Raw genomic sequence first — 111847 nt, 5'->3', positions numbered from 1 at the left:
AGCAGGTAGAGCCGGCATTGCGTGCGTTCTGCTACCTGCCGTTTGAACACTCCGAAGACCTGGCGGACCAGCAGCGCTCCCTGGCCCTGAACCAGCAACTGGACGCCCGTACGTACCACTGGGCGCGGGAACACGCCAACATCATCGAGCGCTTCGGGCGCTTTCCCCATCGCAATGACGCGTTGGCCAGGGTCACCACCGAGGCCGAACAGGCCTTTCTGAAGGCGGGTGGCTTCGCGGGTTAGCCCGCCATTCCTGCGAGGAATGCCCCCATAAAAACCCTGCATTGTCTTTATCCGCGCGGATCTCGTAGCGTAAGGATTCATCCCAGGAGAACGCCCATGAACCCCGTCCCACTGCGTCTTTACGTTGATTCGCTGTTCGCCAGCCCCTACGCCATGTCGGTGTTCGTGACCCTGCGGGAAAAAGGCCTGGCCTTCGACCTGGTCACCCTGGACCTGGATGCCGCGCAAAACCAGACGGCGGATTTCGCCCGGTTATCCGTGACTCAGCGTGTACCGACCCTGGTGGAAGGCGACTTTGCACTGTCGGAGTCTTCGGCGATCACCGAATACCTGGAAGCAACCTGCCCCGAGACACCGGTGTACCCGGCTGATCCGAAGCAGCGGGCGAGGGCGCGGCAGGTGCAGGCATGGTTGCGCAGCGATTTGCTGCCGATTCGCCAGGAACGCTCAACGTTGGTGGTGTTCTGCGGGCAGAAAATGCCGCCGCTGTCGCCCGCGGCCGAGGCGGCTGCCAGCCGTTTGATCAACGGCGCGCAGGCGCTGCTGGCAGGTAACCCGGCGTATCTGTTTGGCGAGTGGTCGATTGCCGATGTGGACTTGGCCGTGATGCTCAACCGTCTGGTCCTCAACGGCGACGAGGTACCCGCCGAACTGGTGGAATACGCCCAGCGCCAGTGGCAACGGGCTTCGGTGCAGGAATGGGTAAACCAGCCACGCCCTGCGCTGTAACCGAGCATTGATCATCCGCGTGCGGTGGCGCCCTTGACAGGTGTCACCCGGCGGACGAATACCCTGGCCATATTCATATATATGACCAAATAACAAAGTGAATATGACCCATGAACACGCTGTCCAGTGATGCCCGTCTGCCGCTCTATCAACGCCTGCGCGACCACCTGGTCGAACAGATCGCCAATAATCGCTGGCGCCCCGGCGAAGCCATTCCCACCGAAGCGGTGCTGTCCGCCGAGTACGAGCTGTCCACTGGCACCGTGCGCAAGGCCGTGGATGCGTTGGTCAGCGAAGGCATTCTCGAGCGCCAGCAGGGCCGTGGCACCTTTGTACGCCGCCCGCAATTTCAGTCTTCGTTGTTTCGCTTTTTCCGTTTTCAAGGCCCGTCGGGCGAGCGCCAGGTGCCGCAGAGCCGCATCCTGACGGTTGACTGCGTGCCCGCGCCGTCCGCAGTGAGCCAGGCCCTCGGCCTTGCGCCCGAGGCCCAGGTGATTCGTATCGTGCGCACCCGTTTGCTGGACGTGCAGCCGTTGCTGGCCGAAGAAATCTGGCTGCCGCGCGCGCGCTTCCAGGCGTTGCTCGACATCGATCTGTCCCAGCAGGGGCCGTTGCTCTACCCGATTTATGAAAGCGTTTGCGGGCAAGTGGTGGCTTCGGCCGAAGAGACCCTGACCGCCGAGTCGGTCAACGAGGTGTATGCGCGTTTGCTGCAGGTGCCGGTCAACAGCCCGGTGGTGGTGATCGAGCGCCTGGCGCGCGATTACGCCGGGCAACCGCTGGAATGGCGACGTTCCCGCGGGCATGCCGAGCACTTCCGTTATCGCGTGGATATTCGCTGACCCGCTACCTCGACTTCTCACTGTTTGCCATCACTGGCCCCTGTAGCGGCGCGGTTCGCGCTCGGCTGGAAGTACAGATGTTCGGCCTGGCGATTCCGGCACGGGTTGAACGGGCGTTGCTCATCGACAACCCAAGCCAGTTATTCGGCTTCCATCACCCGTAGCCATTCCTGGCTCACCCGCCGGTCCAGGTCTTCCCAGTCCGCCATGCCCAGCACCCGTGTGGTGTTCAAACCACGCAAGTAACCGCGCAGTTGCTGGGCACTGGCGCAGGCCTGGTCTGGATCCGCCGCCGTATCCTGCAGCACGCTTTCATACTCGGCCAGGTAATCGGCGACCCGCTCGCGAAACTCCGGCAAGACGGCTTCGCGGATGCGGTCGAAGGTTTTCTGGTGGGGCTTCATGGTGGGGTCCCTTATAGGTTTTATAGGTGCACTATTGGTTCAGATAATAGTCACCATCACGCAATGCAAGTTCTGTTTTTGCAGGGAAAGCGCAAAATTGCCCCATCGAGACGCCGTTCAAGGATATGTGCGATGAGGACATTGATTCAGCTCTGCTTAATGGTTTTGCTGCTCGGCAGCGTGGTTGTGAACAACGCGGCGGTCGCCGCGGAGCTGCGTGAAGGCCATTTGCTACCTATCATCGGTAGCGTAGACTCCCTGCAGCGTACGCAGTCGGTAGGGGTGTTGTTAAGTGACAATACCCGTGACAACCTCAGCTATCTTGAACGCTACCACGACATGGCCTTGAATGGCGCCAAGGATGCCCTCGACGAGCGTATCCGCCGGGCGTTCGTCAACAGCTCCGACCCGGAACTGGCCATCGATTGGTTGATGAGTTCATTGCAAGGCACTTTCTTGTCGGTCACCGTCTACGACACGCTGGATGCCCTGGTGCAGGCGCACCCCGATGTGGTGGTGATGCTCGATACCCATAACCAACTGCTGACCCAGCGTAACGATCAAGTGGAAGCGCGTTTTACTGCACGGTTCTATGACGCGAACCTGCAATATATCGCCAAGGCCGAAGGCTCGGTGCACAAACAGGTGCCGTCGGTGTGGGTAAGTGACAAGGCTGCGCCGGAAATCGCCGCGCAGATCGAGCAGCAGCGGGATGTGCAACTCGACGCCTTGAAGCAGTTTGATGCATCGCTCAAGGCACTGGTTCGTGCGAGTTGATGTGAACCTTTATTTTTAGACTCGGGATTTTTTCATGCGCGCTTTTTTCGTCCCGGCCACGGCTCTGTTGCTGGCCGGTTGTGTTTCCGCCCCCAACACCCCAACCCTGACCCTGCAAACGGCCAAAGGCCCTGAAGCCTATGTGCAGTGCGTGCTGGCGAAGCTGGAAAAGCACGGCATCACCTCCACCGTGACGCAGAACTCGCGCCATGCCAAGGTGCTGTTGACCAGCAAGATTGCCGCCGATGATGTGCTGGAAGTCTACAAGGCGGGCGAGGGCGGCAAGGTGTTCCTGTATGAGCGCAAGCCGCTGGCGTCGGCCCTGACCCCGTCGCGGCTGGAATTGGCGGCCAAGGAATGCCAATAAGCGCAGGCGATACACACCCCATGTGGGAACGGCACGTCCACTTCCACATGGGGATTCGCGCAGGGCTTAAGGCTTTGCTTCGTTGCTGAAGTGATTGACCGTTTTGACCAGCCCCTGAGCCGCCAACGCCACCAATTCAGCGCCTTTCTCCACGCTGGCCAGCGCCGGGTCCGAGCCCATGCGCCCATCCGGGAAGCGGGCGCGGAAGTCCAGGGCTTCGCGGATCGGCCCGGTGTTGGCGATCTGCGGCGTGTAGTCGGCCGACTTGATCGACTCCGGATAAGCCCACTGCGTGACGGCAATCTCCGACGGCGTGGCATGGCTGCCATGGCCCACCGGGAATTGACGGTGAGCCAGCTCACTGACGCCTTCCAGGTCCCACCAGTTCACCAGTTTCAGTGCGAACCCGGCCGGGCGGCGGGCGAAACTGGCTTCGGCGTACAGTTCGGAAAATGCCGCTTCAATGGTGGCGATATTGCCGCCGTGGCCGTTGAGGAACAGGATCTTGTCGAAACCATGCCCCGCCAGCGAACGTACCCAATCGCCAATTGCGGCGATAAAGGTGCAAGGGCGCAGGGAAATGGTGCCGGGAAAGCCCAGGTGATGCTGGGCCATGCCGATGTTGAAGGTGGGGCCGATGAGGATGTCGGCGTTCTTCTGCGCCTCATGGGCGATGATTTCCGGGCACATCCAGTCGGTACCCAGCAGGCCGGTGGGGCCGTGCTGCTCATTGGAACCGATGGGGATCACCACCGTGCGGCTGCGCTCCAGGAACTGCCCGATCTCGATCCAGGTGGACTTGTGTAGAAGCATTCGACGCTCTCTTATCTCTCGTGGGACAGGCTAACCGCCACGGATTGTACGACTACTGGCCACCTGTTGGGGTTTGCAATTGAGGTACGTCGAGGACTTCAGCCAGCGCTGGTCGGGGTACCACGAAAACATGAACTGCCCATCCTTGAGCTTATCCACCACCTGGCGCGCCACCTGCGGGCGCACGGCCGGGCAACCCTGGCTGCGGCCGATGCGGCCTTCGCGCTTGCTCCACAAGGGGCTGACGTAGTCGGCGGCGTGAATCACGATGGCGCGGTCGCGGGCCAGGTCATTGAACCCCGGCTCCAGGCCGTCCATGCGCAGCGAATAGCCGTGGGTACCCAGGTAACTTTCCTGGGTGCGGAACAAACCCAGGCTGGACTGGTGGCTGCCTTCAAGGTTGGAGAACTGGGTGGCGAAGTTTTCCCCGGATTTTGCCCCGTGGGCCACCAGGTCACGCAGCACCAGGGTTTTCTTGCGCAGATCGAAGATCCACAGCCGACGGGCGGTCGACGGTTGGGAATAATCAATCACAGCCAGGCGCTCGGAGCGTTCCTCACCATTATTGACCGCACACTGCACCGCGCTCAGGGCGCTTTTGAGTACCGTGGGATTGAGTTCTGGAGCCGAGCGCGCCAGGCTGCTATACAGGGAAGGAGGGCTGCCGTCGGCGCCGAGCGCAACAGGGCTCAGCGCAGCCAGGCTCACGGCAACCCAGCCAAAGCGGCACATAAAAGTCAGCATCTACAGTACATCCCCCCACTGTGGATTGGAGCAAGGTCATTGTTCAAAAAACACGCATGTTACTTGAGCATTTGCTTGCTCGTTGCACCATTGGTCGCCACGGCCGACGCGTTGCCGTTGCAGCCTTTACCGGTCACCACTCCCGCGCCGGTCGACCTGGCGCCGATACAGCAGGCCCTGGCGCAACTGCCCAGCGTCTGTCCCGGCCTGGCGACGCAGCTCGATGCGCCGGCACGTCTGCGTCTGCAAGCGTTCTATCTGCAGCAAGGCGATACACCGCTGTGGTCCGACGAGGCCCGCCGCCAAGCGTTGCAATCGCAGTTGCTGATGCTTGCCGACGACGGCCTGGACCCCACCCACTATAGTCTTCCTGCGCTACACACCGCGGAAAACGTGCTATGCAGCGATATCGACAGCAGCCAGCGCTACTTGCAGGCGCTGCAGGATTTGCATTTCGGGCGCCTGCAGCAATCGCGTTTCGAACCGCTGTGGCATTCCCAGCCGCCCACTCGCGACCCCGACACCGAAGTGCTGGCCCTTGCCGCCGTAGGCCTGCACGACATGGCGCAAGCCTTCGACCAGGCGCGCCCCAGCGCCGATCTTTACCGCAGCCTGCGCAACGTGTATTCCAGTGTGCGCCAGCAGCCGTTGCCGCACTGGGGCCCGGTCGGCAGCGGCCCGCTGTTGCGTCCCGGCATGGAAGACCCGCGCGTGCCGGAACTGGCGCGTCGGCTCTACAGCGGCGGCTATCTGCCCAGCGAACCCAAGGACAACGGCCAGCAATACCGCCCCGAACTGGTCACGGCGGTAAAGGCCTTCCAACTCAGCCACTCCCTGCAAGCCGACGGTGTGGTCGGCGCCGGCACCGTGGCCGAACTCAATATCAGCCCGGCCATGCGCCGCGAACAACTGCGCATCAACCTCGAGCGCTTTCGCTGGCTGGCCCAGGACCTGGAGCCCGAGGGCGTGCTGGTCAACGTCGCCGCCGCGCAACTGAGCGTGTACCAGAGCGGCATCCCCGTGTGGCAAACCCGCTTGCAGGTAGGCCGCGCCGAGCGCCAGACCCCGTTGCTCAAGTCGCGCATTACCCGGCTGACCCTCAACCCTACCTGGACCATCCCGCCGACCATTATGCGCGAGGACAAACTCCCGGCCATCCGCCTCAACCCCGAATACCTGCGCCAGCAAAACCTGCAAGTGCTCGACGCCGAAGGCCACCCGCTGGCGCCCGAGCAGATCGACTGGGCACGCCCCGGCAATATCCTGCTGCGCCAGGAAGCCGGCCCGCGCAACCCGTTGGGCAAGATCGTGATGCGCTTCCCCAACCCCTACTCGGTGTACCTGCACGACACGCCCAGCCAGCCGCTGTTCACCAAAGGCCCGCGCGCGTTCAGCTCCGGTTGCGTGCGAGTCGAGCAACCGTTATTGCTGCGCGACCTGCTGGTGAGCCCGGACGAACGCGTCCGTACCGACGAACTGCTGGCCTCCGGCGTGACCCATGAATTCCGCCTGGCCAGCCCGGTGCCGGTACTGCTGGGCTACTGGACCGTGGAAGTGGATCGCCAGGGCGAGCTGGTGTACGCGCCGGATATTTACGGACGGGACCTGGTGCTGATGAAGGCGATGGGCAGTGTGCTCTAGCCGACATCCCACCTTTTGTGAGCGGGCTTGCCCGAATGCCAGCCAGTTAAGGAGGAACACTCTAACTGTGGCGAGCGGGCTCGCCCCGCGTTGGGCTGCGCAGCAGCCCCAAGACCAGTCACTGCGATTCTCCTGGCGAAAAGAGTTATTCCTGAATCGATCTATGGCGCGTTCACTGTCGCACCCAGGTGTCGCGTGATGGTTTCAACGGCTTGTGCCGATGTCATGTGGGCAGTGTCAACGGTCAATGGCGCACTATCCCAGGCCTCGTATTCATGGCCCAGCACCGAGTGCCATGTCGGCGGCGTCAATCCTGGAACATCGCCCGCGCGGTGTTCGACGCGGCGTCGGTGTTCCTGAACGTCGGAGCACACCACGTGAATGTCGATCAGCACCACACCTGCCGTTGCTGCGCTGGCCGCCCACGCTGCCCGACTTTCCTGCACCGGGTTCACGCAGTCGGCGACGACGGTATGCCCCAATCGCAAGTTGCTCAGCGCCAGCGCGTTCGCTACGCCATAGCCGCTGGCGCCCGGTGACACGCCCGCATCGCGCAGCGCCTGCTCGATCACGTCGATACGCAGGTAAACCGCAGCGGTCTGTCGCGCCAGTTCGCGGGCTATCGTGGTTTTCCCGGTGCCGGGCAGGCCGCTGAAGACAATGAGCATGGTTCGGTCCTTCGATAGGTCAGTGAGGCGGGTTCAGGTTATCCTCGAGCCCTCCACCGGTCGACCCCAGGACAGCCGATGCCCTTGCCGTTCGTAAAAATGCATGCCCATGGCGACGATTTCATCATCGTCGACCGCCGTGGCCAGGACGACCCGATCACTGCGCAGATTGCCCGGCGCCTGGGCAATCGCCACACCGGCATCGGCTTCAATCAACTGGCCGTGGTGCTCGACTGCGAGGACGCCGCCGCGCGAGTCAAATTCTGGAACCCCGACGGTACGCTACTGGCCACCTGTGGCAGTGCCACGCGTGGGGTGGCCGACCGCTTGATGCATGAAACCGGCAGCGATTCGATTGTGCTGCGCACTGACCGAGGCCTGCTGACCTGCGTGCGCGAGGCGGGGCGGCGGGTGTCGGTGAACATGGGCGAGCCCTCGTTGGACTGGGCGAGCGTGCCGCTGGCCGAGGATGTGGCGGACACGCGTACTTTACCCATAGAGGGCAACCCTGCGGCGTGCAGCATGGGCAACCCGCATTGCACTTATTTTGTGGCAGACATCACCACCGTCGACGTGGCGGCCGTGGGCCCTGCGTTGGAAGCTCACCCGCTGTTCCCGGCCAGGACCAATGTGCATTTCGTGCAGGTGCTCGACCGTGGGCGTATCCGCCTGCGCATCTGGGAGCGTGGCGGTGGTGTGCCGTTGGGCTCCGGTTCGTGCTGCTGCGCGGCGGTGGTCAATGGCGTCCGCCGTGGCTTGCTGGATGCCACGGTGCAGGTGCAGTGCGATGGCGGTATGGTCACGGTGCACTGGGACGGGCAGGGCGGAGTAGTGTTGACGGGCAGCGTAGAGCCGATCATGCAGGGCAACGCCTACGTGCTCTGAAACGTCACCGTAAAAGTGGTGCCGGCATTTGCACAGGAGCGCACCGCCACATCGCCGCCGTGCACCCTGGCCAATTCGCGCACGATATACAGGCCGAGCCCGACGCTGCGCACGTCGCTGCCCTGGTCGGTGCCTCGGGTCATCGGTTCGAATAGCACGGCCTGCAATGCTTCGGGAATCACTGAGCCGTGGTTGTGCACGGCCACTTCGCACGCGCCATCCCCCAGGCGTGAGGTAATGGTAATCGGCCGTTGCAGGTCGCCATAGGCCACGCTGTTGGCCACCAGGTTGCCGATGATCTGCTGCACGCGGTCGGCGTCCAGGCAGGCGTCGCCAACACCCTGCGCCTGATGCTCCAGCGTGGCTTTGGGGAAGGCCACGCGCAGTTCGTCCACCGCCCGATGAATCACCTCGTGCAGTGCCAGCGGTGCCGGCTTGATGGTGATGCCCTCACCGACCCGGGCCTGGGTGAAGTCCAGCAGGTCGGCGATCATGCGCTTGGCGCGTTCGGACGATTGGGCGATGTGCCCCAGCAGTTGGCGTTCCTTGGGCGTGCGTTCGGCGCGCGTGAGAAAGTCCGAGGCCATGCGGATCGCGGTAAGTGGGTTCTTCAAGTCGTGGCTGACAATCGCCACCATCTGCTCGGCAAACAGGGCGCGGCGCTGGACGATGGCATAGGCCTCGCTCAGCTCGGCCTGGGCGTGGTGCAGCGCGATTTCGGTGGCGGTTTTTTCCTGCAACAGCGCTTCGGCCAGGTTGCGTGCGTTGAGCAGTTCGCGCTCGTACTTGTCGCGGTCGGTGGTGCCGAACAACGCCAGGTCGTACACCACGGCGTCAGCCTGTTCGCGTTTGTGGCCGTTGAGCAGCACAGTCACCTTGTGCCCGTCGTGGTGCAGCATGTCCAGCTTCACTTCGGTGATGCTGCCGTGCATACGCAGCATCGGCGCCAGATGGGTCTGGTGGAAGATCCGCCCACCCATGGTCAGCAGGTCCTGGAAACGCCGGCCGCACAACTGGGCGACGCTGAACCCCAGCCACTCGCTGAAGCGCGCGTTGGCTTGCAGGATCGTGCCGTCTTCGCTGGTCATTGCCAGGGCGCAGGCGGCATTGTCGAACAGTTCAGCTGGCACGCGCGATGGTCCAGGGGGCGAGGAAGGTGTCCATGGCCGCCGCGCAGGCGTGCGGCGCGCTCATGTGCGGGCAATGACCAATGTTGTCCAGCAGGCAGTAGGTGCTGTTGGGCAATACGCTGTGCAGGTATTCACCCACGACCACGGGGGCGATCAGGTCGTCGCTCGATTGCAGGATCAACACCGGCGTGGTCAAGCCGGCCACGTCCTGGCGGTTGTCCGACGTAAAGGTCACCCGCGCGAATTGCTTGGCGATGTCGGGTTCGGTGCGGCAGAAGCTGTCGGTCAACGCCTCGCTCAGCGCAGGCTGCTCCGGCGCGCCCATGATCACCGGCGCCATGGCGCTGGACCAGCCCAGGTAGTTGCTGTCGAGGGTGTCGAGCAGGTCGTCGATATCCGCACGCTTGAAGCCGCCCACGTAGCCATCGGCATCGATATAGCGCGGCGACGGGCCGATCATCACATGGGCCGCGACACGGCCAGGCTTCAAGCGGTCGGCGAGGGTGCCGATCATTGCGCTGACCGAGTGCCCCACCAGAATCACCGGGCCTTCGGCAAACGCGTCGATGATCTCGTTGAGATCCTGGGCATAGCCGTCCAGCGCGCTGTACTTGGCCTTGTCGAAGGCCGTGAGGTCTGAGCGGCCAGCGCCCACCAGGTCGTACAGCACCATGCGAAAACGGTTTTTGAACTGCGGCGCGAGGTCGTTCCACATGGCCTGGTTGCAGCCGAAACCGTGGGAAAACACCAGGGTTGAGGTCCCATTGCCCATCACGTTGACGTTGTTGCGGTGGCGTAGGTCCATGGGGGTCTCGAAATTATGGCGTATCGCTATGTATTGCGCAGTTTAGAGAGGCAACCGCTTTGGGTCACGCGTTATAGCGCTGATAGGTTACAGTCAGCGCCTTCAGGAAGAAACTTCAGGTAACAAACATGCTGCGATGGTTACGGCAATCCGTCTTGAGTCTGCTGGTGCTGGCATGCGCCAGTCTGTTAAGTGCCGCTCAGGCTGATACGTCACCGATTGGCGTGGCCCTCGATCAGCGGGTGATCGACCTCACAAATACCCTCGATAGCCGCACCACCGATCGTCTTAAAGAGCAGCTCGCCGCCCTCGAGCACCGCAAAGGCGCGCAAGTGGCCGTGTTGCTGGTGCCCTCCATCGGCGGCGCCAGCCTTGAGGATTACACCAACCAACTGTTCCGGGCCTGGAAACTGGGGCGCAAGGATATCGACGACGGCATCCTGCTGCTGGTGGCCAAGGACGACCGTAAGGTGCGCATCGAAGTAGGCTATGGCCTGGAAGGTGTCGTCACCGACCTGTTGGCCCACCGCATCATCGAAGCACACATCACCCCGGCGTTTCGACAGGGCGACTATGCGGGCGGTATCAGCCAAGGCGTGAACGACTTGATCGTGCTGGTGGACGGCGGCGACTTGCCAGCGGTTACGGAACCCGCGATCCCGATGGGGGCCGTCGCCGTGCTGCTGGCGTTTGTGCTGGGTGGCATCGTCGGTGTGCTGATGGCGGCCGGGAAACTGCGCTGGCGCCGGGCGTTGATCGCTACAGTGGCGGTCACGCTGTTGCTGGCAGTGTTGGTCGGTGGTCACGAGTGGCCGATGTACCTGCTGCTGGTGCCGCTGACGGTGCTGATCGGCGGCGCCACCTTCGGCGGTTTGTGGATGGCACGTACGGCGTTCTACTGTGTGATCGGCCTATTGGCTTATGTCATCGGGGTGGTGGTGGCGAACCGCTTTGTCGACGTCAGCTACGTCCATTGGTTGCTATGGCCATTCGGTGGGGCAGTGGTGCTGGGCCTTTACGTGGGGTTGTTCTTTATTATCAGGGAGTCCTGGAAAACCAAGCCGCGCTTTTTCATGGTGCGAGCGCTGGCGGTGCTGGCGATTTATGTCGCGGCGGGTGTGTTGCTGGGGCACGGCTATCAGGGCTGGATCGTGGCGATACCGCTGGCCTCCTTCGTGGCGTTTCTTGTGTTTGTGCAGAGCATCGCCAGTGCGGGGTCGGGTTCAAGTGGCGGCTCGCGTTCCAGTTCCAGCAGTTCCAGCTCCCGTTCCAGCAGCAGCTCGTCGGGCGGCGGTGGTTCCAGTGGCGGCGGCGGGGCGTCGGGGAGTTGGTAATCAATGACTGAGATTATTCTGCGTGACGCCACACCCATGGCAATCGGTTGTTTGGCAAAGCCCTGGGCCTTATAGCTGCTTAGTGAGAAATACGCGGCTGTGGCCCGGCGGCGCACAGGGTATTTCGCCAAACCGCACCCACCCGTTCTTCTCGTAAAACCCCGGCGCCTGGAAGCTGATCGTGTACAGCACGGCACTCAGGCAGCCCCGGCGCCGGGCTTCGTCCTCGAACGCTTTCAGCAACTGGCTGCCCAGGCCTGTGCCGCGTAGGGTGTCGGGCAGGTGAAACAGGTCGAGGAAGGCCATGCCGAAGGCGGTTCTGCCGGTAATGCCGCCCAGGATTTCCTCGGTATGCGGGTCTCTGATCAACGCCGTCAGAGGGCGCCGGTCATGGTAGCCGGTGGCTTGCTCGTTGAAGGCCGCCAGGCCACTGCCGAGCATGCGCTCCGCGTCGGGGTTGGCCTGGTCGCTGATTTCGATAAGCAGTGCTGTCATGTCGAACGCCCTATTGTTGTAGCGCCATCACCATCTCATGCCACGCCATGCCGCCATGGTCCGAGGGCGAAGGCCGTACATAGGTGTAGCCCATGCGCGCGTACAACGGCACATGCCGTTCCTTGCACATCAGGTGAATGGTCTGCTTGCCCAAGGCCCGCATGCGTTGCACAAACTCGGTCATCAGCCGTTTGGAATAGCCCTTGCCCTGATGCGCCGGGTCGACCACCACCGACATGATCACCACATTCGGCGCCTCGGCCGAATGCCCCACCAATTCCTTGAACGCCTCGTCCGACATCACCACTTCATGGGCGCAGCCACAGTTGATAAACCCCACCACCTCACTATCGGCTTCCAGGATCAGGAAACCTTGGGGGTACTGCGCAATGCGTGTGGCGATCTTTTCCAGGGTGGCTGCTTCGTCGCCTTCGTAGGCGGTGGTTTCGATGTCAAAGCAGCGCTCGGCATCGGCGGGGAGGGCGTTGCGCAAGATAAGGGCGGGCATGGCGGGTCCTGAAGCGTTGAGCGAAAGGCCACATGATAGATAAAAACACCCCAGTGTGGCACGGCCTCTTGTGATGAACAGGCGTGCCCGCGTTATCTATTGGGTAGAGGCGACGAGCTTGAAAAATGGCTCGTTCTTCAAGGCCTCGGTGTGGGCGGTCGAACCCTTTCGGTCGCTTCTGTTTTCGTTGCGATAAGACGTATATCGCCACTGCGGGGCTGATACATCGGAGGCCGGTGGGTGATCGCTGCGGCCAATGCCTTCTGCTTGCAATGCGTGCTCAACGGTGTTGACCAATGCCTGCATTTTTCCCATGTGCTCGGGGCTATAGGTGCCATCAGTACGGTCAGGTTTGGCGTAGAGCGTGAACTGGGCACCTAATGAGAGCCGCGTATCTCGTGGATCCATTCGGTCTACATCACTGGTTTTCCAGCTATTGATCGGGCTTTCTGGTGAGTTGACGATCCGGCTGATGATTTCAAAAGCCTTGGGAACATCCTTTTTTTCCACGCTGATATGGAACTTGTCACCCACCGATGGCCCTTCTTCCTTAGACGGCGTGCGCGTGAGTTTGATAAACGGAAATTTTTTATCGTGAAGGGCATAGTTTTTGACACGCCAGCCACCATGGATCTCACCCGACGACTGTTGGGCGACCTCGAAGGTCGGAGCCGCGTAATTGGGGGTAAACCGTGTGTTTGTGTAGGGCGCAATATCTGATTGGCGAATATGTTCCACGCCGCCCGTTTCGTACGTTTTATCACCCGACAGAAGAGCCTTGATCCTGTTCAGTTCGGAGTAGTGTTGTTGGGCGATGTTATTGGACATGGTGATGCTCTCGTCTTGGAATCAGTGGACCGTTGAATCCTCTCTATGTGGCTTGTTGGCTCAATGGGTTCCAAGGGTGACAGTGATGCGCTTGCCACCGGGGCTCGACAGCGCCCACCGTTGATCTTCATGGGCAGGACTGCCTGTAGGTGCAAGCGCGGGCATGGGTTGTTGTGCCTGGAAGGCGAGTTGCACACGGAGTTGGAAGACGGCCGCCAGTTCACGCTGACGGCCGGGATGAGTTACCAGGTGGGCAATGACATGGAAGGGCATCGTTCATCGACGAGTGTCGGGGCGAAGCTATTTATCGTGGATTGAGGCGTGACCTTCGCGGCGAGCGAGTTTGCTGTGGCGAGCGAGCTTATTGTGGCGAGCGGGCTTGCCCCGCGTTGGGCTGCGAAGCAGCCCTGAAACCTGCCGACGAGGTCTGTCTGAAGGAACTTCATGATCTTATTGGGGCTGCTTCGCAGCCCAACGCGGGGCAAGCCCGCTCGCCACGGGCGCAGGCACAACCACGCAAATCCGGTGCATCAATGCATCTTGCTGTGGTCCATGCCATCCAGCCCACGTGCCTTGGCCTTGACCTCAACGGTCTGCTTCTCGCCCTTGGCATTCTGCACCGTCAGGGTCAGCGGCACCTGGTCGCCTTCCTTGATCTGGCCGGTCAGGCCCATCAGCATCACGTGGTAGCCGTTCGGGTCGAGCTTGACGGCCTTGCCGGCGGGCAGGGCGACCGAGTCCACCGGGCCCATGCGCATCACGTCGTCCTTCATGCTCATTTCATGGATCTGCACGTCCTTGGCCACCGGCGAGGCCACGCTGAGCAGCTTGCTGTCGCTGTCGGCGGTGAGGGTCATGAACGCGCCGCTGGACGGCTGGCCCGGCACCGAGGCACGAACCCACGCATCGGTCACTTGTACCTGGGCGCTGGCATGCGCGGCGAGCCCCAGCAGGGCGAGGCCGAAGGTGAAGCGTTTGAGGTGTTGAACGGCAGTCATTAGCAGACCTCCATGACGGTGAGCAGGTCTTCTGCGCACTCTTTAGCGGTAAGGGATGCCTGCAAACCCAGGCGCAGGTTGCCACGGGTGTCGAACACGAAACTGGTGGCGGTGTGGGACAGCGTGTAGGTGTCGCCGGCGGGGATCTTTTCATAAAAGATCCCGAATTCCTTGGCGGCCACGGCGATTTCTTCCGGGGTGCCGTACAGCGCTTCGAAGCTGGGGTCGAAGGCCTTGACGTAGCGGTCGAGAATCTCGGGGGTGTCGCGTTCCGGGTCGAGGGTGATAAAGATCACCTGCATGATTTCGCCGTCGCGGCCCATCAGCTTCTTGGCCTGGGCGGCGCGGGCCAGGGTGGTCGGGCACACGGCCGGGCACTGGGTGAAGCCGAAGAACACCACCGGCATCAGGCCACGATAGGAACTGAGGGTGACGGTTTCACCTTGGGTGTTCTTGAGCTTGAAGGTGCGGCCCATGATCTTGTCGCTCAAGTCCTTGCCGTACTTGAAGTCCAGCTTGGGGCTGTTGTCACAACCGGCCAGCAGGCCCATGCCCAGCAGGCTCATGCCGGTCAGGACCTGGCGGCGGGTGAATAACGTACTCATCAACTGTGCATCCTGTGAATCGCCTGCATTGCTCTGGATCTACACATCAGGCTTTGAAAAGGAGTAAACGAGGAGGGCGCCAAGTCTATCAACCCTGGCTATCCCACGTAATCTGCGACGTTCTGCCACAGGGGCAGGCCGCGCCTCACCTTTTTGCTGCGCGGGCGGTAGAGTCGCCGCCCTGAAATCGAACCACCCGGACCGTTCGCTGAGCGCCTGGCCCCTGTACTGCTGCGTGCTGATGAACCTGTTCGTGTGCGGTTTGGGCCATGGTCAGATGATGGGCCAGCAGCTCAACGGCATCGGTGGCGCGTTCTGTTCGGTGGACGGCAAACAGGCGCCACTTTCCGACAAAGGGTTGGGCGGCGCGGCTTCCAGTAACATCTCGAACTACTTTGCCTGCCCAGTGTGCGCCGCAGGTAAGCGCCGTACTTGCAACGCTTGATCGGCATCAAGGCCGCCCCGCGCACCAGCTCGCACACTGGGCTCCCCACGGCCGGTCCCTCTGCGAGGCCATCATGCTCTACCTCCTGTTGTTATTGGCCCACCTGTTCGCCGCGCTGATCTTTATCGGCACGGTGTTTTTCGAGGTGCTGATCCTCGGGCACCTGCACCGGCACTTGCCGCTTCGGGTGATGGTGTTGGTGGAACAGGGCGTGGGACGGCGTGCCCGGGTGCTGATGCCCTGGGTATTGCTGGTGCTGTTCGGCGCGGGGCTGGGCATGGTCTGGCTGCGTTACCTGCCGGCGCTGGCCGCGCCGTTGGCGTCTTCCTTCGGCACCTTGCTGAGCCTCAAGCTGATCCTCGCGGCCAGCGTGCTCGTGCATTTCCTGCTGACCCTGGCGCGGATGCGCCGAGGCACGGTCAGTGCACGCTATGTGCGCGTCATCCACCTGAGCCTGTTCATGCACATGGTCGCGATTGTGCTGCTGGCCAAAGGCATGTTTTACCTGAGCTGGTAGCGACCTTGACGCATATCAAGGTGCGCAGTCAGGTCGCACCGGACAATGGCCCACCGCCGTCCGTTCTGGAGCCCGTCATGCGCAGCCACATTCATCCCATTTGCTTTCGTCAGGACACGGGCGTGCTGGACCTGGCCTGCCGGGCGGACACGCGACGCTTTCATGCCGGTGTCGGCTCTCTCGACCTGCTGCGCGCCTTGCGCGACAGCCGCCAGCGGCAACGCCCCCTGGCGTTGAACCTGCACTGGCCGGCAAGTGAGGCCGGTGCCGACTACCTGCACAACCTCGCCCAGGAGATCCAGCTGATCGGCTGCCAGCTCGGCCCGCGCCAGCCGGTCGACTGCTTTCATCTGCGTGGCGTCGCGCCGCCGGTTGCGCACATCGGGCCATTGATGACGCACTTGCATGAACGCTTCAATTTTCTCGACCGCGACCGTGGCGACTACCGCATCGATCTCGACCCCTGGCACACCGACTGGGCCACCATGGGCCTGCTGCGCGACCACGGGTTCAACCACGCCAGCATCGGCGTGCCAGGCGTGGGCGGCGATGAGCCGCTGTCCCAGGCGCGCTACCAGGACCCGGCGCCTATCGAGTCGCTGGTCGATGCGGCGCGCACCTTTGGCTTTCGCTCGGTGAACATCGACCTCGGCTATGGCCAGGCCTGGCAGACGCCGGCCAGTTTCGACCTGAAACTGGCCAGCCTGATCGCCCTCGAACCCGACCGCCTGCAACTGTTCGATTACGCCCAGGCGCCTGCGCGCTATCAGGGCCTGCCAGCCCAAGCCTCCTGTGGCCAGGCAGAGAAAAGCGCCATGCGCCGCAGTGCCTTCGAGCGCCTGACGGCGACCGGTTATCACTACATTGGCCTGGGCCAGTTCGCCCGCGCCGACGATGATCTCAAGCAAGCCCAGGAGCGCGGGCACCTGAGCCGTAACTGCGAAGGCTTCACCCTGTACGGTTACTGTGACCACATCGGCTTTGGCCTGGGCGCGATCAGCCAGATCGACACGTTGTGTGCGCAAAACACCATGGACCCGCGCCAGTACCGCGAACAGCTGGCCAGCGGTCAGCTCGCCACCTGCCAAGGCGGGTGGCGCGACGCCGTGGACCCGGTGCGCCAGCACGTGGCCGAACGCCTGGCCTGTGACCTGGAGGTGAATATCCAGGCGGTGGAGCGCCGTTACGGCTTGGCGTTTGCGCGCTATTTCGCCCACCTCTGGCCGGTGCTGGAGGCCTTGCACCGCGAGGGCTTTATCGAGGTGTCGCCGACGTTTATCTGGCTGCTGCCCGCCGGCCTGTCACGGGTGGATGCAATCTGTGCGCTGTTTGAACGGGCCTTGCTCGCCCCACCGGGCAGCGCCAACGACGAGGTCATCGAAGATGACAGCATTTGAATTCGACCGTGCCCTGGTGCACAAATACGACCGTCCGGGGCCGCGCTACACGTCGTACCCCACCGCGCCGCAGTTCAACAGCGTGTTTGCCCTGGACGACTACCACCAGGCGGTGCGCGCCAGTCACCAGGTCGCCGTGCCGAAGGCGTTGTCGGTGTACATCCATATCCCGTTCTGCCAGAGCCTTTGCTACTACTGCGGTTGCCACAAGATCATCACCCGCAAGACCCACAGGGCGGTGGAATACGTGGCCTACCTCAAGCGCGAGATCCAGATGCAGGCGGCGTTGTTCGAGCGCTCCCGCTGCCTGACCCAATTGCATTTGGGCGGCGGCACACCGACCTACCTGGACGACACGCAACTGGCCGAGCTGATGGCGTGCCTGGCGGACAACTTCACCCTCGACAGCAGCGAGGCCCATGAGTTTTCCATCGAGGTGGACCCGCGCACCATCAGTGTCGAGCGGATCAACACCTTGCGGCGGCTGGGCTTCAATCGCCTGAGTTTCGGCGTGCAGGATTTCGATGCGGAGGTGCAGGCGGCGGTCAACCGCCAGCAGAGCGAAGCGCAGATCCTGCAACTGGTGGCGGCCGCGCGTGAGGCACGCTTCAAGTCCGTGAGTGTCGACCTGATCTACGGCCTGCCGCTGCAGACCGTGGCCAGTTTTGACGTGACCTTGAGCAAGCTGATCGCCCTGCGCCCCGACCGGGTGGCGGCCTACAGCTATGCGCACCTGCCGAGCCAGATCCGCGCCCAACGCATGATCCGCCCCGAAGACATGCCGCCGCCGGCGCGCAAGCTGGAGCTGCTGGAACTGACCATTCGCCGCCTGACCGACGCCGGTTACGTCTACATCGGCATGGACCACTTCGCCTTGCCCGAGGATGAACTGGCCTTGGCCCGCGCCAATGGCACTCTGCAGCGTAACTTCCAGGGCTACTCCACCCATGCCGATTGCGACCTGATCGGCCTGGGTGTATCGGCCATCGGCAAGGTTGGCGACAGCTACAGCCAGAGCGTCAAGGAGTTGTCCCAGTACTACGCGCGCCTCGATGCCGGGATGCTGCCGGTGCAGCGCGGTTATCGGCTCAACCCCGATGACGTGCTGCGCCGCGAGGTGATCAATGGCCTGATGTGCGACGGTCGGGTGGATTACGCTCGGGTCGAAGCGGCCCATGGCATTCGTTTCAGCGAGTACTTTGCCGACGCCTTGCTGCAGTTGGATGAGCAGGTAACGGACGGGTTATTGCAGGTTCAGGCCGATGCGCTGCAACTGCTGCCCAAGGGCCAACTGATGGTGCGCAGCGTGGCCATGGCCTTCGATGCCTACCTGGGCGGCGCGCACAAAGGCCAGTTTTCCCGCACGGTTTGACCGCGTTCAGTGTGATGTGCCTTCGGCAAACTCGACCTTGTTGCCCACGTTGTATTTGCCCGACGGTTTGTTCATGGGGATGCGCTTGACCTCCTTGAGCGTCTGGCTGTCGTACACAATCAGCGCGCCCTCCGTGGCCCAGATGCTCAGCAGCAGATACCGGCCATCGCGGGTAAATTCCACATGGGCTGCCGTCTTGCCGGGCATCGGCCGCAGGGTATGGGCGATTTCCAGGGTCTGCTTGTCGATCAGATGAATCGCATCGTTGTCCGGGCCGAAAAACACGTCGCTCCACACATAGCGCGAGTTCACGTGGCTGCGCATGAAAAAGCCCGGCCCGAGGGTGGGGATCTGCTTGATCAGCGTCCAGGTGTCGAGGTCGATCACCGAGATCTGCCCCTTGCTGATATTCGGCGTGGCAAATACCCAGTGGCCGTTGCGTTGCCAGTAAGTGCCGGAGCCCAGGTGCGGCATGCCTGCCAACGGAATATCGGTGACCACCGCGCCTGAATCCAGGTCAATCACCTGGCCGCCACCGGCCTTGCGCGAGGTGGCTACCAGTTGGCGGTAATCCGGGGAGAACGAAAAGTCATCGAGCACGTCCTGGGCCTGGATACGTCGCGGTTCGAAACGGGGCTGGGCGTCGGCGTAGGACAGCTCCCAGACCTCGTTCACGTCCTTGAGCGCCACGATAAAACTGCTGCGCGGCGGCGCGGTGTACACCGCACTGACCCGCGAGCCGGTGGGCAGGGTCTTGACCAGCGACAGGTCGCGGGCATCGAGCACTACCAGGTTGCCCGGCAGGTAATTACCGGCCAGCACCCAGCGCCCGTCCTTGCTCACCGCCAGGTTGCGGGTGTTGAGGCCCACGCGGATTTCGGCGATCAACTTGAGGTTGTGCAGATCGTACTGGCTGATCCAGCCGTCCCGCGAGGCGAAGTACACAAAGCGCCCATCCGGGGAAAATTTCGGCCCGCCGTGTACCGCGAAGTGGGTGGGGAAACGGTCCAGTACGCTGAAGGTGTCACCGTCGAGAATAGTGATGTGATGATCACCGGACTCCACCACCACAAACAGGTTGAGCGGGTCGGCGTGGTGCTGGGGCGTGCTCGGCAGTTGGCTGAGGTCGGCCAGCACGGTGTGGCTGGCGCGAATCGCCGGTTCATCCCAGGTTGCCGGCGAGTCGGGCGGTTGTTGCAGAAATGTCGCCAGGCCGTCGATCTGCGCCGCACTCAGCTGTGGAGCAAAGGCGGCCATCTGGCTGGCGGGGCGCCCTTGTTCGATGACCTTACGCACTTCCTCGGGCTTGATTCGCCCCAGGCTTTCCGGGAGCAGCGCCGGCCCCGTCGCGCCGATGCGATTGAGGCCGTGGCAGCTTGCACAGTAGTGGTTGTAGTCCTCGGCGGGTGTGCCGTGGGCGGCCGTGGCCCACAGCCAGGGCACCAGCAGCAGGCGCTTCATGCCAGCACCGCTTCAGGGGCCGGCGCCAGGCTGGCCGGGAAGTGCAGCGCGACGCCGGCAAACAGGCTGACGACATGGCCGATCACCGTCAGCGTGGGGATGCCAGGTGCGCAGTCCGCCGCCAGGGTCGGCAGTTCGCGCAGGGTGCCGCGCGCCACCTGCTGGTCGGCGCGGGCGCCATTGCTGATCAGCGCGGCCGGGGTGTCTGCCGGCAGTCCCGCCGCCACCAGGTGTTCGGCGATCAGCGCCAGGTTCGACAGGCCCATGTAGAACACCAGGGTCTGGCTCGGCTCGGCCAGGCTGGCCCAGGGCAGTTTCAAGGCGCCGTCGCGTTGCAGGTGGCCGGTGACGAAACGGCAGGAGTTGACCAGGTCGCGGTGAGTCAGCGGGATCCCGGCGTAGGCGCTGCAACCGGAGGCGGCGGTGATCCCCGGCACCACCTGGCACGGAATGCCCCGCGCCAGCAGGTATTCCAGTTCCTCGGCGCCGCGCCCGAAGATAAACGGGTCGCCGCCCTTGAGGCGCACCACCCGTTGGCCGTCGTCGGCCAGTTCGGCCAGCAGCCCGTTGAGCTGATCCTGGGGCAGGCTATGGCAGCCGCTGGCCTTGCCCACGTAATGACGGGCGCAGGTCAGTGGGATCAGGGCCAGCAGTTCGGCGCTGATCAGGCGGTCGAACACCACCGCGTCAGCCTGCATCAGCAGGCTCCAGGCGCGCAGGGTAAGCAGGCGTGGGTCACCGGGCCCGGCGCCCACCAGTGCGACTTCGCCAGGGTGGAAGGGGCTGTGCAGACTGGCCGGCAGGCCAGTTGAAGAGTGGGCGTTTGAAGTGTGCATGCGACGTCCTTGGTTCATCATCAGGGTGGCGGCCCCCGGTTGTGTCACCGGGTGGTCGAGCAAGGGATCAGGCTGGGTGGCTGGCGGGCGATTTCGTCGTCGCTGAGATGGCAACCGGGGTCCGGGCCCCACAGGTCGCCGTCGGCCCAGGCGCGGGTGCGCGTGTTGCCGTTGCAGATCGCCAGCCAGCGGCATTCGCTGCAACGCCCGCCGATGTCGCGCGGGTGTTGGCGCAGGCGCAGCAGCAATGGGTCGGGCTGCTCCAGCCAGAGTTGGCGGAAGGGGGTGTTGCGCACGTTGCCCACCGAGTGCTGCCACCAGTAGGTGTCCGGGTGCACTTCGCCGGTGTTGTCGATATTGGCAATGCCGCTGCCCGACGCATTGCCGCCCCAGCCATGCAGCAGCTGTTCGAGCTGCGGGTAATGCTCGGGCAAGTGACGGTGCACCCATTGCAGCAACAACACGGCATCGGCGTCGTTATTGCCGCTGACAAAATCGCTGTTCACGCCGTGTTCAATATCGCTCCAGGCCTGCTGGAAGATCAGCGCCATGGCATCGCGGCTCATCTGCCGGTGGGCGTCGAGCTGGCGGCTGCGCTTGCCGCGCCCGCTGTAGTTGAGGTGCGACAGATAAAACTTTTGCACGTCGTAGCGGCGCATCAGCGCCAGCAATTGTGGCAACTGCGCATGGTTGGCCTGGGTCAGGGTGGTGCGCAGGCCCACGCGAATCCCGGCTTCTCGGCACAGGCCAATGGCGTGCATCGAGCGCTGGAAACTGCCGTGCAGCTGGCGGAACGCATCGTGGGTCGCTTCCAGGCCGTCGATGCTGATGCCCACGTAGTCGAAGCGCGCGGCGGCGATCTGGCGGATATTCTGTTCATCGATCAGCGTGCCGTTGGTCGACAGCGCCACAAAAAAGCCCTTGTCGCGGGCATAGGCACTCAGCTCGAACAGGTCCTCGCGCAACAGCGGCTCGCCACCGGAGAGGATCAACACCCGCACGCCGGCCGCGTGCAGGTCATCGATCACGCGCAGCGCCGTCGCAGTGTCCAGTTCATCGCGGAACACACTGTCGGCGCTGGTGGCGTAACAGTGTTTGCATGTGAGGTTGCAGCGCCGCAGCAGGTTCCAGATCACCACGGGCGCGCGGTGCTTGCCGGGAACTGAGGCAGGGGGCGGCGGGCATTGCCCGGCCAGGGTGCGCAGGTACTGACTGATCCGCAGCATGGGGCGCTCCTTCTAGTGTGAGGGGGGCAGGCGCAGGCCGGTTTTTTTCAGGATACGACTGCTCACCAGCATCTCGTCGGCGCGGCAGGCCGGCCCCAGCAGCAAGCGCAGGTGGTCGCGGTAGCGGTCGATTTCCTCGCGGCTGCGCCCATGCACCATGGCAAACAGGTTGTAGGGCCAATCGGGGCGACGTGGCCGGCGGTAGCAATGGCTGACACACAGCTGGGCGCCGAGCAACTCGCCCAGGCGCGGCACGTGTATATCGGCCACGTCCCACACGGTCATGCCATTATGCCGATAGCCCAGGCGGTAGTGGTTGGGCACGGCGGCGATGCGTCGGATCGCGCCTTCGGCTTGCAGGCGCTTGAGCAGGTCGAGGGTCGATTCGACGCTGATACCCAACTGCTCGGCGAGCCAGGCCCAGGGATCTTCCACCAACGGCAGGCCACTCTGGGTGAGCGCGACCAGGCGCAAGGCCAGGCGCTGGTCAGACCGGGAAATACAGACCGACATGGTAGGTGTGCTCCTTGGGCAGATTGAGCACCGTCAACCCGGTCAGGGCCTCGATGCGGGACAGGGTGGCGGCCAACTCCGTTTCGCTGGCGCAGGCCAGCACGAACCACATATTCCAGTGGTGTTCGCGACGGTAGTTGTGGGCCACCTGCGGCAACGCATTGAGCTGCTCGGCGAGTGTCTCGAACCGCGCCTCGGGCACTGCGAGCGCCGCCAGGGTGAAGGCGCCACCGAGACGCTCGATGTCGAACATCGGGCCAAAGCGCGTGAGCACGCCGTCTTCGAGCAAGTCGTGCAGGCGGTCGAGCACTTCGCTCACCGGGCTCTGCAGTTCTTCGGCCACCTGCAGCCATGGCTGGCGTACCAGTGGCAAACCGTGTTGCAGGCGGTTGATCAGGCGTCGATCGAACTCATCCATGGGCCCATACCTGCGACGGTGGCGGCGCGAATCGCCCGCCGCATTGCTTGAAGGCGCGGGTACTGAACAGCAGTTGGTGGGGCAGGTCGCTGAGCAAGTGCTGGGCCAGCAGGGCGTGGATCTGCGCCTCGACCACCCCGCGCTCGCGCCCATGAACCATGCAAAACAGGTTGTAGCGCCACTGCGGCAGGCGCCGGGGGCGCTGGTAACACAGGTTTACGCCGGGCGCGCGGCCCAGGCGCGCACCGACTTCATCGACCAGCGCATCCGGCACATCCAGCACCAGCATGGCATTGGCCACATAGCCCAGGGCACGGTGGTTGAGCACCAGGCCCACGCGGCGGAACAGGCCCTGGTCGCGCCATTGCTGCATTTGTTGCAGCACCTGATCGTGATGGGCGCCGATCTGTTCGGCGAGGTCGGCGTAGGGGCGCGCGACGATGGGCAAGCCGCGCTCCAGGCACTGGCGCAGGTCGAGCATCTGCGCGTGGTTCAACGGTGTGATCACGGATGCTCTCCCAGTGAGAAACCCAGATCGATGCGGTAGGCGGTGAGCATCGGCAGGTCCAGCGGGGTGAGGCCGGTGTCTTTCTCCAGCTCATCGAGGATGTGTTGCAAGTGCTGGCGATGGGGCCCGGTGATCACGAACCACAGGTTGTAGCGATGCTCGCGGGCATAGTTGTGATTGACCTCGGGATACTGGCTGACGCGCCGCGCCACCTGTTCCAGGCGCTCCAGTGGCACCGCCAGGGCCGCCAGGGTGCTGGCGCCGGCGCGGCTGTGGTCGAACACCGGGCCGATGCGCGAGAGCGCGCCGGCCAGTTCCAGGCGTTGCAGGCAGCTCATCAACTCGGCTTCATCGCACCCCAGCACCTGGGCCATTTCCCGGTACGGTTCGGCGCACAGCGGCATGCCGTGTTGGTAACGCTCGATCAGTCGACGGCTGAGCAGGTCAAGGTCCATCTCAATACCCCGTTTTTTGCGCGCGGCTGCTGAAGAAAATGCCACTGGGGCTCAAGGCCGGCAGGCTCTTGAGCCGTGTCAGGCGATACGGGTCCCAGACCTGTACCTCGTCGCCGTCGCGCACCGACAGCCACAGCTGTTCGCCACGCCCGGTGAATTCCATATGCAGTACGCCGGGGCCGGGGCGCAGGTCGGCGACGATCTGGTGGGTTTCACTGTCGATCACCTGCACCCGGTCGTTGTCCGGGTAGGCGAAGTTGACCCACAGCTGGCGCCCATCGGGGCGCGCGGTGACGAAAATCGGTTGGCCGGCCACGGCAATGGCGGCGGTCTGCTGCCAGTTGCGCGCGTCCATCACCAGCACCTGATGCCTGCCCACGGCGGGCACGAAGGCCTGGTTGTCGGCCACGGCCCAGCCTTCCAGATGGGGCATTTTGTACACCGGCAGCCTGGCCTGGCCGCGTCCGTAATCCTTCAGCACGCGGGTGATGCCGCGTTCGGGGTGCCACAGGTCGAGCTGGGCCATGCCGTCTTCACCGAACAGACCGGCCAGGTAGTAACGGCCGTCGGCGGTGATCAGGGCGTCATAGGGTTGCTCGCCAATGCCTGTGAAACGGGTGATGGTCGGCGTGGGCCCCTGGCTGAAATCCGCGCTCCAGATCTCGCCGCTGTCGAACAGGCTGAACACGAAGCGCTGGCCAGGCGCGTCCACCAGGCCGACCACCCGCGAGCGCTTGCCATCGGCCAGGAGGGTTGCGGGTATATCCGCGACTTGCCGCAAGGTGTCGGCATCGAACACCTTGACCCCGCCGGGCACATAGTTGGACACGGCGATCAGGCGCCCATCCTGGCTGATCGCGCCGCCGATGCTGTTGCCGCCCTGGACGATGCGTTTTTCAATGCGTTGGCGCAGCAGGTCGACTTTGGTCAGGCCGCCGTCACGGCCAAACACATAAGCGTGGCGCTGGTCGCGGGAAAACACCACCGAGGCGTGGGACAGATCGCCCAGCCCGTCGATGCGCGCCAGTTCGCGCATGCCGGTGGTTTCGATAACCTGCACGCTGCCGCTGGCGCGTTCGATCACCAGGCCCAGGTCGCCGCTGCCGCGCAACGGTGGTTGGCTGCAGGCACCGAGCAACAGGCAGATGGATAACAACGCGGGACGCATCATGGTGCGGGGCTTCCTTGCAAGAGGCGGTCGACCAGCCAGGCGATTTCGCTGGTGCTGAGCAATGGCGCCCAGCCCGGCATCGCGCGGGCAGGGCGGCCATAGGTGACGGTGGCAATCAGGGTGTCGCGGTGTAGCCCGGCCAGGGCCTGGGGTGTCAGCGCCGGGCCCAGGCCGCCGGTGAGGTGCAGGCCATGGCAGGCGCCGCAGTCCTGGGTCAGCAGGCGTTCCAGTCGCCGGGCATCCACCGCCGCGCCGGCGGGGTCGCAAATCAGCAGGAGCAGCGCCATGGCCGCACCGATCATCGAGACTTTCATGGCGCACTCCTTGTGGTTACTTCAACGTCAGGACCCACTCGGCCAATACCTTGGCTTCGTCGTCCGTCACCTGGTTCGGCGGCATCGGAATCGGCCCCCAGGTGCCCTGGTTGCCGTTCTTGATGTGGCTGGCCAGGGTGGTGGCGGCGTCCTTCACGCCGGCATTCTTTGCGGCCACGTCCTTCAAGGCGGGCCCCACCAGCTTGCTGTCGATGGTGTGGCAGCCGACGCAGGGTTTGCTGCTGAACAACCCTGGCCCGTCTTGTGCCTGGGCCGGTTGCAGGATGAGTGCAGCCGCGCAGGCGAGCAGTGCGAGGAGAGTATTTGGCATGGGCGTACCTCGTGTTGATGGGGCTCAATAGATATCGTGTTGGGTGTTGAAGACGTTGAACTTGCCGGTCGGCGTGATCAGGCGCTTGTCCTTGATCACCTGCTTGAGCTTCAAGGTCTTGTCATCGATCACCACCAGCGCCGATTCCTCGGTCTGGCCGTTCCACACCGAGAACCACACCTCGTCACCGGCCTTGTTGTATTCCGGTTGCACCACCCGTAATGCGCCTTGCTGGATCCCGGAGTACTCGGCAATCGGCAGCACGGTGTAGCCCTTGTCGAGCTGGTTGATATCGAACACCGCCACCGACTGGCTGAGCTTGGCGTCGGGGTTGAGGGTGGTGTCGACATAGAGGTGATGGGAGTTGGGGTGGGTCTTGATAAACAGCGAACCGCCGCCCTGGCCCTTGAGGGACTCAACCTGTTTCCACGCGTATTGCTTGTGCTTGATCGGGTCGGTGCCGATCACCGAAATGCCGCCGTCGCCCAAATGGCTGGTGGCCCACACCGGCCCATAGTGCGGGTGGATAAAGTTGGCGCCCCGCCCTGGGTGCGGGGTTTTGCCGACGTCCACCAGCGCGGTGAGCCTGCGCGCCTTGGAGTCGATCACCGCCACCTTGTTGGAGTTGTTCGCTGCCGTCATGAAGTAGCGGTGGGTGCTGTCCCAGCCGCCGTCATGCAGGAACGGCGCGGCGTCGATGGTGGTGATGGTGAGGTTCTTGATGTCCTGGTAATTGACCAGCATCACCTTGCCGGTTTCCTTGATATTGACGATGAATTCGGGCCATTCATGGGAGGCGATGATCGCCGCCACGCGTGGCTCGGGGTGGTACTCCTGCTTGTCCACGGTCATGCCGCGGGTCGACACGATCTGCTTGGGCTCCAGGGTCTCGCCGTCCATGAGGGTGAACTGCGGCGGCCAGTAGGAACCGGCAATCGCGTACTTGTCCTCATAGCCCTTGAACTTGGAGGTCTCTACCGAGCGTGCCTCGATGCCCACCTTGATCTCGGCGACTTTGGTCGGCTCCAGTGGCCACAGGTCGATCATGTCGATCTTGGCATCGCGGCCGATCACCAACAGGTAGCGGCCCGACGCAGAGATGCGCGAGATGTGCACGGCGTAGCCGGTGTCGATGAGCTTGATGATCTGCTTGGTGTCGCCGTCCACCAGAGCGATCTTGCCGTCATCGCGCAACGTGACCGAAAACAGGTTTTGCAGGTTGAGCGTATTGAGCTGCTTTTTCGGCCGGTCTTCAGGCTTGACCAGCACCTTCCAGGTCTTGAGGGTCTCGGCCATGCCCCATTCCGGCGGGGTGGGTGGCGCATGCTGGAGAAAACTGGCCATGGTGGTGATCTGCGCCTTGGTCAGCGCATTGGAGGTGCCCCAGTTCGGCATGCCGGCGGGGGAGCCATAGGTGATCAGCGCTTCCAGATAGGCCTGGCCACGCGCCTGGGTGATGTCCGGTGTCAGCGGTTTGCCGGTGGCGCCCTTGCGCAGCACGCCGTGGCAACCGGCGCAGCGTTCGAAGTAAATCTGCTTGGATGTATCGAAGTCGGCCTGGCTCATGTCCGCGGCACCGGCGGTGGTCACCATGGCCGGCTGTGCGCCGCCATGGGCCAACAGGGGCAGTGCCAGGGCCAGTGCGCAGCTCAGGCCGGCGAGGCTCGGGGTGAAATTCTTTTTAGTGCGAGTCAGCATTCCATTTACTCCTCAGGCGAGACCTTTGCGGTGCCGCGCAACAGGGTGCGGGGCGCAGGTTCTTAGTGCCCGGCCAGACTAGGGTGCGGCGTCGCAATGCTCGCTTGACGGCGATCAAGTTTGCCCTGGGTGGCACTTGCCAGGTTGTCGCAGGCGCCCGTAGCGTGGCCGTCAAACCCGCCTTGGATATGCCCGATGACCGAGCCCTTCTACCAACCCCTCGACAACGAACGGCACTTGTTCGAACACGCCTGGAAGCACCGCATGCCGGTGCTGATCAAGGGCCCCACCGGCTGCGGCAAGACCCGCTTTGTGCAGCACATGGCGCACCGCCTCAACCTGGCGCTGTACACCGTGGCCTGCCACGACGACTTGAGCGCCGCCGACCTGCTTGGCCGCCATCTGATCGGCAGCGACGGCACCTGGTGGCAGGACGGCCCGCTGACCCGCGCCGTGCGCGAAGGCGGCATCTGCTACCTCGACGAAGTGATCGAGGCACGCCAGGACACCGCCGTGGTGCTGCACCCGATTGCCGACGAACGCCGCGAACTGTTCCTGGAACGTACCGGCGAAGTGCTCAAGGCACCGCCGTCATTCATGCTGGTAGTGTCGTACAACCCCGGCTACCAGAACCTGCTCAAGGGCATGAAACCGAGCACGCGCCAGCGCTTTGTGGCGATGCGCTTCGGCTACCCGCCAGCGGCCGACGAGGAGCGCATCGTCGCCCGCGAGGCCAGCGTGGATGTGGCGCTGGCCGCCCAGGTGGTGCGCCTGGGCCAGGCGTTGCGCCGCCTCGATCAGCACGACCTGGAAGAAGTCGCCTCCACGCGCCTGCTGATCTTTACCGCACGCTTGATCGGCGCCGGCATGAGCCCGCGCGACGCCTGCCTGGCGTGCCTGGCCGAGGCGTTGAGCGACGACCCGCAGACCGTCGCGGCGCTGATGGACGTGGTGGATGTGCACTTTGCCTGAGCGGCGCCGCCTGCCCGGCGACCTGGCGATGTGGTTTTTCATCCTCGCCGAACTGTCGGTGTTTGCCCTGCTGATCCTGGCGTTTGCCGTGGCCCAGCGGCTCAACCCCGAGGTGTTCGCTCTGGGGCGTGCGCAACTGGATACCTCCACGGGGTTGGCAATGACCCTCAGCCTGTTGACCGCCGGCACGCTCGCGGCGCTGGCGGTGCAGCGGGTACGCCAAGGCCGGGCACGCCAGGGCGGCGTCTGGTTGTGCGCGGCATGGCTGGTGGCGCTGGTCTACGTGTGGATCAAACTCGCCGAATACGCTCACCTGGCCGCTGCCGGGCTGGGGCTTGAACACAGCACGTTCTTCACCTTGTACTGGATCCTCACCGGCTTTCACTTTCTGCATGTGCTGCTCGGCATGGCGATCCTCGCTTGGCTTGCCTGGCGTTGTTGGCAACGGGCTTACCAGGCGCCGCGTTTGAGCGGGCTGGAGTCCGGGGTGCTGTATTGGCACATGGTGGACCTGGTGTGGGTGGTGCTGTTTCCGTTGGTGTATGTGATGGGGTGAAGTCGATGGCAGGGGTCAAGGGGCTGCTCGTGTGCTGGGGGATGTTGCTGGCGCTGAGTGTCGGCACCGTACTGAGCGGCGCGGCCGGGTTGTGGTGGGCGGTGTTGGCGCTGGCGGTGGCCAAGGCGTGCCTGATTGCCGATGGTTTTATGGAGTTGCGCCACGGGCCACGGATCTGGCGTGTGGCGATGCTGGGATGGGCAATGGCGGTCGTGGGCTTGATTGGCGTGGTGGGGTAGGCACATTGGTCACCTGTTCTTCCCCTGAATTGGATATTTCTCGCGCCGGCGGCGATGACTAACCTGGCGACCAATCCCAACCGTCCTGGAGCCTCACCATGCAAGCCCGCACCGATTTCTACACCGCCTCGCCAGATGCCATGAAAGCCATGCTCGCCCTGGAAGCCGCCGTCGGCAAACTGTCGATCGAGCTGCCCCTGCTGGAACTGATCCGCCTGCGGGTGTCGCAGATCAACGGCTGCGCCTTCTGCCTGGACATGCACACCGCCGATGCGCGCAAGGGCGGGGAGACCGAGCGTCGCCTGTATACCCTGTCGGCCTGGCGCGAAACGCCGTTTTTCACCCCGCGTGAACGCGCGGCACTGGCCTGGGCCGAAAGCCTGACCCTGCTCAGCCAGACCCATGCGTCGGATGCAGACTTCACGGCGCTGGCCGCCGAATTCAGCCCCCAGGAACAGGTCGACTTGAGTGTGGCCATTGCCACCATCAACAGCTGGAATCGCCTGGCGGTGGGTTTTCGCAAGATGCCTAAGTAACGCCTCGCCCCTGTAATAGCCATCGACCTGGGGGGCTGAGACGACCCGTCTCAGCCCCCACGCCGATCCCTGCGCGCCTCGACAGCCAGGGCTTGCACCTGCGATAGACGAGTCTTCTTTCATCATTGCAGGAGATCGTCATGAGTATTGCTGGAAAAGTTGCGCTGGTGACCGGCGCCGGGCAGGGCATTGGCCGCGCCATCGCCCTGCGCCTGGCCCAGGACGGTGTCGATATCGCCCTGGTGGACATCAATGGCGCCAAGCTCGACGCCGTGGCCGCCGAGGTCGTGGCATTGGGACGCAAGGCGGCGGTGTTCATCGCCGACGTGTCCCGGCGCGAACAAGTGGTGGCGGCGGTCGAGCATGCGCACCAGAGCCTGGGGGGCTTCGACATCATCGTCAACAACGCCGGGGTGGCGCAGATCGATTCGCTGCTGGAGGTGAGCCCGGAACAGGTCGAGCGTACCCTGGGCATCAACGTGCAAGGCGTGTTGTGGGGCATCCAGGCCGCCGGCAAGAAGTTCAAGGCACTCAAGCAGAAGGGCAAGATCATCAATGCCTGCTCCATCGCCGGCCATGAAGGGTTTGCACTGCTGGGCGTGTACTCGGCGACCAAGTTCGCCGTGCGCGCCCTGACCCAGGCGGCGGCCAAGGAACTGGCGAGCGACGGGATCACGGTGAATGCCTATTGCCCTGGCGTGGTAGGCACCGACATGTGGGTCGAGATCGACAAGCGCATGGCCGAGATCACCGGCGCTGAAGTGGGGGCAACTTACAAGAAGTACGTGGACGGCATCGCCCTGGGACGCGCGGAAACGCCGGAGGATGTGGCGGGGTTGGTGGCGTTCCTGGCCGGGCCGGATGCGGACTATATGACCGGGCAATCGCCATTGATCGACGGTGGCCTTGTCTACCGCTGAGCCCTGAAGATCTACTCGATCCAATGCGGCAGCTGGCTTGCCCACGGGCCCCGTTCGGCATGGGCACTGACCTGTCACTTTTGTAGGAGCGAGCTTGCTCGCGAAAAACCCGAGAACGCCGCAGGGGGGCAGGCTTCCCGCGTTATCGTTGAGGTTCTTCGCGAGCAAGCTCGCTCCTACAGTGGGGCCTGGGTGCACCCGCTCGGCATGGGCACTGGCCGGTCACTTTTGTAGGAGCGAGCTTGCTCGCGAAAAACCCGAGAACGCCGCGGGGGATCAGGCTTCCCGCGTTATCGTTGAGGTTCTTCGCGAGCAAGAACTAGGCGTCCCTCGCTCCTACAGGGGTACATGGGCGGTCGCCTGCGATGGCGGTGTATCAGTAGACCCCTATGCCACCTGACCCACCGCTATTGCGGGCAAGCCCCAATGCCAGTCAGTTAAGGAGGAACACTGTAACTGTGGCGAGCGGGCTCGCCACAAAGGTCGCGTTTGCTGCGCGACAGCGCTACGTCGAGGAGGAGGTGGTTTTGCCGGGCATGTCGATGCCCAGTTGATTGACACGCCGGTACAGGGTTGCCCTGGAAATCCCCAGCGCCTGCGCCGTCGGCAATGGCTTCCAGCGATGTCGGATCAACGCATCCAACACTGTCTGTCGTTCCGGGCTGACACTGTGTTCGGCCAGGGTTTCGACCTGCTCACCGCGAACCTCCACCGGCAAATCCGTCAGTTGCAGCGTGCCGCCTTCGCATACCGCGCAGGCATACGCCAGCACATGCCGCAATTGCCGCACATTACCCGGCCAGGCGTAGCCCAGCAGCACTTCCAGCGCGGCCTGGCCGATACCTGGCGACACGCCGCCCGCGCGCGTTTCCTGCTCCAGCAGGCGGTTGATCAAGGCCAGCTTGTCGGTGCGCTCGCGCAAGGGCGGCAGGCAGAAGCGCGCGCAGCCGAGGCGAAAATACAGGTCTTCGCGAAAGCGCCCCTCGCTGACCAGCACCGCCAGGTCACGGTGGCTGGCGCAGACCACCTGGATATCCACGGTGCGGGTCTTGGCCCCGCCCAGGGGCGCCACTTCACCCTCGGCCATCACCCGCAGCAAACGTGTTTGCAAGGCCAGTGGCATGTCGCCGATCTCGTCGAGGAACAGCGTGCCGCCGTCGGCCTGCAGCAACAGCCCCGGCATGCCTTTGCTCGACGCGCCGGTAAAGGCCCCGGCCACATAGCCGAACAGCTCGCTTTCAATCAGGGTTTCCGGGATCGCCGCGCAATTGACCGCCACGAACGGGCCGTTGCGCCGCGCGCTGCGGGCATGCAGCTGGCGGGCGAAGACCTCCTTGCCGACGCCGGTTTCCCCTTGCACCAGCACCGGCAGGTTACGGTCCTTGACGCGCACGGCCAGGCGCAGGTGTTCCTCCACGCGCGGGTCGACCTGGGTGTCGGGCAGCGCCCGCGAGGGCTTGCGGCACGGCGTGTTGACACGCGCGTGCAGCACGCCTGGCCCGCCCAGCCAGGGCAGTTGCCGGGCCGATTGAGCGGTGACCGCGCGCAAGGCATCCAGGTCGAACACTTCGCCGATATGCGTCGGCACCTGGCCGAAGCGCAGGCGCAGGGCCTGGCGTGCCTTGCTGTTCAAGGCCTGCAGGCGGCCGTCGTGGTCCCAGGCCAGCAGCAGGTCGGGCTGGCTGTCCACATAGCCGGGTGTGCTGTGGGCCTGGAGCACCCAGTGCTGGCGGGCGCTGTGCATGAAGAAGGCGTTTTCGATGGCCTGCGCGCTCTGCGTCACCATCTGCCGCACCAGGTGCTGGCTGCGCCGGTCGTCCGGGGACTTGAGCGCCGAGGCGTCCATCACCCCCAACAGGTTGCCCTGGGGGTCGAAGATCGGCGCGGCGGAACAGGTCAGGCCGATAAACGCCGCGCGAAAGTGATCGCGCTTGTGCACGGTCACCGCCGCCTTGCTGGTGAGCACCGCCGCCACCCCGCAGGTGCCTTCTTCGGCTTCCGACCAGCAGGTGCCCAGGTACAGGCCGGCCTTGCGGCAATCGGTGCGAATCGCCGTGTCGACGCGGTGGTCGATGGTCTGGCCCTGGGCGTCGGTGAGCAGCACGCAGTAATCGGCGTGGCGCACGCGGTGGTGGAGTTGGCCGACTTCCTCGCTGGCGATGCGCATGAACAGCTCGGCGCGTTCGCGGCACTCCTTGAGCAAGGGCTCGGTGAGAATGCGCGGCCCCTGCAGCGAGCCGGGGTCGAGGTGATGTTGCTCCATGGAGCGCCGCCATGAATCGAAAATCAGCGACGGCACCGGCGCCTGGGGCAGGCGCTCGGCATTGCGGACCACGCGACTGACGCAGTCGACGTGCTCTCTGGAGTTCGCGGCGAACATAAGGCCTCCGGTTCTCGATCTTTGTTGTTATGCCCGCCATTAAGCGCCCGTGGGCGCGGCGGGACAAGCACGGCCTGACCAACCGCGGCGGCTGAGACGCAGCGTCTCATTTGCGCTGAGACGCTGCCTGCGCATTGCAATGCCCGGTCTCATTCCACCCAGACAGGATGGCTGCGGGCAACCGCGCGGCACTGCTCTGGGTCAAGGCTTTGCCAGGTTTTATCGGACCTTGGCACAGGCTGTGCTGAACCGCTTGCAGCTGGCCGCAGCCAGCCTTTTGTGTGTCGAGACAACCTGGAGAACAACAAGATGTCCACCCACCTGTCCACCGATCAATTGCTGCATGCCTACACCGTGATGCGCACCATCCGTGATTTCGAGGAACGCCTGCATGTGGAGTTCGCCACCGGCGAGATCCCCGGTTTCGTGCACCTGTACGCCGGCCAGGAAGCCAGTGCGGCCGGGGTCATGGCCCACCTCAACGATGACGACTGTATCGCCTCCAACCACCGTGGCCACGGCCATTGCATTGCCAAGGGCGTGGACGTGTTCGGCATGATGGCCGAGATCTACGGCAAGAAAACCGGGGTGTGCGGCGGCAAGGGCGGCTCCATGCACATCGCCGACCAGGAGAAGGGCATGCTCGGCGCCAACGGCATTGTCGGGGCCGGTGCGCCATTGGCCGCCGGTGCCGCGCTGGCCGCCAAGCTCAAGGGCAGCCAGGGCGTGGCCGTGGCGTTCTTTGGCGACGGCGGTTCCAACGAGGGTGCGGTGTTCGAGGCGATGAACCTGGCCGCGATCATGAAACTGCCGTGCCTGTTCGTTGCCGAGAACAACGGCTATGCCGAAGCCACCGGTTCCGGCTGGTCGGTGGCGTGCAAGGACATTGCCGAGCGCGCCGTGGGGTTTGGCATGCCGGGGGTGATCGTCGATGGCAATGATTTTTTCGCCGTGCACCAGGCGTTGGATGTGGCGGTGGCGCGTGCGCGCAGGGGCGAAGGGCCGACCTTGGTCGAGGTCAAGTTGAGCCGCTTCTATGGCCACTTCGAAGGCGATGCGCAAACCTATCGCGGCCCGGATGAGGTGAAAAACCTGCGCGAATCCCACGATTGCCTGGCGCTGTTCCGCCAGCGTTGCAGCGCCGAAGGCTGGTTGGACGCCGCGCAGTTCGAACGCATCGACGCCGAGGTGGCGCAACTGATCGAAGACGCCGTGCGCCTGGCCAAGTCCGATCCCAAGCCCCAGCCCGGCGACCTGCTCAGTGATGTCTACGTCGCGTACCGCGCCTAACAACAATCGTCGGAGAGACTTTCATGGCTCGCAAAATCAGTTATCAGCAGGCAATCAACGAAGCCCTGGCCCAGGAAATGCGCCGGGACCAGAGTGTGTTCATCATTGGCCAGGATGTGTCCGGCGGCACCGGCTCCCCCGGCGAGCAGGACGCCTGGGGCGGTGTGCTCGGGGTGACCAAAGGCCTGTACCCGCAATTCCCTGACCGTGTGCTGGATGCGCCGTTGTCCGAAGTCGGCTACGTCGGCATGGCGGTCGGCGCCGCCACCCGTGGCATGCGCCCGGTGTGCGAGTTGATGTTCGTCGACTTTATCGGCTGCTGCCTCGACCAATTGCTCAACCAGGCCGCCAAGTTCCGCTACATGTTCGGCGGCAAGACCACCACGCCGCTGGTGGTGCGCGCCATGTACGGCGCCGGCCTGCGCGCCGCTGCCCAACACTCGCAGATGCTCACCTCGATGTGGACGCACATTCCCGGCCTGAAGGTGGTGTGCCCGGCCACGCCCTATGACGCCAAGGGCATGCTCATCCAGGCGATCCGCGACAACGACCCGGTGATCTTCCTCGAACACAAGATGCTCTACAGCCTCCAAGGCGAGGTACCGGAAGAGCTGTACACCGTGCCTTTCGGCGAAGCCAACTTTGTCCGCGAAGGCCGCGACGTGACCCTGGTGACCTACGGGCGCATGGTGCACATCGCCCTGGAAGCCGCCACCAACCTCGCCCGGCAAGGCATCGACTGCGAAGTGCTGGACCTGCGCACCACCAGCCCGCTGGACGAAGACAGCATCCTCGAAAGCGTGGAGAAAACCGGGCGCCTGGTGGTGATCGACGAGTCCAACCCTCGCTGTTCCATCGCCACCGACATCAGCGCACTGGTGGCCCAGCAGGGCTTTGCCTTCCTGCGCGCGCCGATCGAAATGGTCACCGCGCCGCACACCCCGGTGCCGTTCTCCGACGCCCTGGAAGACCTGTACATCCCCAACGCCGCGAAGATCGAGGCCGCTGTGCTGAAGATCGCCGACAAGAGGAGCGCCGCATGATCCATACCCTGACCATGCCCAAGTGGGGGCTGTCGATGACCGAAGGGCGCATCGACGTCTGGCTCAAGCAACCCGGCGACCGGGTGGAGAAGGGCGAAGAGGTGCTCGATGTCGAAACCGACAAGATCTCCAGCAGTGTCGAGGCGCCGTTCAATGGCGTGCTGCGCCGCGTGTTGGCGTTGAGCGATGAGACCTTGCCGGTGGGCGCGCTGCTGGGGATTGTGGTGGAAGGCGAGGCCACGGAAGCGGAGATCGACGCGGTGATCGACAGCTTTAACGCCGGCTTCGTGTCGAATGCCGCCGAAGCCGAAGCGTGCGGGCCGAGTGCGCAGAAAGTCGAACTGGGCGGGCGCTTGTTGCGCTACCTCGACCAGGGCGAGGGCGGTACGCCGCTGGTGCTGGTGCATGGCTTCGGCGGCGACTTGAACAACTGGCTGTTCAACCAACCGGCGCTGGCCGCCGAGCGTCGAGTGATCGCCCTCGACCTGCCGGGGCATGGCGAGTCGGGCAAGCACCTGCACACGGGCGATGCCGAGGAGTTGAGCCAGGCGGTGCTGGCGTTGCTTGATCACCTCAAGCTCGACCGCGTGCACCTGGCCGGGCACTCGATGGGCGGGCTGGTCAGCCTGACGCTGGCCGGCCAGGCACCGGGGCGGGTTGCCTCATTGATCCTGATCGCCAGCGCCGGGCTTGGCGCGGATATCAATGGCGATTACCTGCAAGGTTTTACCGACGCCGCCAACCGCAACGCGCTCAAGCCGCAGTTGGTGCAACTGTTCAGCGACCCGGCGCTGGTCACGCGGCAGATGCTTGAAGACATGCTCAAGTTCAAACGCCTGGAAGGCGTGGATCTGGCGCTGCGCCAGCTCAATGCGCAACTGTTCGAAGGCGGGCGACAGCGCCTGGATCTGCGCAACGTGGTGGGGCAGCAACCCAGCCTGGTGATCTGGGGCAACGACGATGCAATCATCCCGGCCGGCCATGCCCAAGGGTTGGAGGCGCAGGTGGAGATATTGCCGGGGCAGGGGCATATGGTGCAGTTGGAGGCGGCGGAGCGGGTCAACCAACTGATCTCGGCCTTCCTCAAATCTCAGCCCTGATCGAGATCAACTGTGGGAGCTGGCTTGCCTGCGATGCAGTGTTTCAGGCACACCGAGTGGATGCCATCGCAGGCAAGCCAGGTTGGGGAGGTTGTGGTATCGGTTGCGGGAAATGATGCATTTAAGGGGTTTGCGTGGCAGGCTGGGCAACGTTTTCCTACGACTTTTGGAGATTTACCGTGCCAACAGCATCTGCAGTGATTGAAATCCCGGTATCGGCCGATACGGTCTGGCAACTGGTCGGCGGCTTCAACAGCCTGCCGGACTGGTTGCCGTTGATCGCCAAGAGCGAGCCAGGCGAAGGCGGCCGCGTGCGTCACCTGACAACCGCCGACGGCGGTGTGATCGTCGAGCGTTTGCAGACGTTCGATAACGTGGCGCGCACCTACAGCTACACCATCGAGCAATCGCCGTTTCCGGTGAGTGCGTACCTGGCGACGGTGCAGGTCGAGGCGTTGACGGAGTCGTCGGCGAAGGTGACGTGGTCGGGTGTATTTACCCCGGCGGCGGGGACTACAGACGAGGCTGCAGAAGCCTTGTTTGCTGGCGTCTACAGCGGCGGCCTGGAAGCATTGCGCGCCAATTTCCCGGCCTGAGACGCACTGTAGGAGCGGGCTTGCCCGCGAAAATCGCCAACGATAACGCGTGCAGCCTGGGTAAATGCGGTGTGTTTGGGGTTTTCGCGAGCGAGCTCGCTCCTACAACAACGGCTTGTTTTTCGGGGGCGTTCAGGTGTCGGGCATCAGCTGCTGGCGGCACTCCAGTATCAAGCGTGCGCCACCGCTGGCGCTGCTGCCCACTTCCAGCTTGAACCCATGCAAGTTGATGATCGCCGCCACAATCGACAGGCCCAGGCCAAACCCGCCTGACTGGTCGCTTTCGTCCACCCGGTAAAAACGTTGAAACACCGCCTTGCGTTCGGCTACCGGTATGCCTGGGCCGGAGTCGTGCACTTCGATACGCGTGCTACCGGTATCGTTGGTCGCGCGCAGAATCACTTCGCCGCCCGGTGGGGAGAACTTGATCGAGTTGCTCAGCAGGTTGGCCAAGGCTTCGAACAGCAACGCGCGGTCGCCGGTGATCCACGGCAGGGACTCCGGCGTATCCAGCACCAGCTGCAGCTCGCCTTCCTCGGCCAGGGGCAGGTAGAAGTCATGCAATTCGCGCAGCAGCGGCAGCGGGTCCATCATCAGGAAGCCCGAGCGACGCTGGTGGTCTTCCAATTCCGAAATGCGCAACAACCCGCGAAAGCGCGCCATCAGGGTATCGGTTTCGGCGATGGCATCGTCCAGTTGCAGCGCATGCGTGGACTCGGCTTCGGCTTGCTGCTTGATCCGGTACAACTGCGCGCGCAGGCGGGTCAGCGGGGTGCGCAGGTCGTGGGCGATGTTGTCGCACACGCCCTTGACCTCGTTCATCAGCTTTTCGATACGATCGAGCATGGCATTGACGATGGCCGCGAGCATGTCCAGTTCATCACGCCGATTCGACAGCGGCAGGCGGTGCGTGAGGTCTCCGGCGACAATGGCTTCGGCGCTGGCCTGGATCCCGCGAATCCGTCGCAACGGGCGGCGGCGCAACAAATGCCAGCCGGCGGCGCCGGGGATAATCGTCAAGGACAGCGCCCACAGCAGCGCATGCCAGATGATCCGGGTCACGCCGAACAGCGAGCCGTTGGCGCGCACCAGCACCAGCCAGCGGCCGTCGTCGGTGTGGGTGGCCACGGCGTCGCAGCTGTCCCTGGGCAGTTTGGGGTCGTCGGACTCGACGCAATTGGCCAGGCTGTGAATCTTGCCGTCCAGCGGCAGGTCTGGCGGTATCGCGTGGATCGGCCCGTTCAAGGGATGAAATCGTTCATCGAACAGGCCATAGGCGTCCACGCCCTTCATGTCGAAGGTCATGCTGGTGGTCAGGGCATCCACCAACTCTTCACTGTCGAAACGCTGGAACAGGTGCTGGCGCTGCATGAGCGAATGGCGCGACAGGTCGCTCAGGTAACCGGATACCTCGTAGTACAGCACCCCCATGAGGATGCAGCTCCAGGCCACGAACAGCGAACTGTACAGCGCCAGCAGGCGGCTGCTGGATGAGCGCCAGCCCTTAGAGGGGTTCAGCAATGACATAACCGGAACCTCGCACCGTGCGGATCAGCGGTGTGAGGCCCGGCGGGTCGATCTTCTTGCGCAGGCGACCGATGTGCACATCGATCAGGTTGGTGCCCGGATCAAAGTGGTAACCCCAGACTTCTTCGAAGATCATCATCCGCGACAGGATCTGCCCGGTGTTACGCATCAGAAATTCCAGCAGTTTGTATTCGGTAGGCAACAGGCTCAGCGGTTGGTCGGCGCGGCTGGCTTCGCGGCTGATCAGGTTCAGTTCCAGGTCGGCCACGCGCAGCGCGGTTTCGAATTCCTTGACCGTGCTTTTGCGGCGCAGCAGCACTTCGACGCGGGCAGCCATTTCATCGGAAGCGAAGGGCTTGGTCAGGTAGTCATCGCCACCGGCGCGTAAACCGCGCACGCGCTCGTCGACATCGGAGAGGGCGCTGATCATCAGGATCGGCGTCGACACACCGATGGTGCGCAGGGTGGTGACGATGGCCAGGCCATCGAGTTCCGGCAGCATGCGGTCGAGGGTGATCAGGTCGTAATCACCACTGACGGCACGGACCAGGCCTTCACGGCCGTTGTCCACCCAATCGACATCCAGTCCATGGCTACTCAGCTCGGCGACGATCTCGCGGGCCGTTACGGCGTCATCCTCGATGGTCAAAATGCGGGTCATAGGAGTACCTGGTGAGCGATTCACACTAGAAGTAAAAGCATTTTGCCAAGAAATACCTGAACGCTTCCTAAATAAAACTTCATTTGAAGTTCCGACCTGATTCTTAGGACGGGCACTGGCAATGTGGAAGCGGGGTGTTCGGCGCGAGAATGCATAACGCCCGCCTGACGCCATCATTTATTGCAACTTGCATGGTTCGGGTAAGTTCAATTTAGTTAATTGTTTGAAATTAAAGGATTTTATTTTATTGCCTGGCTGGCACGACGCCTGCACTTTGGAGCGTGACACACCATTTTTCCTGCCAGGAGCACAACAACAATGATCACATCCTCATCCACGCTGCACGCGTCGAGCACGCACTCCGGGGTTTCCTGGGGCGCGATCTTTGCCGGGGCCGCTGCGGCGGCCGCACTGTCGCTGATTCTGGTACTGCTGGGCTTCGGCCTGGGCTTTTCGGCGGTGTCGCCGTGGGCTGACAGTGGTATCAGTGCCAAGGGGCTGGGCATTTCCACGATTGTCTGGCTGGCCTTTACCCAGATCGTCGCCTCCGGGCTGGGCGGTTATATCGCCGGTCGTCTGCGGGTGAAGTGGGCCGGGATGCATGGCGATGAGGTGTACTTTCGCGACACCGCCCACGGGTTCCTGGCCTGGGCCGTGGCCACACTGGTGACGGCGACCCTGGTGGTCGGCTCGGTCAGCAGTGTGGTGGGCGGTGGCGTGCAGGCCGGTGCCAGCGTGGCGTCGGGCGCGGCACAGGCCGCCGGTACTGCGGCGCAAGGCGTGAAGGGCGATGACTTCGGTTATTACGTCGACAGCCTGTTCCGCGATGACCGCCCGGTGGCCGTCAGCGACGACGCTGCACACGGTGTGGTTGCGCGCATTTTCGCTCGCACCCTGAGCAATGACGGCCAGCTCGCCGCGCAAGACCGTGCGTACCTGGCCCAGTTGATCAGCCAGCGCACCAACCTCAGCCAGGCTGACGCCGAGGCGCGGATCGACAAGGTCTACGGCGACGCCCGTAAAGCGGTTGAAGACGCCAAGCTTAAAGCCAGGCAAGCCGCTGATACGGCTGCCAAAGTCGCTGCCTATACCTCGCTGTGGACCTTTGTCGCGCTGCTGATCGGCGCCTTCTTTGCCAGCTTCGCTGCGACCTTTGGTGGCCGTCGCCGCGACGCCGTGGTGTACGTCGAAACCGAAACCTACGTTCGTTAATTCAAGGAGAACAACATGCGCTCATTACTTCTGTGGTTTCTCGGCGTGCCGATCCCAGTGATCATCCTGATCGCCATCTTCATGCACTGACCCCAGGCTTGGCTCGGTCCATTGTAGGAGGGAGGCTTGCCTCCCTCTTATCAAAATAACTTACTGATTTTAAAGGGTTAAAATTTAACCCTGAAATCTTGAGTCTTGCCTGAGCCATTTCAGTCGACCGCATTCCTGTGGCGAGCGGGCTCGCCCCGGAGGGCGTAGGGCCTTCCACATTTGATTTGCGGTGTTTGATAGATAGTCAGTCGTCGAAGCCGACCTGTTCGTGAATCTCATCCACCTTCAATTCCAACCGATACGCCACGGCGATAAACAGCGCCTGGCACAGGCACAAAGTGGCGCTCAACGAGCGGAAGGCGAACGATGAGCCTTCGTTGACCAACAACACTGCGTTCGCCCGCTTGGCCAGGGGCGACAGGTTGCTGTCGGTGATGATCAGGGTCTTGGCCTGGTGGTGCTGGGCGATGCGCAGGCAGTGCTGGGTCTCTTTGCCATAGGGCGTGAAGCTGATGGCGATCACCAGGTCATTGGCGCGCACGCTGCGCATCTGCTCGCGGTAGCTGCCGCCCAGGCCCGAGATCAGGTGGATGCGCTTGTTGGTGTGCTGCAGGTTGTAGACCAGGTAGTCGGCCACCGCAAAGGAACGGCGCACGCCCACCACGTAGATATTGTCGGCGTTGACCACCAGGTCCACGGCCTTGTCGAAGGCCACGTCATCGAGCTCCAGCCCCAGGCGCTCGATACCGGACAAGGTGGCGTTGACGCACTCGCGCGCCAGGTCGCCGCCGCTGGCCTTCTGCGACTTGTTGGCGATCATGCTGCGGATGCGTTGCTGGTAGTTCTGCACCGGCGTGGTCTTGTGGGTATACGCCTCGCGGAACAATGCCTGCATCTCACTGAACCCACTGAACCCGAAACGCTGGGAGAACCGCACGATGGCTGAGGGGTGCACTTCGCATTCGCGGGCAATGTCGCTGATGCGGTCGACCATGATCCGGTCGCTTTGCTGGCTCATGTAGCTGGCGATGCGCTTGAGCTGGCGCGGCAGGCTTTCGTATTCGTCGGTGATCAGCTGCAACAGGCGTTCGGCATTGATCGGAGGGCTGGCGAGGGGGGCTTCCAGGGTGGTCTCGGGATCGGTGCGGGACATGGGCAATCCTTCTGGCGTGTTCGTCTGGTGCGCTGGTGGGTGGCGCAAGTCTACAGGGTAGGCGCAAAAAAATACCCCGACATCACGGCGCCCGTGGCCTGCTGAAACGATGCACGGGGGCTGGCGTAGCATTATGCTGGCTTATTGGAAAAAATATTCCACTAAAAATAATTATGGAATAAATATTGATTGCGGCCTCCGGACGTTCTAGTCTGCTCTGCACCAAAAGCGTTTGCCGTCGCCGCGGCGGCTCAACGCAGGCTGATAAAAATAACAGGAGCCAGCATGGGCCAGACTCGTTTTGCCAGTGGGCGTCAATTGGATCTGATTTGCCTCGGGCGCCTGGGCGTCGACCTTTACGCACAACAAGTGGGTGCGCGGCTTGAGGACGTGTCCAGCTTTGCCAAGTACCTGGGCGGGTCGTCCGCCAATATCGCCTTCGGCACGGCGCGGCTGGGGCTTAAGTCGGCGATGCTCAGCCGCGTGGGCGACGACCATATGGGCCGTTTCCTGGTGGAGTCCCTGGCCCGCGAAGGCTGCGATGTCAGCGGCATCAAAGTCGACCCGGAACGCCTCACCGCCCTGGTGCTGCTGGGCCTCAAGGACCGCGAAACCTTCCCCCTGGTGTTCTACCGCGAAAACTGCGCCGACATGGCCCTGCGCGCCGAAGACATCAGCGAAGCCTTTATCGCTTCCAGCAAAGCCTTGTTGATCACCGGCACGCATTTCTCCACCGACAGTGTGTACAAGGCCAGCCTCCAGGCCCTGGACTATGCGGCCCGGCACAACGTCAAGCGTGTGCTGGATATCGACTATCGCCCGGTGCTGTGGGGCCTGGCGGGCAAGGCTGACGGCGAAACGCGTTTTGTCGCCGATCAGACGGTCAGCGCGCATGTACAGAAGATCCTGCCGCGCTTCGACCTGATCGTCGGCACCGAAGAAGAATTCCTGATTGCCGGCGGCAGCGAAGACCTGCTCACCGCCTTGCGCAGCGTGCGCGAACTGACGCCCGCGACCTTGGTGGTCAAACTCGGGCCGCAGGGCTGCACGGTGATTCACGGCGCAATTCCCTCGCGTCTGGAAGACGGTGCGATCTACCCCGGTGTACGGGTTGAAGTGCTCAACGTGCTGGGGGCCGGCGATGCATTCATGTCGGGCTTCCTCAGCGGTTGGCTCAAGGACGCCAGCGACGAGCGTTGCAGCCAGTTGGCCAACGCCTGCGGTGGCCTGGTGGTGTCGCGGCATGCCTGCGCGCCGGCGATGCCTACTCCCGCCGAGCTGGATTACCTGTTCAACAGCCCGGTGCCGATCACCCGGCCGGACCAGGACGAGACCCTGCAACGCCTGCATCGCGTCACGGTGCCGCGCAAGGCCTGGAAGCAACTGTTCATCTTTGCCTTCGACCACCGCTGGCAATTGGTCGACCTGGCGCAACGCGGCGGCCAGGCCCCGGCGCGCATCAGTGCGATCAAGCAGCTGTTTATCCAGGCCATCGAACGCGTGGAAAAGAAGCTCGCAGAACAGGGCGTCGAGGCCGATGTGGGGCTGTTGGCCGACCAGCGCTTCGGCCAGGAGGCGCTCAACGCCGCCAGCGGTCGCGGCTGGTGGATCGGGCGCCCGGTGGAGGTGCAGAACTCGCGCCCGCTGGCGTTCGAACACGGCCGCTCGGTTGGCAGCAACCTGATTGCCTGGCCCCAGGAGCAGATCATCAAGTGCCTGGTGCAATACCACCCGGATGACGAGCCCCTGCTGCGCCTGGAACAGGAAGCGCAACTCAAGGCGGTGTACGAGGCCTCCCTGGTCAGTGGCCACGAATTGCTGCTGGAAGTCATCCCACCCAAGGATCACCCGTCCACTTACCCCGACGTGCTCTACCGCAGCCTCAAGCGCCTGTACAACCTGGGCATCTACCCGGCGTGGTGGAAGATCGAAGCGCAGTCGGCCCAGGCGTGGAAACAGCTCGACGCGCTGATCCACGAGCGCGACCCGTACTGCCGTGGCGTGGTGCTGCTGGGCCTGAACGCCTCGGCCGAATGCCTGGCCGAGGGCTTCCGGCAAGCACGCCAGAGCAGCACCTGCCGAGGCTTTGCCGTGGGGCGCACGATCTTCCAGGAGCCGAGCAAAGCGTGGATGGCAGAGGAGATCGATGATGAAACCCTGGTCGAGCAGGTGCAGGCCACGTTCGAGCAGCTCATTACCGCCTGGCGCAGTGCTCGACAGTAAATACGCTCAAATGTGGCAAGCCCGCCCCACATAAAGCCGATCTCATGCAACGTTGAAAAACAATAAAAGGTGCAGCCATGCCCGCAATCCGAATTGGCATCAACCCGATCTCCTGGAGCAACGACGACCTGCCGGCCCTGGGCGGTGAAACACCCCTGAGCACCGCCTTGAGCGAAGGCAAGGAGATCGGCTACGAAGGCTTTGAGCTCAACGGCAAATTCCCCAAGGACGCCAAGGGCGTGGGCGATGTGCTGCGCCCCTATGACCTGGCGCTGGTCTCGGGTTGGTATTCCAGCCGCCTGGCGCAGCGTTCGGTGGCCGAAGAGATCGAGGCGATTGCCGGCCATGTCGAACTGTTGAAACACAATGGCGCCAAGGTGCTGGTGTACGGCGAAGTCGCCGATTCGATCCAGGGGGCGCGCATCCGCCTGATCGAACGTCCACGTTTTCACAGCGAACAGGCCTGGCAGGACTATGCCGACAAACTCACGGAGCTGGCGCGCTTCACCTTGTCCCAGGGCGTGCGTCTGGCCTACCACCACCATATGGGCGCCTATGTCGAATCGCCGCAGGACATCGATCAACTGATGGCGCGTACCGGTGCGGAAGTCGGCCTGCTGTTCGATTCGGGCCACTGCTACATGGGGGGCGGCGACCCCCTGGAGGTGCTGCGCAAACACATCGACCGTGTGTGCCACGTGCATTTCAAGGACGTGCGCAAGCCCGTGGTGCAACTGGCGCGCAACCAGATGTGGAGCTTTCCCGACTGCATCGTCAACGGCACCTTCACCGTGCCCGGCGATGGCGATATCGACTTTGCCGCGTTGCTCGATGTGCTGCTGGCGGCGAAATACGCCGGCTGGCTGGTGGTGGAAGCCGAGCAGGACCCGGCCGTGGCGCCCAGCTATGTCTATGCCAAAAAGGGTTACGACACCTTGCGTGCCCTGCTCGCTGAGAGGGTTGGACAATGAGCCTGTTGGTCAAAAGCAGCAAACGCGGGCAGACCATGGTTGCCCTGGAAGAAGGGCGCCTTGAGTACGTCGGTTTCAGTGCCTACCGTCTGAGCCTGGGCGAAACCCTGCCGGTCAATGCCGGCGATAAAGAACTGTGCCTGGTGCTGCTCAGCGGCCGGGTGACGATCGAAGGCGATGGTTTCAACTGGCAAAACCTGGGTGATCGCCAGTCGGTGTTCGAGGATAAATCGCCATTTGCCGCTTACCTGCCGCCCGGCACCACGGCCCAGGTCACCGCCTTGAGCGACGTGCAGATCGCGGTCTGCGCCGCCCCCGGCGCGGGCGGTTATGCGCCACGGCTGATTCGCCCCGAAGACTGCAAACGCAGCGTGCGCGGCAAGGGTGCCAACACCCGTTATGTGTGCGACATCCTGCCCGACAGCGAGCCGGCCCATTCACTGCTGGTGGTGGAAGTGCGCACGCCGTCCGGGCATTCCTCGAGCTACCCGCCGCACAAGCACGACACCGACGACCTGCCGCACCAGAGCTTCCTGGAAGAAACCTACTACCACCAGGTCAACCCGCCCCAGGGCTTCGTGTTCCAGCGGGTGTACACCGACGACCGCAGCATCGACCAGGCCATGGCCGTGGAAAACAGCGACCTGGTGGTGGTGCCCAAGGGGTATCACCCGGTCAGCGTGCCGTACGGCTACGAGTCCTATTACCTGAACGTGATGGCCGGCCCCAAGCGTGCCTGGCATTTCCATAATGACCCGCAGCACAGTTGGCTGCTGGACCTTTAAGGGGCGCGACATGACCACAACCCGACTGACCATGGCCCAGGCGCTGGTGAAGTTTCTGGATAACCAATACATCGAAGTCGACGGCGTGCAGAGCAAGTTCGTCGCCGGGGTGTTCACGATTTTCGGCCACGGCAATGTGCTGGGCCTGGGCCAGGCCCTGGAGCAGGACAGCGGTGACCTGGTGGTGCATCAGGGCCGCAACGAGCAGGGCATGGCGCACGCCGCCATTGGTTTTGCCAAGCAGCACCTGCGTCGCAAAATCTATGCGTGTACCGCATCGGTCGGCCCTGGTGCCGCCAACATGCTCACCGCCGCCGCGACCGCCACGGCCAACCGTATCCCGCTGCTGCTGCTACCCGGTGATGTGTACGCCAGCCGCCAGCCCGACCCGGTGCTGCAACAGATCGAGCAGTTCCACGACCTGAGCATCAGCACCAACGATGCGTTCCGTTCGGTGAGCAAATACTGGGACCGCATCAACCGTCCCGAGCAACTGATGAGCGCCGCCATCCAGGCCATGCGCGTGCTGACCGACCCCGCTGAAACCGGTGCCGTGACCCTGGCCTTGCCCCAGGATGTACAGGCCGAGGCCTGGGACTACCCGGATTATTTTCTGCAAAAGCGCGTACACCGTATCGACCGGCGCCCGGCCACGGCAGCGATGATCGGCGATGCGCTGGCGGCGTTTCGCGGCAAACGCAACCCCCTGATCATCTGCGGGGGCGGGGTGAAATATTCCGGTGCGAATGCCGCGCTGCAAGCCTTTGCCGAGCGCTTCGATATTCCGTTCGCCGAAACCCAGGCGGGCAAGAGCGCGGTGCTGTCCAGCCATCCGTTGAACGTGGGCGGTATTGGTGAAACCGGCTGCCTGGCGGCCAACCTGCTGGCGCCGGAGGCCGACCTGATCATTGGCATCGGCACCCGGTATACCGACTTCACCACCTCGTCGAAATCGCTGTTCAAGCATGCCGAGGTGACGTTTCTCAACCTCAATGTGAGCCCCGCCGACGCCTTGAAGCTGGACGGTGTGCAGGTCCTGGCTGACGCGCAACTGGCCCTTGAAGCGCTGGCCGATGCGCTGGGTGATTACCGCTCCGGCTGGGGCGGGCGGATCGCCGACGCCAAGGCGCAACTGGAGGCGGAAGTGGAGCGCGTGCATCACGTGGCCTACCACGATGCGGACTTCGTGCCCGAAGTCGACGACCACCTGGACCGTGCGGTACTGCGCGAATTCATCGAGCTGACCGGCTCGTGCCTGACCCAGAGCCGCGTGCTCGGTGTGCTTAACCAAACCCTGGCCGACGACGCGATCATCGTCGCCGCCGCCGGCAGCCTGCCCGGGGACCTGCAGCGCACCTGGCGCAGCAAAGGCGTGAACACCTACCACGTCGAATACGGCTACTCGTGCATGGGTTATGAGATCAGCGCCGCCCTCGGCGTGAAGCTGGCCGAGCCGAGCAAGGAGGTCTATGCGCTGGTCGGCGATGGCTCCTACATGATGTTGCATTCCGAGTTGGCCACCTCGATCCAGGAGCGTCGCAAGATCAACGTGGTGCTGCTGGACAACATGGCCTTCGGTTGCATCAACAACCTGCAGATCGGCAATGGCATGGACAGCTTCGGCACCGAGTTCCGCTACCGCAACCCCGAGAGCGGCAAGCTCGACGGCGGCCTGGTGCCGGTGGATTTCGCCATGAGCGCGGCGGCCTATGGTTGCAAGACCTACACGGTGAGCAGCGTGGAACAGTTGGAGGCCGCCCTGGCTGATGCGCGCACGCAAAGTGTCTCGACCCTGATCGATATCAAGGTGCTGCCCAAGACCATGGTCCACGGCTACCTGTCGTGGTGGCGAGTGGGGGTGGCGCAGGTGTCCACCAGCGAACGCACCCAGGCCGCCGCCAAACAACTCAATGAACACCTGGCCCAGGCCCGGCAGTACTGATAACAAGAGGAGTGTTTGTATGTCTTTGAAGCTAGGTGTCATTGGTACCGGCGCCATTGGCCGTGACCATATCCGTCGTTGCAGCCAGGCCCTGCTCAACAGCGAGGTGGTGGCCGTTACCGACATCAACCTGGAGCAGGCCGCCAAGGTGGTTGCGGACTTGAAGCTGGACGCCGAGGTATACCCCGATGGCCATGCGTTGATCCACTCGCCGCAGGTCGAAGCGGTGCTGGTGACCTCGTGGGGGCCGAGCCATGAAGCGTTCGTGCTGGCTGCCATCGCCGCCGGCAAACCGGTGTTCTGTGAAAAACCCTTGGCCGTGACCGCCGAGGGCTGCCGCAGGATCGTCGACGCCGAAGTCGCCCACGGCAAGCGCCTGGTGCAGGTGGGCTTCATGCGCCCGTACGACGAAGGTTATCGCGCCCTCAAGGCGGTGATCGACAGCGGCCAGATCGGCGAGCCCCTGATGCTGCACTGCGCGCACCGCAACCCGAGCGTGGGCGAAAATTATACGACCGACATGGCGATCACCGACACGCTGATCCACGAGCTGGACGTGCTGCGCTGGCTGCTCGACGACGATTACGTGTCGGTGCAGGTGGTGTTCCCGCGCAAGACCGGCAAGGCCCTGGCCCACCTGCGCGACCCGCAGATCGTGCTGCTGGAAACCGTCAAGGGCACGCGCATCGACGTGGAAGTGTTTGTGAACTGCCAGTACGGCTATGACATCCAGTGCGAAGTGGTGGGGGAGACGGGCATCGCCAAATTGCCGGAGCCGACCCAGGTGCAGTTGCGCAGCGGGGCGAAGTTGTCCAACGCGATCCTGATGGATTGGAAGGACCGTTTTATCGGCGCCTACGACGCGGAGTTGCAGGCGTTTATCGACAGCGTGCGCGCCGGGCAGGTGGGTGGGCCTTGCGCGTGGGACGGGTTTGCCGCGGCGGTGGCGGCGGATGCGTGTATCGAGGCGCAGGGCAGTGGGCAGATCGTGAAGGTGAGCTTGCCGGATCGCCCGCATTTCTACGGCTAAGCCACCAGATCTTCTGTAGGAGCGGGCTTGCCCGCGATGGCGGTGGGTCAGCTGGCATAGGGGTCTACTGATCCACCGCCATCGCAGGCAAGCCAGCGCCTACAGGTGATTGAAGTTTGCACTGCAAAGAAGGAGTGAATCATGCGAATCGGACTGGTCGGCTACGGCCATGGAGGGCGCTTCTTTCATGCGCCGCTGATTGCCACATTGCCCGGTGCCACGTTTGTCGGCGTCGTTACACGCTCACCCGAACGCCGTCAGCAACTGGCAACCGACCACCCAGGTCTCCAGGCGTTCGACTCCATCGGCCAGATCGTCGAAGCCGGCGTCGATGCGCTTGTCATTTCCACCCCCCTTAAAGGCCGCCCGGCCCTGGTGCTCGAAGCCATCGAGCACGGTGTGGCGGTGGTCAGCGACAAACCTTTTGCCAGCAATGCCGAACAGGCCCAGGCGCTGATCACGGCCGCCGAACGCCATGAAGTGCTGCTCAGCGTCTACCAGAACCGGCGCTGGGACTCGGATTACCTGACCCTGCGTAAACTCATCGACGCGGGTGCCCTGGGCACCGTCACCCGCTTCGAATCCCGCGTGGAGCGCTACAACCCGCAAGCGCTGGGCAATGCGAGTGGTGGTGGCTGGTTGCGCGACCTGGGCAGCCATCTGGTGGACCAGGCGCTGCAACTGTTCGGCCCGGTGGACCAGGTGTTCGCGCAATTGCACTACACGGTCGAACACCCCGGCGTCGACCACGGTTTTTTCGTCTCCCTGAACCACGCCAGCGGGGTGATCTCCCATTTGTGCGGCAATGCCTTGCAAAACAGCCCGGCCCCGCGCTTTCGCGTGAGCGGCACCTTGGGCTGTTACACCGTCGACGGCCTGGATGGCCAGGAAGATGCACTGATGGCCGGCAAGTCACCGAAAACCGAGGGTGCGCATTGGGGGGCGGAGGAGCACCGGCGCTGGGGCTGGTTCGAGCAAGGCGCGGAGCGCGAGCGGGTGCCATCGGAGAAGGGCTGCTGGACGCAGTTCTATCGCCAGTTTCAAGCGGCCGTGCAAGGCCAGGGGCCGCTGCCGGTGAGTGCCTATGAGGCGCTGGAAACCACCCGTATATTGGACGCCGCGCGCCTGAGTGCCGAGCGCCAGCAGGTGGTTTCGACGAAAATAGAATAAAATTCTAAAACAAGTTGATATGGAAATTATTTTCCAATAAAGTCTTTTCCAGGTTGCAGACAGTACGTTCGGACTCGATCCGCGCGACTTAACAAAAACAAGATCAAAAACAACCAGGTACCGTCAGATGAAAATCTTCAACGCTGTACTGCGAGTTTTACGCCCTGCCCACACGCCACGCGGTCTGCCCCGCGCCCGGCCATTCTACTTCTCCTTCCTGAACGTGCTGTGCGTCGAAAACCAGGGCGCGCTGGTCTGCTGCATTCCAGGCGCACCGGTCGTGCGACTGCCCGCCGAGCGCTGATAAACGCAACGTCCAAAAAACCAACAATAAAGTGGAGACAGACCGTTCATGAAGACCCCGATCCGTTTTACCGCGCTGGCCTTGTCCCTGTTGCTGAGCAGCGGTGCTGCCCTGGCCGCCGATCTGAAAATCGGCGTGAGCATGTCCCAGTTCGATGACACCTACCTGACCAACGTGCGTGAGTACATGGACAAGCAAGCCAAGTCCTATCCCAAGGGCGATGGGGTGCAGCTGCAGTTCGAAGATGCACGCGCCGACGTGGTCAAGCAATTGAGCCAGGTCGAGAATTTCATCAGCCAGAAAGTCGATGCGATCATCGTCAACCCGGTGGACACGGCGTCCACGGCGCGCATCAGCAAGTCGGCGATCGAGGCTGGAATTCCGCTGGTGTACGTCAACCGTCGTCCTGACCAGAAAGACTTGCCCAAGGGCGTGGCCGCCGTGACCTCCGATGATGAAGAAGCCGGTCGTCTGCAAATGCAGTACATCGCCGACAAACTCGGCGGCAAAGGCAAGATCGTGATCCTGCTGGGCGACCTGGCGAACAACTCCACCACCAACCGCACCAAAGGCGTCAAGGAAGTTCTCGCCAAATACCCGGACATCAAGATCGAGCAGGAACAGACCGGTATCTGGCTGCGCGACCGCGGGATGACCCTGGTCAACGACTGGATGACCCAAGGCCGCGAATTCAATGCGGTGCTGGCCAACAACGATGAGATGGCGATTGGCGCGGCGATGGCGCTCAAGTCCGCCGGGATCAAGCCGGGCAGCGTGTTGATTGCCGGTGTCGACGGCACGCCGGACGGTTTGAACGCGATCACCAAGGGAGAAATGACCGTGTCGGTGTTCCAGGACGCCAAGGGCCAAGGGGTCGGCTCGTTGGAGGCGGCACGCAAGATGGCCAGGCACGAGGCGATCGAACAGAACATCATCATCCCGTTCAAGCTGATCACCCCGGACAACGTCAAAGACTTCAAGCAGCCCTGACATAACAACACTAAACCGGCAGGGCGGTCGTGCCCGCCCTGTCGCTGGAGTACCTCCCTATGCTCGCTCAAGCCGTTGTCTCGCAGCCTGCCGGTATCCAGCCGCTGCCGCTGGACGAACCCTACCTGCTGGAAATCGTCAACATCAGCAAAGGCTTTCCCGGCGTCGTGGCCCTGGCCGACGTGCAACTGCGCGTGCGCCCCGGCACGGTGCTGGCGCTGATGGGCGAGAACGGTGCGGGCAAGTCGACCTTGATGAAAATCATCGCCGGCATCTACCAGCCCGACGCCGGCGAAATCCGCCTGCGCGGCAAGCCGATCGTGTTTGAAACACCGCTGGCGGCGCAGCGGGCGGGGATCGCGATGATCCACCAGGAACTCAACCTGATGCCGCACATGAGCATCGCCGAGAACATCTGGATCGGCCGCGAACAGCTCAACAGCCTGCACATGGTCAACCACCGCGAGATGCACCGCTGCACCGCCGAGTTGCTGGCGCGCCTGCGTATCAACCTGGACCCCGAGGAACACGTCGGCAACCTGAGCATCGCCGAGCGGCAGATGGTCGAGATTGCCAAGGCGGTGTCCTACGACTCCGACATCCTGATCATGGATGAACCCACCTCGGCGATCACCGAAAAGGAAGTCGCCCACCTGTTTTCGATCATTGCCGACCTCAAGTCCCAGGGCAAAGGCATCGTCTATATCACGCATAAAATGAATGAAGTGTTCGCCATCGCCGATGAAGTGGCGGTGTTCCGTGACGGGCATTACATCGGTCTGCAACGCGCCGACAGCATGAACAGCGACAGCCTGATTTCGATGATGGTGGGCCGCGAGCTGAGCCAGTTGTTCCCGGTGCGCGAAACGCCTGTTGGCGAGCGGCTGCTGTCGGTGCGCGACCTGCGCCTGGACGGCGTGTTCAAGGGCGTGTCGTTCGACCTGCACGCCGGTGAGATCCTTGGCATCGCCGGGCTGATGGGCTCGGGGCGCACCAATGTGGCGGAAACCCTTTTCGGTATCACCCCAAGCGACGGCGGGCAAATCACCCTCGACGGCAAGCCGCTGCGCATCAGCGACCCGCACATGGCCATCGAGCACGGCTTTGCGCTGCTGACCGAGGACCGCAAGCTCAGTGGCCTGTTCCCGTGCCTGTCGGTGCTGGAGAACATGGAAATGGCCGTGCTGCCGCACTATTCGGGCAACGGCTTTATCCAGCAGAAAGCCCTGCGCGCGCTGTGTGAAGACATGTGCAGGAAGCTACGGGTGAAAACCCCGTCCCTGGAGCAGTGCATCGACACCTTATCCGGCGGCAACCAGCAGAAAGCCTTGCTCGCCCGTTGGCTGATGACCAAGCCACGGCTGTTGATCCTGGATGAGCCCACCCGAGGCATCGACGTGGGCGCCAAGGCCGAGATCTATCGCTTGATCGCCTTCCTCGCCAGCGAAGGCATGGCGGTGATCATGATCTCCTCCGAACTCCCCGAAGTGCTGGGCATGAGCGACCGGGTGATGGTGATGCACGAAGGCGAACTGATGGGCACCCTGGACCGCGCCCAAGCGACCCAGGAGAACGTCATGCAGTTGGCCTCCGGTATGACTGCCGTCCACTGACGAACAGCCGCGCGGGCGCGATTGGCCCGGGCCCTAGAATAAGAAGGTGATTGGCTATGAACGCAATAACAGACAACAAGCCGGCCACGGCACCGGTCAAGCACCGGCGGCGATTGCCCACCGAACTGAGCATCTTCCTGGTGTTGATCGGCATCGGCCTGGTGTTTGAGGTGTTCGGCTGGATCGTGCGCGACCAAAGCTTCCTGATGAACTCCCAGCGCCTGGTGCTGATGATCCTGCAAGTGTCGATCATCGGCCTGCTGGCCATCGGCGTGACCCAGGTGATCATCACCACCGGGATCGATTTGTCGTCCGGCTCTGTGCTTGCGCTTTCGGCGATGATTGCCGCAAGCCTGGCACAAACTTCCGACTTTTCCCGAGCTGTGTTCCCCTCGTTGACGGACTTGCCGGTGTGGATCCCGGTGGCGATGGGGCTGGGGGTGGGGCTGCTGGCGGGGGCGATCAACGGCAGCATCATTGCGGTGACGGGCATCCCGCCGTTTATCGCAACCCTGGGCATGATGGTCTCGGCCCGTGGCCTGGCGCGCTACTACACCGAAGGCCAGCCGGTGAGCATGCTCTCGGATTCGTACACGGCCATCGGCCATGGCGCGATGCCGGTGATCATCTTCCTGGTGGTGGCGGTGATCTTCCATATCGCCCTGCGCTACACCAAGTACGGCAAGTACACCTACGCCATCGGCGGCAATATGCAGGCGGCGCGTACGTCGGGGATCAACGTCAAGCGTCACCTGATCATCGTCTACAGCATTGCCGGCCTCCTGGCAGGCCTGGCCGGCGTGGTGGCCTCGGCACGCGCCGCCACCGGCCAGGCGGGCATGGGCATGTCTTACGAGCTGGATGCGATTGCCGCGGCGGTGATCGGCGGCACCAGCCTGGCGGGCGGGGTAGGGCGCATCACCGGTACGGTGATCGGCGCGCTGATCCTGGGCGTGATGGCCAGCGGGTTTACCTTCGTCGGAGTGGATGCGTACATCCAGGACATCATCAAGGGCCTGATCATTGTGGTGGCGGTGGTCATCGACCAATATCGCAATAAGAAGCAGCGCAAGCGATGAGGCTGAAGAGGCAGCGGCAAGCTGCAAGCTGCAAGCTTTAGAGCTCTCCCCTTGCAGCTTGTAGCTTGTAGCTTGTAGCTTGTAGCTGCTAGCTTCTAGCTTCTAGCTGCGCTACGAACTTTCCTGCTATAAACGCACTCCGATAACCATTCGCCAAGCCCGTCCAGGTGCCTTTGGGGGTTAGCTCGGAAAAAAATGCTTGTCTTTTCAGTTGCTGCGCCCTCAAGTCGGCCTTAGACTGCCGCCCCTCGTAAATTGAGTGCCGGGTGGCGCTTGGAATGGATGGCGCCTTTCCGAGACCTGAAGAGGTCGGCCGGAATGCTCCCTTATTCGCCTTAATGCACGTATTTTTTATAGAGAAATCAATGACAAAGGAAAAGTTGCTGGCCATGCCGGCGGATGACTACATGAATGCCGAACAGCACGCTTTTTTCGAGCAGTTGCTGCAAGACATGAAAGTGGAACACCACGAGCGCATTGAACAGAACCGTATCGCCATTGAAAGCCTGGACACCCCGGCTGACCCGGCCGACGCTGCTTCTGTGGAAGAAGAGCGCACCTGGCTGGTCAACGCCATCGACCGCGACCAGCGTATGCTGCCGCAGCTTGAGCGTGCACTGGAACGCATCAAGGAAGACTCTTTTGGCTGGTGCGATGACAGCGGCGAGCCTATCGGCCTCAAGCGCCTGCTGATCAGCCCTACCACCAAGTACTGCATCGAAGCGCAAGAGCGCCACGAGCAGATCGACAAGCATCAGCGCCAAGCCTGATGCGCTGAAGCTGGGGGATCATTAGCGTGATCCCCCAAAGAATGCCCTCGTTACACCCCGTCTATTGATGCGCTGCGCGCTACCCCACTAAAGGCCCATGGATAATGGCCCGATAGTGGCGTTTAATGCAGTGACAATAATGACAAGCGCAGTGGGGTAACGAAGATGGCTGGAGACGGATCTCTGATGGGTGTGGCAGTGCCAGCGCAACCGCCGGTGCGCGGGTTGCCCGGCTGGTTGACGCCGCTCTTGCAGAGCACTGCCCTGGTGCTGGTGCTGCTGGGCCTGGCCTTGGCCTGCCTGCCGCTGTATCTGTGCCTGGCATTGGCCTTGCTGGTGATCTGGCTGCCCCGCCTGAAAAAAACCAACGCCGGCAACGCGCCGTCCGAGGCCGTCGATGCGATTGGCGACCTGACCCGCGACCTTTCCTATACCACCAGCCATAACGCCCTCTCGGCGGCAGGCGTGGCCTATTCGGTCAAGCAGCTGGCCGCGCGCGTGCAGTCGCAACTGAGCGCGGCCCAGCAGATTGTCAGCAGCGCCGAAGTGATGATTGACACTGAAAAAGTCACCTCCCAGCTCAGCCGCCAGGCCCTGGGCGCGGCCAGCCAGGCCCACCAACGCAGCACCGAAGGCCGCGAAGTGCTGGTTCAGTCGATCACCCGCATGCACCAACTCAGCCAGCGCGCCAACGCCAGCCGCGAGCTGATCGAAGCCTTGAGCCAGCGCAGCGAGGAAATCCAGCGTGTGACCCTGGTGATCCAGTCCATTGCCAGCCAGACCAACCTGCTGGCGCTTAACGCCGCCATCGAGGCGGCGCGGGCCGGTGAGCATGGGCGCGGGTTTGCCGTGGTGGCCGACGAAGTGCGCGGGCTGGCGGGCCGTACTGCCACTGCCACCGATGAAGTCGGGGTGATGGTGGCGGACATCCAGCAACGTACGTCCCAGGTCGTTGAGCAGATTCGCCAATTGTCGACGGATTTGAACGCTGGCGTCGAACAGGTCGAGCAGGCCGGTGAGCAGCTGGAGAGCATCGCCAGCCTGTCGGCGGATGTGGAAGGGCAGGTCAATGAGATCGCCCAGGGCGCCGACACCAACCGCGCCCAGCTCGACAGCCTGTTCCATGCCGTCGAGCAGATGCGCACCGACCTCGACGTGAGCGACCAGCAGACCCGCCAGTTGGCCGACGCCGCCGTGCAGATGGAGGGGCAGGCCGAAACCATCAGTGAACGCCTGGCGCAAGTCGGGCTGGATGACTACCACCAACGCATCTACGACCTGGCGCGCGAAGGCGCACGACGCATTACCGAACAATTCGAGGCGGATGTGCAGCAGAACCGCATCAGCCTGGATGACTTGTTCGACCGCAGCTACACCGCGATTCCCGACACCCGCCCAACCAAGTACCACACGCGGTTTGACGGTTACACCGACCAGGTGCTGCCGGCGATCCAGGAAGCGCTGTTGCCCCGTCATGAAGGCCTGGTGTTTGCGATTGCCTGCACACAACAGGGTTATGTGCCGACGCACAACAAGGCGTTTTCCCAGGCATTGACCGGCGACGCTCAAGTCGACGCAGTACAGAACCGGACCAAACGCAAGTTCGACGACCGCACCGGGATTCGTTGCGGCAGCCATCAGCAACCGGTGCTGCTGCAGACCTACACCCGTGATACCGGTGAACTGATGCACGACTTGTCGGTGCCGATCATGGTCAGGGGGCGGCATTGGGGCGGCTTGCGCCTGGGCTACAAACCTGAGGTTGCCAAAGGCGTTCACTAGGGATTATTGCGGTTTCTGCAAGGAGGCTGTTGCGGGTGATCGCTTTTTTCACCGCGAGGAACGCCTTGGCATGGCGCACATTGTTAGTTGGCTAATTATTTCCGTGGAGAGATTCCATGCAAAACAAAGTCGATGTCGCCGTGATGATCGGCAGTGGCGTGCCCGAAACCCTGCGTGCGCTGGGCCAGAAGGTTTGCTGGGTGGTGTTGCTCGACGGTGAGCAGCGCGGCACAGCGTTCGCCAGCCGTGACGCGGCGCAAGAGTGCAGGGCTGCCTGGCTGGCGCTGTTGCGCCTGGAGCAGCCAGGCAGCCTGCATTGAGTTGTTATTGCGTTTGATGCAGGCGCTGGTTCAGTTCATCCACGGCAATGGCCCATTCGGCGTCTTCAAGTAACTCTTCCTTGAGGAACCGTGCCTGCTGCGGCGTCCAGAAATCGGCGTCGATCAGTTTCACGTTCTCGCTCAGCGGGTGCGCGAGAATGAAGGCATCGATGGCTTCCGGCGTGGCATCCAGGCCCAGTTGTTCAAATAGCGTTTCGAGCGTAGGTATTGGCGCGTCCATATCGTTCTCCATGGGCGTGTTGAAGGGGGGTATGCATCGGAGGCCGGTGGCGCGCTGGAGTTCGATCGGATTGTCAGGAGGTCAGTGCCCCTGAATCCACTGCGGTCTTGAGTGCCTTGGCGGCCTCTTTGCCGGCGATGGCAGCGGTATCGAGCGTCTTGAACCAACGGTCCTTCTCCACCTGGTGCGTGGTGACGGTGGTCAGCGGTGGCTTGGCACGCATGATGATCACCGCCTGAAATTCGCCGTCTATTTCCCTTGCGTCGCCATGGATGAAAAATTCGCCAATATCAAATTCCGTCACGTATCGCCTTCCCTTCGAGGTACTCACTGCACTGGTGAAACCTGACCCGCGGGGGGCAAAATTTCAATGGACGGGCCAGTATGGCAGTTGTTGAGGGGCGGCGGCGCGGCAAAGTTATCCAGGTGACGAAACGATCCCGCCGTTCAGGGCGGCCTCCAGTTGCTTGGCCAGTTCGCACGCCTGGATGTGGTCGCTACGAAAACCTTTGACTCTACCGCTGGTCACTTCACGGATATGAAAGAAATTCCGGCCGGCCGGTACAACTTGATAAAGAACTGAATTGGAGTACCCACTGGCACTGTGCAGGCAGTAGTATTGGCGTTCCTCCTGACATGATGAACGAGTGCGGGAAGACGTAGCGTCGTATTGACGTCGTTGCATGGGCAGCTCCTTTCGATCGATCTTGTTGACCACCAGCAGCGTTACAGGTGGTTTTGACCTGTGTAGCTGTTTTAGTATTGTCGTTGGCAGTCGACAGCCGGTTCCATGTCGAAGCGTTATGATGTGTGTGCGTTGTCGGAAACTGCGTTTTAAACGGAGTTTTTCTCTGAAGCGGGTCGACCGGTATTCTCCGGTTGTTGAACCTATGATTTCCTGTGGCACCTCAATGACCTTGCACAAGGTCTATTGTGTACGCCAGTACCCATCTCGGGGCGCAGCAGTGGGATCTTCTTCAGTTTTAATGAATGCGTTATGTGATCGTGCCGTGATGGCCGTTTTTTTGTGCTGTCCGCGCTGACGGACAGTGCTCTTTTCAATATGGGGGCGTTTCCTTGGCAGTCAGTAATCTGGATATGCACGCGTTATTCGTGCTGGGTGATTTGCGCGCAAAGTTGGTCAAGCAGTTTCAATCCCGTTTCGTTTACATCACTGAGCAGACGCCCGAAGGCATCTACATCGCCGAAATCGATACCGAAGCGATGATGGTCGTGGATGACAAACCCCGCCTGGAACTCAAAGTGGGTGACCATTTCCGCGCAGCGGTATTGCCCAGCCGCGAAGGTGGCAAGTTCGAACTCAAGTTTCGCGATATCAAGTTGACGGTGTATGGCCTGGGCGACTACGCCTTTGTTTCTTCGGCCGAGGGCCAGGGCATCGTATTCAAGGAAGGCCACAGCGTAATGCTGGTATTTGCGGCCAATGAACAGTTGCAGGAAGGCCTGACCAAAACCCTCAAGGCCGTGACCGGCAAGGCCGCCAAATGGCGCAAGGGTGAACTGGTAACATTCAAGGCCAGCGAATAACCCGCCGCCACGGCGAACATCCTCTCTCCCGGAACCTCTACTACAGTTGAGTTGACTTAACTACTCAGAGGCTTCGCGCATGACAGCAAAGCCGTCCGCTATTGGCTGCGATAACGCGAGGAGCAAGGGCATGAAAGGATTGAAAACACTGTTGGCTGCATCCCTGACGGCCTTGAGCCTGTCAATGGCTTCGCTGCCGGTTTCGGCTGCGCAGGTGCCGGTGCATTTTGCCGACTTGAACTGGGAAAGCGGCAGCCTGATCACCGAGATATTGCGGGTGATCGTCGAGAAGGGCTACGACCTGCCCACCGACACCTTGCCCGGCACCACCATTACGCTGGAAACCGCCCTGGCCAAGAACGACATCCAGGTGATCGGTGAAGAATGGGCCGGCCGCAGCCCGGTCTGGGTCAAGGCCGAGGCCGAAGGTAAGGTCGCGGGCCTGGGCGATACGGTAAAAGGCGCCACCGAGGGCTGGTGGGTACCGGAATACGTGATCAAGGGCGACCCTGCCAAAGGTATCAAGCCCCTGGCCCCTGAGCTTAAAAGCGTGAAGGACCTGGCCCGCTACAAGGACGTGTTCAAAGACCCGGAGTCCCCCGGCAAAGGGCGCTTTCTCAACAGCCCCATCGGCTGGACCTCGGAAGTGGTCAACAAACAAAAGCTCAAGGCTTACGGCCTGGACGACAGCTACGTGAACTTCCGCAGCGGTTCGGGCGCGGCGCTGGATGCCGAAATTGCCTCGTCGATACGCCGCGGTAAACCGGTGTTGTTCTACTACTGGTCGCCGACGCCCTTGATGGGCCGCTACAAGCTGATCCAGCTGGAGGAGCCACCGTTCGATGCCGAGGCCTGGAAGACCCTGACGGATGCGGATAATCCGGATCCGAAGCCCACGCGGTCGCTGGCGTCCAAGTTGAGTATCGGCGTGTCCACGCCGTTCCAGCAGGCACATCCGCAGATCGCGGCGTTTTTCGAGAAAGTCGAATTTCCAATCGAACCGTTGAACAAGGCCCTGGCGACCATGAGCGAGCGTCACACCCCGCCACGCGAGGTGGCGCAGGCGTTCATGAAAGAGCATCCAGAGGTGTGGAAGGCGTGGTTGCCCGAGGATGTGGCGGGGAAGGTTGAAGCGAGCCTGAAGTAGCCCCCGCCGCGGCATAAGGGCTGGCACGTTGCCATCTCTTGCCGACGAAATACCTGCAGACAATCCCAGGGCGACTATGCTGTTTCGCACCTTTGAGGGAGACCAGTCATGAGCTTTGTCATTGCACGGTGGATTGTCGGGATTTTTACGTTCATCAGCATGGTGCACCTGTACTGGGCCGCCGGCGGCAAACTCGGCAGCCTCGCCGCCATCCCCCAACTTCCCGGCGAGTTCGCCAGCGGACCCCGCCCGGCATTCCGTCCCTCGCCACTGGGGACCTTTCTGGTGGCGATGGGGCTGGTGGGGATTGCTCTGCTCGTGTGCCTGCGCGCCGGGCTGTATTTTCCGCCGGTGTCCCACCGGGCGTTGCAGTGGGGCATCAGTGCCATTGCCGTGGTGATGTTCGCCAGGGCGATCGGGGATTCGGAGTTGGTGGGTTTTTTCAAGAAAGTCGGTGGCTCGCGGTTTGCGCGGTTGGATACATGGTTCTATTCGCCGCTGTGCCTGGTGTTGGGGGCGGGGTTACTGGTGGTGGCGTGGAATTGAGAGCCGCGTTATTAACTGAAGCCCGACTGACGGAGTCAGGGGCATTCCCGCAGATCAAACACGATGCATGACGGGCTGATGCGAGACGCACCGCAACGGTGGGCGCGCAACTGTCGAGATAAGGCAATTTAGTGGCCCCTTTGTAACAAAATCCTCGCCAGAATCGCTTTTATTTCAGGTGGTTAGGTGGGGATATTCATGCGTAATGTTGGAATCATGCTGATCGCCTGTTCCCTGGCCGGCGGCGCAGCTGGCGTGCAGGCACGGGAGCTGCGCGAGGGTGACAAGTACATGTGCAGTTGGGGCGCCGGCACCGCCGCCAGGGCTCAAGAGCTCAAGTTGTCGGGGGTGTCGTTGTACGCCGCGCGGCAGAAGATCCAGACCCTCAAGTTCAATAAGTCGTGGATGCGCATGATGGCCATGGGCATCACCGAACAGACGTACGACAGCCGTTCACGCCTGAAACCCGAGGCGATTCGCCAGAGCTTTTACCAGGACTGCGTGCGCTACAAAGTGGCACGCAAATAAGGGGGTGCTTAAACGAACACCCATGCCGGCCGCTGGCGAAAGTGCTGCGCTGCTTTTACCAATAACCCTTTTTTATAAGTGGAAATATCAGGGATAGTTGCACCAAAAAGTTGCACGATTATTCCTCTCCACCTTAAAAAACATGTGGTTATTGAATGACTTACGACGCTTTTAATCCGACGAAAGGACTAAAATCATCTTGTTACATCTTTTTTCAATGAGTACTATAGCCGGGCGTTCACCTCCCACGGTTTATGCATTTTTAAATCCCAAGTTTCCATCAGCTACTTGGGATTTTTTTTGCCTGCGATTTGGCAGGGCGATATGGCTGAAGGTCATGGTCTGCCAGCCGAAGCGCCCAGGGTTAGCTATTCACCTGGCTGTTATCCACGGCGGTCGGGGTTGAAACGGCGCCGTAATAACGCCAGCAGCAATGCCGATGCTCCGGCACGATCACACAGCCGTTGAGGCTCACGATCAGCAATGCGGCAACCAGCAGGGTCAGGCGACGGTACATGGTGTTTCCTCTTGGATTGACCGGGTTAATCCTTTAACGCCACCAGCCGGATAAATCCGTCGCAAAGCTTTCAAACCTTTCATCCAGCCCCGCCAGCCACCGAGCAATACTGGGCTCGACCCCCTGCCTGGAAAAAAATCCGACGTGCCGCGACGGAATTCCCTGCGCCTGCCGTTCAACCCATCAGTAGCGTGTATCAGTGCACGTCGATGAAGGAGTTGCCATGAGAGCCCTGGTTACATTGCGTTATGCCTTGCTTGTTCCGCTGGCGTTGGCCGCGTTCATCAGCCCCCCGACCTTTGCCCAGGGCGAGATCATCATCCGCCAGGCGCCCCCGCCGGAGCGTGTGGAGGTGATCCCCATGGCACGCCACGGTTACGCCTGGGACCGTGGGCACTGGCGTTGGGAAGGGCATGGTTATGCCTGGGTGCCCGGGCACTGGCAGCCGGTCATGCGCAATGCGCGCTGGGAGCCTGGCCATTGGGAGGCCCATGGCCCCAATTGGTATTGGCGCGAAGGGCATTGGATCCGCTGAAACCCTCAGACCTGGCCGAGAACTGCCCGATTGAAAGACACTGATCCGGACGTTGAGTTGCTGGTGCGTATCGGCAACAACGAAGCTGCGGCCGTCAACGAAATGGTAACGCGCAAGCTTCCGCGTTTGCTGGCGCTCGCCAGTCGCTTGCTGGGGGATGCCGACGAGGCTAAGGACGTGGCCCAGGAAAGTTTCCTGCGGATCTGGCGCCACGCGGCCAACTGGCGCAGCGGCGAGGCGCGGTTCGACACCTGGCTGCACCGGGTGGCGCTTAACCTGTGCCACGACCGCTTGCGTCGGCGCAAGGAGCGCCCGTTGCACGAGCAGGACGTGCTTGAGTTGGCGGACAGTGCCCCGTGCGCCGATGAACAGCTCGAAACGGCTGAACGCAGCGCTCGCATGGCCGCCGCGTTGGCGGCATTGCCCGAGCGTCAGCGCGAAGCCATTGTGCTGCAGTATTACCAGGAGCTGTCGAACATCGACGCCGCGGCCCTGATGAATATCAGCGTCGAGGCGCTGGAGAGCCTGCTGTCGCGGGCCCGCCGTCAGTTGCGCCGCCAACTTGCCGACACACCCGGGCTTGCCCGCCCAGGAAGGGGAATATCATGACACCCGAACGCTTTGCCTATCTGGCCGATGCCTACGGCGCCGATCTGCGGCGCTGGCCCGCCCAGGAACGGGGCCCGGCCCAGGCACTACTGGACGGCGGTAACGGCCTGGCCCGCGAGGCCCTGGCCGAGGCCGGTTGGCTCGATGCCCGACTGGACAGCCACCTGGCCTTCAGCGATCCGGGGCTGGCCCGCCGGATTCGCCAGTCGGCCCCCGGGCGGGGTTCTTTCTGGTCCCGCCAGGCTCGCTGGCTGTCGCCCGCCGGCCTGGTGGGCGTGGGCATTGCGGGCATCGTCACTGGCCTGCTGGTGGCGTCCATGAGTGTGCCGCTGCTACTGCTGCCCTCCGACGTGTTGCCCAGTGTCTTCGACCAGGGCGATGCGGAAGTCGTGTTCAGCGTCAACGCCGAGGACACCGAACAATGAGCCGCAAAAACCTCAAGCCCTGGTTGTTTGTCTCGGTGTTGCTCAACGTGTTTTTGCTCGGTGCGGTGGGCGGTGGCCTTTATCACTGGATGGCCAGCGCGCAACCGGTCCAAGCGCAGGTCAACCAGCACGGCTTGCGCCAGGCCATGGTCAAACTGCCGCCCGAGCGCCGCAGGCAACTGCGCCAACTGCTGCGGCAGAACCGCGCCGACAGCCAGCCACTGATCATGGCCGGTCGGGAGGCGCGCATGGGGGTGATCCGCCAACTGGAAGCCCCGACCCTGAATCCACAGGAGCTGGTCAGCGAATTGGCCAAGGCGCGTCAAGCCGATGCGGCGCTTCGGGCGCTGGTGGACACGACACTGGCGCAGTTCGCCGGCACGTTACCCCAGGATGAACGGCAGAAACTGGTGGAGGCCCTGTATGTGCGTGGGCAGCCCAAAGGACGGGCAGGGCAGGTGCACGCGGGCGCCCACCTTTCGGCGGCGGCAAAACCCTGATCGCGGGACGTCGCCGACTGGCGGCTATTGTCAGAAATTTCCCGCAGGAGTACAAATGTGCTCCATGACGACTCTGACTCCCCGCCGTACCGCCATCCTGACCTTTATCCGCGACCGCATCGCGCAACAAGGCCAGCCCCCCAGCCTCGCCGAGATCGCCGAGGCGTTCGGCTTTGCCTCGCGCAGCGTGGCGCGCAAGCATGTGTTGGCGCTGACCGAAGCCGGGTTTATCGAGGTCAACCCCCACCAGGCGCGCGGCATTCGCCTGCTCAACCAGCCACCGCGTCCGCAATGGCTGGAGGTACCGGTACTCGGGCGTGTTGCCGCAGGCCTGCCCATCGGCGCGGATGCCGAAGTGCACAGCCGCCTGCAACTGGACCCCGCGACCTTCGCTAAAACCCCTGACTACCTGTTGCGGGTGCAGGGCGATTCAATGATCGAAGACGGCATTCTCGACGGCGACCTGGTGGGTATCCGCCGCAGTGCCGAAGCCCTGAACGGCCAGATCGTGGTGGCGCGCCTGGATGGCGAAGTCACCATCAAGCGCTTTGAGCGCAGCGGCGACACGGTGCGCCTGTTGCCGCGCAACCCCGCGTATCAACCGATTGTGGTGAGGCCCGACCAGGACCTGGCCATCGAAGGGGTGTTCTGCGGCCTGGTGAGGCAAGGCTGATGGGCGCCGTCGTTGCCCTGGATGCGCTGCTCAACGGCGGCCGCGTCTGGAAGGGGCGGCCCGCCGCGCCGCCGGCCAGCGTGCAGCCCACCGGCCTGGCGGCGCTGGATGCGGTGCTGCCCAGCGGCGGTTGGCCGGAGTCGGCCCTGAGTGAGATCCTGATGGCCACGGCCGGTGTCGGCGAGCTGCAACTGGTGCTGCCGACCCTGGCACGCTTATCCACGGCGGGGGAGCGCATTGTGCTGGTGGCGCCGCCTTATACGCCATACCCCCATGCCTGGCAGAACGCCGGGGTGGATTTGCGCCAGCTCTCGGTGATCCAGGCCGAGGCGCGCGACGCGCTATGGGCTGTGGAGCAATGCCTGCGTTCAGGCAGTTGCGGCGCTGTGCTGTGCTGGCCGCACAAGGCCGATGATCGTGCGTTGCGTCGCTTGCAGGTGGCCGCCGAAACCGGCCAGACCCTGGCGTTTGCCTGGCGCTGCCTGAGTGAGGCTGTCAACCCATCCCCCGCGGCCTTGCGCCTGGCCGTCGAGGCAAACCCTGCGCGGGTGCGGGTGCTCAAGTGCCGGGGCGGCCTGGCGCACCCGGTGCCGATTGCCCTGGCCGGGCACTGAGGTTGGCATGCGCTGGGTGTGTATCGTCTTCCCGCAATTGGCGCTGGATGGGGTGCAGCGTCTGCATCCCGATCCGGGCCAACCCCTTGCACTGCTGGCCGGCACGCCGCAGCGGCGCGTGTTGCAAACCGTCAACGATGCCGCCCGCGCCCTCGGCCTGCGCCCCGGTCAATCCCTGACGGCGGCGCATGCCCTGGCCAAGCGCTTTGCCAGCGCCGAATACGACCCCGTCGAGATTGAACGTTGGCAACAATTCCTGGCGGCCTGGGCCTATCGCTTCAGCTCCCAGGTCAGCGTGCATTACCCGCGTACCTTGTTGTTTGAAATCGAATCGAGCCTGGGGCTGTTCGGGCCCTGGCCACAGTTCGAAGCGCGCTTGCGCAAGGAATTGACCGAGCTGGGCTTTCGTCACCGTATCGTTGCCGCCCCCAACCCGGCGGCGGCGCGGGTGCTGGCCAACCTCTACGATGGCTTGGCCGTGGCCGATGATGACGCCTTGAGGCAGGCCCTCGCGCCGCTGCCCATCGACCGCGCGGGCCTGGAGCCACACGCCGCTACGGCATTATCGCGCATGGGCTTGCGCACCCTGGCCCAGGTGCAGGCCTTGCCCCGGCATACCCTGGCGCGGCGTTTCGAAGCCGGTTTGCTCAGGCACCTCGATGCGTTGAGCGGGCAGCGGCCGCTGGCGCTGGGGTTTTACCAGCCGCCGGAGCAGTTCGATGTACGCATCGAATTGAATTTCGACGTGCAATCCCACCAGGCCCTGCTGTTTCCCCTGCGCCGCCTGACTGGCGACCTGTCGGCCTTCCTGTGTGGCCGCGACAGTGGCGTGCAGCGTTTCGACCTGCACCTGGAACACGCCCAGGCGCCGGACAGCGTGATCAAGGTGGGCCTGCTGAGCGCCGAGCGTGAACCGGCGATGTTGTTCGAACTGGCTCGCGGGCGCCTGGAGCAGGTGCAAGTCACCTCCCCGGTGCGCGGCTTTCGCCTGGTGGCCCGGGACCTGCCGGTGTTTGTACCGCAGCGCCAGGACCTGTTCGACGACCGCCCGCAACAGAGCCTGCCATGGGAGCAACTGCGCGAGCGCCTGCGCGCCCGGCTGGGGGATGACGCGGTGCAGGGCCTGCGTTTTCATGCCGATCACCGTCCCGAATGTGCCTGGCAGGCAGCCACAGATAGTCGTGCCTGTCCGAGTTTGAGCACGCTGCGACGCCCCGGCTGGTTGCTCGACGAGCCCACGCTGCTGGCCGAGCAGGGCGTGCACATCCTCATGGGCCCGGAGCGCATTGAGTCCGGCTGGTGGGATGGCGCCGATATCCGCCGCGACTATTACCTCATCCAGACCCGCGCCGGCCAGCAAGGCTGGGCTTTCCGGACTGTGGGGCAAAGCGATGGGCTGTGGCTGCAAGGCTGGTTTGCATGAGCTACGCCGAGCTGCACTGCCTGTCCAACTTCAGCTTCCAGCGGGGGGCCTCCAGTGCGCTGGAGCTGTTCGAGCGCGCCAAGCGCCAGGGCTACAGCGCCTTGGCGATCACCGATGAATGCACCTTGTCGGGCATCGTGCGTGCCTGGCAGGCGGCGAAAGCGGTGGAGTTGCCGCTGATCATCGGCAGCGAAGTGCGCATCGAGAACGGCCCGAAACTGGTGCTGCTGGTGGAAAACCTCAGCGGCTACCAGCACCTGTGCCGCTTGATCACCGTGGCCCGGCGGCGTGCCGAAAAAGGCCGTTATCGCCTGCTGCAGGAAGACTTCGATCAACCGCTGCCCGGCCTGCTGGCGCTGTGGGTGGCGCACGACACCGACACCCAGGCCTCGATCCAATGGCTGCGCCGTACCTTCGCCGAACGCCTGTGGCTGGCGGTGCACCTGCATTGCGGCCAGGACGATGCGCACCACCTGGCGCAACGCCTGAGCCTGGCGGCCAGCCTGCAGATTCCAGCGGTGGCCTGTGGCGATGTGCACATGCACGCGCGCGGCCGCCGCGCCCTGCAAGACACCATGACCGCCATCCGCCATCATGTACCGGTGGCCGAGGCCGGCACGCGCCTGCACCCCAATGGCGAGCGGCATTTACGCAGCCTCGATGCCCTGGGCGCGTTGTACCCCCAAGGCCTGCTCGCCGAAACCCTGGCCATCGCCCGCCGTTGCACCTTCGACCTTGGCCAGTTGCGCTACCACTACCCACGGGAGCTGGTGCCCGAGGGGCATGACGCCACCTCCTGGCTGCGCAGCGTTACCGAGGAGGGCATCGCCCGGCGTTGGCCCCAGGGCGTCGATGCCAGGACGTTGCAGCAGATCCATGACGAGCTGGAGCTGATCGGCGAACTGGGCTACGAGAGCTATTTCCTCACGGTGCACGACATCGTGCGCTTTGCCCGCAGCCGCTCGATCCTGTGTCAGGGGCGCGGCTCGGCGGCCAACTCGGCGGTGTGTTTTGCCTTGGGCATCACCGAGATCGACCCGAGCCTGATGAACATGCTGTTCGAGCGCTTCCTGTCCAAGGAGCGCAACGAGCCACCGGATATCGACGTGGACTTCGAACACGAGCGCCGCGAAGAAGTGCTGCAGTACGTGTTCCAGCGCTACGGCCGCACGCGCGCGGCGCTGACGGCGGTGGTCAGCACTTACCATGCGGCCGGCGCGGTGCGTGATGTGGCCAAGGCCCTGGGTTTGCCGCCCGACCAGATCAATGCATTGGCCGACTGCTGCGGGCGCTGGAGTGACGACGCGCCGCCGCTGGAGCGCCTGCGCGAAGGCGGCTTCGACCCGCACAGCCCGGTCCTGCGCCGCGTGCTGATGCTGACCCGACAGTTGATCGGCTTTCCCCGTCACCTGTCCCAGCATCCGGGCGGGTTTGTGATTTCCGAATACCCGCTGGATACCTTGGTGCCGGTGGAAAATGCAGCCATGGCCGAGCGCACCATTATCCAGTGGGACAAGGACGACCTGGACGCGGTCGGCCTGCTCAAGGTGGACATCCTCGCCTTGGGCATGCTCAGTGCGATCCGCCGTTGCTTCGACCTGCTGCGCCGCCATCGCAACCGCGACCTGACCCTGGCCACGGTGCCCAAGGAAGACCCGGCCACCTACGCGATGATCAGCAAGGCCGACACCATCGGGGTGTTCCAGATCGAGTCGCGGGCGCAGATGGCGATGTTGCCCAGGCTGCGCCCGGAAAAATTCTATGACCTGGTGATCGAGGTCGCCATCGTGCGTCCCGGCCCGATCCAGGGTGGCATGGTGCATCCGTATCTGCGCCGGCGTAATAAAGAAGAACCCACCACCTATCCCTCGCCGGAATTGGAAACGGTGTTGAAACGCACCTTGGGCATCCCGTTGTTCCAGGAGCAGGTGATGCAGATCGCCATGGTTGCCGCCGATTACAGCCCCGGCGAGGCCGACCAGTTACGCCGTTCCATGGCGGCCTGGAAACGCCACGGCGGCCTCGAGCCGCATCAGCAGCGCCTGCGCGCCGGCATGCTCAAGAACGGCTACACCGAGGCGTTCGCCGCGCAGATTTTCGAGCAGATCAAGGGCTTCGGCAGTTATGGCTTCCCTGAATCCCACGCGGCCAGTTTCGCCTTGCTCACCTACGCCAGTTGCTGGCTCAAATGCCATGAGCCGGCGGCGTTCGCCTGTGCGCTGATCAACAGCTGGCCGATGGGGTTCTACAGCCCGGACCAGATTCTGCAGGATGCGCGGCGCCATCAGCTGCAGGTTCGCCCGGTGGATGTGCAGGCCAGTGACTGGGATTGCAGCCTGGAACCCATCGACGGCCAGCAACCGGCGATTCGCCTGGGCTTGCGCATGGTCTCGGGGTTTCGTGAAGAGGATGCACGGCGCATCGAGGCCGCGCGCCAGCGCCAGGCATTCACCGACCTTGCCGACCTGGACCGGCGCACCGGCCTGGATGCCCGCGCCCAGGCGTTGCTGGCGGATGCCGGTGCCTTGCACGCCCTGGCCGGCAACCGTCACCAGGCCCGCTGGGACGTGGCGGGCGTGCACACACAACTGGGGCTGTTTGCCGGCCTGCCCGGTCCCGATGAGGCCGGGGTGGCGCTGCCTGCGCCTACCGTCGGCGAGGACCTGTGCGCCGACTACGCCACGCTTGGCACCACCCTCGGCCCGCATCCGCTGGCATTGCTGCGCGATGAACTGCGCCAGCGACGCTGTCGCAGTTCCCGCGAACTGATGGCGGTGGAGCATGGGCGCACTGTCAGCGTCGCGGGCCTGGTCACCGGTCGGCAGCGGCCGGGCACCGCCAGCGGGGTGACCTTCGTGACCCTGGAGGACGAATTCGGCAATCTCAATGTGGTGGTCTGGCGTGACTTGGCCGAGCGCCAGCGCCAGGTGTTGGTGGGATCGCGCCTGCTCAAAGTGGACGGGCGCTGGGAGGCGGTCGGCGAAGTCAGGCACCTGATCGCCGGGCGCCTCACCGACCTGACGGCGCTGTTGGACGGCATTCATGTGCGCAGCCGGGATTTTCGTTGAGGCCGGTGGCTTCCCAAGTGATTCGCCCCTGGGTTATACAAGATGAAACCATCCGCACCTGGCGCGCTCCAAATTGCGACCGTCCTTTCTCTGCACAGAGCCGAACGATGCAATTTTTATCCAACTCCCACGGCTGTGAAGGCTGGGCCGGCGAAATGGCCCGGCGCATTCGTGCATTCGACTGGTCAACCACCGACCTGGGGCCTATCGATCAATGGTCCACCAGCCTGGCTTGTACCGTGCAAATGATGCTGGCCTCACCCGTACCGATGGTGATGCTCTGGGGACGAGCCGGGTACATGATCTACAACGACAGCTACTCGGCGTTTGCCGGGGGCGGCACCCGTACCTGCTCGGTACCCCGGTGGAACTGGGGTGGCCGGAAGTGGCCGATTTCAACCGCCAGGTGGTGGACACCTGCCTGGCCGGCGGCACCTTGTCGTTCAACAACAAGGACCTGGTGTTGCTGCGCAACGGCAACCCGGAAACGGTGTGGCTCGACCTGTACTACAGCCCCGTCGCCGGGGACAACCAGCAACCGGCCGGAGTGCTGGCGATCGTGGTGGAAACCACCGAGTTGGTGAACTCCGAACGGGTACGCCAGGAACTCACCCACAACCTGGAGCAGCGCGTGGCCGCCGAAGTGCAGGCACGTTCCGCCGCCGAAGAGCAGTTGCGCCAATCGCAAAAACTCGAGGCCATCGGCGGCCTCACCGGCGGCGTGGCCCACGACTTCAATAACCTGCTGCAAGTGATCTCCGGCAATTTGCACCTCTTGGCCCGCCACGAACCGGACAACCCCCAAGTGCAGCGCCGCGTCAGTGCCGCGATTGCCGCGGTGGACCGCGGTGCCAAGCTGTCGGCGCAACTGCTGGCCTTTGCCCGGCGTCAACCGTTGTCGCCGGCGGTGTACAACCCTCTGCGCATCTATGAAGGCCTGGGCGAACTGCTGCAGCGCGCCCTGGGTGAAACCATCCAAATCGATGTGCAATTGCCGCGCGATCCCTGGCGTATCCATGTGGACCGCAACCAGTTGGAAAACGCCTTGCTCAACCTGGCGATCAACGCCCGGGATGCCATGAACGGCGAGGGCGTGATTCGTATCACGGGCGATAACATCATCCTTAACCCCAACGATTGCATCGGCAAAAGCATCAGCCCCGGTGAGTACGTGCGCCTGGCGGTGCGCGACACCGGGACAGGCATGTCACCGACGGTCCAGGCGAAAGTGTTTGAGCCGTTCTTCACCACCAAGCGCGACGGCCATGGCACCGGCCTGGGCTTGAGCATGGTGTTCGGTTTTGTCCGGCAAAGCGGTGGCCATGTCGAGGTCAGCAGTGAAGAAGGCAAGGGCACCCTGGTGCAGTTGTATTTTCCGCGCAGCCTGGGCGAAGAATGCCCGGAAGCGTTGGCCGAGGCTCCCGTATCCATGGGCGGCCAGGAAACGATCCTGGTGGTTGAAGACAATGAAGGCGTGCGCCTGACCGTGGTGGAAGTGCTCGAGCAATTGGGCTACACGGTGATCACGGCCGACGATGGTGAGCAAGCCATGCTCAAGTTGCAAAGCGGCCTGCGACCCGAACTGATTTTCACCGACGTGGTGATGCCGGGTCGGATCAAAAGCACCGACCTGGCCGACTGGGCCCGGGTACAAGTACCTGCCGTGCCGGTGCTGTTTACCTCCGGCCACACCCGCGACATCCTTTCCAGCAACCACCTGCTGGGGCCCGACATTCACCTGCTGAGCAAACCCTACAGCCCCGAAGCCCTCACGCAACGGGTGCGCAGCGTCCTCACCGCAAGACAAGGTTGACCATGACCTCACAGCGCAACATCCCCTCCATCACGGCCCAACGCCCTGGCTTCGTGCGGGTGCGTGGCGCCCGCGAACACAACCTGCGCAACGTCGATGTCGATATTCCCCGGGATGCCCTGGTGGTGTTTACCGGTGTGTCCGGCTCGGGCAAATCGTCCCTGGCGTTTTCCACGGTATATGCCGAGGCCCAGCGCCGTTATTTCGAATCGGTGGCGCCCTATGCGCGGCGTCTGATTGACCAGGTTGGCGTGCCGGATGTGGACAGCATCGAAGGCCTGCCGCCCGCCGTGGCCCTGCAACAGCAGCGCGGAACACCGAGTGCGCGTTCTTCGGTCGGCAGCGTGACCACTTTGTCCAGCCTGATCCGCATGCTTTACTCCCGCGCCGGCAGCTACCCGGCGGGGCAGGCGATGCTGTATGCCGAGGATTTTTCGCCGAACCTGCCCCAGGGGGCGTGCCCGCAATGCCATGGCCTGGGGCGTGTGTATGAGGTGACCGAAGCGTTGATGGTGCCTGACCCGGCATTGACCATCCGCCAGCGCGCCGTCGCGTCCTGGCCGTTGGCGTGGCAGGGCCAGAACCTGCGCGACATCCTCGTGACCCTGGGCTATGACGTCGACATTCCATGGCGCGACTTGCCGAAAAAACAGCGCGACTGGATCCTGTTCACTGAAGAAACCCCCACCGTACCGGTATACGCCGGCTTCACGCCGGAGCAGACCCGCGAGGCGTTGAAACGCAAGCTGGAGCCGAGTTACCAGGGCACGTTCAGCGGCGCGCGGCGCTATATCCTGCACACCTTCGCCCACACGCAGAGCGCGCTGATGAAGAAGCGCGTCTCGCAGTTCATGCAGGGCAGCACCTGCCCGTTGTGTGAAGGCAAACGCCTGACCAGGGCGGCGCTGTCGGTGAAGTTTGCCGGGGTGGATATCGGCGAGCTGTCGCAGCTGTCGTTGGCGCAACTGGCCGAGCTATTGCGGCCGGTGGCGGCGGGACAGGACAGGATGAAATTGTCGGTGGAGAAACGCCTGGCCGCCCAGCGTATCGCCGAGGATCTGCTTGAGCGTGTCAGCACTCTGATCGAATTGGGCCTGGGCTATTTGTCCCTGGAGCGCAGCACGCCGACCTTGTCGTCCGGTGAGTTGCAGCGCTTGCGCCTGGCCACGCAATTGGGCTCACAGCTGTTCGGAGTGATCTACGTGCTGGACGAGCCTTCGGCGGGTTTGCACCCGGCGGACGGCGAAGCGTTGTTCACCGCGCTCGAGCGGTTGAAAGCCGCCGGCAACTCGCTGTTCGTGGTGGAACATGACCTGGAAACCATGCGCCGCGCCGACTGGCTGATCGACGTGGGCCCGGCCGCCGGCGAGCATGGTGGGCAAGTGCTGTACAGCGGGCCGCCGGCGGGGCTGGCGCACGTACCGGCCTCGCAGACGCGTGAATATCTGTTCGCGCCGTCCCGCCCGGCGGCCCAGGCTCGCCGCGAGCCGCGTGCCTGGTTGGCGCTGGAAGGCGTGACCCGCAACAACCTCAAGGACCTGAGCGTGGCCTTCCCGTTGGGTTGCTTCACGGCGGTGACGGGGATCTCGGGCTCGGGCAAGTCCAGCCTGGTCAGCCAGGCGTTGCTGGAACTGGTGGGCAGCGGCCTCGGACGTCTGCTGGAAAACGACGAGGAGCCGAACCTGGAAGACGACGCGCCGCAAACCAGCAGCGGGCGCATCAGCGCGGGCCTGGAGCAGATTCGCCGCCTGGTGCAGGTGGACCAGAAGCCCATCGGCCGCACCCCACGCTCCAACCTGGCGACGTACACCGGGCTGTTCGACAACGTGCGCAAACTGTTCGCCGCCACCCCGGCCGCGCGCAAACGCCATTACGATGCCGGGCGGTTCTCCTTCAACGTCGCCAAGGGCCGTTGCCCTGACTGTGAGGGGGAAGGTTTTGTCAGCGTCGAGCTGTTGTTCATGCCCAGCGTGTACGCACCGTGCCCGACGTGCCATGGCGCGCGCTACAACCCCGAGACCCTGGCGATCAAATGGCAAGGCTTGAGCATCGCCGAGGTGCTGGGGCTGACGGTGGAACAAGCGGTTGACGTGTTTGCCGACCAGCCAGGGGTGCTGCGCTCACTGCACGTACTGCGCGATATCGGCCTGGGTTACCTGCGCCTGGGCCAACCGGCCACGGAACTGTCCGGCGGCGAGGCGCAGCGCATCAAACTGGCCACCGAGCTGCAACGCAATGCGCGAGGCGCAACCTTGTATGTGCTGGATGAGCCCACGACAGGCTTGCACCCACGGGATGTGGATCGCCTGCTCCGCCAACTGAACCAGTTGGTGGACGCGGGGCATACCGTGGTGGTGGTCGAACATGAAATGCGCGTGGTCGCCCAGAGTGACTGGGTGATCGACATCGGGCCGGGGGCAGGGGACCTGGGCGGCCAGGTAGTCGCCAGTGGCATCCCGCAGAAAGTGGCCAAAAGCAAGAAAAGCCGCACTGCACCGTTCCTGGCCCGAGAACTGATCTGAAAAACACTCAGGTTTAGAGCAGGCTTGCCACAAAGGTCGCGTTTGCTGCGCGACAGCGCTACGTCGAAGAGACTGATTTTAAAGGGCTGAAATTTCACTCTGAATTCTTGAGCCTTACATGGCCATTTCAGTCGACCGAATTTTTTGTGGCGAGCGGGCTTGTCGCACCGCCCGCGTTGGGCTGCGCAGCAGCCCCAGAACCAGGCGCTGAGGCGTGCCTGATACACCGCACTCGTCTTCATCAGGGGGCGCTTCGCACCCCAACGCGGGACAAGCCCGCTCGCCACAGAGGGCCCGTTTTACCGCGTGATAGCGCTACGTATAAAGGGCTGAAATTTCATCCTGAAGTCTTGAGCCTTGCCTAGCCATTTCAGTCGACCGAATTTTTTGTGGCGAGCGGGCTTCTCACTACACTGCCCCTATCGTGCTCCGCGTTCAGCCAGCTGAATTTGTTGCTTGGCCAGCTTCACCACATTCTCCACTGTGAACCCGAACTTCTCCTGCAACTTCGCCAAGGGCGCCGACGCGCCAAAGCTGTTCATCACCACCTTGGCCCCGGTCTGCCCGACGTACCGGTCCCAGCCCAGGGGGCCGGCCTGTTCCACCACCACCCGCGCCTTCACCGTCGGTGGCAGTACGCTGTCGCGGTAGGCCTGATCCTGCTCTTCAAACAACTCCCAGCTGGGCATCGACACGACCTGCGCGGCAATCCCTTCACTTTGGAGCTGTTCGTAGGCCGCCACCACCAGGCTGACCTCACTGCCGGTGCCGAGCAGCAGGACCTGCGGCTCATCGGCCCTCGCCAACACGTAAGCACCTTTGGCAGCCCCGGAGGCGGCGGCGTACTTCGTGCGGTCCAGCGTCGGCAGCGGCTGGCGCGACAGCACCACGCAACTGGGTCGGCGGGTCTGGGCCAATGCCACCTTCCACAGCTCGCGCGTTTCATTGGCATCGCCTGGGCGCAGGGTCAGTAACCCCGGTGTGGCGCGCAGTTGGGTCAGGTGCTCGATAGGCTGGTGCGTCGGGCCGTCCTCACCCACGCCGATCGAGTCGTGGGTGAACACGAACACCACCGGCAATTCCATGATCGCCGCCAGGCGGATCGGCGGTTTCATATAGTCGCTGAACACCAGGAAGGTCGAGGTGTACGGCCGCAGGTAAGACAGCGCCATGCCATTGGCAATCGCGCCCATGGCATGTTCGCGGATGCCGAAGTGCAGGTTGCGGCCGCTGTAGTCGTCCGCGCTGAAACGCCCGGCGCCGTCGAAGGTCAGGTTGGTTTTGGTCGACGGCGACAAGTCCGCCGAGCCCCCCAGCAGCCAGGGGATGTGCGCGGCGAAGGCATTCAGCACGGCGCCGCCGGCGGCACGGCTGGCGACACCTTTGGCATCCGTGTCGAACCGTGGCAAATCGTCCTGCCAGTGCTGCGGCATTTCGCCGGCGCGCATGCGCTGAAGTTCATCGGCCCGTTCGGGGGCGTCTTGTTCAAGTTGCGAAAGCTGTTGGTTCCATTGGTCATACAGCGGCTGGCTGCGTTCCAGCAGCGCCTCGCGCAAGACCGTGCGCACCTCGTCGGGCACCAGGAAGCTGGAGTCTTCGGGCCAGCCATACGCGGCCTTGGTCAGGCGAATTTCCTCGTCGCCCAACGGCTCGCCATGGGCGGCGGCGGTGTTGTGTTTGTGCGGCGAGCCGTAGCCGATCACGCTGTCGACCACGATCAGGGTCGGCGCGCCGGTATTGCGCTGGAAGGTCTCCAGCGCGGTACTCAAGGCGTGCAGGTCGTTGGCATCGGTGACGTGCAAGGTGTGCCAGCCATACGCCTGGAACCGCTTGATCACGTCTTCGCTGAAGGCCAGTTCGGTGTGGCCTTCGATGCTGATGGTGTTGTTGTCGTAGATCCAGCACAGGTTATCCAGCTTCAGGTGCCCGGCCATGGACGCCGCTTCGCTGCTGATGCCTTCCATCATGTCGCCGTCGCCGCACAGGGTGTAGACGTTGTAGTCGAACAGCACCTGGCCGTCGCGGTTGAAGCGTGTGGCCAGCCAACGCTCGGCCATGGCCATGCCGACACTGTTGGCGCAGCCCTGGCCGAGCGGGCCGGTGGTGGTCTCCACGCCGGTGGTCATGCGGTATTCCGGATGCCCGGGGGTTTTCGAGTCGGCCTGGCGGAACTGCTTGATATCGTCCAGGCTGATCGCCGGCTGCCCGCTGCGTTTGCCATGGGCATCGATCTCCACCACACCGGCCAGGTGCAGCAGCGAATACAGCAGCATCGACGCATGCCCTACCGACAACACGAAACGGTCCCGGCCAGGCCAGTCGGGGTGGTCCGGGTGATAGCGCAGGAACCGGCTCCACAGCGTGTACCCCACCGGCGCCAAGCCCATGGGCGTGCCCGGATGGCCGGAATTGGCCTTCTGCACGGCATCCATGGCCAGGGTGCGCAGGGTGTTGATGCATTGCGTGTCGACAGCAGTGGCGGCATGAGTCATGAAACCGGTCTCCCTCGGGTGGCGATCTAGTGTGGAGGGCAGGGCGCGGCAAAGGTTTGATCCCATCGACCGCGCCGCGACGAACGGGGATGTATTGAGCGCAAACATGACAAGACCCCGTGCAATGGTCTAGCTTCAAGGGCGTAAGCCATTGAACAACTTGCGGAGGTACGCCATGCCAGTGAAACACGACCTGTATCAGGACTTGGGGTTGAGCAAGGACGACGTTCATAAACGCAGGGCGAATGATGACCGGCTTGATTCGCTGCTCGCTCAATATGATATGGCTGATAAACAGGTACTGGAGGCCGAGTCACGCAAGGCCGACGATAAGGAGGTGGAGGTGTTGAAGAAAAAACGCCTGTTGGTCAAAGACGAAATCGCCGGTCGATTGGGGGCTTGAAGCCGGCGCACTGTTTATTCGGATTTGCCTGAGGGACACCGTTGGGAACCGTTCCTTATGATGCCCACCGCCCACCCGGCTCCGGGGACTGTTGCAGCGCAAGGACTGCGCTGGTGAGCCGGGCGGGCGCCTGATTTCAGGTCAGCAGCGCCTGGGTGCTTTCATCGATGGAGCGCTGCTGCGTTTGGCCATACAGCTTCAACTCATCCAGCGTCTGGCGTCCCAGCGCTTTCTCGAATTCGCCCTGGTTCGAATGGGCCGCGTAGTGGCTCTGGGCCGTGTCACCCAGGTTCGACTGAAAAATCCCCGCCGCGCTCACCGGCAGAAAATCCTCATACACCAACGGCTCCACATCGATATGGCCGGCGTCGATCAGCGCCTCCAACGTGCGCGGTTGGTCGGCGTGGCCGCGCGCCGCCAGGCCTTTGTCGGTGGCGAAGTAGCGGAAGTAGGCCAGGCCTTGTTCACGCATCCGCGCGTAGCTATCGGGGAAGGCCTGGAAGTGCTGTTCCATCAGTTGCATGTAACGTGCGGCATTCGCTTCGTTGGGGGCCGCGCCCAGTTCATCGCGGGCGGCGTTCAACAGTTGGTCGTACAACGCACGGCCCTTGGGCGTGAGCGCGACGCCGCGTTGTTCGATTTCGCCGAAGCGCGCGCTGTGGCTGCCTTGGGCGTCGGTGAAAGCGATGGCTTCGTCGAGCGCCTTGAAGCTGGTCTGGCGCAGCAGGATCGGGCAACGGCGGCGCGGCGGGCCTTCGATGACGGCTTTGGGAGTGATGCCTTTGCCGGGCATGGCGGCCTGCACCTGGTCGATGTCCAGGGTGCGTGGGGTGAGATGGTTGATATGCGGGCCCTTGAAGGCCACCACATCGGCGATCAGGCGGTGTTGTTCGCTGAGCTGGCGGTACTGCGCGGCGGTGACGGTGGCGGTGTGGTGCCAGCGAAAGGTTTCCAGGGCCTGGCGGATAAACGCGTCGGCATCGTCAGCGTCGAGGCCGCCGTCTTTCTCCGCTTGTTCGATCAGCGCCAGGGCGCGCGGGGTGAAGATCGAGCGCTTGGCCAGGGCGGTTTCGGCGAAGGCGCGCAGCTCGGGGTTCTCGATCAATTCCAGGCGCAGCAACGAGGTGAACACGCGAAACGGGCTGGTTTGCAGTGCGTGTTCATGCACCGCGCGAAACGCCGTGGAGTGCACTGGCACGCCCGCAGGAGTGAGGTCGTAGTAGCCCACCGGCTGCATGCCCATCACCGCGAACAGGCGGCGGATGGTGGCCAGTTCCGCAGCCGTTCCCAGGCGGATGGCGCCGTGGCGTTCCATGCCCAGGCGCTGGGTTTCGCCAGTGCGTTGCAGTTGCTGCGCCAGGTCCGGTTCGGTGGCGAGCACACGGGCATTGGTCTCGGCCACCAGCTCCATCAATGCGCCATACAGGGGAACTTCATCTCGGTACATATCGGACATGGCCTTGGAAAAGCCCTTGCGGATCTCATCGGGGCTGACATGTGCGCGGGTGTGCATAGAAAAATTCCTGATCACAGTGGAGAGGGGCGAGCCTGTGCCTGGATTTTGTTGGGGTGGAGAGGGGGGCGCAAACGAAGAATCCTCTGGACTTCATTCTGCAAAAGAATGAGATGACGTGAATATGACAAAAAATCTGCGCAAGAAAATTTCATTTTCACCGCGCTTTTCTAAAAAAACCTTCACGAGGTGCGCGCTGGGCGGCATGAAAGAATCGCCACGCTTGCAAAGTCGACAATTAGTTTGCACGCCAACCACGATAAAGAAACATTCAGGGGCCGCAGTTAATGAAAATTTCTACACTGGCGTTATCCATCACCGCCGCTGTGCTTGCACACCACGCATGCGCTGATGACTTCGGGCTGGGTGCGCTGGGCACGGGCAACGGTCACAGCGGCTTTCTCGAAGACAGCCATGCGTCTGTCAGTTCGCGAAGCATGTACTACAGCGCGGATAACCGTTCGGGGACCAACAACGACCTGCGCGAAGCGGCGACAGCGCTGCGTCTGGACTACAAGTCCGGTTTCACCCAGGGCACCGTCGGCCTGGGGTTTGACGTCATGGCCTTCGGCGCCTTGCGCCTGGACGGTGGCGATGGCCATGCTGCGGGCCCGGGCCTGTCGGGTAACGGCAACAGCTTCTTCCCGACCAAGAACAACGGCACCGAGCCTGCTGATTCCTTCGGGCGTGCCGCGGGCAATGTGAAGTTCCGTATTTCCCAGACCGAGTTGCACGTCGGCGGTGGCTTGGCGCCGGTCCTGCCGATCCTGATGACCAACGACAGCCGCGTTGCGCCGCAAACCTTTGACGGCGGCATCCTTACCTCCAACGATATTCCCAACGTCACCTTCACCGGCGGCGAGCTGAACCGCGCCGAAGGCCGTGCCTCCAGCAACGCCACCGGCTTGAGCGTGGCGGGTGGTACGCGTGACAGCGACAGCTTCAAGTTCGGTGGTGTGGACTACAAACCGTTTGGTTCTTCCGACAACGCCATCGCGAAAAACCTGACACTGCAGTACTACTACGCCCAACTGCAAGACTTCTACAAACAGAACTACTTCGGCCTGGTCCACGTATTGCCGCTGGGCAATGACCAGTCGTTCAAGACCGACCTGCGCTACTTCGACAGCAGCAGCGACGGCAAGAACGGCCAGAGCGGCTACCAGTTCAACAACAACGGTGGCTACGCCCGGCACGCCAACGAAGTCGACAACAAAACCTACAGTGCCGCCTTCACTTACCAACTGGGCGGCAGCAGCTTGACGCTCGGCCACATCGGCGTGGGTGACGACGGCGGCTTTGTGTGGGTCAACCAGGGCAGCCTGGCCGACCCGAACGCACAAGGTGCCGGTGGCAGCGACTTCTACCTGTTCAGCAACGCGGTGGTTGGCCAGTTCTCCCGCGCGGGCGAGCAGGTCAACTTTGGCCAGTACGCGTATGACTTCAAGGCTTATGTGCCTGGCTTGAAAGCTTCCATTGCTTACCTGGACGGTTCGGATATCAAGTCCAAGGTAGCCGGTGGTCCTGACCAGAAAGAAAACGAAGCCGACTTCCGTCTGGACTACGTCGTGCAGGCCGGCCCTCTGAAAGGCTTTGGCACCACCCTGCGGACCGGGACCTATCACGGCAAGAACACTGGTACCGCAGACCAGGACCAAACTCGCCTGATCTTCAACTACACCTACGCCATCTTCTAAGTCTTCATGTGCATACGGGCGTGGATGGGCTTTACACTGATTCTCACGTTGTAGTCGACGGAGAACCCAATGACGGTCACGCCCGCCCCCCGGATGCTTGAGACCCTTGAAGGCCAACGCCTGGCATCGCAGGATGCCGGGCGTTGGCGCGAGTGGGGCCCGTATTTAAGCGAGCGCCAATGGGGCACGGTGCGCGAAGACTACAGCGCCGATGGCGACGCCTGGGCCTACTTCCCCCATGAGCACGCCCGCAGCCGCGCCTACCGTTGGGGCGAGGACGGCCTGGCCGGTTTCAGTGACAAAGCGCAACGCTGGTGCCTGGGCCTGGCGCTGTGGAACGAGCGTGACGCGATCCTCAAGGAGCGCCTGTTCGGCCTGAACAACGCCGAGGGCAACCACGGCGAAGACGTCAAGGAACTGTATTTTTTCGTCGACGGCGTACCCAGCCACGCCTACATGCGCATGCTCTACAAATACCCCCACGCGGCTTTTCCCTACGACGACCTGATCACCGAGAACGCCCGGCGAGGCTTGAGCGATGCCGAGTATGAAATCCTCGATACCGGCGTGTTTGAAGACAACCGCTATTGCGATGTCAGTGTCGAATACGCCAAGCATCAGCCAGACGATATTTTCATGCGCGTCACCGTGCATAACCGTTCGACCCAGCCCACGCGCCTGCAGGTGCTGCCCCAGGTGTGGGCCCGCAATGACTGGAGCTGGACGTTCAATGCGCCAAAGCCGACGTTGACGCTGGACGGCGACCGCGTGCTGGCCCGTCATCATGAGCTCAATGATCGATATCTCAGTGCCTGGGGCCAGGACGGGCTGGAGTGGCTGTTCTGCGAAAACCAAACCAACCTCCCGCGGCTGGACGGGACCCCGGCGCCGGGACCGTTCAAGGACGGCATCAACGATTATGTGGTGCATGGGCAAGAAGCCGCGATTCGCCGCGACAGCGGCACCAAGGTGGCTGCCCGCTTTATCCTTGAGTTGGCGGGCCTTGAAAGCCAGACCCTTTACCTGCGTTTTGCGCCCCTGCACGCCCCCGCGGTCAACGCGCGCAAGCTGTTCGAGCGGCGCCGCGAGGAGGCCGACGCGTTCTACGCCGCCTTGCAACAGGGTATGGCCGATGAAGACGCGCGCAACGTGCAGCGTCAGGCTCTGGCCGGCTTGCTGTGGTCCAAGCAGCTCTATTATTTCGACGTCAACCAATGGCTCGACGGCGACCCGGCCCAGCCCGCGCCGCCGCCCGAGCGCCTGCACATTCGCAACACCCATTGGCGGCACCTGTCCAACTTCGACATCCTCTCCATGCCCGACACCTGGGAATACCCGTGGTACGCCTCATGGGACCAGGGTTTCCAGGCGGTGGCGATGGCGCTGATCGATCCGGGTTACGCCAAGCAACAACTGTTACTGTTGGTGAAGGATCGTTTCATGCACCCCAACGGCCAGTTGCCGGCCTATGAATGGCGTTTCGACGATGCCAACCCTCCGGTGCATGCCTGGGCCAGTTGGCGTGTGTATCAGCAGGACAAGGCGCTGACCGGCGTAGGCGACATGGATTTTCTGGAGCGGATCTTTCACAAGCTGCTGCTGAATTTTTCCTGGTGGGTCAACCGCAAGGACGCCGAGGGCCGCAACCTGTTCCAGGGTGGTTTCCTGGGGCTGGACAACATCGCCTTGTTTGATCGCTCGTCCGCGTTGCCGCCGGGTTATCAGTTGGATCAGGCCGACGGCACGGCGTGGGTGGCCGCATATGCCCTGGACCTGATGCGCATCGCCTTGGAGTTGGCCAAGCGCAACGGCGTGTACGTGGACATTGCGGTGAAGTTTTTCGAGCATTTCCTGTATATCGCCGGCGCCATCAACCGTGTCGACGACAGCGCCGAAGGGTTGTGGGACGAGCAGGACCTGTTCTTCTACGACGTGCTGCACCGCCCCGACGGCCAGAACGAACCGGTGCGCCTGCGTTCCATTGTCGGGCTGATGCCGTTGTTTGCCGTGCTGGTGCTGGAACAGCGCGAGCATGAAAGCTTGGAGGGCCTGCGTGAGCGCCTGCTGGGCTTCATGCATCACCGGCCCGACCTGGCCAAATTGGTCTCGCGCTGGAACGAGCCGGGGCAGGGCAACCGCCTGTTGCTGGCGTTACTGCGCGGTGAGCGCACCAAGGACCTGCTGCGGCGCATGCTCGATGAAAACGAGTTTCTCTCGGCGTTTGGCGTGCGCTCCCTGTCCAAGGCCTTTGCCGAGCAGCCTCTGGCGTTGAAGATGAATGGCGACACATTGAGCGCGCGTTACCAGCCGGGTGAATCCGATTCGCGGCTCTATGGCGGCAACTCGAATTGGCGGGGGCCGTTGTGGATGCCGGTGAATTACATGCTGATCGAATCGTTGCGTGAGTTTCATCGTTATTACGCGGATAACTTCTCGGTGGAGTATCCGACGGGCAGCGGTTATCTGGCTTCTCTGGAGGAAGTGGCCGACAGCCTCAGTCAGCGCCTGACCGGATTGTTTTTAAGGGATGAGGATGGCCTGCGACCATCGATGGCGGGGTATGCGCAGTTGGAGGCGGACCCGGCCAGTCGTGATCTGGTGTTGTTCCATGAATATTTTCATGGCGAGACCGGGCGTGGGTTGGGGGCTTCGCACCAGACGGGGTGGAGCGCGTTGGTGGCGTTGTTATTGAGTGTTCCTCCAAACGCTTGAATCGGGTAAATTCGCTCCCCCCCAAACAAGGATGTGCACAATGGCGAATGTTATCGCACGGTTCAGCAACGCGAGCCTGCTGGGTGCATTGCTGATCACCACCAGTCTGGTCATCACGGCCCTGTATTCCCGGGAAAGCGCTGCGGGGCCCCTGATGATGCATTGCAGCAACTGCGAGGAAGGTGACGACACCTTTGACGCGACGAAATGGTTCAGCAGCGGCATGTACCGTCTTGAAACGGACATTGTGCCCAACCCGATGCGCTCGATGACTCGCACTCATCCGGTGGTCTTCACGGCCAAGGACAATGACAAACTGGTAGAGGCCGCGCTACGCGGGATCAACAATGTCGACTCATCCCTCGACACTCGCACGTTTGAATCACAGTGGCCCGTGTTGACGGGCCGCGTGCGTTACACCTACAGCTATTTTGTGATTCCTGACGAACCCAAGGACCTTTACGACATGTACTTGCAAGTGGGCAAGCACAAGCTGGTGATCATGATCGGGCTGGACGTCAATACCGGTGAAATCATGGCCGAGTACGAAGGGCGTGTGATTCGTGAGAACGATGGCAATGACCCGGCGTACATGGACACCTTTGAACAGATGGATAACGCCGGCACCCGTTGATCGGGAGGTCGGCGCAACGAGAAATCCCGCCGGGAGGCGGGATTTCTTGACCGCGGTCTTGTCAGCCCGGGAACAGGTCGCTCAGCTTCATCGCCAGCATCATGTCGCCGTCGGCGCGCAGCTTGCCGCTCATGAAGGCCTGCATGCCGTCGGTTTCGCCGCTGACGATGCCTTTCATGGTTTCTGCGTCCATGACCAGGGTCACTTGGGCATCAGGGTTTACACCTTCCTTCAGTTCACAGGTGCTGTCTTTGACGATCAGCGAGAAGTTCTGGTTCTCGTCGATCTGGAAACCAAATACCAGATCCAGGCCAGCAGCAGCTTCTGGGTTGAATTTGGCTTTCATCGCTTCTACAGCTTTGGCTACGTCAGTCATGGTTTCGATCCTTTAGGGTAGAGTCCAGTGACCTTGGGGTCACGGTTGGCCGCACTTCATCGGAAGGTGATGAGTTGCGGCGCCTTCAACAGTTGCAAGTGGGTATGGCTGTTGAAGGAAGCCAGTGCCACCTCGCGCCCGCGGAATTTCAGCTGGTTGAGCGAGGTGTTAACAATTTGCCAGTTCAGTTCGAAAGCCTGGGCGGCGGGCATTCGGGTAATCAGGTGGAGCAGGGCGGTGATAGTGCCGCCGGAGGTGAATACCGCAATCTTCTGCGCGTTGTCCGCCGCCTCAAGAAGCCGTTGCAGGCCACTCTGCACGCGCTCGACAAACCCCAGCCAGCTTTCCAGCCCAGGCGGATCGTAAGTGCCAGCCAGCCAGCGTTCGATGATCAGGGCGAAAATACGCTGGAATTCGCTGCGGTTTTGCGCGGCGTTGCGCAGGATGTCCAGGGCTTCGGGCTCGGTGCCGAGCAGGTCGGGGAGCAGGGCGCGGATGATCGCTTCGGCGTCGAATTCGTTGAAGGCACTGTCGATTTCAAGCAACGGTACCGGCAGGCCGAGGGCGCTGTATTGATCGAAGGCGGCAGTGGCGGTGTGCTGCTGGCGGCGCAGGTCGCCGGCCACGCAGCGGTCGAACACCAGGCCCATGTCGGCCAGGTGGCGACCGAGCACTTGCGCTTGTTCCACGCCGACGGGCGACAGGACGTCATAGTCGTCTGCACCGAAGGAGGCTTGGCCATGTCGAATCAGATAGATGCTGCCCACGTCCGTTTTCCCGGTACGCTGAAGGTTTGGCGAGGTTATGAGGATGCCAGGGAGCTGTCAATGAAAAAACATACGCTTGTTTTAAAAGCTCATTAGAGCCCTCAGTTGCCAGCAGTTTGATCACTGGCCCGAATTCAGTGCCGCCGGTATGCTTGGGCTATCCGCGCCTGGCGCACTGCTTTTGTAAATGTACTTGTAAGGAGTCACATGGATTTTTTGGCCGAATATGCCAGCTTTCTCGCCAGGACCGTCACCTTGGTGGTTGCCATCCTGGTGGTATTGATCAGCTTCGCGGCGTTGCGCAGCAAAGGGCGGCGTAAGACCGCCGGGCAACTGCAGGTCAGCAAGCTGAATGATTTCTACAAGGAACTGCGTGAACGCCTGGAATCGAGCGTGCTCGACAAGGAGCGGCTCAAGGCCCTGCGCAAGAGCGAAAGCAAAACCGAAAAGAAGACCAGCAAGAAGAAACCCGAGGCCAAGCCACGGGTGTTTGTGCTGGATTTCGACGGTGACATCAAGGCCTCGGCCACCGAAAGCCTGCGCCATGAAATCACCGCCTTGCTGAGCCTGGCCACGCCAAAGGATGAAGTGGTACTGCGTCTGGAAAGCGGCGGCGGCATGGTCCACAGCTACGGCCTGGCCTCTTCGCAATTGGCGCGTATCCGCCAGGCGGGCGTGCCCTTGACCGTGTGCATCGACAAGGTCGCGGCCAGCGGCGGCTACATGATGGCGTGCATCGGCGAGAAGATCATCAGCGCGCCGTTCGCCATACTCGGTTCCATTGGCGTGGTGGCGCAGCTGCCCAACGTCAACCGCCTGCTGAAAAAGCACGACATCGACTTTGAAGTGCTCACCGCCGGCGAATACAAGCGCACTCTCACGGTGTTTGGCGAAAACACCGAGAAGGGCCGGGAGAAGTTCCAGGAAGACCTGGACATCACCCATCAACTGTTCAAGAACTTCGTCTCGCGTTATCGCCCGCAGTTGGCGATTGACGAGGTCGCGACCGGGGAAGTGTGGCTGGGTGTTGCAGCCCTCGACAAGCAACTGGTCGACGAGCTGCAGACCAGCGACGAATACCTGGCCACCAAGGCCAAAACGGCCGAGGTGTTCCACCTGCATTACGCCGAGCGCAAAAGCCTGCAGGAGCGCGTCGGCCTGGCGGCCAGTGGTTCGGTGGACCGCGTACTGCTCACCTGGTGGAACCGGTTGACCCAGCAGCGCTTCTGGTAATTGGGTCACCTCTGGAAGCGCGGGCTGTGGTGGTGAGCGGGTTTGTCGAATCGCCGCACTACCCGCGCAGGGCTGCGAAGCAGCCCAGGTTGAGGCTATGGTTCCAGCACCACCTTCAGTGACTTGTCCCCCCGCTCCATCACCGCAAATGCTTGCTTGAAGTCTGCCAGGGCAAACTTGTGTGTGACCACGTCGCGCATATCGATCTTGCGGTTGCCAATAAAGTCGATGGCGCGTGGGTACATATAGGGCCCCAGGTGCGAGCCGAGCACGTCCAGCTCCTTGCGGTCGCCGATGATCGACCAGTCCACCGTGGCCTCGTCATTGAATACGCTGAACTCGACGAACCGCCCCAGTTTGCGCAACATCGCCAGGCCCTGGTTCACCGCCTGGTGGTGGCCGGTGGCTTCTATATAAATGTCACAGCCATAGCCGTCGGTGATCGCACGAATCTTCCCCAGCACGTCGACTTCGGCCGGGTTCCACACCTCGTCGGCGCCCATGCGCAGGGCGAGGGCGCTACGTTCGGGCTTCATGTCCAGCACGATCAGTTTCTTCGGGTTGCGCATGCGCACCGCGCCGATGATCCCGAGGCCCAAGGTGCCAGCCCCGGCGACCACCACCACGTCATCGAAATCCACATTGGCCCGTTCGGCGGCATGCAGCGAACACGCCAGGGGTTCGATCAGGATGGCTTCCTCCGGCGCGATGGCGTCCGGCACCTGGTGGATGATGCCTTCCTTGGTGAAGATCATGTATTGGGCCATGGCGCCCTGTACGTTGTTCTGAAAACCATAGAGGTCGTGCTTCTGGCACATCCAGTACTGGCCGTGGTTGCAGAAGCGGCAACCCCAGCACGGCACGATCTGTTCGGAAATCACCCGGTCACCAATCTTCACGCCGCGCTTTTGCGCGCCGGGGCCCAGGGCGACCACGCGGCATACGAATTCATGGCCGGGGATCATCGGCGGTTTTACATAGCGCGGTTGCTCGGCATCGCCCCAGAACGAGGGCGCGCCGCGATAGGTCTTGATATCGCCCATGCAGATGCCGCACAGCTCGACCTTGGTAAGGATCTCATCGGGGCCAGGCACGGGCACGTCGACGGTTTCCAGGCGATAGTCTTCGGGGCCGTGGCAAACCACGGCCTGCATGGTTTTCGGAATGGTCGGGGACAGGTGTGCAAGCGGACGTTCGGTAAGGGTGGACATGACTGACCTCTCGGCAAAGATGAACGTATCGCTCCCGCGCGGCGCACGGGAGCGATCCAGCCACTGGCTATTTGCTGCCGCTGACTTGCTGGTACAGCGTGTCGGCGTTGGCATGGGTCACCGGCACCCATGGCAGGATGTAGTTCTTCGCGGTGCCGTCGGCCCACTTCAGGTCCTTGGCGTAGCGTTCCCAGATCACCGATTGAGGTTTGTAATCCTTGCCGGCCAGTGCACGCAGGGCCACGTCCAGGGCGCCTTGGGACTGGGCCTGGGCGTCTTGCAGGAAGGTGATGACTTCGTCCTTTTTCGCCGCCTGGATTGCATCGGGCATGCCGTCGATGGAGGTGACCGGCACGTCCTTGGACGTCAAGCCATGGGATTTCAGCGCCTGTACGGCGCCGAGGGCCATGTCGTCGTTTTGCGCGATCACACCATTGATACCTTTGGGGTGGGCGTTAAGCCAGTCTTCAGTCAGCGTCATGGCCTGGGCACGGTCCCAGTTGGCGGTCTTCTTCTCGATGATCTTGATACCAGGGTGCTTGCCCAGGACTTCCAGTTCGCCTTTTTCCCGGTCGATCTGCGCCGACTGGCCAATCGGCCCCTGAATGATCACCACATTGCCCTTGCCGTTGAGCTTGTCGACCATCGCCTGGGCCTGCAGCCGGCCGCCTTCCACATCGTCATTGCCGACATAGGGCACGGCGGTATCGGCGACCTTGGTGTTCGAGGCGATCACCACCACGTCATTGCTCATGGCTTGCTTTACCGTGCCCACGCCGGCCTTGGTGTCGATCGGCACGAACAGGATGGCGTCGTAGTGCTGGGTCACCATGTTTTCGATCTGGTTGTTTTGCGTCAACGCGTCGTAGTTGCCGTCGAACACGGTGAGCTGCACGGTGCCGTCTTTGACGGCGGGGTGTTCCTTGAGTTCGCGCACCCAGTTCTGCATGAACTGACCCTTGAGGCCATAGACCGCGGCGCCGACCTTGTAGGGCTTGCCGTCGGCGGCCAGGGCGATGCTGCTGGCGAGGAGGGTGAGGGCCGCGGCGGCGGCGAAGGTCGTACCAAGTTTCATGATGAGAACCCCATTTATTGTTGTAGTCGTTCATTCATTGGAAAAGAAACTGGCGGCGTGGCCCTCGTACGGTGATTGCCTGCAGGGTGCATGGCCATGCCTTGCAGTGATCATATGTTTATCAAATGAAAATCTGATCAGTCAAATGCTTTCACCGAAAACCGCAAAAAAGACCAGATAAAGCTGATTTTTTGGATTTTTTAAATTTTAGAGAATGTTTTTTTCAGTTTTCTTGTGTGATTTGTCTGATATTAATTTCATTGGGTGATCATATGATCGATCTAATTTACAGATCTTGTAATAATTTTGCGTTGTAAGGGATTCCTGCGGCGACTGTACGATTCAAGTCCTTTTGTTAACGCAGGATTTGCATGAACACCCTCTCGGAGCCTCCCAGTCGTCTTCCCTCAAGACAGGCGTTGTCGCCATCCCCGTTGAAACACCCCGTATTCCGACTGCCAACCTTGTACCGGTCCACTGACCGCACCTTGCCGTGCCCGGCATTCTGAACACTGATCACGAGACTCTATAAATGGAATGGTTAGCGGATCCAACGGCCTGGCTCGGCCTGTTGACCTTGATTGTGCTGGAACTGGTATTGGGTATCGACAACCTGGTGTTTATCGCGATCCTGGCGGACAAGCTGCCGCCGGAGCAGCGTGACCGCGCGCGGCTGATCGGGTTGTCCCTGGCGCTGCTGATGCGCCTGGGCCTGTTGGCGAGTATTTCCTGGTTGGTGACCCTCACCCAGCCGCTGTTCGAGGTGTTCGACAAAAGCTTCTCCGGCCGTGACCTCATCATGCTGTTTGGCGGGGTGTTCCTGCTGTTCAAGGCCACCATGGAATTGCACGAGCGCCTGGAGGGCCATGTGGCGCAGCGTACGGGCAATGTGGCCTATGCGATGTTCTGGCCGATCGTGGCGCAGATCGTGGTGCTCGACGCCGTGTTCTCCCTGGACGCAGTGATCACTGCCGTGGGCATGGTCGATGAGTTGGCGGTGATGATGATCGCAGTGATCATTTCCATCGGCCTGATGATCGTTGCGAGCAAGCCGTTGACGCGCTTTGTCAACGCCCACCCCACAGTGATCATGCTGTGCCTGGGTTTCCTGATGATGATCGGTTTCGCCCTGACCGCCGAAGGCCTGGGCTTCCATATTCCCAAGGGCTACCTGTACGCCGCCATCGGTTTCTCGATCCTGATCGAGGTGTTCAATCAGATTGCCCGCGCCCGTCGCAAGAAGTCGGCCCAGGGTGTATTGCCGGTGCGTGAGCGTACGGCCCACGCGGTCATGCGCTTGCTCGGTGGTCGCAGCCTGGCGGCAGAAGAGGTGGGTGAGGACGTGGCCGATCTGCTGGGCGAGCCGGATGCCGGCCAAGGCCCGCTGTTCGACCGGCGCGAGCGGGTGATGATCAGCGGCGTGTTGCAACTGGCCGAGCGGCCGATTCGCACGTTGATGACGCCCAGGGTCAAGGTCGACTTTATCGACCTGGCAGACGACCCCGACACGATCCGCCTGAAGTTGATGCATTCGTCCTACTCGCGCCTGCCGCTGATTCGCAACAGTGCGGTGGATGAACCTCTAGGCTTCGTGCACAAAAAGGAGCTGCTCAAGGACTACCTGGCCGGGAACGAGCCGAACCTGGAGCATCTGGCTCGTCGAGCGATCAACCTGCTGGAGTGTTTTTCGATTCTCAATGCCCTGGAGCAGATGCGCCAGGCGTCCACCCATATCGCCTTCGTGGTCAACGAATTCGGCGACTTCATGGGGGTGTTGAGCATGACCGACATCCTTGAATCCATCGCCGGGGAATTACCGGACGCCAGCGAAATAGAAGGGCCGGATATCGTCGAGGAAGGCGGTGGCTTCCGTGCCAACGGCGCCTTGAACCTCAGCCAGGTGCGTCAGCGCACCGGCTTCAAGGCTGTGGCGACCGAGGACTATCAGACCCTGGCTGGCCTGGTGATGAGCCTGTTGGATCGCTTGCCGGTGGTGGGCGATAGCCTGGAGCATGAGGGGTGGCGCTTGACGGTGGCTGCGGTGGAGGAGCGGCGTGTGACGCAGGTGGTTTTGCGCTCTTGCAATGGGCATAGCGTTTGAATGTGTCTTCGACAAATTGCTCTTGCTCGTCCAGCGGGCCGAAGCCTTTGAATTTTTCCATCAGCGTGCCGTTGAGGAAGATCAGCAGTGTTGGGGTGCCTGTCACATCCGGGTGCCTTGGTGTCTGGGCGCAATCGAGCACCAGGCTGACCACCGAGGGATATTGACTGGCGATCCGCTCAAACAACGGCCCTGAGCTGGTGCATGCCGGGCAGTGATCTGAGACAAACAACATGAACACCGGGCGCGAAGTATTCAGTGCGCGCCGGTATTCTTCGGCATTGGCGATGGTTGCATTAGCAATCCCCATGATGATCTTCCTCTGAGCCGTGCAGGTTTTTACCAACGCTAAGCCCGTCGATCCCCCTCGTCTACTGTCAACCTTCACAGGTCAGCGTCAGGCTCCAGGCGTTCCCGCGTCTTGCATGCCTGGCGCCCTGCCTGTGCGCCTCCTGGTACGGATGTGCGCGGTAACAGGGCGGTGACGCACGCCAATGGCGCTGTCACCGCTGTGTGGGGCCTAGGGTAGCAATTTGATTGCAGCTGATGGCGCTGCGCCGCTTTTTGCGTGCTGATTTATCTATTTGATTATTAAGGATTTTATTAACGTCATATGTTTCCGTTAAGGCGTGTGGCACACTTTCTGCTGTCTATTCCGTTGTTACATACTAAGTTCCGGTATAGCGGAATACACAACTCCTGGAGTGCTTGTCATGCATCACCGACCTTCCGTGTTTAAAGCGTGTGTTTTTCTCTTCGCCGCATCGGCTTCCCTCGCCAGCCACGTGCAGGCGGCGGACAGCAAGCTCGATGATGTGCTCAAGCGTGGGCACCTGATCGTGGGTACAGGCAGTACCAATGCGCCGTGGCACTTCCAGGGAGCGGATGGCAAGTTGCAGGGGTTCGATATCGACATCGGTCGCATCGTGGCCAAGGGATTGTTCAATGACCCGTCCAAAGTCGAGTTTGTGGTGCAGTCGTCCGACGCACGAATTCCCAACCTGCTGACCGACAAGGTCGACATGAGTTGCCAGTTCATCACCGTCACCGCCAGCCGCGCACAACAGGTGGCGTTCACCCTGCCGTACTACCGTGAAGGTGTGGGCCTGCTGCTGCCGAACAACAGCAAGTACAAAGAGATTGAAGACCTGCAAGCGGCCGGCGACAGCGTCACCGTAGCCGTGCTGCAAAACGTGTATGCCGAAGAACTGGTGCACCAGGCGTTGCCCAAGGCCAAGGTCGACCAGTACGACAGCGTCGACCTGATGTACCAGGCCGTGAACTCCGGCCGCGCCGATGCCGCCGCCACTGACCAGTCCTCGGTCAAGTACCTGATGGTGCAGAACCCTGGCCGCTACCGCAGCCCGGCTTACGCCTGGAGCCCGCAAACCTATGCGTGCGCGGTCAAGCGTGGCGACCAGGACTGGCTGAACTTCGTCAATACCGCCCTGCATGAAGCCATGACCGGCGTGGAATTCCCCACCTACAAGGCCTCGTTCAAGCAATGGTTTGGCGTTGACCTGCCAGAGCCTGCGATTGGTTTCCCTGTTGAATTCAAGTGATTCGGAATAACCGGGGCGCCCGTCAAGGCGCCCCAATCAGGTACTGCTGACCATGAATTATCAGTTGAACTTTGCCGCCGTATGGCGCGATTTCGACACCTTGCTGGCGGGGCTCGGACTGGGCTTGCAGCTGGCGTTGCTGTCGATCGCCATCGGTTGCGTGATCGGCCTGCTGATGGCGTTTGCCATGCTGTCCAGGCATCGCGCGTTGCGCATCTTCGCTTCGGTGTATGTGACGGTGATCCGCAATACGCCGATCCTGGTGTTGATCCTGTTGATCTACTTCGCCTTGCCCAGTCTGGGCATCCGGCTGGACAAGATCCCCTCGTTCATCATCACCTTATCGCTCTACGCCGGCGCCTACCTGACCGAAGTATTCCGCGCCGGGCTGTTGAATATTCCCAAGGGCTTGCGTGAAGCCGGGCTGGCGATTGGCCTCGGCGAGTGGCGTATCCGCGCCTATATCACCGTGCCGGTGATGCTGCGCAACGTACTGCCCGCGCTGTCCAACAACTTTATCTCACTGTTCAAGGACACTTCGCTGGCCGCTGCCATCGCGGTACCTGAACTGACTTATTACGCCCGCAAGATCAACGTCGAAAGCTACCGGGTGATCGAAACCTGGCTGGTCACGACCGCGCTCTACGTGGCGGCCTGTTACCTCATTGCCATGCTGCTGCGTTACCTGGAGCAGCGTTTGGCGATCCGTCGTTAAGGAGGGTTTGCATGTACGAGTCCCCCAGTTGGCTGCATGAGTTGTGGATCGCCCGGGACACCCTCTGGGCGGGGTTTCAGACCAGCATTTATTGCTCGGCGCTGGCGATTATCTTTGGCACCCTGATCGGCATCTTTGCCGGCCTGGTGCTGACCTACGGCAAATTCTGGATGCGCGCGCCGTTCCGGCTGTATGTCGACTTGATCCGTGGCACGCCGGTGTTCGTGCTGGTGCTGGCGTGTTTCTACATGCTGCCGGCGCTCGGTTGGCAGATCAGCGCGTTCCAGGCCGGCGCGGTCGGGCTGACGTTGTTTTGCGGGTCCCACGTGTCGGAAATCGTACGCGGCGCGCTGCAAGCCATTCCCCGTGGGCAACTGGAAGCGGGCAAGGCGATTGGCCTGACGTTCTACCAGTCCCTGGGCTACGTGCTGTTGCCCCAGGCGCTGCGCCAGATCCTGCCGACCTGGGTCAATTCTTCCACGGAAATCGTCAAGGCCTCGACCCTGCTCTCGGTGATCGGCGTGGCCGAGTTGCTGCTGAGCACCCAGCAAGTGATCGCGCGCACCTTCATGACCCTGGAGTTCTACTTGTTCGCCGGGTTTCTGTTCTTTGTCATCAACTACGCCATCGAGTTATTCGGGCGCTACATTGAAAAGCGGGTGGCCTTGCCATGAACCAACCTCAAACAACCCAACCGCTGCTGGACATTCGCGGCCTGCGTAAACAATACGGCGAGGTCGAAGTGCTCAAGGGCGTCGACCTGTCGATGCAGCGCGGCAACGTCGTGACCTTGATCGGCTCCAGCGGCTCGGGCAAGACCACGCTGTTGCGTTGCGTCAACCTGCTCGAAGAGTTCCAGGGCGGCCAGATCACTCTGGACGGCGAGTCCATCGGCTACAGCGATATCGGCGGCAAGCGCGTGCGCCATCCGGAGCGGGTAATTGCCCAGCACCGTGCGCTGACCGGCATGGCATTCCAGCAGTTCAACCTGTTCCCGCATCTGAGCGCGTTGCAGAACGTGACCCTGGGCTTATTGAAAGTTAAGAAAATGCCTAAGGACGAGGCGGTGGCGCTCGCGGAAAAATGGTTGGACCGTGTAGGACTTCTGGAGCGTCGTAATCATTTTCCTGGGCAACTGTCAGGCGGTCAGCAACAGCGTGTGGCGATTGCCCGCGCCATTGCGATGAACCCCAGCCTGATGCTGTTCGACGAAGTCACCTCGGCCCTCGACCCGGAATTGGTAGGGGAGGTGCTCAGCGTGATCAAGGGCCTGGCGGAGGAGGGCATGACCATGTTGCTGGTCACCCACGAAATGCGTTTTGCCTATGAGGTCTCGGACCAGATCGTATTCATGAACCAGGGGCGCATCGAGGAGCAGGGCTCGTCGAAAGATATTTTCGAACGGCCGCAGTCGCCGCGCCTGGCGGAATTTTTGAAGAACATTCGTTTTTAATCAGGGAGCATAGTTTATGAGCATTACTCGTTACGGTGCCGGCAGCACCGCCGGTGGTGGCCAGCCACGTCCTTTCGCCCGCGCGGTGGAAGCGGACGGCTGGCTCTACGTCTCGGGCCAGGTGCCAGCAGTGGACGGTGAAATCATCACCGGCGGCATCATCGAGCAAACCCGGCAGACCATGCGCAATGTGGTGGCGATCCTCGAAGAAGCCGGCTACGAACTCAAAGACGTGGTGCGCGTGGGCGTATGGCTGGAAGACCCACGGGATTTCTGGAGTTTCAACAAGGTGTTCGGTGAATACTTCACGCCCGAGCACGCCCCGGCGCGGGCCTGCGTGCAGGCCAATATGATGGTCGACTGCAAGGTCGAGATTGATTGCGTGGCCTACAGGAAAAAGGGCTAAATATTTGCTTCCCGTAAGAGCGAGCTTGCTCGCGAAGATCGTCAACGATGACGCGAGCATTCTGAATGAACGCGTTACCTTGACGTTTTTCGCGAGCAAGCTCGCTCCTGCAGAAGACCTCATTCAACCCGGGACCGAACACCGCCATGACCGAAGACACCATCAAACGCCGCGCCAAAGGCCTGGACCGTGCATTCGATATCCTCGATTTTCTCAAGGAGATCGGCCAGCCCCTGCGTCCGAATGATATTGCCAGCGGCATCGGCAGCCCCAAGTCCACCGTCTACGAATTGGTCGCTTCCTTGCTCGAACGGCGCATCCTGGAAACCGTGGGCAAGGACGGTCACGTCTACCTCGGCCGTCAGCTGTACTTTCTCGGCCAGGCGCATTTACGCCATTTCGACCTGACCCGCGAGGCCGACCACGCCTTGCAGGAGATCGTCAGCCAGACCCACGAAACCGCGCAGATGTGCCTGCTCAACGGGCGCAAGTACACGGTGGCGCTGATGCGCGAAGGCGAGCGGCATTTTCGGATTTCATCGGACATCGGCGAAAACGCGCCCATCCCGTGGACGGCGTCCGGGCGCCTGTTGCTGGGGCACTTGAGTGATCAGCAGATCATCGACCTGATCGATCACGACGATTTCATCCTGCCGGACGGCCAGCGCCTGCCGCTGGAGACGTTCCTGGCGCAAATCCGCCAGGCCACCGCCGATGGGTTCTTTTCCTTCGACAGCGTGGCCGACACCTTCACCCATTGCTTTGCCGCCCCGGTGCGGGATGCGCAAGGCGTCAGTATTGCGACCTTGTGCATTGTCGCTCCACGTGCCGATGCGCTTAAAAACTATAACGACTATCGCCGGGTATTGATCGACAGCGCCAATAACCTGGCCCGTCGCATTAACGAATAGGAGCCCCCCATGTCTGCCATCAATGCCGTTGAAAAAGGCGCCGCCGCCGTCGGTGCCCACCTGGTCCGTGACGTCAGCCTGCCGGCCCTGGTCCTGCACCGCGAGGCCTTGGAACACAACATCCGCTGGATGCAGGCCTTTGTCAGCAACAGTGGCGCCGAACTCGCGCCCCACGGCAAGACCAGCATGATGCCAGCGCTGTTCCAACGCCAGCTCGCCGCCGGCGCCTGGGGCATCACCCTGGCCAACGCGGTGCAAACCCGCGCCGCCTATGCCGGCGGTGTGCGCCGTGTGCTGATGGCCAACCAACTGGTGGGCGCGCCGAACATGGCGTTGATCGCCGACCTGTTGGCCGACGCGGATTTTGACTTTCATTGCATGGTCGATCACCCGGACAACGTCGCCGACCTGGGGCTGTTCTTCGCCGCCCGTGGCCTGCGCCTGAACGTGATGATCGAATACGGCGTGGTCGGCGGTCGTTGTGGTTGCCGCAGCGAGCAGCAAGTGCGCGACCTGGCCAAAGCGATCAAGGCCCAGCCGGCCCTGGCCCTGACCGGCATTGAAGGCTATGAAGGCGTGATTCACGGCGAGCACGCCGTCAGCGGCATCCGCGACTTCGCCGCCAGCCTGGTGCGCCTGGCCGTCGACCTGCAAAACAACGGTTCATTCGACCTGCCCAAACCGATCATCACCGCCTCGGGTTCGGCCTGGTATGACCTGATCGCCGAGTCCTTCGAAAGCCAGAACGCCGCCGGCCGTTTCCTCAGCGTGCTGCGCCCTGGCAGCTATGTGGCCCATGACCACGGTATTTACAAAGAGGCGCAATGCTGCGTGCTCGACCGTCGCAGCGACCTCAACGAAGGCCTGCGCCCGGCCCTGGAAGTCTGGGCCCACGTGCAGTCGTTGCCCGAACCGGGCTTTGCGGTGATCGCACTGGGCAAGCGTGATGTGGCCTACGACGCCGGTTTGCCGGTGCCACTCAAGCGCTACAAGGCCGGTATTTTGCCGGCCGAAGGCGATGACGTGAGTGCCTGCAAGGTCACGGCGGTGATGGACCAGCATGCGTTCATGGTGGTGGCGCCGGGGGTTGAGCTACGCATCGGCGACATCATTTCCTTTGGCACTTCCCACCCGTGCCTGACCTTCGACAAGTGGCAGGTCGGTTGCCTGGTGGATGAAGACTTGCGTGTGGTCGAGTCCTTGCACACCTGTTTCTAGACCGTGTCGCGTCCTTCGCGGGCAAGCCCGCTCCTACGGAGTTGGTGGGAGCGGGCTTGCCCGCGAAGAGGCCATCAGCCACACCAGAGATCATAAGGCATGAACACACACCCTCGCATCGCCCTGATCGGCGAATGCATGATCGAACTGCAACACCGCGCCGATGGCAGCCTGCACCAAAGCTTCGGCGGCGACACTTTGAACACGGCGGTGTACCTGCGCCGCGAGCTGGGCGATAGCGGCAGCGTCGACTACGTGACCGCCCTGGGCGACGACAGCTTCAGCGACGCGATGTGCCAACAGTGGGCCGACGAAGGCCTGGGGCTGGGCATGGTCCAGCGTTTGCCAGGGCGATTGCCGGGTTTGTATTGCATCCAGACCGATGCCAATGGCGAGCGCAAGTTTCTCTACTGGCGCAACGAGGCCGCCGTGCGCGAGTGCTTCACCACGCCTGCGGCCGAGCCGATTTTGGCGGTGTTGCCGGCGTATGACGTGGTGTATTTCAGTGGCATTACCCTGGCGGTGCTGGGCGCGGTGGGGCGTGAGCGTTTGCTGCAAGCCCTGATCGAGGCCCGTCATCGCGGCGCCAAGGTGGTGTTCGACAACAACTACCGGCCACGTCTGTGGGCGAGCGTCGAGGTGGCGCGTGCGGCGTATCGCCAGGTGATGGCCGAGGTGGATATCGCCTTGCTGACCGAGGACGACGAGCAGGCCTTGTTTGGTTATGCCGACAGCGAGCAGGTGTTCGAGGCGTACCCGGCGATTGACGAGGTGGTGCTCAAGCGTGGGGCGGATGCGTGTTTGATCCGTTGCAACGGCGAGCGCTTTGCCGTGCCGGCGTTGAAGGTGGAGAAGGTGGTGGATACGACGGCGGCGGGGGATTCGTTCAGTGCGGCGTACCTGGCCAGCCGGCTCAAGGGGGGCTCGCCAGAGGCGGCGGCGTTGGCTGGACATCGGTTGGCGAGCCGGGTGATCCAGGTGCCGGGGGCGTTGATTCCCAGAGGCTAGGCGAATGGCCGCCTGCGGCGGATCGCGGGCAAGCCCTAACTTCAGTCAGTTAAGAGACAGAGCGAGCAAAGTAACCTGTGGCGAGCGGGCTCGCCACAGTACGGTGTTCCTCCTTGACTGCCTGTGATGGCGCCCGCTCACCCATCAATCGCGGTAAAACACCTGCACCAGGTGATAGCCAAACTTGCTCTTGATCGGCCCATGCACCACCCGCAGTGGTTTCTTGAAAATCACCGCATCGATCGCCCCGACCATCTGCCCCGGCCGAATCTCCCCCAGGTCGCCGCCGCGCTTGCCGGACGGGCAGGTGGAGTACTTCCTGGCCAGCACGTCAAAGGCTTCGCCCTTGGCAATGCGTTGCTTGAGCTGCTCGGCCTCTGCGCTGGTTTTCACCAGGATATGACGGGCTTGGGCTTTCATGGGGTTCTACCAGGTGGGCGACGGCGCGCGATTATGCCTGAACTCATTCGACGGTGCTGATCATGCCGCGGATTTTAGTCGCCAGCCGGTCGATGGAAAACGGCTTGGCCACCATGTCCATGCCATCCTCCAGGAAGCCTTGGCGCTCGGCGGCTTTTTCAGCGTAACCGGTCATGAACAGGACCTTCAGGCCCGGGCGGTGTTGGCGGGCGATTTCTGCCAGTTGCCGGCCGTTCATGCCCGGCAGGCCGACATCGGTCACCAGCAGGTCGACGCGCAGGTCCGACTCCAGCAGCGGCAGCGCCGTGCGCGAATCCGCCGCCTGGTGCGCGGTGTAGCCAAGTTCGTCGAGTAGATTGACCACCAGCATGCGCACCGCCGGGTCGTCCTCGACCACTACCACGGCCTCGCCGGCCCGCGCCAGTGGCGCCTGGCCGAGGCTGGCGGGCTCGTCGTTTTCCAGGGCGGTGCCGTGCAGGCGCGGCAGGTACAGGCGCACGCAGGTGCCCTGGCCCGGCTCGCTGTGAATGGTCACGTGGCCACCGGATTGCTGGGCAAACCCGTAGATCATCGAGAGCCCCAGGCCGGTGCCCTGGCCGATAGGTTTGGTGGTAAAGAACGGGTCGAACGCCTTGGCCAGGATCTTCGGCGCCATGCCGGTGCCGTTGTCGCGCACGCCCAGCATCACGTAGTCGCCGGCCTTGACCGGTTCGACCGTGCTGATGTCGGTGCCGTCCAGGTAGCTGTTGGCAGTTTCGATCAGCAGTTCGCCGCCATCGGGCATGGCATCACGCGCGTTGATCACCAGGTTGAGCAGGGCGTTTTCCAGTTGGCTGGCGTCGGTGTTGACCGCCCAGATGTCAGGGCCCAGGTTGACCTTGAGGGTGATGTGCGCGCCTTTTGTGCGTTGGAACAGATCTTCCAGGGACGCGACCAGCTGGTTGGGGTCCAGCGGGCGTCGGTCCAGCGACTGGCGTCGCGAGAACGCCAGCAGGCGATGGGTGAGGGCGGCGGCACGATGCGCCGAGGACACGGCGGCATCGGTAAAGCGGCCGATTTCCTCGCTGCGCCCGTCGGCGATATAGCGCCGCATCAGGTCGAGGCTGCCGATAATGCCGGTGAGCATATTGTTGAAGTCATGGGCGATGCCGCCGGTGAGCTGGCCCACCGCTTCCATTTTCTGGGCGTGGCGCAGGGCGTCTTCGGCACGCTCGCGCTCGAACATCTCGTTTTGCAGGCGCTGGTTGGCTTCGGCCAGCGCCTGGGTACGCTGGGCCACGCGCTCCTCAAGGTTTTCGTTGAGGTTGCGCAGGGCTTCTTCGGTGAGCTTGCGCTCGGTTTCATCGATCACAAAAATATAGAAGCCATTCACTGAACCGTCATTGCTGAAGCGCGGCAGGTACTTCATCAGTGCATGGCGTGGCCGTCCGTCGCGATGGGGGTGATGGTCATGAAACTGCAGGCTTTGCCATTGAGTGCGTCGGCGATCTTGTCCGCGCGCCCGGCATACACGTCATCGCCCAATACTTCACGGATGGTCTTGCCGTACAGCGCCTGGGGCGTCATGCCGTACCACTCCAGGTAGGCGCTGTTGTTGAGGCGAAAGCGCTGCTCATGGTCGACATAGCCGATCAGCACCGGCATGGCGTTGATGATCAGCTGCAACTCGGTCCGGCTCTGGCGCAGGGCCTGGAGGTTGTCTTCGGAACCTTGTTGCAGTTCACGGGCCTTACGGCGTCGTTCGTTGGTTTCGATGGCGGTGACGAGGATGCCGGCCACGGTGCCGCTTTCGTCTCGGACCGGGCTGCAGGTCAGGTCGAGCCAGATCTCGGTGTCGCGGTGATCGCGTTGCAGCACAAAACGCTGCTCGGTGAAGATACGCACCTGGCCGCCGAGGACGGCGTCGTAGACGGGCGCGGTGAAGCGTTGCAACGCCGTCCACGCCTGGTGTGCCGGTTGGCCGAAGACGCCGGGGTGCTTGTTGCCCAGCAGCAGGGCAAAGCTATCGTTGTAGAGTTGGGTGAGTTCACTGCCCCACAGCAGGAGCATCGGCATCGGCGAGTGGAGGACGATGTCGACGGCTGTGCGCAGGCTTTGCGGCCAGTCATTGGCCTCACCGAGCGGGCTGCGTGCCCAGTCCAGCCGTGCAATCAATGCAGCGGCTTCGCTACCGGTGGTGGTTCCCTTCATAAAAAGCCCTGAGCGTAACGCTTTGAAAAATGACAACACCCATTATCCCGTGAGCCGGGAAAGGGTGACTACCCCCGAAAAATAGCATGCATTGGGAGGTTGTCTTCAAAACCCAGGGTTAACGCTGAAACCTTTCATCTTCAGGCCAGTTCCGCACGATCGCGAAATTGCTCCAGCGCCTGCGGGTTGGCCAGGGCGTCGGTGTTCTTCACGGGCTCGCCATGCACGACGTTGCGCACTGCCAATTCCACGATCTTGCCACTGATGGTACGGGGGATGTCGGTGACGGCCAGGATCTTGGCCGGCACATGGCGGGGCGTGGTGTTGGCGCGGATCACCTGGCGGATCTGCTGTTGCAGGGCCTCATCCAGTGCGACCCCGTCCGCGAGGCGCACAAACAGCACCACCCGTACGTCGTCCTGCCAGCGTTGGCCGATGGCCAGGCTTTCCACCACCTGCGGGAGTTTTTCCACCTGGCGGTAGATCTCTGCGGTGCCGATGCGCACGCCGCCGGGGTTGAGCACCGCGTCGGAGCGCCCATGGATCAACAGGCTGCCATTGGCGCGTTGCTCGGCGTAGTCGCCCTGGGCCCAGACGCCGGGGAACTGGCTGAAATACGAGGCGCGCAGTTTTTTCTGCTGCGGGTCATTCCACAGCCCAATGGGCATCGCCGGGAAGTGCCGGGTGCACACCAGTTCGCCTTTTTCACCGATCAGCGGCCGGCCCTGGTCGTCCCATACCTCGACCGCCATCCCCAGGCTTTTGCACTGTATCTCGCCACGCCGCACCGGCAGCACCGGGTTGCCGATCACAAAGCAGGAGACGATATCGGTGCCCCCGGACATCGACGCCAGGCACAACTGGGCCTTGATCTCGCGGTACACATAGTCATAGCTCTGGGGTGACAGCGGCGAACCGGTGCAGATCAACCCCTTGAGGCTGCCCAAGTCATGGCTCAGGCGCGGTTGCAACCCGGCCTTTTCCAAGGTGACGAGGAACTTGGGGCTGGTGCCGAACACGCTGATTTGTTCTGCATCGATCAGGTCGATCAGGCGCTCGGGGCCAGGATGGAACGGTGAGCCGTCATACAGCACCGCCGTGGCGCCAATCGCCAGCACCGACACCAGCCAATTCCACATCATCCAGCCGCAGGTGGTGTAGTAGAACAGGCAATCCTCGCCGGACAGGTCGGCATGCAGGCCGTGTTCCTTGAGGTGAGTGAGCAGCACACCGCCAGTGCCGTGGATGATGCATTTGGGCACGCCGGTGGTGCCGCTGGAATAGAGGATATACAGCGGGTGGTCGAATGGCACCGCGACAAATTCAGGCTCGCCGCCGGGTTGGTAAAAGTCATCCCAGCGTGTGACGGTCGCCTGGGTGCGGTAATCCTCGACCCGTGCCTGGGGCCGCGCATACGGCACGATAATCAGCTGCTCCAGGGAGGGCAGCCGTTCGAGTATTTCATTGAGCTTGGCGCTCTGGTCGAGGGTTTTACCGGCGTAGCGGTAACCGGCGCAGGTGATCAGCACTTTGGGCTCGATCTGGCCGAAACGGTCGATCACGCCTTGGGTGCCAAAGTCCGGCGATGAACACGACCAGATCGCGCCCAGGCTGGTGGTGGCGAGCATGCCCGCCAGGGTTTGCCAGGTATTGGGCATGCACGCCGCCACGCGGTCGCCCTGGGTGACACCCGCTGCCCGCAGGCTGCGCTGCAAGCCTGCGACATGCTCGGCGAGTTTGGCGTAGGTCAGTTGTTCGCGCTGGCCGTCTTCACTGATGGCAACCACCGCCGGGTGCGCGTCACGCCGACGCAGCAGGTGCTCGGCGAAGTTCAGGGTGGCGCCGGGAAACCACTGGGCGCCGGGCATCTCGGTATCTTCGATCAGCACGGCCGTGGGCGGGGTGCGAAATTGCACATCGAAGAATGCCACGATGGCCTGCCAGAAGGCGGGACGCTGGTCGATGCTCCATTGGTGCAGGGCGGGGTAGTCGCTGAGCTGCACGCCGTGTCGATCATTGATAAAGCGCCGGAACTGGTCCATTCGCGTGTTGCGGATGCGTTCCGGGGAGGGTTGCCAGAGGATGTCGGACATAAGGTTGCCTCTTATTCTTGGACAAGCCAGCTCATACATTAGCTCTTCGGTGTTTGATTTACTGGGCCAGCCAGCCGCCGTCGATATTCCACGCGGCGCCGCGTACCTGGGCGCCCGCTTCGCTGCATAAGAACAGCACCAGCTCACCCAATTGCGGCGGGGTGACGAACTCCAGCGACGGTTGTTTCTCCGCGAGCAAATCGTGCTGCGCCTGTTGCGGCGCCACCCCGTTGGCGATGCGATCATCGATCTGCTTCTGCACCAACGGCGTCAGCACCCAGCCTGGGCAAATCGCATTGCAGGTCACATTGCTGGTGGCGGTTTCCAGGCCCACTACCTTGGTCAAGCCGATCACCCCGTGCTTGGCCGCCACATACGCAGCCTTACCCATGGAACCCACCAGGCCATGCACCGAGGCGATGTTGACGATGCGCCCCCAGCCCTTGGCCTTCATGCCCGGCAGGCTCAAGCGAGTGCTGTGGAACACCGAGGACAGGTTGATGGCAATGATCGCGTCCCAGCGCTCGGCCGGGAAGTCTTCCACCGCCGCCACGTGCTGGATGCCTGCGTTGTTCACCAGAATGTCCACGCCGCCGAACTCGCGCTCGGCGTAGGCGAGCATGTCGGCGATCTGCGCCGGGTCACTGACGTCCGCCGGGTGATGGCCGACCTTGCCGCCAAACGCCCGCACCTGGGCGATCACCGCGCTGGCGTCGCCAAAGCCGTTGAGGATCAGGTTGGCGCCAGCCTGGGCCAGGCTCAACGCGATGCCCAGGCCGATGCCGCTGGTGGAACCGGTGACCAGGGCGGTCTTGCCGTTCAAGTTGGTCATGAAAACCTCACACAATGCCGGTGGCGTAGAAAGTACCGATTACCACGAACACCGCGAGGGTCTTGATAATCGTGATGCCGAAAATGTCCTTGTAGGCTTCGCGGTGGGTCAGCCCGGTGACCGCCAGCAACGTGATCACCGCGCCGTTGTGGGGCAGGGTGTCCATGCCGCCGCTGGCCATGGCCGCCACCCGGTGCAGCACTTCAAGAGGAATATTGGCCGCATGGGCCGCCGCGATGAAGCTCTCGGACATCGCGGCCAGGGCGATGCTCATGCCACCGGAGGCGGAGCCGGTGATGCCGGCCAGCAGGGTCACGGTAATCGCTTCGTTGACCAGTGGGTTGGGGATGCCCTTGAGCCAGTCCGCCAGCACCAGAAAGCCCGGCAGCGAGGCGATCACCGCACCAAAGCCGTATTCCGAGGCGGTGTTCATCGCCGCCAGCAAGGCACCGCTGACCGCGCTTTTACTGCCTTCGGCCAGCTTGCTCTTGATCGCCGAGAAGCCGAACACCAGCACCACGATAATCCCCACCAGCAACGCTGCTTGCACCGCCCAGATCGCGGTGAGCTTGGCGATTTCGGTGGTCACCGGCGCGCTCATGCCCGGCAGGCTGAGGCTGTGGGTCTTGCCGTACCACTGCGGGATCCAGTGGGTGAAGAGCAGGTTCATCACCCCCACCAGAATCAGCGGCGACAGCGCGATCCACGGGTTGGGCAACGCGAGGTTTTCGGCGGTTTCCGGCTCGTTGCGCAGCTCGGTGCCGTAGCCTTCACCGGCGCGTTGCGCCTTGTTGCGCTGGCGCGTCAAGTACAGCATGCCGGCGCAGAACACGAAGATCGTGCCGATCAGGCCAAGCCATGGCGCGGCCCAGGCGGTGGTGTTGAAGAAGGTGCTGGGGATGATGTTCTGGATCTGCGGCGTGCCGGGCAAGGCGTCCATGGTGAACGAGAATGCACCGAGGGCGATGGTCGCCGGGATCAGGCGCTTGGGGATATCGCTCTGGCGGAACATCTCGGCGGCAAACGGGTACACCGCAAACACCACCACAAACAGCGACACGCCGCCGTAGGTGAGCAGGGCGCAGACCAGCACGATCACCAGCATCGCCTGGCGCGTACCGAGCAAGCGGATCGCGGCAGCCACGATGGAGCGCGAGAAACCCGACAGCTCTATCAGCTTGCCGAACACCGCACCGAGCAGGAACACCGGGAAATACAGTTTGATGAAGCCGACCATTTTCTCCATGAACACCCCGGTAAAGGCAGGGGCGACGGCGGACGGGTCGGTAAGCAGCACGGCGCCGAGGGCGGCGATGGGGGCAAAGAGGATAACGCTATAGCCACGGTAGGCAGCCAGCATCAGCAGCGCGAGGGCTGCCAGGGCAATGATCACACTCATGGTGTGTCTCCATCGGATTGTTATTGTTGTGGGGTGAAGCGGTGGAGAAGGGCTATAGCGAGATGCGTGCCAACTGGTTAACTTATTGAAATATAAAGATATTATTTTATAGCAAGAAGAAATGTCTCTATTTAGAGACTGTAGAGACACCCTGTAGGAGCGAGCTTGCTCGCGAAGATCGCCAACGATAACGCGGAAATCCAGGGAGAACGCGGCGCACTAGGGTTTTTCGCGAGCAAGCTCGCTCCTACAAGGGGTGTCTGTGTTTGTGGAATTTGGTCTCAGAAATGAGACTGGACAATACCTAAGGCGACCATCTTCTTGTACAGCGTCGAGCGCCCCAGCCCCAACCGACTGGCGGCCTCGACCACATTGCCGTCACAGGCCTGCAGCGCCGCCGCGATCACCTGCCGATCGAAGCGCTCCCGCGCGGCGGCGAAGGTCTCGCCCTCGACGGTGTGCACGTCGCTGCGCATCACCGGGCTGAACGTGCCAATCGCCGCACGAACCTCGGCGGCATTCAGCACCAGGTCATCACTCAACAATGCCGCGCGTTCCAGCACATTGCGCAGTTCACGGATATTCCCCGGCCACGCATGCTGCGCCAACAACGCCAGAGCCGCGCGGTCGAGTTCGTGGTGGCTGTGCAGTTCTTCGAGAATCGCCTCGCTCAATGCCGGAATATCTTCCAAACGCTCACGCAGCGGTGGCACCTGGATCGGCAGCACATTCAGCCGGTAATACAGGTCGGCACGAAACTCACCGCGCTTGATCGCCGCTTCCAGGTCCATGGACGTCGCCGCGATCACCCGCACATCACTGTGCAGCATCTCGTTGGAGCCCACCGGCTCGAATTCCTTTTCCTGCAACACCCGCAGCAGTTTGCTTTGCAGTGGCAGCGGCATGTCGCCGATTTCATCGAGGAACAGTGTGCCGCCCTGGGCAATCTGGAACTTGCCGGGGCGGCCCTTGCGGTCGGCGCCGGTAAATGCGCCTGGCGCGGTGCCGAAGAACTCGGCTTCGAGCAAGTCATGGGGGATCGCGGCGCTGTTGATACTGACGAACGCCTTGTGCGCACGGGGCGATGCACCATGGATGGCCTGGGCCAGCAGCTCTTTGCCGGTGCCGGTTTCACCCAGCAGCAGCACTGGCGACTCGGCGCTTGCGCTGCGCCGTGCACGGCGCTTGACTTCGAGGCTGGCGGCGCTGGTGCCGATAAAGTGCGCGAAGTTGTATTTGCTCTGGCGTTTGCGCAGCAGAGAGCGGGTGGAGGCCAATTCCTGCTGCATGCTCAGGTAACGTTCGATCAGCGGCGACAGGTTGCGCAGTTCATCGAACAGCGCAAAACCAATCGCCCCGATCACCGTGCCGGCGTCGTTGTGGATCGGCAGCCGCATCACCACCAACGGGCCTTTGGGAGTGTCCTGGATGTCCAGCAGGATCGGCTGGTCAGTGCGCACCACCTGGCGTAACAGGCTATTGGAAATCACCTGCTCACAGGGCTGGCCGATGGCTTCGTCGGCGCTGTTCAAACCGAAGCGCTTGGCGTAGCGCTCGTTCATCCACACGATGTTGGCGTCGCGGTCGACAATCACCGTGCCTTCGCTGGACTGCTCGATGATCTCGAACAGCGACTGGATGGCCAGGCCGCGAACCTGTTGGTAGTCCTTGAGGCTGGTACTCATGCGTGCAGAATCCTGTAGGAGCGAGCTTGCTCGCGAAAAACATTAACGATGACGCGGGCCTGCTGGTTGAACGCGGTGTCCTGGGGTTTTTCGCGAGCACGCTCGCTCTACAAGGGGATGCGCGCGGCGGCCAGCAGTTCCTGGGTGTACGGGTGTTGCGGCGATTCAAACACTTCATGGCTGGCGCCACGCTCCACCACCTTGCCCTCCTTGATCACGATCATGTCGTGGGCCATGGCGCGTACCACCGCCAGGTCATGGCTGATAAACAGGTAGGTCAGGCCGTATTTTTCCTGCAGTTCACGCAACAGCGCCACCACTTGTTTCTGCACCGTACGGTCGAGGGCGGAGGTGGGCTCGTCCAGCAGCATCAGCGCCGGCTTGAGCACCAGGGCACGGGCGATGGCGATGCGCTGGCGCTGGCCGCCGGAAAACTCGTGGGGGTAACGATGCCGGCTGGCCGGGTCGAGGCCCACGTCCTTGAGCACCTGGATCACTTGCGCGTCACGCTCGGCCAGGCTGCACGGCGCATGCACCTCCAGGCCTTCGCTGATGATCTGCTGCACCGACATGCGCGGGCTGAGGCTGCCGTAAGGGTCCTGGAACACCACCTGCATCTGCTTGCGCCACGGGCGCATCTGGTGATGGTTGAGCGGGTCGAGGGCTTGGCCCTGGAAGCGAATGCTGCCGGTGGAATCCAGCAGGCGCAGGATCGCCTGGCCCAGGGTGGACTTGCCCGAGCCGGACTCGCCGACGATCCCCAGCGTCTTGCCACGCTGCACGCTCAGGCTGATGCCGTCCACCGCGCGCAGGTAGGTCTTGCGCTGAAACAGCCCGCCGCCGAGAGGGAATTGCACGGTCAGGTCGTGCACCTCCAGCACCGTCTCGCGCGCTTCGCCGCACAGCGGCTCGCCCGCCGGTTCCGCGTCCAGCAGCAGTTGGCTGTAGGGATGTTGCGGTGCGGTGAACAAGGTCTCGCAGTCAGCCTGCTCGACGATCTCGCCGGCGTGCATCACGCACACGCGCTGAGCCATGCTGCGCACCAGGTTGAGGTCGTGACTGATCAGCAGCAACGACATGCCCAGGCGTTGCTGCAGGGATTTGAGCAGCAGCAGGATCTTGCGCTGCACGGTCACGTCCAGGGCGGTGGTGGGTTCGTCGGCGATCAGCAGTTCCGGCTCGCAGGCCAGGGCCATGGCGATGATCACCCGCTGGCGCTGGCCGCCGGACAACTGATGCGGATAGGCCTTGAGGCGTTCCCGGGGTTTCTGGATGCCCACCAGTTCGAGCAGTTCGAGGATGCGCGCCTGCGCCGCCTTGCCGCCCAGCCCTTTATGCAGCAGCAGGGTTTCGCCGATCTGCTTTTCGATGCTGTGCAACGGGTTGAGGGAGGTCATCGGCTCCTGGAAGATCATCGCGATGCGGTCGCCGCGCAGTTTCTGCAGGGTTGCCGCGGGCGCGCCGATCAGTTCCTGGCCGCGATACTTCACCGAGCCACGGGTGTGCGTGCCCGCCTGCGGGAGCAGTTGCAGGATCGAGTGGGCCGTCACCGACTTGCCCGAACCCGACTCACCCACCAGTGCCAGGCATTCGCCGGGGCGTACGTCCAGGCACAGGTTGTGCACCACGGTCTGCCCGCTGAAGGCCACGCAGAGGTCGCGGATCTCGATCAGGTTGTCGCTCATAGGGATTCACTCATGACCGTGGGTCGAAGGCGTCGCGCAACGCCTCGCCGATAAATACCAGCAGCGACAGGATCAGCGCCAGGGTGAAAAACGCCGTCAGGCCCAGCCACGGCGCTTGCAGGTTCTGCTTGCCCTGGGCGATCAGCTCGCCCAGCGACGCGCTGCCGGCCGGCATGCCAAAGCCAAGGAAATCCAGGGCGCTCAGGGTGGAAATCGCCCCGGTCAGAATAAACGGCAGGTAGCTCAAGGTGGCGGTCATGGCGTTGGGCAGGATGTGCCGGCCAATGATCTTGCCATCGCCCAGGCCCAGCGCCCGTGCGGCCTTGACGTACTCCAGGTTGCGCCCGCGCAAGAACTCGGCGCGTACCACATCCACCAGGGCCAGCCAGGAAAACAGCGCCATGATCCCCAGCAGCCACCAGAAATTGGGTTCGACAAAACCCGACAGGATAATCAGCAGGTACAGCACCGGCAAACCGGACCAGACCTCCAGAACACGCTGGCCGATCAGGTCGACCCAGCCACCGTAGTAACCCTGCAACGCCCCGGCGGCAATGCCGATGGCGGCGCTGATCGCGGTGAGCGCCAGGGCAAACAGGATCGACACCCGCGCGCCGAAGATCACCCGTGCCAGCACATCGCGGGACTGGTCATCGGTGCCCAGCCAGTTCGTTGCCGACGGCGGGCTGGGGGCAGGGCGGGTCAGTTCGTAGTTGGGCGTGTCGTCGCTGAACGGGACCGGCGGGAACAGCATCCAGCCGCCGTCCCGCTTGATCAGCTTTTGCACGTAATCGCTGCGGTAATCCGCCTGGAAGGGCAGTTGGCCGCCAAACTGCTGCTCGGTGTAGCGCTTGAACACCGGGAAATACAGCTCGTTCTTGTAGCTGAGCACCAGAGGCTTGTCATTGGCGATCAACTCGCCGCCCAACGTCAGGATAAACAGGCCGATAAACAGCCACAGCGACCACCAGCCACGGCGGTTCTTCTTGAACCGCTCGAAGCGCCGACGGGCCACGGGAGACAGGTTGAGCATCAGGCGTTCCTCGCGGCGAAGTCGATACGCGGGTCCACCAGGGTGTAGCAGAGGTCGCCGATGAGTTTTATCAAGAGGCCGAACAGCGTGAAGATAAACAGCGAACCGAACACCACCGGGTAGTCCCGGGAGACCGCGGCTTCGTAACTCATGCGACCGAGGCCGTCGAGGGAGAAGATCACTTCAATCAGCAGGGAGCCGGCGAAGAACACGCTGATAAAGGCTTGGGGAATGCCCGAGATCACCAGCAGCATCGCGTTGCGGAACACATGGCCGTACAGCACGCGTTGTTCGCTCAAGCCTTTGGCGCGGGCGGTGACCACGTACTGGCGCGTGATTTCATTGAGGAACGAGTTCTTGGTGAGGATGGTCAGGGTGGCGAACCCGCCGATCACCAGGGAGGTCACCGGCAGTACCAGGTGCCAGAAATAGTCGGCAATCTTGCCGACGGTGCTCAGTTCCTCGAAGTTTTCCGAGACCAGCCCGCGCACCGGGAACCAGTTCAGTGACGTGCCACCGGCAAACACCACGATCAGGAACATCGCAAACAGGAATGCAGGCATCGCATAGCCGATCACGATGGCGGTGCTGCTCCACACGTCAAAGTTGCTGCCGTGGCGCACCGCCTTGCGGATGCCCAGGGGGATCGACACCAGGTAAGTGATCAGCGTGGCCCACAGGCCGAGAGAAATGGTGACGGGCATCTTTTCCAGGATCAGGTCGATCACGGTCTTGCCACGAAAGAAGCTGTTGCCGAAATCCAGCCGGGCATAGCTCTTGAGCATCAGCCACAGGCGTTCCGGCGCCGGCTTGTCGAAGCCGTACTGTTTTTCGATGTCCTTGATCAGCTTCGGGTCCAGGCCGCGACTGGACCGCGAGCCGCCGTTGATGCCTTCACCGGATGAGCCGCCGACCCCACCCCCGCCGATCCCCTGCAGGTGGGCGATGGCCTGTTCCACCGGGCCGCCGGGGGCTGCCTGCACAATCACGAAATTCACCAGCAGAATGATCACCAGGGTCGGGATGATCAGCAGCAGGCGGCGCATGCTATAGGCAAACATCAGCGGGCTCCCGCGCGTTTTTTAAGCTCGGCGTTCATCTGTGCGTTCGTCAGCGGCGTGGGGCTGATTTCCCACCAGGTTTCCAGTGCTTCGTCGTTCCTGGCCTCGATGGCCGGGCGCCCGAAGCGGTTCCACCACGCGGCGGAGGTGCCGGGCGGATAGTAGTTGGGGATCCACAGGTAGTTCCATTGCAGTACACGGTCCAGGGCATGGGCGTAGGTGAGCATCTGTGCCTGGGTGTCGGCCTTGACCAGGCCTTTGATCAGGCGGTCGACGGCCGGGTCCTTGAGCACCATGTAGTTGTTGGCGCCCGGATCGAACGCCGCGCTTGAGCCGAAGTAGTTATACAACTCCATGCCGGGCGAGGTGGTGACGGGGAAGCCGGTGACGATCATGTCGTAGTCCCGTGTCATCAGTCGGTTGACGTACTGCGAGGAGTCGATGCGGCGAATATTCAGGGTGATACCGATCTGCGCCAGGTTGCGTTTGTAGGGCAGCAATAAACGCTCAAGGCCGGCCTGGGCGTTGAGGAAGGTGAACGTCAGGGGCTCGCCCTCGGCGTTTACCAGCTTGTCACCGTCGGGTTTCCAACCGGCGGCTTCCAGCAGGGCGAGGGCTTGCAGTTGCTTGTCGCGGATCATGCCGCTGCCGTCGGTGACCGGTGCCTTGAACACCTGGGTAAACACCTCGTCGGGAATCTGCCCGCGCAAGGGCTCGAGCACCGCCAGCTCTTCCGGGGTCGGCAATTGCGTGGCGGCCAATGGGCTATTGGAAAAGAAACTCTGCTGGCGGATGTACATATTGCGCATCATCTGCCGGTTGGCCCATTCGAAGTCCCACAGCATCGCCAGGGCCTCGCGCACGCGGCGGTCCTTGAAGATCGGCTTTTGCACATTGAACACATAGCCTTGGGCCGGTTGCGGCATGTCCTTGGCCAAGTGCGCGCGTTGCAGGCGGCCATCATCCAGGGCCGGACCGTTGTAGCCGATGGAAAAGCCGGTGGCGGAGAATTCGCGGTTGAAGTCATAGGCGCCGCCGCGCAGCACCTGCCGGGCCACTTCGGTGTCGCCGAAGTATTCCAGGCTCAGGTGATCGAAGTTGTACAGGCCACGGCTCACCGGCAGATCCTTGCCCCACCAGTCCGGGTTGCGGGTAAAGGTGATGGTGCTGCCCGAGTCGATCTTGCTGATCCTGTACGGGCCGCTGCCCAACGGGGCCTCATAACCACCGCCATTGGCAAAGTCGCGAGTCTTCCACCAATGTTCGGGGAACACTGGCAGGGTGGCGATATCCAGGGGCAGGGTGCGGTTTTCATTGCTGGAAAAGTCGAAGCGCACCTGGCGCTCGCCTTCCACCTCGACGTGCTTGACGTCGGCGAACAGGGTGCGAAAGCGCAGGCTGCCTTGGGTCATCAATAAATCGAAGCTATAGCGCACGTCTTCGGCGGTGATGGGCTTGCCATCGGCAAAGCGTGCCTTGGGGTTCAGGTAGAAGCGCAGTGACAGGCCGTCATCGGCGCGCTCCATTTTTTCCGCAACCAGGCCGTAGACCGTATAAGGCTCGTCCAGGGAACGCTGGGCCAGGGGCGCATAGAGCCAGCCGTCGACCTGGGACACGCCGATGCCTTTGTCGATATAGGGCAGCACATGGTCAAAGCGCCCGATCTCGATCGCCGAGCGCCGCAGGCTGCCACCCTTGGGGGCATTGGGGTTGGCGTAGTCGAAATGACTGAAACCGGCGGGGTACTTGGCCGGTTCGCCGTACACCGTGAGGTACGGTTGCGGCGCCGCGAGCACGGCGCTGCTGGCCAGCAGCAGGGCGAGGGTGGAGCTCAATAGAGTCGAAAAGGCCAATCGCATTATCAGTCTTGAACGCCGGGTGAAGAAGAATAAGGATTTGTACGCTAACGGCATCCGTGTCGCCAGTCATCACATGCACAACGGCCCACCAAATGGCGGGCCGTTGTTTCAAGCATCAGCGCAGGCGAGGATCAGTCCTGGCGGCTGGTGACTTCCAGCAGGTGGTAGCCGAACTGAGTCTTGACCGGGCCTTGCACGGTGTTGACTGGCGCGCTGAATACCACGGCGTCGAATTCTTTGACCATCTGGCCTGGCCCGAACGAACCCAGGTCACCGCCTTGGCGGCTGGATGGGCAGGTGGAGTTGGCTTTGGCAATTTCTGCGAAATCGGCGCCGCCTTCGATTTCAGTCTTGAGTTCGTTGCACTTGTCTTCACTGGCAACGAGGATGTGACGGGCGGTGGCTTTGGCCATGGGGAGTAACTCCTTGAATGAAAAGGTGAGCGTACCGGATTCAGGCGGTTATTTCCTGGCAAAGTTCCCCTCGATTGCCCGGGCGGTTCGGCCGTGAGCGTGGCGCCACCCCAGGCGAGCGGGCATTCAGGGCAGCACGATATAGTCATTCTGCTGGCGGATGGGGCTGTGCGGGCCTTGCACCAGGTGGATATAGCGACCGTCCACCAGGTCGATGGGCAGGCAGTCGTCGACATCCAGTACCCCGTCGGTATGGGACTGCGACCACTGGCGCAGCATCTGCTGT

At 62.5% G+C, this 111847-nt stretch carries 109 protein-coding genes and 5 pseudogenes (2 of these 114 running past the window's edge); 64 read left to right on the top strand and 50 right to left on the bottom strand.

Annotation, left to right across the window (positions count from 1 at the left end; all coding sequences use genetic code 11):
• From AB4O05_RS20745 to AB4O05_RS20735, 3 genes are all read left to right on the top strand, one after another.
• Nucleotides 1-245 carry the 3' end of a DUF924 family protein gene (locus AB4O05_RS20745; protein ID WP_460135599.1) on the top strand. The gene continues 292 nt to the left of window position 1, outside the view, so 245 of the gene's 537 nt are visible here — the last part of the coding sequence; its start codon lies off the left edge, out of view; its stop codon occupies nt 243-245.
• A gap of 96 nt (nt 246-341) precedes the next feature.
• Nucleotides 342-974 (top strand): glutathione transferase, encoded by a 633-nt coding sequence (gene yfcF / locus AB4O05_RS20740; RefSeq protein ID WP_460135601.1) that lies wholly within the window; start codon nt 342-344, stop codon nt 972-974.
• A 110-nt stretch (nt 975-1084) separates the two neighbouring features.
• Entirely contained in the window at nt 1085-1816 is a 732-nt protein-coding gene (locus tag AB4O05_RS20735; RefSeq protein WP_460135602.1) for a GntR family transcriptional regulator, read from the top strand.
• A 140-nt stretch (nt 1817-1956) separates the two neighbouring features.
• Here AB4O05_RS20735 and AB4O05_RS20730 read toward each other — a convergent pair whose 3' ends face one another.
• Complete coding sequence (locus AB4O05_RS20730; protein ID WP_460135603.1) at nt 1957-2220, bottom strand: hypothetical protein; 264 nt, start codon at nt 2218-2220, stop codon at nt 1957-1959.
• Nucleotides 2221-2352: 132 nt separating this feature from the next.
• On the opposite strand from AB4O05_RS20730, the gene AB4O05_RS20725 reads away from it, so the two are divergent.
• Both AB4O05_RS20725 and AB4O05_RS20720 read left to right on the top strand, forming a co-directional pair.
• Nucleotides 2353-2997, top strand: a complete 645-nt coding sequence (locus AB4O05_RS20725) for an ATPase (RefSeq protein WP_460135604.1) — start codon at nt 2353-2355, stop codon at nt 2995-2997.
• Nucleotides 2998-3031: 34 nt separating this feature from the next.
• Nucleotides 3032-3364, top strand: a complete 333-nt coding sequence (locus tag AB4O05_RS20720) for a hypothetical protein (protein WP_460135605.1) — start codon at nt 3032-3034, stop codon at nt 3362-3364.
• 66 nt (nt 3365-3430) lie between these two features.
• Here the strand turns inward: AB4O05_RS20720 and AB4O05_RS20715 are convergent, their stop codons facing one another.
• Entirely contained in the window at nt 3431-4177 is a 747-nt protein-coding gene (locus AB4O05_RS20715; protein ID WP_460135606.1) for a creatininase family protein, read from the bottom strand.
• A gap of 30 nt (nt 4178-4207) precedes the next feature.
• Complete coding sequence (locus AB4O05_RS20710) at nt 4208-4921, bottom strand: murein L,D-transpeptidase catalytic domain family protein (RefSeq protein ID WP_460135607.1); 714 nt, start codon at nt 4919-4921, stop codon at nt 4208-4210.
• Nucleotides 4922-4960: 39 nt separating this feature from the next.
• Between AB4O05_RS20710 and AB4O05_RS20705 the strand changes: the two genes are divergently transcribed.
• Nucleotides 4961-6562, top strand: coding sequence for a L,D-transpeptidase family protein (locus AB4O05_RS20705; protein WP_460135609.1), 1602 nt, complete (start codon nt 4961-4963; stop codon nt 6560-6562).
• A gap of 161 nt (nt 6563-6723) precedes the next feature.
• Here AB4O05_RS20705 and AB4O05_RS20700 read toward each other — a convergent pair whose 3' ends face one another.
• On the bottom strand, nt 6724-7230 hold the full coding sequence (locus tag AB4O05_RS20700) for an AAA family ATPase (protein ID WP_460135610.1): 507 nt from the start codon (nt 7228-7230) through the stop codon (nt 6724-6726).
• A gap of 78 nt (nt 7231-7308) precedes the next feature.
• On the opposite strand from AB4O05_RS20700, the gene dapF reads away from it, so the two are divergent.
• A complete protein-coding gene (gene dapF, locus AB4O05_RS20695; protein WP_460135611.1) occupies nt 7309-8115 on the top strand; it encodes a diaminopimelate epimerase in 807 nt (268 codons plus the stop codon).
• Here the strand turns inward: dapF and AB4O05_RS20690 are convergent.
• Together AB4O05_RS20690 and AB4O05_RS20685 are read right to left on the bottom strand one after the other, a co-directional pair.
• On the bottom strand, nt 8103-9245 hold the full coding sequence (locus tag AB4O05_RS20690) for a PAS domain-containing sensor histidine kinase (protein ID WP_460135613.1): 1143 nt from the start codon (nt 9243-9245) through the stop codon (nt 8103-8105). The genes dapF and AB4O05_RS20690 overlap by 13 nt on opposite strands.
• Nucleotides 9235-10050: an alpha/beta fold hydrolase gene (locus tag AB4O05_RS20685; protein ID WP_460135614.1), complete on the bottom strand. Its 816-nt coding sequence runs from the start codon at nt 10048-10050 to the stop codon at nt 9235-9237. Before AB4O05_RS20685 ends, AB4O05_RS20690 begins: the two co-directional genes overlap by 11 nt.
• Nucleotides 10051-10178: 128 nt before the next feature.
• Here AB4O05_RS20685 and AB4O05_RS20680 point away from each other — a divergent pair, with 128 nt between their 5' ends.
• On the top strand, nt 10179-11384 hold the full coding sequence (locus AB4O05_RS20680; protein WP_460135615.1) for a TPM domain-containing protein: 1206 nt from the start codon (nt 10179-10181) through the stop codon (nt 11382-11384).
• A 69-nt stretch (nt 11385-11453) separates the two neighbouring features.
• Here AB4O05_RS20680 and AB4O05_RS20675 read toward each other — a convergent pair whose 3' ends face one another.
• The 3 genes from AB4O05_RS20675 to AB4O05_RS20665 all read right to left on the bottom strand — a co-directional run bounded on the left by AB4O05_RS20675 (nt 11454) and on the right by AB4O05_RS20665 (nt 13215).
• A complete protein-coding gene (locus tag AB4O05_RS20675) occupies nt 11454-11879 on the bottom strand; it encodes a GNAT family N-acetyltransferase (protein WP_460135616.1) in 426 nt (141 codons plus the stop codon).
• A gap of 10 nt (nt 11880-11889) precedes the next feature.
• On the bottom strand, nt 11890-12387 hold the full coding sequence (locus tag AB4O05_RS20670; protein ID WP_460135618.1) for a GNAT family N-acetyltransferase: 498 nt from the start codon (nt 12385-12387) through the stop codon (nt 11890-11892).
• 96 nt (nt 12388-12483) lie between these two features.
• Nucleotides 12484-13215, bottom strand: a complete 732-nt coding sequence (locus AB4O05_RS20665) for a type III effector (RefSeq protein ID WP_460135619.1) — start codon at nt 13213-13215, stop codon at nt 12484-12486.
• Between the two features lie 150 nt (nt 13216-13365).
• Here AB4O05_RS20665 and AB4O05_RS20660 point away from each other — a divergent pair.
• Nucleotides 13366-13533 (top strand): annotated as a pseudogene (locus AB4O05_RS20660) (DHCW motif cupin fold protein); the annotation flags it as partial.
• A gap of 212 nt (nt 13534-13745) precedes the next feature.
• Here the strand turns inward: AB4O05_RS20660 and AB4O05_RS20655 are convergent.
• Together AB4O05_RS20655 and AB4O05_RS20650 are read right to left on the bottom strand one after the other, a co-directional pair.
• Nucleotides 13746-14213: a copper chaperone PCu(A)C gene (locus AB4O05_RS20655; protein ID WP_460135621.1), complete on the bottom strand. Its 468-nt coding sequence runs from the start codon at nt 14211-14213 to the stop codon at nt 13746-13748.
• A complete protein-coding gene (locus tag AB4O05_RS20650) occupies nt 14213-14818 on the bottom strand; it encodes an SCO family protein (protein ID WP_460135622.1) in 606 nt (201 codons plus the stop codon). The genes AB4O05_RS20655 and AB4O05_RS20650 overlap by 1 nt, the downstream gene beginning before the upstream one ends.
• Before the next feature lie 181 nt (nt 14819-14999).
• Here AB4O05_RS20650 and AB4O05_RS20645 point away from each other — a divergent pair.
• The 4 genes and pseudogenes from AB4O05_RS20645 to hemN form a co-directional block, all read left to right on the top strand.
• A pseudogene (locus tag AB4O05_RS20645) lies at nt 15000-15236 on the top strand (DUF2946 family protein); the annotation flags it as partial.
• Nucleotides 15237-15336: 100 nt separating this feature from the next.
• Nucleotides 15337-15780 carry a hypothetical protein gene (locus tag AB4O05_RS20640; protein WP_460135624.1) on the top strand — a complete coding sequence of 148 codons (444 nt, stop codon included), beginning with the start codon at nt 15337-15339 and terminating at the stop codon, nt 15778-15780.
• 77 nt (nt 15781-15857) lie between these two features.
• A complete protein-coding gene (locus AB4O05_RS20635; RefSeq protein ID WP_460135625.1) occupies nt 15858-17177 on the top strand; it encodes an oxygen-independent coproporphyrinogen III oxidase in 1320 nt (439 codons plus the stop codon).
• The gene (hemN, locus tag AB4O05_RS20630) at nt 17164-18549 is read left to right on the top strand and encodes an oxygen-independent coproporphyrinogen III oxidase (RefSeq protein WP_460135626.1); all 1386 of its coding nucleotides are present in this window, start codon (nt 17164-17166) and stop codon (nt 18547-18549) included. The genes AB4O05_RS20635 and hemN overlap by 14 nt, the downstream gene beginning before the upstream one ends.
• A 6-nt stretch (nt 18550-18555) precedes the next feature.
• Here hemN and AB4O05_RS20625 read toward each other — a convergent pair whose 3' ends face one another.
• The 11 genes from AB4O05_RS20625 to AB4O05_RS20575 are packed head-to-tail and all read right to left on the bottom strand — an operon-like array spanning nt 18556 to nt 27480.
• Nucleotides 18556-20010 carry a cytochrome D1 domain-containing protein gene (locus AB4O05_RS20625; protein ID WP_460135627.1) on the bottom strand — a complete coding sequence of 485 codons (1455 nt, stop codon included), beginning with the start codon at nt 20008-20010 and terminating at the stop codon, nt 18556-18558.
• Entirely contained in the window at nt 20007-20846 is an 840-nt protein-coding gene (gene cobA, locus AB4O05_RS20620) for a uroporphyrinogen-III C-methyltransferase (RefSeq protein WP_460135629.1), read from the bottom strand. The genes AB4O05_RS20625 and cobA overlap by 4 nt, the downstream gene beginning before the upstream one ends.
• A gap of 44 nt (nt 20847-20890) precedes the next feature.
• Complete coding sequence (gene nirJ / locus AB4O05_RS20615) at nt 20891-22072, bottom strand: heme d1 biosynthesis radical SAM protein NirJ (protein ID WP_460135630.1); 1182 nt, start codon at nt 22070-22072, stop codon at nt 20891-20893.
• 12 nt (nt 22073-22084) lie between these two features.
• The gene (gene ahbB, locus AB4O05_RS20610) at nt 22085-22585 is read right to left on the bottom strand and encodes a siroheme decarboxylase subunit beta (RefSeq protein ID WP_460135631.1); all 501 of its coding nucleotides are present in this window, start codon (nt 22583-22585) and stop codon (nt 22085-22087) included.
• Entirely contained in the window at nt 22560-23003 is a 444-nt protein-coding gene (locus AB4O05_RS20605) for an Lrp/AsnC family transcriptional regulator (protein WP_460135633.1), read from the bottom strand. Before AB4O05_RS20605 ends, ahbB (AB4O05_RS20610) begins: the two co-directional genes overlap by 26 nt.
• Nucleotides 22996-23484, bottom strand: a complete 489-nt coding sequence (gene ahbB, locus AB4O05_RS20600; protein WP_460137530.1) for a siroheme decarboxylase subunit beta — start codon at nt 23482-23484, stop codon at nt 22996-22998. Before ahbB (AB4O05_RS20600) ends, AB4O05_RS20605 begins: the two co-directional genes overlap by 8 nt.
• A 23-nt stretch (nt 23485-23507) precedes the next feature.
• Nucleotides 23508-23966, bottom strand: a complete 459-nt coding sequence (locus AB4O05_RS20595; protein WP_460135635.1) for an Lrp/AsnC family transcriptional regulator — start codon at nt 23964-23966, stop codon at nt 23508-23510.
• Nucleotide 23967: 1 nt separating this feature from the next.
• Nucleotides 23968-25137 carry a cytochrome D1 domain-containing protein gene (locus AB4O05_RS20590; RefSeq protein ID WP_460135636.1) on the bottom strand — a complete coding sequence of 390 codons (1170 nt, stop codon included), beginning with the start codon at nt 25135-25137 and terminating at the stop codon, nt 23968-23970.
• Nucleotides 25134-25451, bottom strand: coding sequence for a c-type cytochrome (locus AB4O05_RS20585; protein ID WP_460135638.1), 318 nt, complete (start codon nt 25449-25451; stop codon nt 25134-25136). Before AB4O05_RS20585 ends, AB4O05_RS20590 begins: the two co-directional genes overlap by 4 nt.
• A 16-nt stretch (nt 25452-25467) precedes the next feature.
• Nucleotides 25468-25782: a c-type cytochrome gene (locus tag AB4O05_RS20580; protein ID WP_460135640.1), complete on the bottom strand. Its 315-nt coding sequence runs from the start codon at nt 25780-25782 to the stop codon at nt 25468-25470.
• 24 nt (nt 25783-25806) lie between these two features.
• On the bottom strand, nt 25807-27480 hold the full coding sequence (locus AB4O05_RS20575) for a cytochrome D1 domain-containing protein (RefSeq protein ID WP_460135642.1): 1674 nt from the start codon (nt 27478-27480) through the stop codon (nt 25807-25809).
• Between the two features lie 195 nt (nt 27481-27675).
• On the opposite strand from AB4O05_RS20575, the gene AB4O05_RS20570 reads away from it, so the two are divergent.
• The 5 genes from AB4O05_RS20570 to AB4O05_RS20550 all read left to right on the top strand — a co-directional run bounded on the left by AB4O05_RS20570 (nt 27676) and on the right by AB4O05_RS20550 (nt 30703).
• Nucleotides 27676-28452, top strand: coding sequence for an AAA family ATPase (locus tag AB4O05_RS20570; RefSeq protein ID WP_460135643.1), 777 nt, complete (start codon nt 27676-27678; stop codon nt 28450-28452).
• Nucleotides 28436-29008, top strand: a complete 573-nt coding sequence (locus tag AB4O05_RS20565; protein ID WP_460135644.1) for a cytochrome c oxidase subunit 3 family protein — start codon at nt 28436-28438, stop codon at nt 29006-29008. Before AB4O05_RS20570 ends, AB4O05_RS20565 begins: the two co-directional genes overlap by 17 nt.
• A gap of 5 nt (nt 29009-29013) precedes the next feature.
• Complete coding sequence (locus AB4O05_RS20560) at nt 29014-29247, top strand: cytochrome C oxidase subunit IV family protein (RefSeq protein WP_460164793.1); 234 nt, start codon at nt 29014-29016, stop codon at nt 29245-29247.
• A 98-nt stretch (nt 29248-29345) separates the two neighbouring features.
• The gene (locus tag AB4O05_RS20555; protein ID WP_460135646.1) at nt 29346-29783 is read left to right on the top strand and encodes a carboxymuconolactone decarboxylase family protein; all 438 of its coding nucleotides are present in this window, start codon (nt 29346-29348) and stop codon (nt 29781-29783) included.
• 140 nt (nt 29784-29923) lie between these two features.
• The gene (locus AB4O05_RS20550; protein ID WP_460135647.1) at nt 29924-30703 is read left to right on the top strand and encodes an acetoin reductase; all 780 of its coding nucleotides are present in this window, start codon (nt 29924-29926) and stop codon (nt 30701-30703) included.
• Between the two features lie 505 nt (nt 30704-31208).
• Here the strand turns inward: AB4O05_RS20550 and AB4O05_RS20545 are convergent.
• Nucleotides 31209-33083 carry a sigma-54-dependent Fis family transcriptional regulator gene (locus AB4O05_RS20545; RefSeq protein ID WP_460135648.1) on the bottom strand — a complete coding sequence of 625 codons (1875 nt, stop codon included), beginning with the start codon at nt 33081-33083 and terminating at the stop codon, nt 31209-31211.
• Between the two features lie 309 nt (nt 33084-33392).
• Between AB4O05_RS20545 and AB4O05_RS20540 the strand changes: the two genes are divergently transcribed.
• The 4 genes from AB4O05_RS20540 (at nt 33393) to AB4O05_RS20525 (ending at nt 37112) form a co-directional block, all read left to right on the top strand.
• Nucleotides 33393-34373, top strand: coding sequence for a thiamine pyrophosphate-dependent dehydrogenase E1 component subunit alpha (locus tag AB4O05_RS20540; protein WP_460135649.1), 981 nt, complete (start codon nt 33393-33395; stop codon nt 34371-34373).
• Between the two features lie 23 nt (nt 34374-34396).
• Complete coding sequence (locus AB4O05_RS20535; RefSeq protein ID WP_460135651.1) at nt 34397-35416, top strand: alpha-ketoacid dehydrogenase subunit beta; 1020 nt, start codon at nt 34397-34399, stop codon at nt 35414-35416.
• Complete coding sequence (locus AB4O05_RS20530) at nt 35413-36516, top strand: acetoin dehydrogenase dihydrolipoyllysine-residue acetyltransferase subunit (protein WP_460135652.1); 1104 nt, start codon at nt 35413-35415, stop codon at nt 36514-36516. The genes AB4O05_RS20535 and AB4O05_RS20530 overlap by 4 nt, the downstream gene beginning before the upstream one ends.
• 179 nt (nt 36517-36695) lie before the next feature.
• Nucleotides 36696-37112 carry an SRPBCC family protein gene (locus tag AB4O05_RS20525; RefSeq protein ID WP_460135654.1) on the top strand — a complete coding sequence of 139 codons (417 nt, stop codon included), beginning with the start codon at nt 36696-36698 and terminating at the stop codon, nt 37110-37112.
• A gap of 132 nt (nt 37113-37244) precedes the next feature.
• Here AB4O05_RS20525 and AB4O05_RS20520 read toward each other — a convergent pair whose 3' ends face one another.
• Both AB4O05_RS20520 and AB4O05_RS20515 read right to left on the bottom strand, forming a co-directional pair.
• The gene (locus tag AB4O05_RS20520; protein ID WP_460135656.1) at nt 37245-38639 is read right to left on the bottom strand and encodes a sensor histidine kinase; all 1395 of its coding nucleotides are present in this window, start codon (nt 38637-38639) and stop codon (nt 37245-37247) included.
• Nucleotides 38617-39300, bottom strand: a complete 684-nt coding sequence (locus AB4O05_RS20515; protein ID WP_010564812.1) for a response regulator transcription factor — start codon at nt 39298-39300, stop codon at nt 38617-38619. The genes AB4O05_RS20520 and AB4O05_RS20515 overlap by 23 nt, the downstream gene beginning before the upstream one ends.
• A gap of 318 nt (nt 39301-39618) precedes the next feature.
• Here AB4O05_RS20515 and AB4O05_RS20510 point away from each other — a divergent pair, with 318 nt between their 5' ends.
• Nucleotides 39619-40512 carry a hypothetical protein gene (locus AB4O05_RS20510; RefSeq protein ID WP_460135657.1) on the top strand — a complete coding sequence of 298 codons (894 nt, stop codon included), beginning with the start codon at nt 39619-39621 and terminating at the stop codon, nt 40510-40512.
• A 295-nt stretch (nt 40513-40807) separates the two neighbouring features.
• Here AB4O05_RS20510 and AB4O05_RS20505 read toward each other — a convergent pair whose 3' ends face one another.
• Nucleotides 40808-41716 (bottom strand): MurR/RpiR family transcriptional regulator, encoded by a 909-nt coding sequence (locus AB4O05_RS20505; protein WP_017530318.1) that lies wholly within the window; start codon nt 41714-41716, stop codon nt 40808-40810.
• A gap of 285 nt (nt 41717-42001) precedes the next feature.
• Here AB4O05_RS20505 and AB4O05_RS20500 point away from each other — a divergent pair, with 285 nt between their 5' ends.
• The 13 genes from AB4O05_RS20500 to AB4O05_RS20440 all read left to right on the top strand — a co-directional run bounded on the left by AB4O05_RS20500 (nt 42002) and on the right by AB4O05_RS20440 (nt 56695).
• Nucleotides 42002-43939: a bifunctional 5-dehydro-2-deoxygluconokinase/5-dehydro-2-deoxyphosphogluconate aldolase gene (locus AB4O05_RS20500; RefSeq protein WP_460135658.1), complete on the top strand. Its 1938-nt coding sequence runs from the start codon at nt 42002-42004 to the stop codon at nt 43937-43939.
• A gap of 77 nt (nt 43940-44016) precedes the next feature.
• Nucleotides 44017-44910 carry a myo-inosose-2 dehydratase gene (gene iolE / locus AB4O05_RS20495; RefSeq protein ID WP_460135659.1) on the top strand — a complete coding sequence of 298 codons (894 nt, stop codon included), beginning with the start codon at nt 44017-44019 and terminating at the stop codon, nt 44908-44910.
• Nucleotides 44907-45695, top strand: coding sequence for a 5-deoxy-glucuronate isomerase (gene iolB, locus AB4O05_RS20490; RefSeq protein WP_460135661.1), 789 nt, complete (start codon nt 44907-44909; stop codon nt 45693-45695). Before iolE ends, iolB begins: the two co-directional genes overlap by 4 nt.
• A 10-nt stretch (nt 45696-45705) precedes the next feature.
• Complete coding sequence (gene iolD, locus AB4O05_RS20485) at nt 45706-47637, top strand: 3D-(3,5/4)-trihydroxycyclohexane-1,2-dione acylhydrolase (decyclizing) (RefSeq protein ID WP_460135662.1); 1932 nt, start codon at nt 45706-45708, stop codon at nt 47635-47637.
• A 19-nt stretch (nt 47638-47656) separates the two neighbouring features.
• Nucleotides 47657-48667: a Gfo/Idh/MocA family protein gene (locus AB4O05_RS20480; protein WP_460135663.1), complete on the top strand. Its 1011-nt coding sequence runs from the start codon at nt 47657-47659 to the stop codon at nt 48665-48667.
• Between the two features lie 141 nt (nt 48668-48808).
• Nucleotides 48809-49837, top strand: a complete 1029-nt coding sequence (locus AB4O05_RS20475) for a Gfo/Idh/MocA family protein (RefSeq protein ID WP_460164792.1) — start codon at nt 48809-48811, stop codon at nt 49835-49837.
• Between the two features lie 127 nt (nt 49838-49964).
• Entirely contained in the window at nt 49965-50141 is a 177-nt protein-coding gene (locus AB4O05_RS20470; RefSeq protein ID WP_460135664.1) for a hypothetical protein, read from the top strand.
• 48 nt (nt 50142-50189) lie between these two features.
• Nucleotides 50190-51131: a sugar ABC transporter substrate-binding protein gene (locus tag AB4O05_RS20465; RefSeq protein WP_460135665.1), complete on the top strand. Its 942-nt coding sequence runs from the start codon at nt 50190-50192 to the stop codon at nt 51129-51131.
• 59 nt (nt 51132-51190) lie between these two features.
• Nucleotides 51191-52744: a sugar ABC transporter ATP-binding protein gene (locus AB4O05_RS20460; RefSeq protein WP_460135666.1), complete on the top strand. Its 1554-nt coding sequence runs from the start codon at nt 51191-51193 to the stop codon at nt 52742-52744.
• Nucleotides 52745-52800: 56 nt separating this feature from the next.
• Nucleotides 52801-53823 carry an ABC transporter permease gene (locus AB4O05_RS20455; protein ID WP_460135667.1) on the top strand — a complete coding sequence of 341 codons (1023 nt, stop codon included), beginning with the start codon at nt 52801-52803 and terminating at the stop codon, nt 53821-53823.
• A 365-nt stretch (nt 53824-54188) separates the two neighbouring features.
• Nucleotides 54189-54593 carry a TraR/DksA family transcriptional regulator gene (locus AB4O05_RS20450; RefSeq protein ID WP_010564800.1) on the top strand — a complete coding sequence of 135 codons (405 nt, stop codon included), beginning with the start codon at nt 54189-54191 and terminating at the stop codon, nt 54591-54593.
• A gap of 165 nt (nt 54594-54758) precedes the next feature.
• Complete coding sequence (locus tag AB4O05_RS20445) at nt 54759-56375, top strand: methyl-accepting chemotaxis protein (protein WP_460164791.1); 1617 nt, start codon at nt 54759-54761, stop codon at nt 56373-56375.
• Nucleotides 56376-56491: 116 nt separating this feature from the next.
• On the top strand, nt 56492-56695 hold the full coding sequence (locus AB4O05_RS20440) for a hypothetical protein (protein ID WP_460135668.1): 204 nt from the start codon (nt 56492-56494) through the stop codon (nt 56693-56695).
• 4 nt (nt 56696-56699) lie between these two features.
• On the opposite strand, the gene AB4O05_RS20435 is transcribed toward AB4O05_RS20440, so the two are convergent.
• The 3 genes from AB4O05_RS20435 to AB4O05_RS20425 form a co-directional block, all read right to left on the bottom strand.
• Nucleotides 56700-56936, bottom strand: coding sequence for a DUF2789 domain-containing protein (locus AB4O05_RS20435; RefSeq protein WP_460135669.1), 237 nt, complete (start codon nt 56934-56936; stop codon nt 56700-56702).
• 73 nt (nt 56937-57009) lie between these two features.
• Entirely contained in the window at nt 57010-57240 is a 231-nt protein-coding gene (locus AB4O05_RS20430; RefSeq protein ID WP_460135670.1) for a hypothetical protein, read from the bottom strand.
• 114 nt (nt 57241-57354) lie between these two features.
• Nucleotides 57355-57621 (bottom strand): hypothetical protein, encoded by a 267-nt coding sequence (locus AB4O05_RS20425; protein WP_460135671.1) that lies wholly within the window; start codon nt 57619-57621, stop codon nt 57355-57357.
• Nucleotides 57622-58034: 413 nt separating this feature from the next.
• Between AB4O05_RS20425 and AB4O05_RS20420 the strand changes: the two genes are divergently transcribed.
• The 4 genes from AB4O05_RS20420 (at nt 58035) to AB4O05_RS20405 (ending at nt 60705) form a co-directional block, all read left to right on the top strand.
• Nucleotides 58035-58484, top strand: coding sequence for a hypothetical protein (locus tag AB4O05_RS20420; protein WP_460137533.1), 450 nt, complete (start codon nt 58035-58037; stop codon nt 58482-58484).
• A gap of 130 nt (nt 58485-58614) precedes the next feature.
• Nucleotides 58615-59631: an ABC transporter substrate-binding protein gene (locus AB4O05_RS20415; protein WP_460135672.1), complete on the top strand. Its 1017-nt coding sequence runs from the start codon at nt 58615-58617 to the stop codon at nt 59629-59631.
• A gap of 108 nt (nt 59632-59739) precedes the next feature.
• The gene (locus tag AB4O05_RS20410) at nt 59740-60177 is read left to right on the top strand and encodes a DUF3995 domain-containing protein (protein WP_460135673.1); all 438 of its coding nucleotides are present in this window, start codon (nt 59740-59742) and stop codon (nt 60175-60177) included.
• A 198-nt stretch (nt 60178-60375) separates the two neighbouring features.
• Nucleotides 60376-60705 (top strand): hypothetical protein, encoded by a 330-nt coding sequence (locus AB4O05_RS20405; protein WP_026067479.1) that lies wholly within the window; start codon nt 60376-60378, stop codon nt 60703-60705.
• Between the two features lie 364 nt (nt 60706-61069).
• On the opposite strand, the gene AB4O05_RS20400 is transcribed toward AB4O05_RS20405, so the two are convergent.
• Nucleotides 61070-61222 (bottom strand): hypothetical protein, encoded by a 153-nt coding sequence (locus AB4O05_RS20400; protein WP_460135674.1) that lies wholly within the window; start codon nt 61220-61222, stop codon nt 61070-61072.
• A gap of 223 nt (nt 61223-61445) precedes the next feature.
• Here AB4O05_RS20400 and AB4O05_RS20395 point away from each other — a divergent pair, with 223 nt between their 5' ends.
• The 10 genes and pseudogenes from AB4O05_RS20395 (at nt 61446) to uvrA (ending at nt 73404) form a co-directional block, all read left to right on the top strand.
• Nucleotides 61446-61757 (top strand): YXWGXW repeat-containing protein, encoded by a 312-nt coding sequence (locus tag AB4O05_RS20395; RefSeq protein ID WP_460135675.1) that lies wholly within the window; start codon nt 61446-61448, stop codon nt 61755-61757.
• Nucleotides 61758-61787: 30 nt separating this feature from the next.
• Nucleotides 61788-62366 carry an RNA polymerase sigma factor gene (locus tag AB4O05_RS20390; protein WP_460135676.1) on the top strand — a complete coding sequence of 193 codons (579 nt, stop codon included), beginning with the start codon at nt 61788-61790 and terminating at the stop codon, nt 62364-62366.
• A complete protein-coding gene (locus tag AB4O05_RS20385) occupies nt 62363-62791 on the top strand; it encodes a hypothetical protein (protein WP_460135677.1) in 429 nt (142 codons plus the stop codon). Before AB4O05_RS20390 ends, AB4O05_RS20385 begins: the two co-directional genes overlap by 4 nt.
• Nucleotides 62788-63291 (top strand): periplasmic heavy metal sensor, encoded by a 504-nt coding sequence (locus AB4O05_RS20380; RefSeq protein WP_460135678.1) that lies wholly within the window; start codon nt 62788-62790, stop codon nt 63289-63291. Before AB4O05_RS20385 ends, AB4O05_RS20380 begins: the two co-directional genes overlap by 4 nt.
• 55 nt (nt 63292-63346) lie before the next feature.
• Entirely contained in the window at nt 63347-63964 is a 618-nt protein-coding gene (gene lexA / locus AB4O05_RS20375) for a transcriptional repressor LexA (protein ID WP_460135679.1), read from the top strand.
• Nucleotides 63964-64578 (top strand): translesion DNA synthesis-associated protein ImuA, encoded by a 615-nt coding sequence (gene imuA, locus AB4O05_RS20370; RefSeq protein ID WP_460135680.1) that lies wholly within the window; start codon nt 63964-63966, stop codon nt 64576-64578. Before lexA ends, imuA begins: the two co-directional genes overlap by 1 nt.
• Nucleotides 64579-64585: 7 nt before the next feature.
• Nucleotides 64586-66001, top strand: coding sequence for a Y-family DNA polymerase (locus AB4O05_RS20365; RefSeq protein WP_460135681.1), 1416 nt, complete (start codon nt 64586-64588; stop codon nt 65999-66001).
• Nucleotides 65977-69069 carry an error-prone DNA polymerase gene (locus tag AB4O05_RS20360; protein WP_460135682.1) on the top strand — a complete coding sequence of 1031 codons (3093 nt, stop codon included), beginning with the start codon at nt 65977-65979 and terminating at the stop codon, nt 69067-69069. The genes AB4O05_RS20365 and AB4O05_RS20360 overlap by 25 nt, the downstream gene beginning before the upstream one ends.
• A gap of 107 nt (nt 69070-69176) precedes the next feature.
• A pseudogene (locus AB4O05_RS20355) lies at nt 69177-70882 on the top strand (ATP-binding protein).
• A 2-nt stretch (nt 70883-70884) separates the two neighbouring features.
• The gene (gene uvrA / locus AB4O05_RS20350) at nt 70885-73404 is read left to right on the top strand and encodes an excinuclease ABC subunit UvrA (RefSeq protein WP_460135683.1); all 2520 of its coding nucleotides are present in this window, start codon (nt 70885-70887) and stop codon (nt 73402-73404) included.
• A 419-nt stretch (nt 73405-73823) separates the two neighbouring features.
• On the opposite strand, the gene tkt is transcribed toward uvrA, so the two are convergent.
• Nucleotides 73824-75896 carry a transketolase gene (tkt, locus tag AB4O05_RS20345; RefSeq protein WP_460135684.1) on the bottom strand — a complete coding sequence of 691 codons (2073 nt, stop codon included), beginning with the start codon at nt 75894-75896 and terminating at the stop codon, nt 73824-73826.
• Nucleotides 75897-76071: 175 nt separating this feature from the next.
• On the opposite strand from tkt, the gene AB4O05_RS20340 reads away from it, so the two are divergent.
• Entirely contained in the window at nt 76072-76299 is a 228-nt protein-coding gene (locus AB4O05_RS20340; protein ID WP_460135685.1) for a DUF465 domain-containing protein, read from the top strand.
• 136 nt (nt 76300-76435) lie between these two features.
• On the opposite strand, the gene hglS is transcribed toward AB4O05_RS20340, so the two are convergent.
• Nucleotides 76436-77812, bottom strand: a complete 1377-nt coding sequence (gene hglS, locus AB4O05_RS20335) for a 2-oxoadipate dioxygenase/decarboxylase HglS (RefSeq protein ID WP_460135686.1) — start codon at nt 77810-77812, stop codon at nt 76436-76438.
• A 287-nt stretch (nt 77813-78099) separates the two neighbouring features.
• On the opposite strand from hglS, the gene AB4O05_RS20330 reads away from it, so the two are divergent.
• The 3 genes from AB4O05_RS20330 (at nt 78100) to AB4O05_RS20320 (ending at nt 82855) form a co-directional block, all read left to right on the top strand.
• Nucleotides 78100-79509, top strand: coding sequence for an OprD family outer membrane porin (locus tag AB4O05_RS20330; RefSeq protein ID WP_460135687.1), 1410 nt, complete (start codon nt 78100-78102; stop codon nt 79507-79509).
• A gap of 69 nt (nt 79510-79578) precedes the next feature.
• A complete protein-coding gene (locus tag AB4O05_RS20325) occupies nt 79579-82221 on the top strand; it encodes an MGH1-like glycoside hydrolase domain-containing protein (protein WP_460135688.1) in 2643 nt (880 codons plus the stop codon).
• A 40-nt stretch (nt 82222-82261) separates the two neighbouring features.
• A complete protein-coding gene (locus AB4O05_RS20320) occupies nt 82262-82855 on the top strand; it encodes a hypothetical protein (RefSeq protein WP_460135689.1) in 594 nt (197 codons plus the stop codon).
• A gap of 61 nt (nt 82856-82916) precedes the next feature.
• Here the strand turns inward: AB4O05_RS20320 and AB4O05_RS20315 are convergent, their stop codons facing one another.
• Together AB4O05_RS20315 and AB4O05_RS20310 are read right to left on the bottom strand one after the other, a co-directional pair.
• Entirely contained in the window at nt 82917-83231 is a 315-nt protein-coding gene (locus AB4O05_RS20315; RefSeq protein ID WP_460135691.1) for an SCP2 sterol-binding domain-containing protein, read from the bottom strand.
• A 56-nt stretch (nt 83232-83287) separates the two neighbouring features.
• Entirely contained in the window at nt 83288-83998 is a 711-nt protein-coding gene (locus AB4O05_RS20310; protein WP_460135693.1) for a histidine phosphatase family protein, read from the bottom strand.
• A gap of 207 nt (nt 83999-84205) precedes the next feature.
• Here AB4O05_RS20310 and sohB point away from each other — a divergent pair, with 207 nt between their 5' ends.
• Nucleotides 84206-85231, top strand: a complete 1026-nt coding sequence (gene sohB / locus AB4O05_RS20305; protein WP_460135694.1) for a protease SohB — start codon at nt 84206-84208, stop codon at nt 85229-85231.
• Between the two features lie 95 nt (nt 85232-85326).
• On the opposite strand, the gene AB4O05_RS20300 is transcribed toward sohB, so the two are convergent.
• Both AB4O05_RS20300 and AB4O05_RS20295 read right to left on the bottom strand, forming a co-directional pair.
• The gene (locus AB4O05_RS20300) at nt 85327-86442 is read right to left on the bottom strand and encodes an MDR/zinc-dependent alcohol dehydrogenase-like family protein (protein WP_460135695.1); all 1116 of its coding nucleotides are present in this window, start codon (nt 86440-86442) and stop codon (nt 85327-85329) included.
• Nucleotides 86443-86509: 67 nt separating this feature from the next.
• On the bottom strand, nt 86510-87517 hold the full coding sequence (locus tag AB4O05_RS20295; protein ID WP_460135697.1) for a substrate-binding domain-containing protein: 1008 nt from the start codon (nt 87515-87517) through the stop codon (nt 86510-86512).
• A 532-nt stretch (nt 87518-88049) separates the two neighbouring features.
• On the opposite strand from AB4O05_RS20295, the gene AB4O05_RS20290 reads away from it, so the two are divergent.
• Complete coding sequence (locus AB4O05_RS20290; protein WP_460135698.1) at nt 88050-89618, top strand: TerC family protein; 1569 nt, start codon at nt 88050-88052, stop codon at nt 89616-89618.
• Nucleotides 89619-89640: 22 nt separating this feature from the next.
• Here AB4O05_RS20290 and AB4O05_RS20285 read toward each other — a convergent pair.
• Nucleotides 89641-89928, bottom strand: a pseudogene (locus AB4O05_RS20285) (thioredoxin family protein); the annotation flags it as partial.
• Between the two features lie 403 nt (nt 89929-90331).
• On the opposite strand from AB4O05_RS20285, the gene AB4O05_RS20280 reads away from it, so the two are divergent.
• From AB4O05_RS20280 to AB4O05_RS20245, 8 genes are all read left to right on the top strand, one after another.
• Nucleotides 90332-91180: a transporter substrate-binding domain-containing protein gene (locus AB4O05_RS20280; protein ID WP_460135699.1), complete on the top strand. Its 849-nt coding sequence runs from the start codon at nt 90332-90334 to the stop codon at nt 91178-91180.
• Between the two features lie 52 nt (nt 91181-91232).
• The gene (locus tag AB4O05_RS20275) at nt 91233-91895 is read left to right on the top strand and encodes an amino acid ABC transporter permease (RefSeq protein ID WP_090403350.1); all 663 of its coding nucleotides are present in this window, start codon (nt 91233-91235) and stop codon (nt 91893-91895) included.
• A gap of 11 nt (nt 91896-91906) precedes the next feature.
• Nucleotides 91907-92569, top strand: a complete 663-nt coding sequence (locus AB4O05_RS20270) for an amino acid ABC transporter permease (protein WP_460135700.1) — start codon at nt 91907-91909, stop codon at nt 92567-92569.
• Nucleotides 92566-93348, top strand: coding sequence for an amino acid ABC transporter ATP-binding protein (locus AB4O05_RS20265; protein ID WP_460135701.1), 783 nt, complete (start codon nt 92566-92568; stop codon nt 93346-93348). The genes AB4O05_RS20270 and AB4O05_RS20265 overlap by 4 nt, the downstream gene beginning before the upstream one ends.
• A 16-nt stretch (nt 93349-93364) precedes the next feature.
• On the top strand, nt 93365-93754 hold the full coding sequence (locus AB4O05_RS20260; RefSeq protein WP_124433008.1) for a RidA family protein: 390 nt from the start codon (nt 93365-93367) through the stop codon (nt 93752-93754).
• Nucleotides 93755-93900: 146 nt separating this feature from the next.
• The gene (locus AB4O05_RS20255; protein ID WP_460135702.1) at nt 93901-94665 is read left to right on the top strand and encodes an IclR family transcriptional regulator; all 765 of its coding nucleotides are present in this window, start codon (nt 93901-93903) and stop codon (nt 94663-94665) included.
• A gap of 9 nt (nt 94666-94674) precedes the next feature.
• A complete protein-coding gene (locus tag AB4O05_RS20250) occupies nt 94675-95883 on the top strand; it encodes an amino acid deaminase (RefSeq protein ID WP_460135703.1) in 1209 nt (402 codons plus the stop codon).
• A 99-nt stretch (nt 95884-95982) separates the two neighbouring features.
• Complete coding sequence (locus AB4O05_RS20245) at nt 95983-96891, top strand: sugar kinase (RefSeq protein WP_460164790.1); 909 nt, start codon at nt 95983-95985, stop codon at nt 96889-96891.
• Nucleotides 96892-97035: 144 nt separating this feature from the next.
• Here the strand turns inward: AB4O05_RS20245 and AB4O05_RS20240 are convergent, their stop codons facing one another.
• From AB4O05_RS20240 to AB4O05_RS20180, 13 genes and pseudogenes are all read right to left on the bottom strand, one after another.
• The gene (locus AB4O05_RS20240; RefSeq protein WP_460135704.1) at nt 97036-97311 is read right to left on the bottom strand and encodes a peptidylprolyl isomerase; all 276 of its coding nucleotides are present in this window, start codon (nt 97309-97311) and stop codon (nt 97036-97038) included.
• A gap of 43 nt (nt 97312-97354) precedes the next feature.
• Nucleotides 97355-98719, bottom strand: coding sequence for an ATP-binding protein (locus tag AB4O05_RS20235; RefSeq protein WP_460164922.1), 1365 nt, complete (start codon nt 98717-98719; stop codon nt 97355-97357).
• Nucleotides 98699-99360 (bottom strand): annotated as a pseudogene (locus AB4O05_RS20230) (PAS domain-containing protein); the annotation flags it as partial. The pseudogene AB4O05_RS20230 and the gene AB4O05_RS20235, both read right to left, overlap by 21 nt.
• 281 nt (nt 99361-99641) lie before the next feature.
• Nucleotides 99642-101594: an acetoacetate--CoA ligase gene (locus tag AB4O05_RS20225; RefSeq protein ID WP_460135706.1), complete on the bottom strand. Its 1953-nt coding sequence runs from the start codon at nt 101592-101594 to the stop codon at nt 99642-99644.
• A 58-nt stretch (nt 101595-101652) separates the two neighbouring features.
• The gene (locus tag AB4O05_RS20220; RefSeq protein ID WP_460135707.1) at nt 101653-102426 is read right to left on the bottom strand and encodes a 3-hydroxybutyrate dehydrogenase; all 774 of its coding nucleotides are present in this window, start codon (nt 102424-102426) and stop codon (nt 101653-101655) included.
• Between the two features lie 7 nt (nt 102427-102433).
• On the bottom strand, nt 102434-103825 hold the full coding sequence (locus AB4O05_RS20215) for a GntP family permease (RefSeq protein ID WP_460135708.1): 1392 nt from the start codon (nt 103823-103825) through the stop codon (nt 102434-102436).
• A gap of 281 nt (nt 103826-104106) precedes the next feature.
• On the bottom strand, nt 104107-105510 hold the full coding sequence (locus AB4O05_RS20210) for a sigma-54 interaction domain-containing protein (protein ID WP_460135709.1): 1404 nt from the start codon (nt 105508-105510) through the stop codon (nt 104107-104109).
• Nucleotides 105511-105617: 107 nt separating this feature from the next.
• Nucleotides 105618-107195 (bottom strand): ABC transporter ATP-binding protein, encoded by a 1578-nt coding sequence (locus AB4O05_RS20205; RefSeq protein ID WP_460164789.1) that lies wholly within the window; start codon nt 107193-107195, stop codon nt 105618-105620.
• Nucleotides 107196-107205: 10 nt separating this feature from the next.
• Nucleotides 107206-108228, bottom strand: coding sequence for an ABC transporter permease (locus AB4O05_RS20200; protein WP_460135710.1), 1023 nt, complete (start codon nt 108226-108228; stop codon nt 107206-107208).
• A complete protein-coding gene (locus tag AB4O05_RS20195) occupies nt 108228-109289 on the bottom strand; it encodes a microcin C ABC transporter permease YejB (RefSeq protein ID WP_460135711.1) in 1062 nt (353 codons plus the stop codon). Before AB4O05_RS20195 ends, AB4O05_RS20200 begins: the two co-directional genes overlap by 1 nt.
• The gene (locus tag AB4O05_RS20190) at nt 109289-111148 is read right to left on the bottom strand and encodes an extracellular solute-binding protein (RefSeq protein WP_460135712.1); all 1860 of its coding nucleotides are present in this window, start codon (nt 111146-111148) and stop codon (nt 109289-109291) included. Before AB4O05_RS20190 ends, AB4O05_RS20195 begins: the two co-directional genes overlap by 1 nt.
• 131 nt (nt 111149-111279) lie before the next feature.
• Complete coding sequence (locus AB4O05_RS20185) at nt 111280-111561, bottom strand: peptidylprolyl isomerase (protein WP_460135713.1); 282 nt, start codon at nt 111559-111561, stop codon at nt 111280-111282.
• A 126-nt stretch (nt 111562-111687) separates the two neighbouring features.
• Nucleotides 111688-111847, bottom strand: partial view of a DUF1543 domain-containing protein gene (locus AB4O05_RS20180; protein ID WP_460135714.1) — the end only. The gene runs 335 nt beyond the window's last position; the window shows 160 of its 495 coding nt (coding positions 336-495); the start codon falls outside the window, past its right edge; its stop codon occupies nt 111688-111690.

The sequence above is a fragment of the Pseudomonas sp. S1_G07 genome, assembly GCF_054668565.1.
Note: the sequence above shows the minus strand (reverse complement) of the source record. Positions and strands in the feature narration are given on the sequence as shown.

Bases quoted from the DNA above. Each gene is read 5' to 3' on its own strand.
- yfcF (WP_460135601.1), top strand. From the start codon at position 342: ATGAACCCCGTCCCACTGCGTCTTTACGTTGATTCGCTGTTCGCCAGC.
- AB4O05_RS20735 (WP_460135602.1), top strand. From the start codon at position 1,085: ATGAACACGCTGTCCAGTGATGCCCGTCTGCCGCTCTATCAACGCCTG.
- AB4O05_RS20730 (WP_460135603.1), bottom strand. From the start codon at position 2,220: ATGAAGCCCCACCAGAAAACCTTCGACCGCATCCGCGAAGCCGTCTTG.
- AB4O05_RS20725 (WP_460135604.1), top strand. From the start codon at position 2,353: ATGAGGACATTGATTCAGCTCTGCTTAATGGTTTTGCTGCTCGGCAGC.
- AB4O05_RS20720 (WP_460135605.1), top strand. From the start codon at position 3,032: ATGCGCGCTTTTTTCGTCCCGGCCACGGCTCTGTTGCTGGCCGGTTGT.
- AB4O05_RS20715 (WP_460135606.1), bottom strand. From the start codon at position 4,177: ATGCTTCTACACAAGTCCACCTGGATCGAGATCGGGCAGTTCCTGGAG.
- AB4O05_RS20710 (WP_460135607.1), bottom strand. From the start codon at position 4,921: ATGCTGACTTTTATGTGCCGCTTTGGCTGGGTTGCCGTGAGCCTGGCT.
- AB4O05_RS20700 (WP_460135610.1), bottom strand. From the start codon at position 7,230: ATGCTCATTGTCTTCAGCGGCCTGCCCGGCACCGGGAAAACCACGATA.
- dapF (WP_460135611.1), top strand. From the start codon at position 7,309: ATGCCCTTGCCGTTCGTAAAAATGCATGCCCATGGCGACGATTTCATC.
- AB4O05_RS20685 (WP_460135614.1), bottom strand. From the start codon at position 10,050: ATGGACCTACGCCACCGCAACAACGTCAACGTGATGGGCAATGGGACC.
- AB4O05_RS20680 (WP_460135615.1), top strand. From the start codon at position 10,179: ATGCTGCGATGGTTACGGCAATCCGTCTTGAGTCTGCTGGTGCTGGCA.
- AB4O05_RS20675 (WP_460135616.1), bottom strand. From the start codon at position 11,879: ATGACAGCACTGCTTATCGAAATCAGCGACCAGGCCAACCCCGACGCG.
- AB4O05_RS20670 (WP_460135618.1), bottom strand. From the start codon at position 12,387: ATGCCCGCCCTTATCTTGCGCAACGCCCTCCCCGCCGATGCCGAGCGC.
- AB4O05_RS20665 (WP_460135619.1), bottom strand. From the start codon at position 13,215: ATGTCCAATAACATCGCCCAACAACACTACTCCGAACTGAACAGGATC.
- AB4O05_RS20655 (WP_460135621.1), bottom strand. From the start codon at position 14,213: ATGACTGCCGTTCAACACCTCAAACGCTTCACCTTCGGCCTCGCCCTG.
- AB4O05_RS20650 (WP_460135622.1), bottom strand. From the start codon at position 14,818: ATGAGTACGTTATTCACCCGCCGCCAGGTCCTGACCGGCATGAGCCTG.
- AB4O05_RS20640 (WP_460135624.1), top strand. From the start codon at position 15,337: ATGCTCTACCTCCTGTTGTTATTGGCCCACCTGTTCGCCGCGCTGATC.
- AB4O05_RS20635 (WP_460135625.1), top strand. From the start codon at position 15,858: ATGCGCAGCCACATTCATCCCATTTGCTTTCGTCAGGACACGGGCGTG.
- hemN (WP_460135626.1), top strand. From the start codon at position 17,164: ATGACAGCATTTGAATTCGACCGTGCCCTGGTGCACAAATACGACCGT.
- AB4O05_RS20625 (WP_460135627.1), bottom strand. From the start codon at position 20,010: ATGAAGCGCCTGCTGCTGGTGCCCTGGCTGTGGGCCACGGCCGCCCAC.
- cobA (WP_460135629.1), bottom strand. From the start codon at position 20,846: ATGCACACTTCAAACGCCCACTCTTCAACTGGCCTGCCGGCCAGTCTG.
- nirJ (WP_460135630.1), bottom strand. From the start codon at position 22,072: ATGCTGCGGATCAGTCAGTACCTGCGCACCCTGGCCGGGCAATGCCCG.
- ahbB (WP_460135631.1), bottom strand. From the start codon at position 22,585: ATGTCGGTCTGTATTTCCCGGTCTGACCAGCGCCTGGCCTTGCGCCTG.
- AB4O05_RS20605 (WP_460135633.1), bottom strand. From the start codon at position 23,003: ATGGATGAGTTCGATCGACGCCTGATCAACCGCCTGCAACACGGTTTG.
- ahbB (WP_460137530.1), bottom strand. From the start codon at position 23,484: ATGCTCGACCTGCGCCAGTGCCTGGAGCGCGGCTTGCCCATCGTCGCG.
- AB4O05_RS20595 (WP_460135635.1), bottom strand. From the start codon at position 23,966: ATGGACCTTGACCTGCTCAGCCGTCGACTGATCGAGCGTTACCAACAC.
- AB4O05_RS20590 (WP_460135636.1), bottom strand. From the start codon at position 25,137: ATGATGCGTCCCGCGTTGTTATCCATCTGCCTGTTGCTCGGTGCCTGC.
- AB4O05_RS20585 (WP_460135638.1), bottom strand. From the start codon at position 25,451: ATGAAAGTCTCGATGATCGGTGCGGCCATGGCGCTGCTCCTGCTGATT.
- AB4O05_RS20580 (WP_460135640.1), bottom strand. From the start codon at position 25,782: ATGCCAAATACTCTCCTCGCACTGCTCGCCTGCGCGGCTGCACTCATC.
- AB4O05_RS20575 (WP_460135642.1), bottom strand. From the start codon at position 27,480: ATGCTGACTCGCACTAAAAAGAATTTCACCCCGAGCCTCGCCGGCCTG.
- AB4O05_RS20570 (WP_460135643.1), top strand. From the start codon at position 27,676: ATGACCGAGCCCTTCTACCAACCCCTCGACAACGAACGGCACTTGTTC.
- AB4O05_RS20565 (WP_460135644.1), top strand. From the start codon at position 28,436: ATGTGCACTTTGCCTGAGCGGCGCCGCCTGCCCGGCGACCTGGCGATG.
- AB4O05_RS20560 (WP_460164793.1), top strand. From the start codon at position 29,014: ATGGCAGGGGTCAAGGGGCTGCTCGTGTGCTGGGGGATGTTGCTGGCG.
- AB4O05_RS20555 (WP_460135646.1), top strand. From the start codon at position 29,346: ATGCAAGCCCGCACCGATTTCTACACCGCCTCGCCAGATGCCATGAAA.
- AB4O05_RS20550 (WP_460135647.1), top strand. From the start codon at position 29,924: ATGAGTATTGCTGGAAAAGTTGCGCTGGTGACCGGCGCCGGGCAGGGC.
- AB4O05_RS20545 (WP_460135648.1), bottom strand. From the start codon at position 33,083: ATGTTCGCCGCGAACTCCAGAGAGCACGTCGACTGCGTCAGTCGCGTG.
- AB4O05_RS20540 (WP_460135649.1), top strand. From the start codon at position 33,393: ATGTCCACCCACCTGTCCACCGATCAATTGCTGCATGCCTACACCGTG.
- AB4O05_RS20535 (WP_460135651.1), top strand. From the start codon at position 34,397: ATGGCTCGCAAAATCAGTTATCAGCAGGCAATCAACGAAGCCCTGGCC.
- AB4O05_RS20530 (WP_460135652.1), top strand. From the start codon at position 35,413: ATGATCCATACCCTGACCATGCCCAAGTGGGGGCTGTCGATGACCGAA.
- AB4O05_RS20520 (WP_460135656.1), bottom strand. From the start codon at position 38,639: ATGTCATTGCTGAACCCCTCTAAGGGCTGGCGCTCATCCAGCAGCCGC.
- AB4O05_RS20515 (WP_010564812.1), bottom strand. From the start codon at position 39,300: ATGACCCGCATTTTGACCATCGAGGATGACGCCGTAACGGCCCGCGAG.
- AB4O05_RS20510 (WP_460135657.1), top strand. From the start codon at position 39,619: ATGATCACATCCTCATCCACGCTGCACGCGTCGAGCACGCACTCCGGG.
- AB4O05_RS20505 (WP_017530318.1), bottom strand. From the start codon at position 41,716: ATGTCCCGCACCGATCCCGAGACCACCCTGGAAGCCCCCCTCGCCAGC.
- AB4O05_RS20500 (WP_460135658.1), top strand. From the start codon at position 42,002: ATGGGCCAGACTCGTTTTGCCAGTGGGCGTCAATTGGATCTGATTTGC.
- iolE (WP_460135659.1), top strand. From the start codon at position 44,017: ATGCCCGCAATCCGAATTGGCATCAACCCGATCTCCTGGAGCAACGAC.
- iolB (WP_460135661.1), top strand. From the start codon at position 44,907: ATGAGCCTGTTGGTCAAAAGCAGCAAACGCGGGCAGACCATGGTTGCC.
- iolD (WP_460135662.1), top strand. From the start codon at position 45,706: ATGACCACAACCCGACTGACCATGGCCCAGGCGCTGGTGAAGTTTCTG.
- AB4O05_RS20480 (WP_460135663.1), top strand. From the start codon at position 47,657: ATGTCTTTGAAGCTAGGTGTCATTGGTACCGGCGCCATTGGCCGTGAC.
- AB4O05_RS20475 (WP_460164792.1), top strand. From the start codon at position 48,809: ATGCGAATCGGACTGGTCGGCTACGGCCATGGAGGGCGCTTCTTTCAT.
- AB4O05_RS20470 (WP_460135664.1), top strand. From the start codon at position 49,965: ATGAAAATCTTCAACGCTGTACTGCGAGTTTTACGCCCTGCCCACACG.
- AB4O05_RS20465 (WP_460135665.1), top strand. From the start codon at position 50,190: ATGAAGACCCCGATCCGTTTTACCGCGCTGGCCTTGTCCCTGTTGCTG.
- AB4O05_RS20460 (WP_460135666.1), top strand. From the start codon at position 51,191: ATGCTCGCTCAAGCCGTTGTCTCGCAGCCTGCCGGTATCCAGCCGCTG.
- AB4O05_RS20455 (WP_460135667.1), top strand. From the start codon at position 52,801: ATGAACGCAATAACAGACAACAAGCCGGCCACGGCACCGGTCAAGCAC.
- AB4O05_RS20450 (WP_010564800.1), top strand. From the start codon at position 54,189: ATGACAAAGGAAAAGTTGCTGGCCATGCCGGCGGATGACTACATGAAT.
- AB4O05_RS20445 (WP_460164791.1), top strand. From the start codon at position 54,759: ATGGCTGGAGACGGATCTCTGATGGGTGTGGCAGTGCCAGCGCAACCG.
- AB4O05_RS20440 (WP_460135668.1), top strand. From the start codon at position 56,492: ATGCAAAACAAAGTCGATGTCGCCGTGATGATCGGCAGTGGCGTGCCC.
- AB4O05_RS20435 (WP_460135669.1), bottom strand. From the start codon at position 56,936: ATGGACGCGCCAATACCTACGCTCGAAACGCTATTTGAACAACTGGGC.
- AB4O05_RS20425 (WP_460135671.1), bottom strand. From the start codon at position 57,621: ATGCAACGACGTCAATACGACGCTACGTCTTCCCGCACTCGTTCATCA.
- AB4O05_RS20420 (WP_460137533.1), top strand. From the start codon at position 58,035: ATGCACGCGTTATTCGTGCTGGGTGATTTGCGCGCAAAGTTGGTCAAG.
- AB4O05_RS20415 (WP_460135672.1), top strand. From the start codon at position 58,615: ATGAAAGGATTGAAAACACTGTTGGCTGCATCCCTGACGGCCTTGAGC.
- AB4O05_RS20410 (WP_460135673.1), top strand. From the start codon at position 59,740: ATGAGCTTTGTCATTGCACGGTGGATTGTCGGGATTTTTACGTTCATC.
- AB4O05_RS20405 (WP_026067479.1), top strand. From the start codon at position 60,376: ATGCGTAATGTTGGAATCATGCTGATCGCCTGTTCCCTGGCCGGCGGC.
- AB4O05_RS20400 (WP_460135674.1), bottom strand. From the start codon at position 61,222: ATGTACCGTCGCCTGACCCTGCTGGTTGCCGCATTGCTGATCGTGAGC.
- AB4O05_RS20395 (WP_460135675.1), top strand. From the start codon at position 61,446: ATGAGAGCCCTGGTTACATTGCGTTATGCCTTGCTTGTTCCGCTGGCG.
- AB4O05_RS20385 (WP_460135677.1), top strand. From the start codon at position 62,363: ATGACACCCGAACGCTTTGCCTATCTGGCCGATGCCTACGGCGCCGAT.
- AB4O05_RS20380 (WP_460135678.1), top strand. From the start codon at position 62,788: ATGAGCCGCAAAAACCTCAAGCCCTGGTTGTTTGTCTCGGTGTTGCTC.
- lexA (WP_460135679.1), top strand. From the start codon at position 63,347: ATGTGCTCCATGACGACTCTGACTCCCCGCCGTACCGCCATCCTGACC.
- imuA (WP_460135680.1), top strand. From the start codon at position 63,964: ATGGGCGCCGTCGTTGCCCTGGATGCGCTGCTCAACGGCGGCCGCGTC.
- AB4O05_RS20365 (WP_460135681.1), top strand. From the start codon at position 64,586: ATGCGCTGGGTGTGTATCGTCTTCCCGCAATTGGCGCTGGATGGGGTG.
- uvrA (WP_460135683.1), top strand. From the start codon at position 70,885: ATGACCTCACAGCGCAACATCCCCTCCATCACGGCCCAACGCCCTGGC.
- tkt (WP_460135684.1), bottom strand. From the start codon at position 75,896: ATGACTCATGCCGCCACTGCTGTCGACACGCAATGCATCAACACCCTG.
- AB4O05_RS20340 (WP_460135685.1), top strand. From the start codon at position 76,072: ATGCCAGTGAAACACGACCTGTATCAGGACTTGGGGTTGAGCAAGGAC.
- hglS (WP_460135686.1), bottom strand. From the start codon at position 77,812: ATGCACACCCGCGCACATGTCAGCCCCGATGAGATCCGCAAGGGCTTT.
- AB4O05_RS20330 (WP_460135687.1), top strand. From the start codon at position 78,100: ATGAAAATTTCTACACTGGCGTTATCCATCACCGCCGCTGTGCTTGCA.
- AB4O05_RS20325 (WP_460135688.1), top strand. From the start codon at position 79,579: ATGACGGTCACGCCCGCCCCCCGGATGCTTGAGACCCTTGAAGGCCAA.
- AB4O05_RS20320 (WP_460135689.1), top strand. From the start codon at position 82,262: ATGGCGAATGTTATCGCACGGTTCAGCAACGCGAGCCTGCTGGGTGCA.
- AB4O05_RS20315 (WP_460135691.1), bottom strand. From the start codon at position 83,231: ATGACTGACGTAGCCAAAGCTGTAGAAGCGATGAAAGCCAAATTCAAC.
- sohB (WP_460135694.1), top strand. From the start codon at position 84,206: ATGGATTTTTTGGCCGAATATGCCAGCTTTCTCGCCAGGACCGTCACC.
- AB4O05_RS20300 (WP_460135695.1), bottom strand. From the start codon at position 86,442: ATGTCCACCCTTACCGAACGTCCGCTTGCACACCTGTCCCCGACCATT.
- AB4O05_RS20295 (WP_460135697.1), bottom strand. From the start codon at position 87,517: ATGAAACTTGGTACGACCTTCGCCGCCGCCGCGGCCCTCACCCTCCTC.
- AB4O05_RS20290 (WP_460135698.1), top strand. From the start codon at position 88,050: ATGGAATGGTTAGCGGATCCAACGGCCTGGCTCGGCCTGTTGACCTTG.
- AB4O05_RS20280 (WP_460135699.1), top strand. From the start codon at position 90,332: ATGCATCACCGACCTTCCGTGTTTAAAGCGTGTGTTTTTCTCTTCGCC.
- AB4O05_RS20275 (WP_090403350.1), top strand. From the start codon at position 91,233: ATGAATTATCAGTTGAACTTTGCCGCCGTATGGCGCGATTTCGACACC.
- AB4O05_RS20270 (WP_460135700.1), top strand. From the start codon at position 91,907: ATGTACGAGTCCCCCAGTTGGCTGCATGAGTTGTGGATCGCCCGGGAC.
- AB4O05_RS20265 (WP_460135701.1), top strand. From the start codon at position 92,566: ATGAACCAACCTCAAACAACCCAACCGCTGCTGGACATTCGCGGCCTG.
- AB4O05_RS20260 (WP_124433008.1), top strand. From the start codon at position 93,365: ATGAGCATTACTCGTTACGGTGCCGGCAGCACCGCCGGTGGTGGCCAG.
- AB4O05_RS20255 (WP_460135702.1), top strand. From the start codon at position 93,901: ATGACCGAAGACACCATCAAACGCCGCGCCAAAGGCCTGGACCGTGCA.
- AB4O05_RS20250 (WP_460135703.1), top strand. From the start codon at position 94,675: ATGTCTGCCATCAATGCCGTTGAAAAAGGCGCCGCCGCCGTCGGTGCC.
- AB4O05_RS20245 (WP_460164790.1), top strand. From the start codon at position 95,983: ATGAACACACACCCTCGCATCGCCCTGATCGGCGAATGCATGATCGAA.
- AB4O05_RS20240 (WP_460135704.1), bottom strand. From the start codon at position 97,311: ATGAAAGCCCAAGCCCGTCATATCCTGGTGAAAACCAGCGCAGAGGCC.
- AB4O05_RS20235 (WP_460164922.1), bottom strand. From the start codon at position 98,719: ATGAAGTACCTGCCGCGCTTCAGCAATGACGGTTCAGTGAATGGCTTC.
- AB4O05_RS20225 (WP_460135706.1), bottom strand. From the start codon at position 101,594: ATGTCCGACATCCTCTGGCAACCCTCCCCGGAACGCATCCGCAACACG.
- AB4O05_RS20220 (WP_460135707.1), bottom strand. From the start codon at position 102,426: ATGACCAACTTGAACGGCAAGACCGCCCTGGTCACCGGTTCCACCAGC.
- AB4O05_RS20215 (WP_460135708.1), bottom strand. From the start codon at position 103,825: ATGAGTGTGATCATTGCCCTGGCAGCCCTCGCGCTGCTGATGCTGGCT.
- AB4O05_RS20210 (WP_460135709.1), bottom strand. From the start codon at position 105,510: ATGAGTACCAGCCTCAAGGACTACCAACAGGTTCGCGGCCTGGCCATC.
- AB4O05_RS20205 (WP_460164789.1), bottom strand. From the start codon at position 107,195: ATGAGCGACAACCTGATCGAGATCCGCGACCTCTGCGTGGCCTTCAGC.
- AB4O05_RS20200 (WP_460135710.1), bottom strand. From the start codon at position 108,228: ATGCTCAACCTGTCTCCCGTGGCCCGTCGGCGCTTCGAGCGGTTCAAG.
- AB4O05_RS20195 (WP_460135711.1), bottom strand. From the start codon at position 109,289: ATGTTTGCCTATAGCATGCGCCGCCTGCTGCTGATCATCCCGACCCTG.
- AB4O05_RS20190 (WP_460135712.1), bottom strand. From the start codon at position 111,148: ATGCGATTGGCCTTTTCGACTCTATTGAGCTCCACCCTCGCCCTGCTG.
- AB4O05_RS20185 (WP_460135713.1), bottom strand. From the start codon at position 111,561: ATGGCCAAAGCCACCGCCCGTCACATCCTCGTTGCCAGTGAAGACAAG.